The following is a 112,078-nucleotide window of genomic DNA, read 5'->3' as shown; positions in this document are numbered from 1 at the left end:
TCGCCCTTTCACCGAGCTCACCTGGACTTTTCTTCGAGCCGCGGCGTAAGGGCAAAAGGTTACAAAACGCGAGCTATCGGTTACAAACGCTTCATCTGAGGATCTCTCGCGGCTCGCTTCCTAAGCGAAATCGAGCGAGATCGTAGGTGGCGCCGGCACCACCAGGGGGTCAGCCGCCCCTGATCCCGCGAGCTTCGTCGTCGGCTGATGCGCGCTCGACCCACGGGATATCGACGCTGTAGCCGCAGTAGCCGCACTCGAACGCACCGTCCGCTGTGCGCATGACCGTGCCGCATAGGTCGCAGTTCGGCTGCTCCCCACTCTCCAGCTCGTCGTGCGGCATCACGCCGTCAGCCTAGATCGATCGCGACCACCGAGTCCGCGACCTGGAAGGATCTTCACCATGACCAAGCCGGCACCGCCCACGCCGACGACCGACTGCCCGTCCTGCGGCACCTGGGTCTGCAACGACTGCGGTTGGAGGCGTGTGCAAGCCAACCGCTACGCCGTCCTGCCTCAGAACTGCGGCAACTGCGGGCGCCTCTCGGGCCACATGGAGCCCACCCGCCACAGCAACCGCGGCTGCGCTGAGGAGCATCTGGCGGGTCATCTAGAGGTCACCGCCGCGGGCATCATGCCGATGTACCCGCTCGAGGCGTCGGCGCGCTGACTGCCCGGTGGTCGAGGGCACGGGGCGAGAATTCTGCCGTGTCACCGGAACAGGCCAGGCGGCTCGCTAGGCTCGGCGCATGGGGACCAGATGGGCCGATCGCAAGAGGGCCAACAAGGCGCTGCTCATCTGCTCGGCGGTACTCTTCGTCGGCAGTCTTGCGATCCTCACCTTGGCGCTCATCGACGGGTACACCGGCGCGGTGGGCTCTGCCATCAGCATGGCGATGACCTCCGGCGTCCTCTTCTGGTTGGCCCAGCGCGCGGCCCCACTGGCGACGACAACGCAGGTGGTTAGCCGGAACCGCATCGCGCTGGTCCATCCCATGCATGATCACGGTCCGGGTCGTCTCGGCGCGCCAGGTGTCTCACCAGAACGATCCGAGTGACCGTCTTCGAGGACGAACGTCCCGTCGACTCAACCGCTTCCTCCCGGCGTGCTCCCGGGCCAAGGCTCAGGTGGGTACTCGCGGTAGTACCGGCGCCAGGCGTAGACGTTGCCTGCGACGGCGAAAACGATCCATCCCGTCAGCACGAGCCAGCGCACCGGATTGTCGGGGTCATCGATGGCGAACACCACGAGCAGCCCTGCGAGGGAGAAGCTCAGGAGGCTCGCGACCATCAGCTGGTGACTACGCGCCCGTGCCTTCGGGTCCGACGGCGGCTGCGGGATCTCCATCGCTAGCCCACCGGCTCCAGCAAGCTGGGATCAGCCGGATCGACGGTGCGGGAGTTGCTGACCTTGCGGTCGACGATGTGCTCGCGGATGGTCGAGGCGACCTCGCTCGAGCTGTGCTCGAGCATCGCCAGCGTCTCGGTCTTGCGGTCGCCGGTGAGCTTCTCCGGACTCAGCCAGTCGTCCCAGGTGTCGGGGGTCAGGAACGCCGGCATCCGGTGTGCACCTCGCCGCTGGCATCGCGTGCCTCGCGGGTGATGACGACGAAGCATCGTGACTTGTCACCGTTCGGCAGCTCCATCGACCAGGTCAGTCCCGCAGCCGAGAGCAGCCCGTCACCGTGGAGGAAGTGCGGCGTCTTCGGCGTCTTGTCACCGGTCCACTCGAAGTACCCACGCATCGGGACGATGCACCGGGCCGCGCTGAAGGCCGGCGCCCAGAAACCCTGCGCGAGCTTCTCCATCCGGGCGTTGATGATCGGGCCGCCCGGTAGACGGTTCGCTGGCTTCTGCCAATCCCAGCGCACGAGCTCCAGGATCCGACCCTCGCCGCGGTCGCGGACGATCGGCGCGTCCTGCGTCGGCGCGATCGAGTAGGCGCCATTCCACGCGCTCGCCCAGTCCTCGGGATTCCCGCCGCCGGCGACGTACTCGCGGAACAGCTCGCCGGTCTTTGCGTCGTTCGCGAATCGGCCGCACATACGAGCGACCCTACGGCGCGACCTGATCGGCGTCGAGGAACTTCAGGACCGATCGCTCTGTTACGGTTCCCGCGTGCCGCACGAGCCGTGGCCGATCGCGAACCTCGCCGGACCACGTTTCCGTACGCTGGTGATCGTCACCTGGCGCAACCGCTGCGCTGACCGCTATATATGCCGCGGTTGCGGTCGGACGGCAGGTGGTCTCAGACATCGTCGTCGCTTCCTCGCGCTCGCCTCCGCGTGTGCGAATCCACAAGACCCCGACCGCTAAAGAAACGGAGGCGGCGTGCGGGAACGTACGCACGAGCTTCTGACGCAAGTGAAATCACGCCTACCACCATCCCCTCGCCTCCTACAGCACTGCGGTGGGAAGGAGTTATTGCGGCATCGCTCGCCGCGGGGTGGCGGAGCAGCGCTCCATGCGCGCCTTCCCACCGCCGATCCCGGCGGCCGCTTACTTCTTTCGCGTCCGGGCGAGCACGACGAGGCCGAATACCGCGACACCGGCGGTGGCGACGATGAGAACGGGCCCATATGCGCCCGCAGGCAGCGCTAGTCGCCCGAGAGGCGCATCGGGGGCTGACGAGATCGTCAGCAACACCGATCCTGCGCACCCCAGGATGCCGATGACCAGGAAAAACCAACCCGTCGCGCTACTCGATCTCTTCATATTGACGCCCAACCTACTGGATCAGGGACGATACGCCAGCCGACGCGACTTCACCGAGAGCGAAGCATCCGACGGCGCCGACGAAACCTGCCCCAAAGGTGGAGACACCGAGCGCCGCCACCCCCGCGGCGCAGGCTAGCTCTACGGCGAACCCTGCGGCATAGCCCGCCAGATCTTGTGAGGTCAGGACGTTGTACGTGGAGTAGAGGCCCGTCGCCGAGCCCACGATTCTCGCCGCGGCGGACGCTCCAGCGAGACCGGACGGATCGAAAGTGTTGATCGGGTTGCAGCTGGCATAGGCGTACGGATTCTTCTCCTGCCCGCTAGGGTCCATCTGTGTGAACCGCCCCTGGGCCGGCTCATAGTAGCGAGCTCCGAGCTTGTAAAGGCCTTGTGCGTCACGATACTCGCCGATGTAGCGAATGTTGTTCGCCTCTACGGAGCCACCGCTGGTCATGAAGCGAGTCTCCCCGTAAGGGTCGTACGAGTAGCCGCCACTGTAGGTGCCCTTTGTGGTGAACATGCCGACGACAGAACCCAAGTGATCGTGAATGTAGTAGTGCTGCGCCTGTCCGCGGAGCCCAGTCACTTGGCCGTCGGGAGTCCGGGTGTAGTTGTGGGTGATGCTGTCGTCGTACCGTTGCATCAATCCGATAGCGGAATTGTTGAACTTCAGGCCGCCGGCGGTGAGGCGATCTGTGTTGCCGGCCCCAAAGTAGGTGTTGGCGATTGTTCCGATCTTGGAAGCTTCGCCTCGGTCGCCGAACGTGCTGGACACACTCGTCGAGCCTGCGCGAGTCTGGTTGCCGGCCCCGTCGTATGTCCAGGTTGCGGCTTGGCCCGTTGCGGACGTGAGTTGATTCGCAGCGTTGTACCCGTAGGTGATGGTTCCCGCAGTGGCGCCGGTGCTGCCGGCGCGAACCTGCTGCGTGCGGTTGCTGTTCGCGTCGTACTTATAGGCCCACGAAGCAGAGACGGTGGTCGATGTCTTTTCCTCGGCGAGCGTGAGTCGGTTGCGGGAGTCGTAGGTGTAGCTCGTCACCGCGCCGGCTGTGATGCCCTGTTCCTTATGGGCTGTGCGTTTCTGGACGTTCGCACGGTCGCCATTGGCGGCGGCGTAGGAGTACCCGATGTCCACTGCGGTAGACCCGTCTGCGGCCTTCGATGTGATTCGGGTGGGGCGTCCGGAGCCGTCGCGAGTTGTGACTGTGGTGGCGCCGCCCGGGAGAAGGCGCTTGGTTTCTGCGCCGTTCACGTCGTACTCGAAGAGCACGCAGCCGGAGTCAGCTGCGGGGGCTCCCGCGGACGGGCAGATCCCGTTGGGTTCCCGGAGCGATTTCAGTTGGTTGGCGGCGTCGTACGTGTAGGTGGTTGTCCCTCCGCCGTCGGCGTAGGTGAGCATGTTGCCGGCTTTGTCATACGTGTACGTTTGCGAGACGCCACTCCGCGGCCCTGTCTGCTTGACGATGCGCCCCTGATGGTCGTACGAGTAGCTCGAAGATCCTCCGCCGGAATCGACCCGCGTACGCTCAAGGCCGTTGTCGTAGTACGAGCTCACGACGTTCTGGCCGTCAGCGAACGTTGTCAGGACGAGGCGGTCGCGGATGTCGTACTGATAGGACGTTTTGTGGCCGTTGCCATCGGTAACAGTCGCGACCCTGCCGAGAGAGTCGTGAGTGTAGGTGGTCGCGCCCATGGGCGCGGGGGGCGTGACCTTTGTCAGGTCGCCCTTTGAGTTGTAGGCGTACGTGGTGATGTTCCCGTTGCCGTCTTTGGTCGTGCAGACCTGTCCGCCGAACCCACCGCAGTTCCCATAGGTCCGCTCGAACTCCACGACCGGGGTGCTACCGGTGGTATCGGTCTGCTTGGTCTGATTACCTGCTGCGTCGTACTGGTACTGCTTCTTGTTCCCGGCGTCGTCCGTCGAGCACTTGGGCTGGAAGGCGGTGCCGGTGTTGGGTGCCGAGCAGTTTGCCCCCACCGCGTAGACAGCGGCTGCAGCAGCCCCTGTGGGCATCTGGGCGTTCGTGCGGTTACCCGATCCGTCGTACGTGTAGGTGCTGTTGTTCGTCCCGAAACCGTCGGTGGTCTTCGCGATGTCGCTGTTTGCGGTCCACTCCTGAGTGCGAGTTCTGTTCAGTGCGTCTTTCGCTGCGGTGACTCGCCCGGAGCTGTCGATTGTGTAGGTCGAGACCTTCCCGTTCGGGTCGGTGACGGTCGTCGTACCAGCGTTATAGGCGAACGACGTCGTGACGCCGGATTGCTGAGTCACCTTGGTGACACGGTGCGACGAGTCGTAGCTGAAGCTGATTGTGGTCGTCGCTGCGGCTGCTGCGGGCAGGACGATGCTCGCCAGCCGACCGGTTGCGTCGTAGGTGTATGTCGTGACTTTCCCGTCAGGCGAGGTCGCGGTCTTAAGAGCGCCCGAGTTCGGGTCGTAGGTGTACTTGACTTCACGTCCTGCGCTGTCCTTAACGCCCTGGAGCTCTGTCCCGCCCGAAGCCCAGTCCCGTTGCATGCTGAGGGAACGCCCGCTGGTGTGATAGATCGACATCAAGTCGCCACCGCTGTAGCTGTAGGAGGACCCGACGCCGTTTCGGTCACGCGTCGCGCTGAGAATGCCGTGGGTGGAGAACATCATCTGGTCGCCAGACTTGTTCTCGGTCAGCGTCATGTAGTAATCGCCGCTGCTCGTGTCCTGGCGTGCGGTCATGTTGGAACCCGGAGGCCCCTTGAAATCGGCCGTCGTCCCGACCCGTTCAAAGCGAAGGTGCAGCCCATTCGGGCCGTGGTAATCAGCGTAGGAGCCCATATTCACAAGGCCGATGTCGTACGCGCCGTTGCTCGAGTGCCAGCCGCCTCCGAGTGACCCGCGCTGCGTAGACAGGCCGTTATAGAAGCGATCGTGGCGGAGCGCGTAGCCAGGCCCGGGAACGATGAGATCGTTCGCTTTCAGGAGAAGGTTGCCGTTTGCGAGATTGACCTGGGCGGTGCTATCCGACGACAGGGAAAAGTCATGGAAGGGGAACCAAGGGAGTTCACCCGTTCCTGGAGCACCCGCGACCGTGTTGGAAGGCACGGCAAATGACGACATGCCACCATCTGAATCGTCCGCGCTAACGAACCGGTCCTGAGGCTGCGGCTCCCAATCCACCTCGGGGAGATTCAAGTCCGCCGGTATAGCACCCTCGGCAGCGTTCGCGGGGGGCTCCCACACCGCTTCTAATGCCGAAGGGTCGGCCACCGCAATTTTCGTGGCGGCAGCCGCAGGCGGTGCAATGAGCACCGAGACAGCAACTGCAGAGATGGCGAACAGGGCAATAGATCGACGCGTAGCGCGCATGGTCCCCCAAGTCAGCGCGAACGGATCCCACCGTTCGCTGGTTGGGAGCAGACAACCACACCCACACAGCTACTGTCCAGCAAATACTGAGCTTTCCTGTAGATCACACCGCGAGGTTCACCCGCCGCGAATACCTGGCGGTTCTCCGACACCAGCAGAACGCTCAACCCGAGAAGCGCTGCGTACATGAGTACTTGTCTCCTGTCCGGTGTGCCATGCGGCATCCCTCGCCGGTTGTCGTATCGCGGGTCTCACTCAATCGGGTGAATTTGCAGCGGCTTCTTCAACAGCCGGTGGCGTGGGGCTGAGCTGGCGCACGTAGCCCTTCGACCTCGGGATCCAGCACAGAAGCCAGCGCACCGGTCATGATGACCACCCACACAGCGACGATCAACGCGACGACGACGATCACGGTGACGATGAGGGCGCGTCGGCTCCCGCTCATCGCGTCCTTGGTCCCACGCATGCCGCCACCTTGGCGCTGAACCGATGGGACGCGCTACCTGCAAGAAAGGTTCGCGTACACCTCGACGACTCGTTCGATGCCGGGATATCCCGCGTCTTCGAGCGCTGACCGCACGTCCTCACGCACAGCTTCGAGATAGGCCCGCCCGCGAAGTCGAACCTCAGACTGAGGGCCGCGGTCCGGGTCATCGTCCAACAGCTGATACCAGCCCGCCCACTGAGAATCGCTGACCGAAGCGTCCTCAAGCGCACCCTCTGCGATCCGACTGGCCTCTGCGGGCGGATCATCGACCGCGGGACCGAGCCACCAGTTGATCCGACAAGAGCCGCCTGAGACATGCACGACCTCCGAGCGCTCCGGACCGCTCAAGGGCGGCACAGCCCAGCACCCTGTCAGCAACAACAATCCCGCGACGACGGAGACGCATGCTGCTCCGGCTCTTCGCATACCGCGATGGTACGAGCCACTCCTGGAAGATCGCGGCGTCCTCTGTTCTGCTCAGCCCCATCTCACTTCAAGGGGTCTGTACTTGACCCGCGATATTCGCAGTTATCCGGACTATTCGATCGCGCGCGCCGAGACTGAGCCCTGGTGGGCGTCAGCTGCACATTCGAGCTGGCGCAACGCCTGGTCAGTCGTCGACGTCGCCAGCGACAAAGGCCGCGACAGCACGCGCCACAGCGTCGAGACGATCTTCCCGGATCGCGGTGATGGGCGTCGTCTCATCCAACAGAGGGTTCGCCCCGATGAACCACTGGCGGGCAACCTGATTGCCATCGGCTGCGGCGAGTAGCGCCCACTGGCGGTGAGCAAACTGCAGTCGGTTCGCGAGTTGGTCTCGTGGCTCGGGGCCATCCGGCTTGGCCCAGCGGTTCGGGAGCTTGCGATCCTGGGAGCCGGAGAGCGCGGCCACGAGCGTCGAGCCGAGAGCAGCATTCAGCTCGCGGACGATGTCGTGGATGTCCATCCCGGTGGTGCGTCCGTGTCGAGCGGTCACTGTCGATGCCGTCACGCCATCAGGGTACGCTCGTTGCCCCGGGGCGTCTAAACCTTGCCCCTACACACCACCGATCAACGTTATGTCAGTTTCCTGGTTCACAGGGATCATGTTGTTGACTCGGCGTCAGTCGACGCGCGGACGTCCTCCGGCGAATCGGAAGCTCAGCTCCGTCGAGGAGACCGAGACTCAAGGCGTCGATGTGACATGGAGGTAGCGCTGCGGCATCGGCAATGCGCTGTTTCCGTCCAGCGAGCTGAGCATTTCCGGGCGTCGGGAGGGTCAGTCAGGCCGACTCCTCGCCCCTTGCACGGTCAGATGCGGTGCCGTCTCGCCGCCCGAGGAGTACCAGGTGTCATGATCGGTTGCAGGCGAGCAAAGGGGGCACCTTGCCTGAATGGCTATCGGCGCTACTAGGACCCGGGCTGTGGTTTGGCAAGTGGGTCACCTATGAGATGCGCGTCGTCCGCATCGTTCGCAAGCGCGCACGCGAGCACGGCCTCGAGTTGAACACTCGAGCTCTGAGGATGCATCTGTATGCGAGACATTTTCTCGAGAAGATGCGAGACGATGCGGCGCGTCCGGCGCTCCGCGATTCGCTGGACGCGTTCACGGCAGACAGCTCCGTTACGAGCGACCAGCTGTTCAGCTGGATCGAGCAGGCTGCCACCGATCGGGCTGACGCTGTCGTCGCCTCGAACACTAACGCTGCCTCCGTTCGAGAGCGCATCGATTCTGTCAAAGACGCTGTCGTCACGAGTGACCACGACCGAACCCTCCGGGAGACGCGCCTGACCGGAATGCGCCCTTCGCGAGCACTGGCCGCGCGCGAGGCACAGCAGGTGTGGCCGCGCCTCGACACGGTGCTCGGCCTCCTCGACGGGCCAGATCGAAGCGCACGGCTTAATGGGTGGGCACACCGCGAGCCACAGTTCCTCAGCGACGCCCCGGCGCAGGTCTGGTGCTGGCTAGCAGACTTGGCCGACGACGCCGGCGCCGCATCCTCGGCTGCAGTGTTCCTGGACAAGGCGCTCACACTCGGCGCCCACCCGCTCGGCTACTGGGAGATCCGACGCGAGTGGCTCAGACGCAGCGAGCGGGACATCCACAGTCAGCCCAGCCACCAGAGCACGCAGAAGTCCCCTAGCGACACCGAACACGCTCTTGTGAAGGGGTGGCAGCTAGAGCTCAAGGGCGATACCGACCAAGCGCGCGACGTGCTCGAGGCGTGGGACCCGAGAACCGCAGCAGAGACCGCCACGCGGTCTCTGCTGCTGGCGCGATTTGCCGCAAACCAGAACGATCACGCAGAGGCGGTTCGACTCGCCCTGCCGCTCTTCGAGGAGACCGGAAGCCCCGCCGCGGTCATCATCGCCGCGCAATCCCTTGTCGCCCAGCAGCTGTTCGAGTCCACGGCACTGCATGCGGGCAATACTGCTGACGCGTTCGCGCTGCTTATCAAGGCTCGGGATCTCTTCCGGCAATGGCAAGTCGATTCAGTGAACGTGATCGTTCTGGCAGCTACCATCGCGCGGTTGCTGAACGACCCGCTGCGCGCGTTGAGTCTGATCACGGCTGAGCCGAATGGTGAAGCGACCCCGATGGAGGCGGCGAGCCTGAAGATCCGCGCCTCGGCGGCGTTGCTGCACGCCGACAACGGTGACCTAGAGCAGGGGCGAGCACTCGTTGACGAGCCCGACCTCGCACCTGCGACGGCAAGCCACCTCCGAGCACTGATCGCCTTGGCCGACGAGGACGACGAAGCAGCTGCCCGCCACTTCGAAAGCGCCCTCGACCTCACTGACGACTACCAGGAAAAGGGAACGTTCGCGCTCGCGCTGGCGCGGCTCGGGAGATCCCACCCCTTCGCAGAGGAGCAGCGCGCTGCTGGCAACGCGGTGTTCGCCGAGCATCTGCGGCTGATCGCGGACGCCGCGAGCGGAGCCTCCGGCAGTATGGACCGGCTGCAGGCCGCGGCGCATACGTCTGCCAATCTGAGCCTCATCCTGAGTGAGATTTATCAGACCCAGGGAGAGACCGAGAAGCAAGCTCTCACCCTTGAAGCTGCCGCCGCTCGAATGAACGACTCCGACATTTGGCTCGCCGCGGCTCGTGTCCGGTGGCAGCGAGATGAGCCCGACGAAGCGCTGCACGACGCCGAGGAAGCTCGCGCCAACGCCCCGCACCAGTGGGGTGCCTATCCCCGGACGTATGCACTACTCGTGGAGCTGTACTCAGCAAGCGGCATCTGGAGCAAAGCGCTCGACGCGGCCGAGAATCTCGTCCGGGTAAGCAGCAACGACCCCCTCGCGGTCTGGACGCTCATCTCCTGCCAGTACTACGCCGGCGAGTTCGAGCTAGCTCTGAGAACGTGGGACACCCTGACGGATAGACAACGGCCGGTCCGCCGTCAGCTGATCCACGTGTGGCTGGGTCTCTACGAGCAGTACGGCGAGCTCGTCGGCGCCACCGCGGATCTCGTCGCCATTGCCAACGACTGGGCGGAGGACGAGTACATCCGACGCCGCATCGTTGGGCTGCTCATCGCGCCGCGCAGAGCCCCGGTAGCAAAGCCGACAGATGAGCCCCGACACGACCAATCGGATGACGGCCAGCAGGAGCAACGCCCCGACGGCGACGGCGGAGACCAGGACCCCGAACAGCTCGCGCGAGCTGCGCTCTTCAGCGACTATTTCCGCGACTTCCCGGACGGGGCAATCAAGCGTCTCGAAGCCATTGACGAGGATGATGACGATACCGCTGCCGGGGCGAAGTTGTTGGCGCAAATCATCGACGCGGTGGGAGAGCGACCGGACACCTCAGAGTTCGACGCGAAGATCTTCACCGGCGTCCTGCCCGTAGGCACCGTCAGCTACGCGCACGGATGCACCCTGGCCGAGGCCGTCGTGACTCATGCCTCTGGTGTGAGATTCAGTTCGCGAGGCGACGAGTTCGAACGAAGCGTCGCGCGTCTCGCACTCGCCAACTCGGTGGTGGCGGACACCACATCGTTGTTCTTCTTAGCGACACTGCCCGAGGAGTTGAGGCTGGGTCTCACGGGTGTGTTCGCCGGCCTGGGCGTCTCGGCGGATCAGTTTCGCGACGCGGTCTCGGGGCTTTCGCAGGCTGAGCGATTCGGCTACGCGACTTCGATCACCGGTGGGATGCGCGGCCCCGTCGCGCTCCGGGCCCGCTTCACAGACGAGGCGAGTCTCGACGTCAGCCGCCTGTCCGCGCTCGTGGAACTGATGCGACCCTTGGTCCGGCATGAGCGCCCGCGGACGGCCACCCGCGATCACGCGGAGCAGCTGAAGGACGACACCTGGTACGCGGCAGCGGCTGTCGCGAGCGACGTACGAGCGCTGTGGTCTGATGACCGAACTTTGAACATCCTGGCCGCTGACTTTGGCGTACGGACATTCTCGACCCCCGCGCTACTGGACGTCCTCGAGGAGGACGGCCGACTCGCGTCCGACATCGTGAGACAGGTGCGAGCGCACCTCGTGGCCGAGCGGTACGTACATGTCGACTTCGATGAGGACATCTTCGCCAGGGCTATGACACTTCGGCCCGGCGCCTCAATGAACGTCGCGAGCGTAGTCGAGCACCTAGACGGCGCCCGCGCCGAAGCGAAGTGCGACTTCATGCTCTCGCACGCAGCTCAGCACACCCCGGATGGAGTACGGATGGAGCGGTGGATCTCAGCGACGGTGCGCTGGATGATCCGCATCTCCCCGGATGAGAACGCTATGACGTCCAACCTCGCGCTGCTCGCCGGTAAAGTCCTCAAAGCCCCGTGGGTTGTGCCCCAGACGTTCGCGTACGTGGACGCGGGCTTCGCTGACGCTCGGCAGAACCCCAGCAGACCCCCGGGCGCGGGCAGCCCCGGTGGCACAGGCAGCCCAGGCCCTGCACTGAATCTCGCCAGCGACGAAGACCCGCTCGTCCGCGAGCTCGAGCGCCGTTTCCGATTCGTTGCCAGCACAGACCGCATGCTCGCCACGCGGTGGCTTCTTGCGTTGATGGCTGGGCTCGATGCGTCCGAGAGGCCGCGATATACCGCGATCATCCTCCGACCCTAGGGCGCCACTAGCGCATCAGCGGAGCGTGCGTTCGCTGGCGATGCATTTCGACGATCGACCACTCTCCGGACACACAGAGCCGATGCCGAGGGCACCGATAGTCGTCGGTTATGTCACGGCCGGCCCGCCTCGTGTGTTTGGAAGAGGGGGTGCGCTCGTAGTCGAGATTTCGGTTCCTAGCCGACGTCGACACTGACCGAAATGAGTAGCCATCGGTCATCGAGGATTGCCCAGCGTCGGCAGTAGCTGAACCGACCCCGGAGCGGATGTCCCGTTTGTACTGCTATGACGTCGATGAAGGACGTGATGCTCGCGCAGCCGTTGTGTTCGCGGGTGAGGCGGTAGACCTCTTTCAGTTCATCGAATCGGGTCGTGCCATCCGAGTACGCGCTCAGGTCAGCATCGCTGCCAATCGTTTCGCCGCTGGGGAGCTCGAGAGTCATCCAGGCGTGCGTTAGAGCCCGGAGAGTCGCTATGTTCGCTGTTCTCATGGACGTTGGCACCCTCGCCACACAGGCTCTCGCTCGGCTCGCAGATACGCCAGAACCTGCGCACATGCTGACCGCTCAGCTGTCGGTCGCAGAGAGTTGTGGTTGCGAGACGCCCCTATGATCACGAGGAGCGTCAGCCTCGCCCCAGGGGACGTGCCACCAAGACGAAGCTTCCCCCTCTCGACAACCCCCACCTGGATCCTGGTCACGGGCACATACCGCTGGCACCCGCCTGACTCGAGGCGCAGTACGCGCCGTTCTTGCAGCGACCGGTGTCTGTCCGCGTGGTCGCCTCGAACCAGCGGATTGCCGTGCACGCGGGGGAAAAGTGGCTCAGCTTCCCGTATGCGGCCATGACGGCGATCTATCCCGAGGTCGGTGACGCCCGCCGAGCCGTGGAGCGTCAGCCAATGACCGTCATGTTCCCCCTGACAGGCCTATCGGCAACGGTCCAACCGAGGTCTTTGCAGGCCTCTTCACCGCTCATGTAGTGGGCTGCTGTGTGACCCGCGCTCGGGTCCGGTACGCCCGCGTCACCGAAGAGCGCGTAAGCGGCTGGTTCGCCGGTGGTGAACGCCGAGGCGTAGAACACCCCGTCGAAGCCAGCGTCCTCGAATGCCTTCGCCCAGGCCTGAGGCACCGAGTAGTCCGCCATCGTCGTCAGCTCGCGCACGATGCCGTGCTTTGCGGCGTCGACATGGCTCACGGCAGCACAACGGTGCTCCGTCGGGGCGGTAACGATGGACACGACGAACGAGTCGGCGAGGTCTCGGGAGACGACTCCTGTGCGTGACGCCCGGCCACGCACTTTCTCGCGCACGGCAGTGTCCACGCTCGACGCGGTGCAGCACGTCCCGCGGGCCCCGTGCAGGTTGAACCGTCCCTCGAAGCCGTTGTCGAAGTACCAGGCGCCGCGACTGGTGCTGTGCGAGCGGTACATGGCTGTCCCTGCGGGGACGGTGACCTCGGGGAAGGCGCTGAGGGTAGCCCCGGCGGCCGGGGCGGCTTGCGAGGCGGTCACGCGGCCCAGGCCGCGGCGTCGTGACGTGCTTCTGTGAGCACGGCGTCTAGTTCGCCCGCTGCGAGGAGATCGATAGCGCGAGGCAGGTCCTGACCGTTGTCGTCAGTCAGGGGAGTGTTGAGCCACTGCGCCCACGTCCACGGGTCGTCGATCCCGGTCTGCAGCACGGCAAGGACCTTGTTCAACCCCGGTACGAGCCGGTGGTTGCGGACTTGGAAGGCTGGGTAGAGGTTGTCGCCGTCGGCGGTCGGCAGCCGGAGGGCGCGGCGCTCTTTCACTGCCTTCGAGATGGCGCCACGCTCGACACCGAGCTCGCGCTGGAGGCTGCCGCTGGTGTAGCAGGGTCCGATGATGTCGGCCCAGGGGCTCGTTGTCACGGCGAGGCGGTCGACGATGTCCTGGATGACGGTCTCGGGCTTGGTGATGACACTGATCTTCACTCCGCCTCGGACGAGGGCGTCGACCTTGCTCCCGAACAGGTCTTTCAGAACCTTCGCGGCCTGCTCTTCCTGGCGCCGTTGCGGGTCCTCGGGTGCGAGAGTAGTCACCGTTCCTCCATGTCTACCATGTCTACCACCCAGTATGCGCGGGCACGTCTACCGTGTCAACCGCCGTCTTCAATGGGGGGAGTGACGCCCGGTGCGGACAGGCGGCCGCTCTGAGAGGTCGTTGGACGTCGTCGACCTTGCACGCCCCTCGCTACGGCAACGCGAGCGAAGCGTAGGACCCCTCGAAGAGCTTGACAGAACCGTTGGCCGCCGTGATCTGGAGGCAGAAAAGGCGCCAGTAGAGCTGCCACTGCTGGTCGTGTGGGGCAAGGTATTTGACGCTCAGCCCGAGCTTGAGCAGCGCTTCTTGGGGGATCATCTGTCCGTGGGAGTGCCACTTGTCGGTATTGCTGAGGTCGTCCACGATCGCGCTTGCATCGGCCTCGTCTTTGATCATGCCCGTCCCCAGGAGGGCGGCCGCGATCTTTCGCGACCGCGTCGTAGCTTGCTCCAACCGATGGATGGTGCTCGGTTCCATCTTGTCGAGCATCAGGCGGGCGACGGGATCGGTGGGGTTCTCGCGGAGCATCTTCGCCCACTTGTTGAACGCGTCGAGGTAGCCCTGTGCGGAGACGGTTTGGAGGTGCCCCTTGCCGTTGGGGAGGTCCACCTGGGGGTCGATGGCGCCGAGTTCTGACGAGTCGGACATGAGGATGGCGTCGGCGCCGAGGGCGATGAGGGTGGCGGCGCTCTTGGCGTAGTCAGGCACGATCACTCTGACGGGTGCGGTGCCGGCTCGTTTGCGGATGAGGGTGATCAGCTTCTCAGCGGCGTCGATGTCTCCGCCTGGTGAGTGCAGCATCAGATCGATGGGGGCGCCCGGGACCGTGTTGTGCAGAAGGTCGACCATGGCGGTGACATCGTCTCGCTCGATCTCGGAGTTCGGGGAGACGTAGCAGATCAGGCTGGTCTCGGTGAGCTTCTCAATCTCTTTGATGAGGGCCTGGCGCGCGTAGCGGGCAGCGTTCATCGCCTCGTAGAGAGGGGTCTTTGAGGGGATACGCGGGCCTGGGGTTGGCTCAGGGGTCGGAACCGGTGTCGGGACGAAAGTTTCGGGCTTCTCGCCCTCGCCAGGATTCGGCTCGGTGGTCATCGGCGGCCCTTTCGTTCGACCCATCGGATGCGTCCGTTGCGCACGATGTAGTGACAGTGACCAGCGGCGCTTTCTTCGTCGACGCTGGGTATGAGTGTGAGCGGAAGCTCACTGGCGATGCGCCACTGAGGGTAGCGGTTGTCGTCCAGGTTGAGGAGCACCCGGTGCCCGTTTCCGCAGGGGCAGTCGAAGGCGAGCCATTTCTGGTGGCTGGTGCCGACGATGGCGGCCTGTCGGCGGCGGAGGCGGGTCGGAACGTCGTTGACGGAATCGACGTGCAGACCGACTTTCCATCGCCGCCAGTATCGGAACCGGTTCAGGAGGTCCAATTCAGCCCCAGGAACATGTCACGGTCGGTTCCGACCCGCCGGGTGGTCGGGTCGCAGTAGTGCCCGGGGTGCGGGTCCTCGATGTTGCCGCGGAGGGTGCGGTCGTGGATGTAGAGGATCAGTTCGGACGGGGTGGGGGTATCGCCGTAGCCGACGAGGCGTTCCAACAGCTCGCTCACGGCGGTCGCCGCGACGAGGGTGGTGAAGGTGACCACGGCCGGTTCCACTCCGGGCAGGGCCGGGGCGTAGCCCTCCTTCTCGAGGCGCTGCTGCTCATCTGCGGAGCGCGTCTCGGCTTCGGCGAGGGCGAAGTCGATCCGGTCCCGGCAGGTGAGGCAGGCGGCGCCCGGGTGCAAGGTGGTCGCTCGGCCGAAGACGCCGGCGATGATGCCGTGCTCGTCGGCGGGGAGCTGGACGCCGCAGTCGATCACGGGGATGAGGTAGTAGTACGGCAGGCGAGACAGCCGGAGACGCCCGGCGTTGTCGTCGGTGCAGCCGAACACGACGTCGGCGCCAATGAGAGCGCGGGCGATGCGTTCGGTGAGGATGGTGCCCTGGATGCGAGTGGTGTGCACCCCGTCGGCGATGCGTTCGAGGTGGTCGCCGAGGACATCGACCTTGGTCCGGCCGACGTCGGCGGGGGTGGAGCCGTAGACGCGGGTCGTGTTGGAGTCGGAGAGGGTGTCGGGGTCGATCAGTATGAAGGACCGAACGCCGAGGCGGGCGAGTTGCTCGGCGGTGGCCGAGCCGGTGCCCCCGGCGCCCACGATTGCGACGGTGAGGCTGCTGATGGTGTTCTGAATGCCGTCGCCGAACGCGCGGATGTTCCGGTCGAACAGGGCGCGGTCTGCCCCCGCGGGGGAGTCGTAGGCGGGACGGAAGATCCACCGCTCCCCGATCCCGGACAGCCGCGTGATCGGGGTGGTGATATGCCCGCTAAGCTCGCCGGTGAAGGTCAGAGCACCGCTGTCGTGGCTGACCACGAGGTACCCGTACTGGTCGGTCTCGGTGCGGTCGCCGAACAGCGGCTCGAGCTGATCGTTGACGCCGCGGTCGTGGATGCTGGGGCGGGGGATCGCACGGTCGCCCGGGTGACTGTGGACCCACAGCGCGATCGCGCCACGATCGCGTGCGGTCTTGAGGGCGTGGATGTACCCGTCGGAGGTGATCTGCAGTGCGCGGTCGGTGCGGACCTCGTAGGCGTCGTCGGGGACGGCGATGAGTTCGTCGCCGAGGAGGATGACCTCGCCGGTGTCGGTGACGAGCTGGTGGGCGAGGAGCACGGCGCCCGTCTCGATCGGGCTGGTGGCCATGGCCACCAGCCCGTCGTGCAGGGGGCCGGCGAGGCGGAGGGTGGCGCTCATGCGGCGGCGCCCCACAGCTCGGTGCGCAGCAGTCGCACGTAGCTTTCCAACCCGTCGATTCCGGACCGCCAGGTGGCCGGGTCGAGGTGCCGCGACCAGCGCTGCCAGCTGCGGCTGTCGTAGGTCTCGATGATCTCCGTGGCGGGGATCACCCCGCCACCGACCGGGGTCAGGTGGGGGATGATCCACCACATGTCCGGAGGGGTGTCGGGGTAGCTGGCCGAGAGACGGAACAGCACGCTGGCGGTGGTCGCGTTCAGCCCGGGCGGCAGGGGGAAGTCGATCAGTTCGACGTTGAGCATGCCGCCGTCGTCGAAGACGCGGTAGGCGATTCCGGACCGGTCAAGGAACTCGCGGTCCGGCTCGGGGAGCTTCACGACTCCTGTCCGGGGTTGATGCGGCCGGGGGCGGTGAAGAACCGCATGCCTTCCTTGAGGTGGACGATGTCCTCGTCCTGCACCTTGACGTCGCGCTTGTCGGGGATGTCGCGCCAGAGGTCGCGGTCGGCGGCGACGTCCGGGCTCGGCAGAGTGCGGAGCTTGGCGCCGGTCATCTTGCGCTCGAAGACCTCGTACTCGACGCGGTCGATGCGGATGGTGATGGCGTCGATCTCGGTGAAGAACCGCATGCCGTCGGTGACGTTGATGCTGCCAGCGGGGTCGAGCTCCTGGTCCTGCTCGTCCTCGATGTCCAGCCAGAGATCCTTGTCGTCCGGGACGGCCGGACGGCGCAATGCGCGCAGCGCGGCGACGGGGATCGGACCGGCGTGGATCTTGTAGGGCTCGCCGTCGATGTGGATGGTGATCTTCCCTGCGCGGGATGCGGAGCTGTCGCTCATGTTGTCCTCCTCAGGACTAGTAGGTGATACCATGATACCACACACCGTAGGTGCAACGCACCGTGTAATCATTACATCTTGCAATACCCTCTGTTAGGTGGCAAACTATGGGCATGCCGGAACAGAAAGCAATGACCATTCGCCTGCCGGTCGAGCAAGCCGAGCAACTAGAGACGGTTGCCAGCATCGAGAACCGACCCATCTCGGACGTGATCCGAGCGGCTATCGCCACCCACATCGAAACCGTCAGCCAAAGTGACCAGTTCCAGGAGGGACTTCGGGAGCGGATCGAGCGAGCGCAGGGCCTCCTGCGCTGAGCGCAAGACATAGAGAGGGCGTCCGACAGGTGTGCCGGACGCCCTCTCTATGTCTGTAGACCGAGTGTCATGGCGACTGCTTCACGTCCACTCGGCGTTTCACCGATAATCGACGTTATGTCAGTTTACTGACATGCGCAGGACCCCGCTGGTGAGCCGGTTCGGTTGGAAGAACGACGGGCGAGCTTCCAACCGAACCGGCGCGTCAGCGTACAGCCGTCACCGCCTCGTGAGCGCGTCAACGAGCTGTGTCAGCTCGACCGGCGACGCCCAGCCGATGACAGCGAGCACGATGAGGCACAGCAAGACGCCGACGATGACCAACGCGACGATGATGAGCGCGAGCAGCCACGACCGACATCGGGCCAAGAAGCCCGGGAACGACACCACCACATCGCTCGCGTCCGCGACTTGCCCATCCGCGCCCCGTGGCGTATTCTGTAGTTGACTCAATGGATTGTTTCCTTTCAGGTAAACGAGCCCGACCCGCCCCAGAGACTCTGACCTCTCTGGGGCATCGTCGTTTCTGCACCCAATGCGCAGCAATGCCCGTGTAGACGCCGAAGAAACGCCTACATAATGATTATACCGCATTGATTGGGTTTTTATGAGCGAGGCGCTTATAATTCGGGCCCGAAATTGCGGATAGGTGAAACTGGCGCCGGATCGCGAATTCTGAGCCGCCCGCTGGTCGTTTTGAGGCCTCGCGAGAGTATCGAACATACGTTCGATCGCCGCCACCCTGTTCTGTGGGAGCCACGATGGGAACGGACAAAAGGTACGCGGCCGCGGTCGACCGGGCCGGCGTCCACGAGCTGCTGCTGGTCGTCACAGACGACGGCGACAGGTGGACCGGACTGCGCGTCGACAAGACCGTCGCGCTGCGGCGCCGCACGCAACACGGGTAGGCGATACCCTCTGCGATATGGATTCTCTCAGCGTTTGGCAGCCACGATCGTGACGGAGTGGTACCTCTTCGGTTCACGGTTCGGCGAGAGCGTAACGCTCGTGATCGCCTCGTTCCTGCTGGGCCTGATCCCATGGTGGCTGGACAAACGAAAGTTGCAGGTCGAAGACTACGAGCTTTGGGTTGACACCCTCAGCGAGAGTATGAAGAACCCGAGAGCGACTTCAGATCTGGCGGATTTTGGATACGTCGTGAACGGGGCCCCCGTGCAAGACCCGCATCGCGTCGAGCTGTGGCTCTGGTCAACAGGCAAGCGCGACTTCACGAAGGAACGGTTCAACGGCGAGCCGCTACGGATCGACCTGGGCGTACCCGTTCTCGGTGAGCTGGAAGCTTCAGTGAGCCACGAACTCGATGAAGCCGACATCGCACTAGAGGAACGGGGCGTCATCCTCCGGCCGTCGATCGTGCGCAAGCAGGCCGCGGTCCGTTGGACCCTCGTCACCGACGGGAAGCCCTCGCTCGCATGGAACCAGCCCTTCCACGACACCACGATCGCCTCATGGTTCAACGAATACGCGAAGCCAGAGCCTTCGCGTACCGCCCGGAAGGTCGTTGGTGGCATCCTGGTGCCCGGTGTCTTCGTCTTACCGATAGCACTGGCGCTAGTGGGCGTTGCGTTCCTCGGCATTCCGCTGGGCATCGCCGCCTTGATTGGCGGTATTGGGGGTACCGCCCTGACGATAGTCGGCGTACACATGCTTGCTTCGGCCGACAGCCCGGGCCGCCGGCTCGCTCGCATCCGATCCGAACTGCGCCGGAAGATCCCGAAGGCGCTCTACTGGGAGCGGTACGAGCACACGGGCAACCCACTCGGAGATCTCCGAAACCCCCACAATCGTCGTGTTCCGGCGGCGTCCTACCCTGTATTCGATCGCTGAGAATTACCGCCTGATCGGCCAGTTGTGCCGATACTATTCGATCGGCGCCGGCCGTGCTTATGCAGCATCGACTGTCCACCGGTCACGGCCCTCGACTGACGGTCGAAGACGACGCTCCGCCACGCCGACTTGCGCCCAGATAGCGCAGGGAATCACCCTCGACCCAAGGAGCGCAGCGCGCTGCACGGCACGCGCGCTGCTGCGGGAGCTCTCGATCGTCCGTTCCTTGCCAATGCAGGCGCGCGGAGCGGCCGCAACCCTCCTCGACAGGGACCCCGCGCAGAGACGCGGCAGCATCGTTCGGAGCCCTCAACTCGGGCGGTCGAGCGGCTGTGAATACCTCCACACCCCGGCTAGCCGGCTCTAGTATCGCACGTACCCCTTGCACAAACGCACGTACCGGTGTAAGTTCGCACGTACCGACCACGTAAGGAGAACCATGAACAAGATGATGCCGCTGGCGGTGATCCGTCACCTGCGCCCCGTGAACGACGCGGGCGCGACCCACTACGAGGGAGTGATGTCAGGATCCTGGTTCTCTGAAAACTTGGATTCCGGGGTATTGGAGTTTGGCGGCAACATCCGACCCGATTGGCAAGACGGCGGTCGCATGGGGGCCAAGACTAAGCGGAAGGTAGATCGGTGGACCGAGGAGCTGCTGGCCAACAGCGCAGTGATGGGAAACCTGAGCGTGCGCCTCGACCCCACGAGGTGTGATTACGACGTCGAGCAGGACGAAGACGGCGACTACACGCTCACCTTATGGTCAGGCCACCTCGACACCGCAGTCGACTCCCAGTCGCGCATCACCGCGATCAACCGTGCCGCACGCAATCCGGTTGGCTCGTTCGACGTGCACACGAAGTTCGCGACCCGCATCTGGATCGCAGATGACCAGCTCGCTGCGCGCGTCGGGTCGGACTACAACACCCGCGGCGACAAGGTCAATGACACTGCTGCCAAGTTCGCCTACCAGGACGACGGGGAGAAGCGCATCGCCAGGATGCTTCTGGAGCAGAGTCCCCACCTCGGCGTAGAGAACGTCGAAGTGTTGAAGAACACTGTTTCCGCCTCGAGCTCGAAACTGTTCGCCTTCAACACACTGACCCAGGCTATGGAGTCGTTCTGGAAAGGCGAGCCGACCAGCCCCTCTGAAGAACAATCCCAGGCGGCCTTCCTCGCCAACTTCTGGGACGCCCTAGTTGCCGTCCGACCAGAGTTCGGAAGGCTAGGGAAGACCGAACGGACCTCACTCAGGGGAACGTCTATGGCTGGCACGGCCCTGTCGATTCATGGCCTCATCGCCGTGGCTTCCGCGATCTACGCAAAGGAACTCGATCCGACTGCGGTTCTCACCCGACTAGGTGAACCCGTCTTCGTTGCCGGCGAAACTGTTGACTACTTCTCCTACCGCAACCCGACATGGCAAAGGATTGGTGCCCTGGTGGACGCGAACGGTAGACCGCAGCTCCGGATGAGTTTCCAGTCTCGGCGAGCCGTCGCCGCCGAGCTCTTGAACCGAGTAGGCCTCCCAGACGAAAAGATCCGATGAACGATCCCGCCTAAAAACTTCGGCCCCTATCCATGCCAGTGGATGGGAGCCGAACCCAGGCCCGAAGGCGCTGGTAGAGACGTGCAGTCACTACTGTCAGCGTACCCGAAGTTCCCAGACGCCGGACGACCGGCCTCGCTTCTCGGAGGGCCTCCTTGAAAGAAAGGAGCCCTCGTGGCTTCCATCACTACCCACTACGGGATCGCCGGTCCCGTTCCGTTCCACGACGTCGACGTCCATAGCGACAACCGCATCTTCGTCGACCCGCACGCGGTCCGCCTGTCGCGGGGACCCTCTCCGTTCGCGGCCGACGCTGTGCTGGCGCTCGATACGTTCTTCGACGCCGTGAGTGCTGACGCGATGTCCGCCCACGCCGCCGACCACCGACATGGCCTCGATCTGCTGCAGCACTTTGAGGAGCCCTGGGAGACCCGCATGGGCATGGCCAAGACCGGATTCCGCGGTCATGGAGGATCTGTCGACGTTGGCAGCTGGATCTGGGACGCGCTTCGCGGCGACCTCGCCGCGTTGCTGCGAGTCGGGATCCTGAAGCACCTCGAGGACCTTCCTCTCTTCGTCCACGGCATCGACCGTGACATCACATCGGACATCACTACTCGCATCATTTACAAGGCGTTGACCGACTTCACCGCCGCGATGGTGGATGCGTATCCCGAGTTCACTGCCGGCACCCACACGACGAGCATCGTCCAGCGTCAGGTGTGGGACTCGACGTCCAGCGAGTGGACCCTCATCGACGTGAATCTTCCTGCTGTTGAGGGCAAGCCGCTTCTGTTGGTCCCGGCTGGGTGGGCACGCCCGCGTCTGCTTATGTCCGCCGGCAGGTACTACGAGACTGAGATCTTGACATTCGCTCAGCTCGAGCAGGCGTCGTCCCGGAACGGCAAGCTGCTCAAGACGCCCAAGGGGCGACTGAAGCGGCAGCCCGAGCTGAGCCGCGGCCGCGGCACGAACAAGCTCGTCACTGCTCGCGCAGGCGGGGCCGGTCACGACATCTTGGCCCAATTCCGACGGTTCGTCGACGCGCGCGCTCTCAGAATCGGGTGAGATAGAGAGGGTGGGTGCATCGAGCTCGATGCACCCACCACCCTCTCTCCTACTCTCACAAACACCTCGGAAGATCGCTCCACGTCCGCGGCGCGATCTTCCGAGGTGTTTGTGAGAGTGCCCCGTCACCGATCTGAGCCAAACCTCGAAGGAAAGCCCACCAGCGTTCAGTAGCGCGGCTCAACAGCGCTCTTCTGCGCCAGGTCGGTCATCTCGTCTTCATCAGCTACCGCAAGCTCTCGACGCTCAATGAGGCCACGCACGTCCACGTGCTGAGACACTGAAGTCGCAGCGAGGACCTGCTCGATCATGCGCGTCATGAACTGCTCTGGTCGCACGTGCTGCGGGACCCTGTCGAGTTCCACTTTCACGGTTGAGTCTTCGTCGGACCAGCTGACGAGGGCGAGGCCCGTAGCTGTGTAACCGTTGGCTCCGCCGAGGTCGCGGAGTTTGCGGATCATGTCGACGGTACGTTCGTACGCGTCTGGTTCGTCGGTGAGGATCGTGGAGCGCTGTACGAAGAAGAATCCGACCGCGGCGAGGGGGTAGCGGCTGCGGAGGTTGCCAGCGTCGCCGTATGCCTCTTCGAAGCGGTTAGAGAGATTCTTCCCGAACGAGGAAATCTGCGTCTTGGTCGACAGCAGCAGCTCTGGTCCGCGGTCCCACCGGGAGATCGCGACATCGACCTGCTTCTCGTACGCGCGGCCGAGGATCTTCGCGTCTGTCGGTGCGACCACGGGCATGGCCATGACTCTTGCGCGCACCTCGTCAGACAACTGCCGGGGCAGCTTCTCCAGGAGCAGCGCGATGTCACGCGGAAGGATGCGCGGGCGGGTGGCGCGTGGCCACACTTCGTCGGGTTTGAACCCGGAACGGCGCAGCTCGTGCGCCAGCCACGAGTCCACCCCGTTCGCGAGCGCACCCGTCGCCCACCCCTTGCCGGCAGCAACTGGGATAGTGAGCAGCTTCTCCAGCAGCCCGTAGTCGGGACGGTAGTCGGGGGCATCGCCGCGCCCGTGCACCCACGGGTCGCTGAGGTCTGCGGCCGCGAGGGCGTCGCCGAAAGGGGTGAAGGAGTCGTCGCGCGCCATTACACCGCTCCCCCACCGCTGCGTCGCCGAACCGTCCTACGAGTCGTCAGCGCCCCGTGATCTGCCGCGATTGCGGCCAGCTCGTCGGTTGCGAGCACCTTGTGGAACAGCACTTCATCGACGAGTTCGACCGCACCGAGAAGGTTTCGGGATTGGAGCAGGCGTTGAACGCGCGGCTTCAGCGCAGCCAGCGCGTCGCGGTGCTGTGCGAGAAAGGCGGGAGCGGGCATCCACCACCGATCGGCCTCGCGGGGTTCGATCTTCAGGATGCCGCCACCGTAGGAGCGGCCGACGAGCTCGGCGGAGAGCAGGGTCATCGAGTTCAACGACGCGATTGGCAGCACGTCTCGTGCGAGCTCGCGGTGATCATCAGTGAGGTAGACGCCGTGGACGCTGTTGAGGTGGCGGGCGCCGACGGTGTTTGTGGTGAGGCGGGCGGTGTCGGCGTTCATGTAGGTCAGGAACAGATCGGGGGCCTGAAGGACCGGCACCCGCCACCACGGCTTACGGACCCGGCACTTGTACGCCTGGTCGGCGCCGGTGCGGTGGCCCTCGGCTATGTACCGCAGCGTCGCGGCCGCCGGCTTCTTGCTGGGATACAGCAACCAGATCGGCTGCTCTTTCCGACCAAGCCTGTCCATCGCGCTGCGCGTGCGTGCGAGACCACGCAAGTGCGAGCTGCCGGGAGGGCTGATCCGCAGCAGGTCCCGATTCGGGATACCGAGCTCACGCACACGGGCAGGTGAAAGGGCGAAGTACCGGTTCCCGCCGGTGACGGCCCCCAGGGACGTGTCACCGTAGGTCTCCAACGGCACGAAAGCCGAAGAACCCGAAAGCCGCGCCATCGCCGCGGTGGTCACTGGGGACAGGGCAAGGGCCGTCCACCGGTCGGTGGTATCGATCGGTGACCACGTTGTTCCCGTCTCCAAAGCGGCAAGGGTCGACGCGTTGCGGGTCTGCCGTAGAACGGCGCTGCCAGCGGGAGCCTGCTTCCACCCGTCGGCCTTCACCAGCACGGTGTCAGCTTCGGCGTCGGGGAACACCAGACCACGGCGGGTGCTCGGCTGGGACACCAGCCACGACCGACTCCTCGACGCCCTCATGACGTGAACACGCGCGAAAGGGATTGCTCAGCGTGCGTGTACGCCGTTAGGGGGCGTCGGCGGTGTGTTTGCTTGGAGAGTCGCGAAGGAAGATGGCCCGCCCAGCGCGGATCGTGGCCTGAATGTTGGCGAGATCCGCGGGGCTTGGATCGTCCCTGGTCTGCAAAACCGTTAGATCCCCTCGGTTCCCTACCGCCACGGAACCCGTGTCGGCGCGGCCGAGGAATTCTGCTGGTTCGGTGGTGAGCGAGCGCAGGATGTCGGCAGTGCTCATTCCGCTGGCGCGCATGGCCTCATACTCGCCGCGGGTCTCGCGATCGGCCATGTAGCCCACGTCCGTGCCAAACAACACACGGCCGCCGGCCCGAATGAATCCGCCAAGCGCGGCGCGGATCGGCGCAAGATAACCGTCGTCGGTCGTGACCGTCGAGGCGAACATGTGCAACGTCGGCACGAGACGGATGCCGCGCTCCGCGGCTTGACGCAGCAGCGTTTCCGTTCCCTCGGTCTCGTCAGGAACGTGCGCCAAGGCGTCGACGCCCGCTTCCACGGCGACCTCGGTACCTGGTCGGTTTGACGGGTGTGCGAAAACGCGTGATCCGCGCCGATGCGCCGCAGCGACCGCCGCGCGAGCCACCGGGAGGCGCATGGGCTTCACCTGGTCCGGTCGAACGTAGGAGCCCGTGAACAGCTTGGTCAGCTTCGCGCCGCCGCGAATCTGGGCAGCCACGGTCAGCCTGGCCCCGATGCTGGTTGCGGGCGCGGGCATCAGCCACCGCAGCACCCATGGCACATCGGCCTTCACGTAGAACGGCATGCCCCGCCACGGCGTGAGGCCGGTCGCGGCGGTCAGTATCTCCGGGCCGCGCAACTCGCCGGTCGCGATGCGCCGCATCAGCGCGAAAGTCGTGCGCGGATTCGAGGACAGGTCCAGCACGGTCGTGAATCCATGAGAGAGCAGCATGTCGTCCAACGCGTGCTGCAGGCTCTCGGCCGGAGCGGTGGCGGCGCTGCTCCACTCCCGTCCCGTGAAGTGGACATGGCAGTTCCAAAACCCCGCTGTGACCACACGCCCCTCAGCACTCAGCCGAGGAACGTCATCGGGCGCCTGAAGGCCCGCACCGATCTGCTCAATAACACCGTCGACGATCAGGATCGAAACCGTATCGCCGAGACGCTCATCCGGCGCCGGCCATACCCGCGCATCCGTCACGAGCAGACTGTGCGCCTTCGTGACCAGCCGACTCGAGCCCATGCGAGCGAGCGTACCGAGGGAAAAATCCGGATCAGGATAGCCCGATAGCCGGTCGTCCACCGCTCCCCGCTCCGATCGAACCGGACTTGCGTCGGCGCTGGGCCATGGATGCGCGTATAGCCCGCACGGATTATTGCCCGGTGACGGAGCCGTATCTGCAACACTGAGTCGGTGAGCGGAACGAAGGTCGGATACGCGCGGGTCTCGACGGCCGGGCAGGACGTCGCCGCGCAGCGCGAAGGACTCGCGGCCCTCGGCGTGGGCCCGAAGCTCGTCTACGTCGACCACGGGCTGACCGGACGCAACCGCGACCGGCCCGGCCTCGCGCAGGCCCTCGCCGCAGTCCGGGAGGGCGACACGCTCGTCGTGACGAAGCTCGACCGTCTCGCTAGGTCGCTGCCGGACGCGAGGGACATCGCGGACGAACTGACCGGGAAAGGTGTTGCGCTGAGCATCGGCGGGTCCGTCTACGACCCCAACGACCCCGTAGGCCGGCTCCTGTTCAACGTCCTCGGCATGGTCGCCGAATTCGAAGCGGACCTCATCCGGGCCCGCACTCGGGAGGGTATGCAGATCGCCAAGGCCGCCGGGAAGCTCCGCGGCCGGCAGCCGACGCTGAGCAAGACGAAACGAAAGCACCTCCTCGACCTTGCCGCAGGCAAGCACACCCAAGCCGAACTCGCAGAACTGTTCGACGTGTCCCGCACCACCATCTACCGAGAGCTACGCCGCGAAACGAACTGACGCGGATACGCTCGACACCACCAGTGGTGCGTTGATCGGTTGAGACCGCCATCGTTTCTGGTCGAACATCAGCACCGGGCGTAGGGGCGGTCAGAAACGGCGGTTGCGATTCCGCTTCGGTGTGACCACGGCTTGAACCGCCGTTGCTGGCAGTGAGACAGCGCACGGTAACGCCCCGCCCCCGTACACGAGCGGACGCCGGGGCGTCTTGTCGTTGCACCAGGACCCGTTACGAGGAGATTGTGAAGCCGTGGGTGTGTATCTCCTGATCGGCGGTCCGTTGGCGGGAGGTCCCGTGATCGACCTTCCCGACGGCTATACGCCCGTCCTCGGCGCCCCAGCGTTGGCCATCTGGGCTGAGGATCCAGAGACCGAAAGAGAGATCCGGGCCATCAACGAGCTCATGCTCTCCGCGCTCTACCGCCTCGACGCGAAGACCATCAGAACACTCGAGGATGGGAGAGACGTCACCGCGCGCGACGACGAGACTCATCAAGCGATCGTCGACTTTCGCGAAGCGTACGAACGGCAGAGTATCCTCCTGCACAGCATCGAGCCCGGCCTGCAATGAGACGGATCGCCCGCGACGCGGAAAGGAAGTTCGCCTCCTCATGAGCCACATCGACCAGCTCGCATACCTGTCGTTGCAGACTCTCGACGCCGTGATTCGAGATGACACCGAACAGCTCCGTGAGATCGAGCGGAAGATAATCGCGAGCGAGTACACCGGGTTCCACGTCGCTCTGCACGTCGCGTCGATGCTGGCGAGCGAGGTGACCCGTGACCCCGATTTCCGGGCGAAGCTCGACGCGATGCTCGAACAGCAACGTCTCTTCGCGTCCGCGGACCTACCGGATGACGGTGACGTCTTCGAGAGCTAGCGCCGCGGCGGGCTTTTCGGGAACACCCAAAGCCAAAGCCGGTAGAGGTCTGCGGCACGTTGATGCGCACCGTAGACGGCTGTGACTCCTATTGCCACGGCGCGGCCCTGCCTTGATGATGAGTCCGGAGGTGCAGCGAACTATGGAGATACCTCAGCCGCCGACGGACCCCGCAGCTCGTCGGCGAAGCCATCAGATCTTAATCGCAGGTGTTCTTTGCTACCCCGTGGCGGGGCTGCTGCTGCTCCACGCGCTGGATGAGCCCGGCGACCCCGCCCGCTGGATACTCCTCGGGCTGTGGATAGCTCTTGCGAGCGCTGGCATCGCATACGCCCTGAAGCGCTACTACAGGAGCTACCCGCCGGAGCCGTGGCCGGGCTCACCACAGAAACGGCCCGACCCTACCGGGCACGGCGTCCCACCTTCTGCTCCAGATCAAGACACCTAACGATCACCCGAAGACGCCCCGGCGATGATCGCTATCGAGACGAATCCAGAGCGCTCACGTATCGAGAGCATCGAAGACTGACCGGGAGCGTGCCGCAAACGATCGTTTCCGGCGGGGGCGAGACGTCATGGGCCTGTAGGACACGTGTCACGGCTGTACCGCTGTGAGCACGACGTACCAGTCGCCAATCGCCTCCGTCTCCATGACCAACTCGCGATCGCGCAGCTCGACCTCGGTCGTTGCCGTCGCGCCACACGGAACGTCTACCGAACCGACCTCTCTTCCCGCCGAAGTCAGGATCAGCTCAACGACGGCAGTTCCGCGGCACGCAGCTGCAACCGTGTACCAACCGGGCGAGCCGACCTCGAAGCCGACCGCCGACGTGTTCGACCCGCCGCCCGCCGGCCCCGAGTCACCCGTCGACAATTCAGCCAGCATGCGCTCAGACCATGAACCGAAAGAGTCCGCTTCGCCCGGCGCAGTTGTGGTGCAGCCGGTCATCATCACCAAGACCGCCACCATGACAGAAGCCCTAATCCAGATACGCACGACATAAGCATCGCAGGGCGCTCCCGGGGTCTTAGGGGGCACGAGGCCGGATTGATACCACTCGAAGCGCTCCCGTCCGGAACCGATCGGTTACGCACCACCCGCACTCCCGCTACGTTCATGGCTATGTGGGTACAGACGACAGAAGGCCTTCCTCACGAGATCGACGACAAGATCACGAACGCGATCGGCCACCGGGCGGATCGACAGGACAAGGTGTGGATCAACATCGAGACAGGTGCTCGGGTTGTTCTGGCTGCAAACGGGGGGTGGCGCACGGCGGCAGATTCCGCCTTTCACGCGCTGCTCGTCTCCCCCTCCGGAGAGGTCACCAACGTCTCGTACGGGATGCTTGGCGGCTCTGTCCCCTTCGATGCGACGGCCGAAGCTGCCGCGACCTACACCAAGCGTCAGGAAGCTGCTGTCGCTCACATCACTTCTCTTCTGGGCGCAGAGGTCCGGCGCGTGAACTACGGCCAGGTCAGCCCCGTTAGATCCCTGTAGCGAGCCCGCACGGACCTACCGAGGGGTGGGTGGACCCGTGCCCTAGCGTAGGGAGCATGCGGAGAACTGGTTCGGGTCACCGCAACGTGGCGGTGCTGGTGGGCAACGGTCTGTCCATAGCCTTCAATCAGAACCTGTTGCTGCCCAACATCACGAAGCAAGTACGCAAGAGGATCATGAACTCGGGCGACGGCGGCAAGAAAGTCGTCCGGGCGATGCGATCGCTTGCGGACGCCACTCTCCCCGCGGGGCAAAACAACCATCATGACTTCGAGCGCCTAGTAGGCGCGTTCGGCGCCGAGAGCAGCACTCTGAAGCACCCACAGGCACTCGCCCGCGTCTCTCATCCTGACGACCACGACCTGAGAAAGGCCATCCGCAAGACGACCGCCTTCGCCCGCGAACTTCGCGACTTGGGCACCGGCCACCTTCTGGAAGTGGTCTACGAGAACAGTCGGAGCTCGTACACGGAATCGGAACCGCTCAATGCCTCGCTAGTCATGGTGTGCAGGATCGCTCCGCGGATGCGGGCGGTCTTGTCGCGGTCCTGGTAGAACGACACTTTGGCCGGTATTTGGTGCGCCTTGCAGGAGCGGACGCCTGCGGCTCTGTCGTCGCTTTTGCGGCCTGCTGCTGCTGGGCAGGCGCGGATGGCGCCGGCTGCGCCCTCGGCAGCCTGGGCGCCGTCGACGCGCCCTACGAGGGATGAGAGCTTTGCTCGTGCCATCGGGAGTGTCCTATCTCTTTCCGTTGGTTCAGAGGCTCGTGAGCTCCAGGGCCAGGTCTTTGTAATCTTCGATCGCGTTGGCCGTTGCGCGGCTGCGCGGGTAGGTAGTGACGACCTCGCCGGTCAGGGGCGCGTCGGTGTGCATCACGTGCTCGCTGATGACGCCGCAGAAGTGCGGCAGGTTCATCTCGTCGAGCATTTCGACGGCGTCGTCCTTGCGCCTGAACGTGGACGGGTCGCGCTTCACACGACCTACCAGCACCCGGTACGGCGCGCCTCGCGACTCGACGAGCTGACGATGACGCGAACGACCGGCTTGACGCTCATCGTGGCCGGCTCCATCGGGAGAATCACGAAATCGATCACGTCGTAGTCCCTGCCGCCTCGGAGGTTCGCGAGCGCCTGGGGGTTCGATTCCATCACGAAGCCGAACGACACGGAGTCGCCTCCGGCTTCTGCCCGATCGGTCCACGGCTTCAGCTTCAGATGTGCACCAAAATTGCACCATACCCGGCCGCTACATGCAGAAAACCCCCGGATAACCGGGGGTTTTCATTGGCGGTGACGGTGGGATTTGAACCCACGGTAGGGGGTTACCCTACACAACTTTTCGAGAGTTGCACCTTCGGCCGCTCGGACACGTCACCGCCGACCAGCTTACGACATCCGAGGCGATGCTGCGAACCACGGTGTCCCCGGCCGGGCGTAGCGTGTGTCTGTGACGCGATCATCGGCCCCGCAGACAGCTCTCATCGTCGCGATCGCGTCGCTCGCGTCATCCGTCGCGTTCCTCGACAGCACGATCGTGAACGTCGCGCTCCCCGCGATCGAACGCGAGCTCGGCGGCGGTCTCGCGACGCAGCAGTGGGCGGTCGACGCGTACCTGCTGACGCTGTCGTCGCTGATCCTCCTCGCGGGCTCGGTGAGCGACGCCTACGGGCGCCTCCTCGTGCTGCGCATCGGGTTGATCGGCTTCGGTGTCGCCTCGGTCGCGGTGGGACTCGCGCAGGATCCGGTCTTCCTGATCGCCGCGCGCGCCGTCCAAGGCGCGGCAGGCGCCTTCCTCGTGCCGAGCTCTCTCGCCCTCATCACGTCGCTCCTCCAGGGCCACGAACGCTCGCGCGCCATCGGGCTGTGGACGGCCTTCACGACCGGTGCCTCGCTCGTCGGGCCGCTGCTCGGCGGCCTCTTCGTCGACCTGCTGTCCTGGCGCTACGCGTTCCTCATCAACGTCCTGCCGGTGGCTGTCACGCTGTGGCTCGTCGCACGACTCCCCGTGCACGACGAACGCCGAGCCGATGCGGGCATCGACTGGTTCGGTGCGGTCCTGTGCACGGCGGGCTTGGGCGGCATGGTCTTCGCACTGATCGAGCAGCCGAACCTCGGCTGGGCCTCCCCCGCGATCTGGATGCCGCTGGCCGGCGGCGCCGTGATGTTCGCGGCCTTCCTGCTGCGGCAGCGCACGTCGCGGCATCCGATCCTTCCGCTCGGGCTGTTCCGGACTCGCAACTACTGGACCGGAAACCTCGCGACCCTGTTCGTCTACGCCGCCCTTTCGCTCAACGGCTTCGTCGTCGGCGTCTACCTGCAGGAGGGCGCCGGCCTCAGCGCGACGCTGGCGGGCCTCGCGAGCCTGCCGACCACGGTGCTGCTGATCGTGCTGAGCCCGTGGGCCGGCTCGCTCGCGGAACGCCTCGGCGGACGGCTGTTCATGACCGTCGGTCCCCTCGTCATGGCCGGTGGCGCACTGATGCTGCTGCTCGTCGGCGAGCGCTTCGACTACTGGTGGCAGGTGCTGCCCGGCCTCGTCGTGCTCGGGCTCGGGCTCGGGCTGACCGTCTCGCCGCTGACCTCGACGATCCTCGGCGCGATCGACTCCGATCGCTCGGGCATCGCCTCGGCGGTCAACAACGCCGTCGCGCGGGTCGCGGGCCTCGTGGTCATCGCCTTCCTCGCACCCATCGTGGGCGGCGCGCTCGACCTCGACGGATTCCACCGAGCAGCGATCGTCACCGCCGCGCTCATGGCCGCGGGCGGGCTCATCGCCTTCACCGGCATCCGGAACAGCGCACCCTCAGCTGCAGCAACCCCGTCCGCGGCTGACTGACGCTCAGGCCGGCGAGCGCTCCGCCGCGAGCGGCCCGAGCACCGACAGCATCCGCAGCTTCTCCGCCGCTTCCGACCCGGGCTCCGGGGTGAGGGTGAGGAGGGCCTGTGAGCGGTCCTCCGTGAACAGCACCTGGCAGTCGACCTCGATCTCGCCGACGGCGGGATGCACGACCACCTTGTGATCAGCGAACCGCTCGGCGACCTCCTCGAGATCCCAGAGCCGCGCGAACTCGGCGCTCCGCTCGCGTAGGTCATCGACCAGACGCGCGGCCCGCGACCCTGCGCCACCCCGGCCCGCGACGGCGCGCAGGTTCGCCACGATCGCCCGGCTCTGCCGGTCGTGATCGGATGCCGGGTACACCGCCCGCTCGCTGACGGGATGCACGAACCAGCACCAGGCACCGCTGCGTTCGGGTCCGATGCGCCGTTCCCGCGCGCCGAACAGAGCCCGCGCGAGATCGTTCTGCGCGAGAGTCTCGTCGAGCTCGGTGATCACGAGCGCCGGGATGTCGTCGAGCCGATCGAGCACCCGCCGCAGCGCCGGCGCGACGTGATCGGCAGCGCCGGAACGCTCGGGCGGCGTGTGCCCAGCGAGGCGGTGCAGGTGGTCGCGCTCGGAACGCGAAAGCCGCAGTGCCCGCGTGAGCGAGGCGAGCATCTGCAGGCTCGGCTGCGGCCCGCGCTCCTGCTCGAGGCGCGTGTAGTAGTCGGCGCTCATCAGGGCGAGCTGCGCCACCTCCTCGCGTCGGAGCCCCGCCACACGGCGGCGCTCTCCGGACGGCAGCCCGACATCCTCCGGACGCAGTCGCTCGCGGCGCGCGCGGAGGAATCGGGCGAAAGCGGCACGGTCCACGCATCCATTGTGGCCGCGGCGACCCGAGCGAGCCAGGGACCGCCGCTCCCCCGTTCGGGCGTGCCTGGATGCACCAGGATGCCGCAACGAGAGTCGGGGCATGGACATCACCGGACGCACCATCTTCATCCCCGGCGCGACGAGCGGCATCGGCCGGGCGCTCGCCATCGCCCTCGCCGAGCGCGGCAACACGGTCATCGTCGGCGGGCGCCGGCGCGAGCTCATCGACGACCTCCGCTCGTCGCACCCGGGCATCGACGGCCTCGAGATCGACACCTCGGATGCCGCATCCATCGGCCGTGCCGCCGCCGAGGTTCTGGAACGGCATCCCGATCTCGACGTGCTCGTCACGATGGCGGGCATCATGAACGCCGAGGACTGGACTTCTCCCGCGGGCTTCGTCGACAGCGCGGAACGCACCGTCACCACGAACCTGCTGGGACCGATTCGGCTGATCGGCGCGTTCATCGAGCACCTGCTGACACGCCCCGCCGCCACGATCATGACCGTCTCTTCGGGCCTGGCCTTCGCTCCGCTCGCCGCCACCCCCAGCTACAACGCGACGAAGGCCGCCGTCCACATGCTGAGCGAATCACTGCGACTGCAGTACGCAGGATCGCCGGTGTCGATCGTGGAGCTCGTGCCGCCCGCCGTGCAGACCGACCTCATGCCCGGTCACGCCGACAACCCGCAGGCGCAGCCGCTCGACGAGTTCGTCGACGAGGTGATGACGATCCTCGAGCGGGATGCCGACGTGCGCGAGGTGCTCGTCGAGCGCGCGAAGTTCCTACGCCATGGTGAAGCCCGCGGCGACTACGCCGATGTCGTGCGCACACTCAACTCCAGCGACCCGCACGCAGGTCGGAGAGGGGCCCGGTAGCGACTCTCATGAGCCCCTGCCAGACTGAGATCATGAGCGCGATCGAGAACTCCAAACTCACCGTCGTCGGCGCGGGCGCCGTCGGATCCAGCGTCGCCTACGCGGCCCTCATCCGCGGATCGGCCCGTCACGTGGCCCTCTACGACATCGCGACCGAGAAGACCGAGGCGGAGGTGCTCGACCTCGCGCACGGGGCACAGTTCACGGGTTCGAGCGACATCATCGGCGGATCCGACATCTCGGTCGCCGAGGGTTCGCACGTCGTCGTCATCACCGCGGGCGCGAAGCAGAAGCCCGGGCAGACGCGCACCGAGCTGGCGGGCGTGAACGCGGGGATCATCGCATCGATGATGCCGCAGCTGCTCGACGTCGCCCCCAATGCGACCTTCGTCATCGTGACCAACCCGTGCGACGTGCTCACCGTTCTCGCGCAGGAGGCCACCGACCTGCCGCCCGAGCGCATCTTCGCCTCGGGCACCGTGCTCGACACCTCGCGCCTGCGCTGGAAGATCGCGCGTCGCGCCGGCGTCTCGATCTCGAGCGTGCACGCGTACATCGTCGGCGAGCACGGCGACACCGAGTTCCCGCTGTGGTCGCACGCCACCATCGGCACGGTGCCGATCCTCGACTGGGTGCCGCTCGACGGTCAGCCCAAGTTCACGAAGGAGGAGCTCGACCAGATCGCCATCGACGTCCGCGACGCCGCCTACAAGGTGATCCAGGGCAAGGGCGCGACGAACTACGCCATCGGCCTCTCGAGCGCGCGCATCGTCGAGGCGATCCTGCGTGACGAGGATGCCGTGCTGCCCGTCTCCACAGTGCTGCGCGACTTCCACGGAGTCGACGGCATGGCGCTGTCCGTGCCGTCGGTCGTCAACCGCCGGGGCGCGTTCCCGGTGCGAGAGATCGAGTTCTCCGAGCGCGAGCTCGAGCTGTTCCAGCACTCGGCCGCGGCGCTCAGCGAGGTCGCGACCTCCCTGCGCGGCTGATCAGTCGGTACGCCGATACATCCGTCGGACCGGCGTTGCTGGTGTCGTCCCGTAGCCCCGGGAAGACGACATCCGCACCACCGGTCCGACAGTTGTATCGGGGCGAGGCTCGCGGGGGCCCGGGGACCGAGGGATGTCGGAGGTCGCGCCTACCCTGGACGCATGGCCTCTCGACGTCCCGCTGCCACCTCGGCCTTCAAGTGCACCGAGTGCGGGTGGACGACGGCCAAATGGGTCGGCCGCTGCGGTGAGTGCCAGCAGTGGGGCACGGTCGTCGAGGCGGCGACGCAGACCGGCATCACGTCGACCGTCACGGCGGTGAGCCCCGGCGCTGCTCGCGCCGCTCGTCCGATCACCGAGATCGACACGACCGAGGCGCCTCGACGTTCGAGCGGCGTCGGCGAGTTCGACCGCGTGCTGGGCGGTGGCGTCGTACCCGGGGCGGCGATCCTGCTGTCGGGCGAGCCGGGCGTCGGAAAGTCGACCCTGCTCCTCGAGGTCGCCGCGCAGTCCGCCCGCTCGGGTCGGCGAGTGCTGTACGTCAGCGCGGAGGAATCGCTCGGCCAGGTCCGCCTGCGGGCCGAGCGCACCGGCGCGCTGCACGATGCCCTCTACCTCGCGAGCGAGACCGACCTCGCCACGGTGCTCGGCCACGTCGACGAGGTGCGTCCCGACCTCCTCATCGTCGACTCGGTGCAGACGGTGTCGTCGTCGCTGTCCGACGGGGTCGCGGGCCAGCCGAGCCAGGTGCGAGAGGTCGCGTCGACGCTCATCCGCGTCGCGAAGGAGCGTGACCTCCCCGTCCTCATCGTCGGACACGTCACGAAGGACGGCTCGATCGCCGGCCCGCGGGTGCTCGAGCACCTCGTCGACGTCGTCTGCCAGTTCGAAGGCGACCGCCAGACCTCGCTGCGCTTCGTCCGGGCGCTCAAGAACCGCTTTGGGCCGACGGATGAGGTCGGATGCTTCGACATGACGGGCGACGGCATCGCGGAGGTGCCCGATCCGAGCGCCCTGTTCCTCGGGCACGGCGACCCCGTGCCGGGCACGTGCGTCACGATCGCGCTCGAGGGGCGTCGCGCCCTGCCGGTCGAAGTTCAGGCGCTGACGCTCAAGACCGGGGCACCCAACCCCCGCCGTGTCGTCAGCGGAGTGGACAGCGCGCGCGTCGCGATGATCCTCGCCGTGCTCGAGAAGCGCGGCGTCGCCGTCACGAGCGACCAGGACGTCTACGTCTCCACTGTGGGAGGTGTGCGCCTCGTCGAGCCTGCCGCAGACCTCGCCATCGCCATCGCCATCGCGGGCGCCGTCGGTGGCAGGGCCGTGTCGCGACAGGTGGCGGCCTTCGGAGAGCTCAGCCTCGCCGGAGAGATCCGCCCGGTCACCCAGTCGAACCAGCGGCAGTCCGAAGCGAAGCGCATGGGCTACACCGCCGTGGTGGATGCCTCATCCCGCACGATCGGCGGAGCGATGCGCGACCTGCAGGTGCGCCAGCCCGCAGCATCCGCCGCCGACGCCGGCTTCTGACCCGCCCACGCCGACTCACCTGGACTCACCTGGCAGTTCACGCCCCCACCCCAGGGATGAGGGGGCACCAACTGCCAACCCAAACTCGGAGCCCCAGCCCGAGCCCGAGCCCAGCCCAGACAACGAGCCCGAGGTCAGGCGTCGAGGGCGGCGATCACGTCCTGAGGGGCAGCCTGCATCGGGTGCGGGCCGGCGATGTCGAAGAACACGGTGCTGATCTCGGCCTCGTGCACGCCGAGGAAGGCGCGCAGGCCCCCGGGCGACTGCAACGCCACGTGGGCGGGAAGCGCCTCCGGCTTGTGCGCCGCATCGCTGAACAGCAGCAGCGCGACATCGCCGGTGTTCGGATCGCGATACGTCCAGATCTCACCGACGTCGCGCGGATCGTCACGGTTCCCGGGTCGCATGAGCGGCACCACCGTCGGACCGTGCCGCAACGCGAATGCGAGGGCAGCCATGTCTTGCGTCTGCAGAGCGTCTGCGAGCTGCGGGTTGCGGAACTCGGGCACCGGCTTCTTCGCGCCGCGCTTCTTTCCAGCCATCACCTCAGCCTAGAGAGAGAAGGGGCCCTCTCGAACTCTTCATTGGGGACTGAGGAAATCGAGAGGGCCCATCGCTCACCCGAGGTGGGGATCCGTCGTCGCGATTCTGGGGGGTTTCGCGACTACTCGCTGCTGGGGACAGCGGGGGTCCTCGGGGAACTGCATCCAGGTTACGGCCGAGCTCGCCACCTGTCGCCCTCTCTCCGGTGAGAAAAGTCTCACGTCGGTGAACGCGTCAGCGCAGCACGAACTGTCGTTCCTGTTGCGCCGCGAGCCCACCGATCTCGACCGCCAGGTTGAAGTAGCCCGCGGGCGCTGCCGGACGCTCCGCATCGCACGTGTCGACCGACGAGCGGGTGCGGTCCCAGGTGATCGGAGTCACGCTCGACACCGTCTGGCCGGGGTCGATCTGCACGACCTGATCGCTCGACTCGCTCTGGCAGTCCGTCGAACGCCACCACACGTCGGGTCCGCTCGCGACCGTGAGCTTCTGCGTCGCCGTGCCCACATTGAGCAGGCAGGGAGCCGAGCCGGAGTTCGTCAGCGAGATCGACAGCTGCGGCAGTTCGCCGGCTCCGTAGGACTCCTTGTCGGTGACCGCCGAGACCTGGACCGACCGAGCGGAGCACGCCTCGACCTCGGCCGGCGTCGCGTCCGACGACGGCTGCGGCGCACTGGGGGATGCCGCGGGCGTGGGCTGATCCGCGGGCGGTGACGCCGGTGCCTCACCGGCATCCGACGACGCAGCCGGAGCGGGAGTGCTGTCCGCTGCCGATCCCTCCCACGGTCGCCAGAACGCGAGCACGACAGCGGCGATGAGCACCAGCACGGCGAGCAGCAGCACGAGACGTCGCCGGCGGTAGACCGCGGGCGAATGACGGCGTCGGGGCGGCGTGTCGGTCATGAAGCCAGGGTAGGCCGCAGGTCGGATGCCGCCCCGGCGGCACGCCTACAGGTGCTTGAGCATCCGGGTGTTGCCCAGGGTGTTCGGCTTGACGTGCGCGAGGTCGAGGAACTCGGCGATGCCCTCGTCGGGGCTCCGCAGCAGCTGCGAGTACACATCGGCGTCGACGATCTGCTCGCCGATCGCCTCGAACCCGCGCCGCGCGAAGAAGTCGACCTCGAAGGTGAGGCAGAACAGGCGCGAGAGACCGAGCTCGCGAGCGCCCTGCTCGAGCCGGTCGACGATGGCGCCGCCCACCCCACGGTGCAGCCACTCGTCCACGACGATGAGGGTGCGCACCTCGCCGAGGTTCTCCCACATGACGTGAAGGGCGCCGCATCCGATCAGCTGCCCGTCGGCCTCGGCGACGACGAACTCCTGCACCGACTCGTAGAGCACCACGAGGTCTTTGCCGAGCAGGATTCGTCGCTGCACCCAGGGGTCGAGCATCTCGCGGATGCCGCGGACGTCGCTCGCCTTCGCGGGGCGGACGACGAAGGCCGGGTCGTCTGAGCTCACGCCTCAACGATAGTCCGCGCCGGTAAGGTTGCCTCAGCCCGAGATCCCTCCCGCCTTGGAGTGCCGACGTGAGCGTGCTCCGTGATTACGCCGCCGCAGTGTCCCAGCCGACACTGCCTCTGTCGTCGCTTCCCCACGGCCCGGCCGACCTCTCGCGGTACGACGAGGTGGTCGATGCCGACGGCGGCCTCCGCCCCGCGTGGCAGTCGCTCGCCGGCCTCGCGCTGGCCCTGACGCCGTCCGAGCTGTCGCGCGTCGAGGGCGAGATCACCCGCTTCCTCGCCGACGACGGTGTGACCTACGTCCGGCCCGACAGCGGCGCCCAGCCCTGGCAGCTCGACCCCGTTCCGCTCGTCGTCGACGCGGCCAGCTGGGCCCCGCTCGAGACGGGCCTCGCGCAGCGCGCCGAGCTGCTGAACGCCGTCCTCGCCGACCTCTACGGACCGCAGACCCTGCTCTCGTCGGGGATCGTCCCCGCCGCCGCGGTGCTCGGTCACGCGGGATTCCTCCGCCCCCTCGCGCGAGCGACCGCGGCCGACCGGCATCCGCTGCTGCTGTCGGGCACCGACCTCGGACGCGACGCCGACGGCGAATGGCGGGTGCTCGCCGACCGCGTGCAGGCCCCGTCTGGGCTCGGGTTCGCGATGGAGAACCGCCGCGTCATCTCGCAGGTGCTGCCCGACCTGTACCAGCAGAGCGACCCGCACCGCATGGAGCCCTACTTCTCGGCGCTGCACGCGACGCTCGCCGCGTCGGCGCCCGAGGGCGTCACCGAGCCGCGCGTCGTCGTCCTGACGCCGGGGCCGCACTCCGAGACCGCGTTCGACCAGGCCTTCCTCGCGCGGGGCCTGGGCCTGTCGCTCGTGCAGGGCAGCGACCTCGTCGTGCGCCGCGGGCGGGTGTGGATGAAGCCCACCGGCTGGCCCCGCCGCGAACCGACCGAGCAGGTCGACGTCATCCTGCGGCGCGTCGACGCGGAATGGTGCGACCCGCTCGAGCTGCGGTCCGACTCGCGCCTGGGCGTCGCCGGTCTCACCGAGGCGGTGCGCCGCGGAACCGTGCGACTGGTCAACGGGCTCGGGGCGGGCGTCCTCGAGAACCCGGCGCTCCTGCCCTACCTCCCGGCCGCGTGCGAAGCCCTGCTCGGGGAACAGCTCCGCCTCTCGGCGGTCCCGACGTGGTGGTGTGGCGACGAGGCGGCGCGCGCCGTCGTGCTCGAACGCGTCCGCGCGGGCGATGACTCCGTGCTCGTGCGTACGCTCGACGGCTCACGCCGGGATCTCACGGGGCTGGATGCCGCGGCCATCGCCGACCGCATCGAGGCGAACCCGCACCGATACGTCGGTCAGGAGCTGCTGCCCCTCTCGCAGGCCCCGGTCTGGACCGGCGAGGGCGCGCGTGCCCGGGCTCTGATCTTCCGCGCGTTCACCCTGCGCCACGGCTCGGCCTATCGCCCGCTTCTCGGCGGCCTCGCGACGGTGCGAGAGAGCCCCGACGCAGCCCCGACCACGAAGGACGTCTGGGTGCTGAAGGCCGCCGAGGGCGACGCGGACCAGGGCCTCGTCGAGATCGGTCCGCTCCCGGGCGGCCGCAGTGCTCCGAGCATCGCACCGCGTGCCCTGGACGACATGTTCTGGTCGGGGCGATACGCCGAACGGGCCGAAGACCTGCTGCGGCTCGTGCTCACGGCGCAGCAGCAGCTCGACCTCGCCGGCGCCGGCCGCGCCAGCCACACGAGCGCCCGCGTCCTGCGCGACGCCATCCACCGGCTCGCCGGTCCCGGACCGGATGCGGCCGACGCCGACTTCCGGTCGCTGCTGCTCGACTCGGCTCGGGTCGGCTCGACCGCTCACGCGCTCAGCCGACTGCGCGACGCGCTCGACGGTGTCCGCGACCAGCTGTCCGGCGACACGTGGCGCGTCTTCGCCGGCATCGAACGCGCCTCCCGCGCCCTGCGGGCGTCGCCGCACGCCCACCGCACGGCCGAGTCGGCGGGACGCATGCTCACGGTCGTGCTGTCGCTGCAGGGCGTGACCGCCAACATGATGCGCGACACCGGCTGGCACTTCATCGAGGCGGGACGCTTCCTCGAGCGCGCACTTCAGGTCTGCCACATCCTGCGGGTCGTCGTCGACCGCCGCGACGCACGCACCGAGCGGGCCGTGCTCGAGGCGCTGCTCACCGCGTCGGAGAGCATCGTCACCCACCGGCGCCGGTTCCGTGGCGCGGTGCGCCTCGGCGACGTGCTCGACCTGCTGCTGCGCGACCCCGACAACCCTCGCTCGCTCGCGTTCTGCCTCGCCGAGCTGCGCACGCACCTTGCCGCAGCCCCCGCGTCGACGGGGTCGACACGCCCCGAGCGCCTGGTCGACGACCTCGAGAACCTCGTCGGCGCGATCGACACGGATGCACTGGGGGATGCCGTCGACGGCATCCGATCGCCCCTCGCCGAGCTGCTCGACGACCTCACGGCGCAGCTCGAACAGCTGGGCGACGCGATCGACGAGCTGCACTTCGAGAGCGGACCGCCCCCGGTGGCACTCTCGTCGCTCGCCCTCATCGAGGAACTGATGGAGGCTCGCGCGTGAAGCAGTACCGCGTCTGGCATCGCACCGCCTATACCTACAGCGATCCCGTCGAAGACAGCGTCGGGCAGTTCCACCTGATCCCTCGCGAGCTGCCCGGGCAGCGGGTGCGCGAGGCGGAGGTCGTCGTCTCCCCCGCCCCGGGTGACATGCGCCGCGACTCCGACTACTTCGGCAACTGGTCGACGTACTTCCACGTCACCGACGCGCACGAGGCGCTGTCGATCGAGGCGTCGAGCGAGGTCGCGGTCACCGCTCCCGAGTACGACGCCGCTGCGCTCGCGCTTCCCTGGGAGACGGCGCGGCCGCTGCGGCATCCCGACCAGGAGGGAGCGTGGCGCGCGGCGGAATTCGCGATGCCCTCGCCCCGCGTCGCGCAGTCGGAGGCCACCGCCGCCTACGGCGCGATCTCGCTCACCCCCGGGCGCCCGATCGGCGAAGCCGCGACCGACCTGATGCACCGCATCTACACCGACTTCGACTACGACAGCACCGCGACCACCGTCACCAGCACCGTCGCCGATGCGCTCGAGAAGCGGGCCGGCGTCTGCCAGGACTTCGCCCACGTCGCCCTCGCGTGCCTGCGCTCGCACGGCGTCGCGGCCCGTTACGTCTCGGGCTACCTCGCGACGCAGCCACCGCCCGGCAAGGAGCGGGTCTTCGGCGCCGACGCCTCGCACGCGTGGCTCGCGGTCTGGCTCCCGGGCAGCGACCAGTGGCTCGCGATCGATCCGACGAACGACCAGTGGGCCAACGACCGTTACGTCACTGTCGCATGGGGCCGGGATTACGGCGACGTCTCGCCCGTGAAGGGCATCATCTTCACCGAGGCGAAGACCTCGACCCTCCGCGTCTCGGTCGACGTCGCCCCGCTCGAGCCCTGACCCGCCGGGTGAGCTGCGTGCGCCGTGCGCGGATGCAGGGGCTCAGCGGCGACACCCCGGGCCGAGGCATCCATCTCCGGGGTGTCCCACGATCGCTTGCATCCCGGCACGCCGGCGGACGCCGACCGACCACGGATACCGGCGGGATCAGCGGCGTGCGGCGTACTCCGTCGCGGCGGCGACGAGGCCGAGGAAGAGCCGTCGGTCGGCGGCTTCCTCCTCGGGATGCCACTGCACGGCGACGAGGAAGTCCGAACCCGGCGACTCGATCGCCTGCGGCAGCCCCTCGCCGCTGCGTGCCGAGACCACGAGGTCGTCGCCGAGTCGGTCGATGCCCTGGTGGTGGTAGCTGCTCACGGTGAGCGAACCCGTGCCGACGAGCTCGGACAGCATCGTGCCGGCCGACACCGAGACCTCGTTCCGCGCGAAGACACCGCCGCCGAGCTGGTACCGGTCGGTGCCCAGCACGTCCGGAAGGTGTTGATGGAGCGTGCCGCCCGCGGCGACGTTGATGAGCTGCAATCCGCGGCAGATGCCGAGGACCGGGATGCCGCGCTCGCGGGCACCCCGCAGCAGAGCGAGCTCCCAGTCGTCGCGGTCAGGCCGCGCCGGATCCGTCGAGGGATGCCGCGCGGCCCCATACAGCTCGGGCTGCACGTCGAGGCCGCCCGTGAGCACGAGCCCGTCGAGCCGGTCGAGCACGACGTCGGCGGCGGGCCCGGGCGAGGGCTGCGGCGGCAGCAGCACCGCCGCGCCGCCCGAGGACGCGATCCGGTCGAAGTACTGCTGCGGCAGGAAGCTCGCCCGCACGTCCCACACCCCCTGCTGCGCGCGCTCGAGATAGGTCGTCAAGCCGATGACGGGTCGGGGCGCCGTCGTCGCGTCTTCGCTGCTCACGCGCCGATCGTAGAGCCGTCGTGTTTCGCGCCGATCACACGCCGGGCCAGCCCACAGCCCTCCGGCTGCGTCGTGCGGCGTGTCCCGCCGACAGGCCCCGGAAACGCCGGAGGGGCGGATGCCGCAGCATCCGCCCCTCCGTACGACTCGTCGCTCGCGCGATCCCGGTCAGTCGCCGCTCGCAGCGATGTCGGGGGTCGCGGCGATCTCGCCGGCAGCGCCGACGCCGACCGCGACCTTGCCCTCACGCGGAGCGGTCTCGAAGACGAACTTCGTGCCCTCGGTGTCGACCTTCACGTGGTCGCCCGCGTTGAGCTCGCCGTGCAGGATCTTCTCGCTGAGCTGGTCCTCGACCTCGCGCTGCATCGCACGGCGCAGCGGCCGGGCGCCGAGCGTCGGGTCGAACCCGATCTCGATGAGGCGGTCCTTGGCGGCATCCGACAGCTCGACCGTCATGTCGCGGTCGAGCAGCCGGTCGCTCAGCCGCTTCGTGAACAGGTCGACGATCTGGCGAAGCTCGGCCTTGTTCAGCTGCGGGAAGACGATGACGTCGTCGACGCGGTTGAGGAACTCGGGCTTGAAGTGCCGCTTGAGCTCTTCGTCGACCTTGCCCTTCATCCGCTCGTAGCTCGTCTGCGCATTGCCCTCGACCTGGAAGCCGACCGGACCACCGGCGATCGCCGACGAACCGAGGTTCGTCGTCATGATGATCACGGTGTTCTTGAAGTCGACGATGCGACCCTGACCGTCGGTCAGACGACCCTCTTCGAGGATCTGCAGCAGCGAGTTGAAGATGTCGGGGTGGGCCTTCTCGATCTCGTCGAAGAGCACGACCGAGAACGGCTTGCGGCGCACCTTCTCGGTGAGCTGGCCGCCCTCTTCGAATCCGACGAATCCGGGAGGGGCGCCGAACAGACGCGAGACGGTGTGCTTCTCACCGAACTCCGACATGTCGAGGGAGATCAGCGCGCCCTCGTCGTCGAACAGGAACTCGGCGAGCGCCTTGGCCAGCTCGGTCTTTCCGACACCGGTGGGGCCGGCGAAGATGAACGAGCCCGAGGGGCGCTTGGGGTCCTTCAGACCGGCACGCTGACGACGGATCGTGCGCGAGAGCGCCGCGATGGCCTCTTCCTGGCCGACGACGCGCTGGTGCAGCGCCTTCTCCATGAAGACGAGCCGGCTGGTCTCCTCCTCGGTGAGCTTGAACACCGGGATGCCGGTGGCCTGGGCGAGCACTTCGGCGATGAGGCCTTCGTCTACCACCGCGTGCGACGCGACGTCACCCGAGCGCCACTGCTTCTCGAGACGCAGGCGCTCGGCGAGCAGAGACTTCTCCTCGTCGCGGAGCGACGCGGCCTTCTCGAAGTCCTGCTCCTCGCTCGCGCGCTCCTTGTCCTCGCGGACCTTGGCGATCTTCTCGTCGAACTCGCGCAGCTCCGGCGGCGACGACAGGATCGACAGGCGCAGGCGGGCGCCGGCCTCGTCGATCAGGTCGATGGCCTTGTCGGGCAGGAAGCGGTCGCTGACGTACCGGTCGGCGAGGTTCGCCGCGGCGACGAGCGCGCCATCGGTGATCTGCACCTTGTGGTGCGCCTCGTACCGGTCGCGCAGACCCTTCAGGATGTTGATCGCGTGAGGGATGCTGGGCTCGCCGACCTGGATCGGCTGGAACCGGCGCTCGAGGGCGGCATCCTTCTCGAAGTGCTTGCGGTACTCGTCGAGTGTCGTGGCACCGATCGTCTGGAGCTCACCGCGGGCGAGCAGCGGCTTGAGGATCGACGCGGCGTCTATCGCGCCCTCGGCCGCACCGGCACCGACGAGCGAGTGGATCTCGTCGATGAAGACGATGATGTCGCCGCGCGTGCGGATCTCCTTGGTGACCTTCTTCAGACGCTCCTCGAAGTCACCGCGATAGCGGGAACCGGCGATGAGCGATCCGAGGTCGAGCGAGTAGACCTGCTTGTCCTTGAGCGTCTCGGGCACATCGCCCTTGACGATCGCCTGGGCGAGACCCTCGACGACGGCGGTCTTGCCGACGCCGGGCTCGCCGATCAGGACGGGGTTGTTCTTGGAGCGACGCGAGAGGATCTGCATGACCCGCTCGATCTCCTTCTCGCGGCCGATCACCGGGTCGAGCTTGTTGTCGCGCGCGGCCTGCGTGAGATTGCGCCCGAACTGGTCGAGTACGGCCGAGCCGCCCTGCGGCGCCTGGGCCTGCTCGCCCGCGCCGACGGTCGCGCCGGCGGGCTCCTTGCCCTGGTAGCCGCTGAGCAGCTGGATGACCTGCTGGCGGACCTTATTCAGGTCGGCGCCGAGCTTGACGAGCACCTGAGCCGCCACACCCTCGCCCTCGCGGATGAGGCCGAGGAGGATGTGCTCGGTGCCGATGTAGTTGTGTCCGAGCTGCAGCGCTTCGCGCAGCGACAGCTCGAGGACCTTCTTCGCGCGCGGCGTGAACGGGATGTGACCGGTCGGCTGCTGCTGCCCCTGACCGATGATGTCCTGCACCTGCTCGCGCACCGCGTCGAGCGAGATGCCCAGGCTCTCGAGGGCCTTGGCCGCGACGCCTTCACCCTCGTGGATCAGACCCAGGAGGATGTGCTCGGTCCCGATGTAGTTGTGGTTGAGCATCTTCGCCTCTTCTTGGGCGAGCACGACCACGCGACGGGCACGATCCGTGAATCTCTCGAACATCGTCAGCCTCCTTTGAGCGCCGGGACTCCGGGCGCTTACGAAAGAGAGTAACCAGGCACGGATACGGGTATGCCCGTGTTCGCCGTCGGCATAGCGTTACGCGGGGTTGCGCTCGGCAGGGCCAGGCCATAACGTTTTTCGATAACAACGACTATCGATAAGAACGGGAATGCGGATGTCGAACGTGTGGGCGGTCGGTCAGATCGTGATCATCGCTGCGGTGGCCCTCGTCGTCGCCGCGGCGCTCTTCATCAGAGCGACGCGCCGCGCGCGTAGTCGCGGGGACGCGTCGCCGGTCGTGAGCCTCGCGCTCTCCCTGTCTGCCGCCTGGGCTGCATTCAGCCTGCTCGGCGCCGCCATCTCGGTGATTCAGAACCTCGCCGCGGACGCCCCGCGCATGAGCGTTCCGGTCGCGCCGTTCTGGCCCGATCTTCTTCCGGGAGTCACGATCGACACGGGCCCGACGGCCGAGGTCGTCGGCGGCGGCTTCACGGTCGCCGAGGTGGACGTGGCGGGGGTCAGTCCGCTGGCGCGGGGGCTGTGGACGACCGGGCAGGCGCTGTGGTCGTTGATCCCCGCGGCGATCGCGGGGCTCATCGCCGTGGCTTGCTTCCAGCTGCTCGCCGGGCGCACCTTCGATCGGATCGTCGTTCGCATGACGATGGCGACCGCTGTCATCGTCGCTGCCGGCGGGACGGCCGCGCAGCTCCTCTCGGACATCGCCGGGAGCATGGCCTCGCAGGAGCTCTTCGCCCGGGAAAGCGCGCGGTGGACCGAGATTCCCGGAGTCGACGATCCGTTCGCCTGGTGGCCGGAAGCGACGCTCAACGTCACCCTGCCGTTCTGGCCGATCGCTGCCGGCCTCGGCCTCGCCGCGCTGGCCGCGGTGTTCCGGTACGGCTCTCGACTCGAACGCGACACGGAAGGACTGGTGTGATGACACTCACCCGCGGACCCCGCTCGGATGCTGCCGACGCGATCACGGTCCTCCTGCTCGGCACCGGCGCGGCGATCACCGTCGTCTTGACAGTCGTCGCGCGCTTCCTCGATGTCTTTCGAGAGGCGGGCGTCGCCTGGCGGATCGACATCGACGATGAACCGTTCTCCGCCTCCGTCGGGTCGGGCACGGGGCACGTCGAGGGCATCGTGCAGACCGCCCTCGTCATCGCGCCGGAGGTCGACGGCGGCACCGCAGCCGCGCTTGCGGGCTCGATCGTGGTGTGGGACATCACGTGCCTCGCCGTGATCGCCGCGGTGATGTACGTCGCACGCAGCTTCCTGCGCGGCCGGTTCTTCGTCCCGGCGACCGCTCGGGCCTTCGACGTCATCGGGTGGGCCCTGGTCGGGGGAGGATTCGTCGTGATCATCCTCGAGAACATCGGGCGCAACGGCATCCTCACCGCTCTCGGGGTCGATGACGTCGAGCCGCTGCACTTCCTCGACTTCTGGGGTTGGGCGCCGGTGTGGGCGGTCGGCGTGGCCGTCGGCCTCATCGCGATCGCATTCCGACGCGGCGTGCGGCTGCAGCGCGACACGGATGGCCTGGTGTGAGCCCCGCAGACGAGGAGGGCCCGAGCGGAGTCCACTGCCGCCTCGACGAGCTGCTGGCCGAGCGGGGGATGACCCTCACGCGCCTGTCCGAGATCGTCGGCGTCTCGGTCGTCAACCTCTCGGTGCTCAAGAACGATCGCGCCCGCGCCATCCGCTATTCGACGCTCTCCGCCATCTGCCGGGCGCTCGACTGCGAGATCGGCGACCTGCTGGTCCGCGCGGACTGACGAACCGGGTCGGGGTGCGGCGAATGACACCCCGACCCGGACGCGCCACGGACTACCGCGTGCTGCTGAGGTCGTGGATGAGCTCCCGCTCGTCCTTCTCCGACAGCGACGTCTGCACGACGGTGCCGTTGTAGCCGGCGAGCGCCGACGCGAACTTGTCCGTCGTGATCTTGGTCGCATAGAGCACGACCGCGGATTTCCCCGCAGAGACCGCGGACTTCACGCGGTCGCGGAATTCGGCATCCAGATTGGTCTTGTCGAGGCCCGCGAACAGCGCCCCGAACAGTCCACCGAAGACGAGCCCCGCGATGGGCACGAAGAACAGGATGCCGATCAGCGCCCCGAACAGCGCTCCGCCCGCGGCGCCGGCTCCCACCTTTCCGACGACGCCGGGGTACTCGACCTTCGTCTTCCCCTCGTCGTCGACCTTGACCAGGGCAAGGCCGGCGAGTTCGACGACCAGGTCGTTCTGGAGAACCTGAATCTCGTTGTAGGCGGCTTCGGCATCCGCTTCGGTGTCGAAAGCGATCACGATCAAATCGGCCATGAAATCCTCATTCCGTGTGGTTCGTCCCCTCGGGGCGACGGTATCTCCGCGTCGCAACAGGAACAAGGGGGGTCGCGGGCGGCACCGGAGCGTCGCCCTGCGCGCCGGCGACGGGCACTCAGAACGCGGGGAGCGACACTCAGCGGCACCGCGATGAGCACGCAATCCGAACCGGGCGTCCGCCGCGAGATGGAGACGCCTGCGAACATCTGACCGGAGCGCCGCGGCGCATCTGGCGCGTTCATGGGGGGCGTGCCGCACGACGCTGCCCGACGCGCTCTCGTACCGGAGAGGAGCGCACCGTGCCACACAGAAAACGACGTCCGCGACGAACCCCGAGGGGGAACGCGGCTCCGGAGCGACGCTCGGGGCAGCTTCTCCACCGGATCGGCTTCACCACGGCAGCTCTTCTGGGCCTGACGTTCGCCGCCGGCGCTCCCGCCAGCGCGATTCAGGATGAGGTCCGCACCGATCCCCGCGGTCTCGTCCTCGAGTCGAGGCGGCCGCCCACGGGCTGCGCAGCGAGGGCATGGCGGCCGAAGCACTGAAGTACTTCAACCTCGCCGCGCACCTCTACCGGGATCACGGCGACAACGACCGCGCAGCGGCCTGCCGAGAAGCGGCCCGCGAGCTGGCCGACACGAACGTCAGACGGACGCGGCGCGACCGCACGGCGATGCTGCTCACACCGCGCGAACGCGAGATCGTGCAGCTCATCGCGGCCGATATGTCCAACGGCGACATCGCCGCCAAGCTGGTCCTGAGCGTTCGCACGGTCGAGAACCACATCCGCAACATCCGCCGGAAGACGGGAGCCTCCACCCGGGGCGAGATCGTCGCGCTCGCCTCGACGAACAAGCGCTGAACCGCCCCCGCTCAGCCGAGCAGGCTGAAGCCGCCGTCGCTCGTGAGCACCTGGCCGACCAGCCACGACCCCGCCGGGCTGCAGAGCCACCCGATCAGCTCAGCGGGATCCTGGGGCCGACCGACGCGTCCGAACGCCGTCGTCGCCAGCCAGTCGTCGAGGCCGTCGAGCGAGCGGTCGGTGGTGTCGGGGTCGAGGTAGCCCGTGTTCACCGGTCCAGGGTTCACGGTGTTGAGGATGATGCCGAGCTCGAGCAGCTCCGCGGCGACCGTTCCGGTCACGCCCGCGAGGGCGGCTTTGCTGGTCGCGTAGGCCGCCTCGCCGACCATCGGCCCGTGGATCTGGCCCGAGGTCATCCACACGACGTGCCCCCGGGGCGCGTCGTAGGGCTTCGACCCCGAGATCCGGTCGCCCGGCCGGCGCGGCGCCGACGGGACGTCGGTGAAGCGGCGGGCGAAGGCCGCGGTGAGGAGGAGGGTCGCGCGGGTATTGACGTCCCAGAACGCGTCGAGACGCTCGGGCGTCATATCGAGGATGCTGCCGTCGTCGCCGCTCTTGGCATGGTTGCAGACGAGGATGTCGAGCGCGCCCGTCACCGCGGCCGCCTCATCGGCCAGGTCGGCCGCCGCCGTCGCGACGCTCAGATCGCCGGCGATGTCGGCGAAGCTCGCGTCGCCCACGAGGTGGGAGCGGATACCGGCCCGGACGGCATCGAGGTCGTCGCCGCCCCACGGCAGGTCGAGGTCGTGGGGCCGGTGGTGGTGGGCGACGACGCTCGCTCCGAGCCGGGCGAGAGTCGTGGCGACGGCGAAGCCGATGCCCCGGCGGCGTGAGACGCCCGTGACCAGGGCGGTCTTCCCGGTGAGCGGCAGAACGGGCGCGGAAGAGTATGCGTGCATGAGTGAACCTTTCGATCGCGTCGGCGTCGACGCGCGGATGGGGATCGGAAGCGAATTCACCGGCATTGCATGGGGCTCAGCCTAGCGAGCAGCCGCGAGGGCGTCACCCGGAACGTGTCACCCGGCGCGGAGCAGCGGGACGCCGCGGCGGTCGAGGGCCTCCAGGCTGGTGGCCGGAGCCGCGGGATCGACGATGACCCCCGTGACCTCGTCGAACGGCAGCACCGCGAACGGCGACACCGCACCGATCTTCTCCTCGCTGCCGAGGACGTAGGTCTCGGCAGCGCGTTCGGCGAGCACGCGCTTCATCGCCGCTTCGTCCGCGTCGCCGGTCGTCAGGCCCGCGTCGGCGTGGATCCCGGTGACACCGAGGAGGAAGCGGTCGGCCCGCACCATGCGTGCGGCCTCGACAGCCGCGGCGCCGCTCGCGACCGCGGAATGCTTGAACAGCCGCCCGCCGATGATGATGACGTCGGCTGCGTAATCGAGGAGCGCCGCCGCCACGGTCGGACTGTGGGTGACGATGGTGCAGGCCAGCGCCGGGTCGAGCGCCCGCACCGTGGCGAGGGCGGTCGTGCCGCCGTCGACGATGACGGTGCTGCCCGGTTCGATGAGGCTCGCGGCGAAGCGTGCGATGCGCTGCTTGCTCTCGGTCGCGACCGCCTGACGAGTCGCATAGTCGGCGACGGCGGGCGACGCCGGAACCGCTCCCCCGTAGACGCGAACGGCGAGGCCGGCGGCATCCAGCTCGCGAAGATCGCGGCGGATGCTGTCTTCGGAGACCCCTAGCTCAGCGGCGAGCTCCTTGGCGATGACACGCCCGTCGGCACGGAGGCGCGCGAGCAACAGATCTTTTCGTGATGCAGCAAGCATTCCGACTCCTTCACATTTGTGCACGTTTATGCATACTATCGAGTCATGACCGCACAAGCCACGACCGATTCCCTCATGATCCTCATCGCCGGGCCCTACGCCTCGGGCACCGGCGGCGATCCCGCCCTGATGCGGCGCAACCTGGACCGCCTCGAAGAGGCGGCATGGCCGCTCTTCGAGGCGGGACACATCCCGATGATCGGCGAGTGGGTCGCGCTGCCCGTCCTCGCGAGCGCGGGAGCCTCGGGCCCCACCGACCCCCTGGCCGAGAAGGTGATGTATCCGGTGGCTCGCCGCCTGCTGCAACGTTGCGACGCGGTTCTCCGCCTGCCCGGAGAGTCGCGCGGCGCGGATGAGGATGTCGCGATCGCCCGAGAGCGCGGCATCCCGGTCTACACGGCCCTCCGCGATGTGCCCGGCGTGGCGTGAAGCGTTTCATGCATCCCCCGGATGAACACTCAGGAAAATCATCAGGGTTTCCCAGAAACAGCCGAAACTGGCTAGAGTCGTTCGACGTGAACGCTACTCGTCGACTCCTCGTCCTGCCCGCCGCCGCACTGACCGTCGCTCTGCTCGCGACCGGTTGCTCCACGCTCAACGCCTTCACCGGTGGCGGAGCCGCCGCCCCCGTCCGCGACGAGTCGGGCGCGATCGCCGAGTCGAACGAGAGCACCGATGTCTTCGCGATCCGCGTGGGCGACTGCATGCTCGACTCGGGCACGGCCGACACCGAGGTCACCGAGACCCCGACCGTCCCCTGCGGCGAGGCCCACGACCTCGAGGCCTACCACGCGCAGGACATCGAGGCCGACGAGTTCCCCGGCATCGAGGCGGCGCAGACCGAAGCCGAGCAGGTCTGCTACGACGCGTTCGCGCCGTTCGTCGGCATCTCGTACGAGGAGTCGGTCCTCGGGTACAACTACTACGTCCCCACCCAGGGCAGCTGGGACGCCGGCGACCGCGAGATCCTCTGCCTCATCGGCGACCCGCAGGGCCAGGTGACCGGCACCCTCGCCGGCGCCGCGCGCTGACGCTTTTCCGCCATCGCCCTCGAGGCGACCGGCGCGATCGCCCGCTGTGGACATCCGTCCCTGGCGGGCGATCGTCGTTCGGGGCCGACGTGTCGTCAGATGAGCTCGTCGACCAGCTGGCGGATGCGCTCGCGGATGTCGTCGCGGATGGGGCGGACGGCTTCGATGCCCTGCCCTGCGGGATCGTCGAGCTTCCAGTCCTCGTAGCGCTTGCCGGGGAAGAACGGGCAGGCATCCCCGCATCCCATCGTGATGACGACGTCGGACGCCTGCACAGCTTCTGTCGTGAGGACCTTCGGCTGCTCGGCGGTGATGTCGATGCCGAGCTCGGCCATCGCCTCGACCGCGACAGGGTTGATCCGATCGGCGGGCAGGGACCCGGCCGAGCGGACCTCGATGCGATCGCCCGCGATGTCGCGGAGGAACCCCGCGGCCATCTGCGAGCGACCGGCGTTGTGCACGCAGACGAAGAGGACGGAGGGCGTGGTGTCGGTCATGATGCCTCTACTCTCCCGCATCTGTGCCGCGACAGGCCACTTTGGGAGGATGAGGTCATGGACGACGCCATCCCCATCGACCTCGACACCTGGCCGCGTCGGCGGCATTTCGAGCACTACCTCCGCACCGTTCGCTGCACCTACTCGATGACGGTCGAGATCGACGTGACGGACTTCGTCGGGGCGGTGCGCGCCTCCGGGCGCCGCACCTACATCGCGCAGATCTGGGCGATCGCGTCGATCGTCAACCGTCACCCGGAGTTCCGCATCACGCTCACCGGCGACGACGAGCCGGCGGTCTGGCCGGAGGTCCACCCGTCGTTCACGGTCTTCCACCCCGAGACCGAGACGTTCTCGAGCGTCTCGGTGGCCTTCGACCGCGACTTCGCCGCCTTCCACGACGCCGCGGCCCGGGTCATCGCCGACCATGCCGGCAGCACCGAGCTCTTCCCGCAGGGTCCGCCGCCGGCGAACAGCTTCGACGTGTCGAGCCTGCCGTGGACGGACTTCACCGGGTTCAACCTGAATGTCGACGGCGGCGGGGGCCACCTCGCTCCGATCTTCACGCTCGGCCGCTACAGCGAGCGCGAGGGGCGGACGCTGCTGCCCGTGGCCGTGCAGGTGCACCACGCCGCGGCCGACGGCTTCCACACCGCTCGGCTCGTCAACGACCTGCGCGAGCTCTTCGCCGACGTCGCGTGGCTCGCGGCATGAGCGCGTTGCGGGAGTGGCTGCGCTCGCAGCCCTCGCTGACGGGCACACCTCCGGTGTTCGACACCGACCGGCTCCCCGCATCGCCGGTGACGCTGTTCGAGGAGTGGATCCGCCAGGCAGCCGCCGCGGGTGTCGCCGAGCCCCACTCCGCGACCCTCGCGACGGTCGACGCCGACGGCATCCCCGATGCGCGGACGCTGATCGTCAAAGACGTCGAGGACCGCGGCTGGGCGTTCGCGAGCACACGGTCGTCCGCGAAGGGCGGGCAGCTCGCAGCGCAGCCCGCAGCAGCCCTCGCCTTCTGGTGGCAGCCGGTCATGCGGGCGGTGCGCGTGCGCGGGTCGGTCTGTGAGGCGAGCGCGGACGACACCGCAGCCGACCTCGCGGCACGGTCGGAGGCGGCACGCCGGGGCGTCGCGGAAGGCGACTGGGCGCTCTGGCGCGTCGAGGCGACCCGCGTGGAGTTCTGGCAGGGATCGCTCGACCGTCGCCACACCCGCGTCGTCTACGAACGCGACGGGGCGACCTGGCGGCACACGCTCCTCGGAGGTGCAGCGTGACCGTCCACTACTCCCTCACGCCGCCCACGGCCGCCGAGTTCGCCGCGCTCTACGCCGAGACGGGCTGGGCCGAGTGGTCACCCGAGGCCTTCGAACGGGCCCTCGCGGGCAGCTGGGTCGTGTGCTCGGCGCGTGACGACGACGGCAGGCTCGTCGGCATCGGGCGCCTCATCAGCGACGGTGCGCTGCACGCGTTCGTCACCGAGATGATCGTCGCGGAATCGGCGCGGGGCGGCGGCATCGGGAGCGAAATCCTGCGCATGCTGGTCGATGAATCACGGCGGCGCGGCGTCGACGACATCCAGCTCTTCGCCGCGCGTGGCCGCGCCGCCTTCTACGAGCGCCACGGCTTCGTGCCGCGTCCGGCAGATGGCCCGGGCATGGACGTCGTCGCCGGCGGCTGACCCCTCCGCCGAGCGGTCGACTCGCCAGAAGCTGCGGATGCGCGGGGCGCCGGATCCGCACATCCTGGCGACTCGACGGACGGTGGCGGCGCTCAGAACTGCGACGCGGCAGCGGCGGCGTGAATGCTGCGGTCGCGGATCTCGTGCCAGGTCAGCGCGACGTTCCCGACCGGACCGGCCGCCGTTCCCGCGACCTCTTCGACGCGGTCGAGCAAGCGCCGGGTGTCGGTGCACGAGCTGATGTCGACGACGGCGACATCCACGTAGCGACCGCGCGCCCGTTCGAGGTCGGCGTGCAGCCGGGTGGCGAGCGCTGCAGCAGCGGCGTGCATCTTGCGTTCGGGGATACGGTCGGCGTGCCGGAGCAGGACGACCAGGTTGCGCAGCGCCGCGAGACCCGACGCGTGGGCGAGGAGGGATTCGTAGCGCTGCTTGAGCTCGGTGCGGGAGCGACGGACCGTCGGCTCCGACTCCAGATCCACCGTCCACACGAGGCAGGTGGGTTCCCCGTCGGTCGCGAGTGCCTCGATGGCGGCCGCCATCGGTTCGGGTCGGTCACCGGCAACGGCGATGCGAGGGTTCACGGGTGCCCTTCGGGTAGCGGTCATCGTCTTGCCGACCAGACTTCCCGGCGCACCTGCTCGGCCTCGCGGCCGAACTCCCTCACCATATGCCACGGCGCCCGCGCCCCGGGCCGCCCCGCCCAGCGTGTCATCCGTCCTCGTCGAGAGCCGCGGTATCGGTGCCGTCGGTGAACCGATGCCCCGAGCTCACCGCGGCGCGGGCGATGACGATGGCCGCCACCGCCGAGGTGATCAGCTGAAGGAGTACGGCGAGCACGACTTTGACGACGTTGTCCACGGTCGGAACCTGCAGCACCGCGCCGACCGTGATGAACGCGACCCCCAGACCGGCCGCGGTGGCGACGGCCGAGATGCGCGCGTAGGGGTCGGGGAAGCGCCGCAGGCCGACCGCGGCGACGACGAAGATGAGCGCGCCCAGCAGGGCGATGATCTGACCGATGAGCTCGAGGATCGTCATCGACGCCCTCCCGTCAACGCGCGGGCGAGCGAGACCGCGGCGAGGAAGGCGACGAGGGTCGCGACCAGCACGAGGTCGAACGTGCCCTCGCGCGCCAGACGTACGCCGACGAGCGCCACGAGCCCGACCAGGCTGAAGGTGAGCAGGTCGGCGGCGATGACACGGTCGGCGGGGGTCGGGCCGCGCAGGATGTGCACGACGGACGCGATCATCGCGATCGCGCATCCCGCCGCGGCGAGATCCAGCAGATTCATCTCGGTCCCCCCAGTGCGACCGCGCGCGTCATCCGGCGGTCCATGTCGGCGAAGTCGGCCAGCGCCGAATCGGTGTCGCGGTGGTACAGCGAATGCACGATGACGAAACGCGCCCCGGCATCATCTCGTGCCGCGCCAAGGGCCAGCGTGCCGGGAGTCAGCGTGATGAGGACACTGATCGCGGTGACGTGCAGGTCACCCGCCGACCCCAGCGGGAGCCGCACGACGCGCGGGGTCGCGGCCAGCCCCGGACTGAGGATGTCGCCGAGCACTCTCACGGACGTCAGCGTGAGCTGCGCGGCGAACCAGCAGACGAAAGCCGCGAACCGGAAAGGCAGAGTGAGGATGCTGAGGATCACGGCAGCACCGCCCCGACGTAGGCGGTCGTATCGAGCAGGCCAGCGGCCGCGACCTCCGCGAGTGCGAACAGCCCCTGCGCACCGAGCCCGAGGGCGAGGGTCGCCGCAGCCAGCACGACAGCCGGCGCGGCGAGCGCTGCGCGGGTCGTGGAGCGCTGCGCCACCGCGAGCCCGCCGCGCCCGACCGGCCTGACCGGCTCGGCCGGCTCGGCCGGCTCACCACCGGTGACCGTGCGGGCGAAGACGGCGTTGAAGATCTTCAGCATCGACAGCAGGGTGATCAGGCTCACCACGATCGCGATGACCGCCGCCGCGACCTGTCCGTCCTCGACCGCCGCGACGAGCAGCATGAGCTTCGCGAAGAAGCCCGAGAACGGCGGGATGCCGGCGAGCGACAGCGCCGCGACGCCGAAGGCGACCATCAGCATGGGTTCCCGGCCGACACGACCGCGCAGGTCGTCGAGGCGATCCGTCCCGAATGGGGTCTCGATGGCGCCCGCAGACAGGAACAGCGATGCCTTCACGATCATGTGATGAAGCAGGTAGAAGATGCCAGCGGCCAGACCCAGGGGCGTGAACAGCGCGACGCCGAGCAGGATGTAGCCGATCTGGCTGACCATGTGGAAGGCGAGGATCGACCGCATCCGGTCCTCCCCCACCGCGCCGAGCACACCGATCAGCATCGTCGCGCTGAAGACGGCGACGCCGATCCAGAGGTAGGCCTGGTCGCCCTCGAAGCCGACGGCGTAGATGCGGTAGATGGCGTAGATCGCGACCTTCGTGTGCAGACCCGAGAACATCGCGGTGATGGCCGGCGACGTCGACGGGTACGCACGGGCGAGCCACCCGTGCACGGGCACCACGGCGGCCTTCATCGCGAGCGCGAAGAGGCAGACCCCGAGCGCTGCCGCCACCAGAGGCGACTCCTGAGCGGCACCGGCGAGCTCGGCGAGGTTCACCGTGCCCGCCACGCCGTAGACGAGCGCCACCCCGGCCAGGAAGACCGTGGAGACGAACAGGTTGAAGGTGACGTAGAGCCTCGAGCCGGTCACCGACTCGTCGGTGCCGCGACCGCGACGCGAGAGCACCAGAAGCCCGTACGAGGGCAGCAGCATGACCTCGATGAAGACGAAGAGGTTGAACAGGTCGGCCGTCAGGAGCGCACCGTTCACTCCCGCCGTCAGCACGAGGACGAGTGCGGGGAAGAGCCGGTTGCGACCGGTGTCCGCGACGATCGCGAAGACCACGCAGACGAGGGTGAGCAGCCCAGCGACCGTGAGCATGAGGGCGGAGAAGGCGTCGGCGACGAACGGGATGGCGATGCCGTTGGGCCATCCGCCGATCCCGTGGGCGACGACTGATCCGTCGGCTGTCGCCCACACGAGCGCAGCCGCCGCGATGAGGTTCGCCGTCAGCACGATCAGGAGCAGGACGATCGCCCATCGATGACGACGGCGCGCGAACGCGGCGACACCGCTCGCGAGGAGCGGCACCGCGACGATGAGCGGAAGCAGAGCGTCGTTCATCGGCGTCCTCCTCGGGTCGGGGCCGGGGCCGCGGCCTTCGCATCGTCGGGCCCTGCATCGTCGACGCCCGCATCCTCGAGCCCGGCGTCTTCGGACGGGTTGCCCGTCACGGCGAGGACGAGCAGGTAGATGGTGATCGCGAAGGCGATGACGATCGCGGTCAGGACGAACGCCTGCGGCAGCGGATCGGCCGTGGTCGCCGGATCCAGCGCCTCGCCGAGCGGCTCCTCGCGCGAGTCGATGCCGCCGGCGCTGAACAGCAGCAGATTGACCGCGTGCGAGAGCAGCACGAAGCCGAGGATGACGCGCAGCCGGTCTTCCTGCAGCAGCAGGTAGACCGCTCCGGCGACGAGCACACCGATGGTGAGGGCGAGGATCACCGGACGCTCCTTTCTGACGAACGGTCGGTTCGGACCGCTTCGGCGGGAGACAGACCGAGGCGATTGATGGCGGCGAGGATGACCCCGAAGACCGCGAGATACACGCCCAGGTCGAAGACGAGGGCCGTGGTGAGGTGCAGGCTGCCGATGTCGAAGTGCAGCGGCCGGAGGAACGAGCCGTCGAGAAGCCCCAGCAGACCGGTGCCGACCGCGATGACGACACCCGCTCCGGCGATCGCCAGGTACGAACGCTCGATCCGTGGGATCTCGTCGCTCGGGGCGGCGAGGTAGATCAGCGCGATGGCCGCGGCTCCGATGAGCGCCGCGATGAAGCCGCCGCCCGGGTCGTTGTGACCGCGCAGCAGCGCGTAGGCCGACCCGACCACCATCACCGGGGCGACGATGCGTCCCACAGTGGTGAGGAAGACCGCGTTGGCGCGGGCGTCGGAGAGCGCGGCGGAGGTTCCCTCCCGCACCGGGCGGTCAACGGCTCGACGTGCCTCGAGAAGCGCGGTGATCGATACCGCTGCGATCCCCAGGACGACGAGCTCGCCGAGCGTGTCGAGCGCTCGGAAGTCGACCAGGATCGTGTTCACGATGTTGGTGCCGCCGGTCAGTTCCTTCGCCTCGCGGAGGAAGAAGGCGGCGACATCCGAGATCTCGCGGTGTCCGGTGAACACGAGCGCGGCGAGCGTCGCGGTCCCCCCGGCGGCGAGCGCGGCGATGACCGCGAGCACGCGTCGTCGCGGGCGCGACGGGCGCAGGCGGCGCGGCATCCGGCGCAGTACGAGCACCATCACGACGACGGTCAGGATCTCGACGAGGAGCTGCGTCACCGCGACATCCGAGGCCCCCAGAACCAGGAACCACAGCACGACGGCGAACCCGGCCACACCCACGCTGATGATCGCGGTCAGGCGGCGGGTGGCGACCGAGACCGCGATCACCCCGGCCGCGACGAGGAGGAGCAGGAGCAGATCGAGCACGAGGAACGGCTCGTCGTAGCGCGGCCAGCCGCGCCACATCGCGGGAAGCGCTGCGGCGGCGGCACCGATCAGCACGATCGGCACCACGAGGTTCGCGGCGGGGGCGTCGGAGCGCGTCAGGTCGCCGACACGACGGCCGAGCGCGATGATGCCCCGCTGCGCATACTGGACGGCGAGGACGCCTGACCACCGCTGCGGTGTCGGCGGCACGGGCGTACCGCGCAGCCGGAGGCCGACCAGCGTTCCGAGCACGATCGCCGTCACCGACAGCAGCAGAGCCGCGTTCACACCGTGCCAGAGGTAGATGCCCGAGACGGATGCCGCGTCGGCACCCGCCGCCCCCGCTGCCGCGGGTCGCACGAGGGGGTCGAGCAGCGGTGCGCCCGCACCGAGAGCCAACCCCAGGATCGCCGGGACGGATACCGCGACCGACATCGCTCGCGTGTCGCGCCAGGCGCGTGCCTGCGGCCCGTGCTCACCGGGCCGAGCGGCACCGAGGCGACCGGGCAGCAGGGGAAGCACCAGGCGCAGGCTGTACGCCACCGTCAGCACGGCTCCAGCGGTGGCCACGATCGCGAGCGTCCATGACAGCGCAGGCGAAGCCGCCGCGAGGAACGAGTCGAGAAGCAGCTCCTTGCTGATGAAACCGAGCATCGGAGGGATGCCGGCCATGCTGACCGCCGCGAGGATCAGCATCGCGGCATCCCAGCGCAGCATCCGCCATGATCCGCGGAGCTCAGTCAGGATCCGGGTCCCGGTGCGCTTCTCGACCAGCCCGACGCCCATGAAGCCGGCGGACTTGAACAGCGCATGAGCGACCACATGCGCGCTCGCCGCGAGCATCGCCGTCGGCGTGCCGGCGCCGATCACCGCGACCAGGAGGCCGAGCTGACTGACTGTCGAGTACGCCAGCAGCTCCTTCATATCGGCGCGGCGAACCGCGAAGAACGCCCCCATGAGAGCTGTCCAGAGCCCGACGCCCACGAGGAGCGGCGACCAGATCGCCGCCTCCGACGCGGCCGGCGCGAAGAGCATGAGCAGGAAGATCCCGGCCTTCACCATCGCCGCCGCGTGCAGATAAGCGCTCACCGGGGCGGGCGCCACCATGGCATCCGGAAGCCAGGCGTGGAATGGGAACTGCGCCGATTTCGTCATGGCCGCGAGGGCGACGAGCACCGCGACGACGGTCGCTAATCCCGGGTCCTCGCGCCACAGCGGGTGGGCGAGGGCGGCGGTGAGCTCGGTCGTGCCGGTGCGCGCGATCAGGGTCACGACGGCGGCGAGCAGGGCGAGACCACCGGCGGCGGTGACGAGCAGCGTGCGCGTCGCGGGCTCTTTCGCCGCGGGGCCCGATCGGAGGATCAGCAGGTACGAGCACAGGGTCGTCAGCTCCCACGCCACGAAGAGCACGACGAGGTCGTCGGCGAGGACGAGGGTGAGCATCGCCGCCGCGAACGCCGTCATCAGGCCGTAGAAGCCCTGCGAGCGAGGCTGACGCAGGTACGAGGACGAGTAGATGAGCACCACCGCGCCGATCGCGAGCACCACCACGGCGAACAGCAGCGCGAGCCCGTTCAGCCGCAGGCGCAGCGCGACATCGAGTGCCGGGATCCACGGCAGTGATTCGCGGACGACCTGCCGTGGGTTCCACGCCGAGATGACGAGCCCGAGCACCGCGAGCACGCCGGCGGCCAGAGGCCACCCCGCGTGCCGTCCGGTCAGCCGCACGAACGCGGGGGCGAGCGCCACGAGCAACCAGGCTGCGGCGACCGCGACGAGGAGGGTCATGCGCGCCGCCGCCCGGTCAGAGCGTTCGCGGGCGCGCGGCAACAGAGGGCAGGCAGGACGGTGAGCACGGATTCTCCGGGTTCGATCGACGACTACGTGCCGACCAGACTTCCCGGCTCACCAGCTGACAGCGTACCGGGGGTCACCTGGGGAAATCAGGTGCGCGCGGATGCTTGACAACGCGGTCATGAGTCATTTCTCACCGGCCATTCCGAGCTGATCAGACGCGTCCGCCTCACACGGGGGTCGTCGAGTCGTCATACTGGCGAGCATGGATTCGACGGGCATGGATGCCGTGAACGACTGGCTGCTCACGTGGGGCGACCACCTCTGGACCTGGATCGTCCTCCCGGTCGTGGTCCTCCTCGGGCTCTACTTCACCGTTCGGTCGGGCGTCGTGCAGTTCCGCCTGATCCCCGAGATGTTCCGCACGCTGACCGACAAGACGCCGCAGACCGCGGACGGCAAGCCGCAGTCGGTCTCCGCCTTCCAGGCCTTCACGATCTCCGCGGCCTCCCGCGTGGGAGTGGGGAACATCGCCGGCGTCGGCACCGCCATCGCGGTGGGCGGCCCGGGCGCGGTGTTCTGGATGTGGGTCATGGCGTTCGTCGGCGGAGCGTCGAGCTTCATCGAGTCGTCGCTGGCGCAGCTGTTCAAGACGCGCGACCGCGGCAGTTTCCGCGGTGGCCCGGCGTACTACATGCAGCGCGGGCTGGGTGCGCGTTGGCTCGGCATCCTCTTCGCCGTCATCCTGATCGTCTGCTTCCCCTTCGCGTTCAGCTCGCTGCAGGCCAACACGATCTCGGCCACCATCAGCTCGAGCGTCGGCGGCGACCTGCCCTGGCTACCGTGGGTCATCGGGGCGGGAGTCGCCCTCCTCACCGGGCTCGTCGTGTTCGGCGGGGTGCGCCGCATCGCCTCGGTGACGCAGGTGCTCGTGCCGATCATGGCGCTCGCCTATCTCGTGCTCGGCGTGATCGTCGTCGCGCTGCACCTCGATCGGATCGGGCCGGTGTTCGCCGAGATCTTCACGTCGGCCTGGGGCTTCAACGAGGTCGTCGGGGCCGCGTTCGGATACATCGTCCTCACCGGCGTCAAGCGCGGCATGTTCTCGAACGAGGCGGGGCTCGGCTCGGCTCCGAACGCCGGCGCGAGCGCCGCTGTGACTCATCCGGTGAAGCAGGGCCTCGTGCAGACCCTCGGCGTCTACTTCGACACATTCCTCGTGTGCTCGGTGACCGCGTTCATCATCCTGGTCTCCGTCCCCGATCTGGCCGGAGCTACACGGGGAATCGACCTGACCCAGGGAGCCCTCGTCGACACCCTCGGTGAGTGGTCGAACATCGCCCTGAGCATCATCATCTTCATGCTCGCGTTCTCGTCGATCCTCGGGAACTACTACTACGGCGAGTCGAACATCGAGTTCATCTCGACCAACCGCGCCGTGCTGACGGGGTACCGCGTGCTCGTCGTCGCCGCCGTCCTCGGCGGATCGGTCGTCGGAGCCGACCTCGTGTGGAACTTCGCCGACGGCGTGATGGGGCTGATGGCGCTGACGAACCTCATCGCGATCGCGTTGCTGTCGGGCATCGCTTTCCGCCTGCTCAAGGACTACACCGAGCAGCGGCGCGCCGGGCTCGACCCCGTGTTCACGCGCGAGCGACTGCCCGGTGTCCGCGGCATCGAGTGCTGGGAAGACGAGCTCACCGTCACCGGCCCGATCGACCTGCCCGTGCGTGCACGCCAGGCCGCCAAGCACCGCGACCACCTGCACGACCGCCGATGACCCGGCGACTCGTCGCCGCCGGCGGGCTCACCGCGGCGCTCTGGGCGGCCGTCGCGCTGACCCGCTGGGGCTTCTCGCGAATCCCGAGCGGAGCCGCGCAACTCGCGAACCTCGTGCCCCCCGTCGTGCCCGCGGGCCTGATGTGGGGCGACAGCGGTCCGTGGCTGGTCCTGAGCGTCGCCATCGGCGCGGTCGCCGTCGGGCTCGTGTTCCTCTGGGTCACGGCCCTCGTGCACACGCGCAGCAGCCTGCTCCTCGCGGCGTGGTTCGCGGCGGTCGCGGCAGGGGCGCTGGTCGGACTCGCGCTCGACCTCGGTGCCGCGTGGAGCTCGCTCGCGATGTTCGGCCCGCGGGGGCTCGTCGTGGGCGAGTTCGGCGCGGCCGCGGCATCCGGCGCCCTGTGGGGGCTCGCGATCGGGTGGCTGCCCGGCCTCGTCGCCCGCACGCGGGGCGTCCGCACATGGGACGCTCGCATGCCGGCAGACGTCGTGACACCGCGATCGCGGCCCCTGCTGTGGATCGGTTCCGCCGCCGCGGTCGCCACCATTGCGGCGGCCGGCCTCGGCGCGGGAAGCGATGCTGCACGAACCGCCGCCATCAACGACGACGTCGCCGCTCAGCAAGAGGCGGAGGCCGCCGTGACGTTCGGGGCGATGCCCGATCCCGCCGCGCCCGGGGTGCCGGTTTCCGAGACATCCGGGACCTCCGCGCCGACCGATCCGCGATGGTGCACGGAAGACCGGGCCATGGTCCTGAAGGGCGAACCGGATGCCGCCACCGGTCACCGCGGGATGCCCATCCGGCTGATGAACTTCTCAGAGGAATCGTGCGTGATCGAGGGATACCCCGACGTCGCGTTCGGCGATCAGAACGAGCATCTGCTGACGGTCGAGCTCACCCCCGGCAGTTCCTTCATGGCGCAGGATCCGGGGCCGGAACGTATCGAGGTGCCGGCGGGCGGGTACGCCGTGGCGTTCCTCGGCTGGGACGCCGCCTCGACCCACGGAGCGCTCGTCACGAAGCGGGTCTACGCCGCTGCAAGCCCGGGCATGACGCGCGGCTCGTGGCCGATCGACCTCGACATCGTCGAGGGCTCCACCGTGGCCGTCACCGCCTGGAAGCTGGATACCACCCCGACCGGCCAGGAGTAGCCGGCGGTCGACTCGCCAGGATTGGCGGATGCGCGGGGCGCCGGATCCGCACATCCTGGCGACTCGACGGACTGCGGCGGGGGTCAGGATGCGGCAGAGAAGCCGATCAGCCAGGTGAGGCCGTAACGGTCGGTGACCTGGCCGTCGGAGTCTCCCCACGCCCGGCGTTGCAGGGGGTCGACGACCGTTCCTCCGGCGGCGAGGGCGTCGAACCAGCGATGCGAGGTCTCCGCGTCGCCGGCCCCGAGGAGGGCCAGCATGATCCCGGTCATCGACGGCCGGGCGGCATCCCCCGGATCATCGGCGCCGAAGAGGTCGACCGGGCCGCGCAGTTCGCCGTGTGCGATGAGGTCGGGCGGGCCGTCCTCGCGGCCGAAGTCGGCGAAGGTGTGCAGCTGGAGCTCACCGCCGAACACCGACCGGTAGAAGCGGAGCGCGTCGGCGGCATCGCCGGGGAAGTGGAGGTAGGGCACCGGTGCGGGCATGCCCGAACGCTACGCCCCTCTCCCCGTGCCACACCACCGTCGACTCGCCGAGGATCGTGGATGCCGGGCATCTGGGACCCGCAGATCGTGGCGACTCGACGTCAGGAGGCGGAGGCGGGAGCGGCGGTCGACTCCCGCCAGACCACGTGCTGCAGCGGCTCGGTGGGAGACGGCGCCTGCTCGCCCCGCATGAGGGCGATGAGCCGGTCGGCGGTGCGGCGGCCGAGCTCGACGTAGTCCATCGACACGCTCGTGAGCGACGGCACCTGGAACGCACTCGTCGGCGAATCGTCCCACCCGGTCACGCTGACATCCCCCGGCACGGTCCAGCCTCGCTCGAGCGCGCCCCGGACGACGCCCGTCGCGATGAAGTCGTTCGCCGCGATGACGGCGAGCGGCAGTGAGTCGCCATCGAGCGAACGGATGGCGTCGAGGCCCGACTGCGCGCTCCAATCGCCCTCGACGACGCCGACGGACTGCACGCCCAAGCGAGCGACCGTCGCTTCATAGGCACGGCGTCGTGCATCCGCCGATGGGTAGCTGCGCGCGCCGGTGATGTGCAGGAACCTCCGGTGCCCGAGCTCGGCGAGCCGCTCTACCATGCTCTCGAGTGGGTGGACGTCGAGCATCTCGCCCGAGACGCGCATGTCGTCGTCGAACTCCTCGAGCGTCAGCACCGGCACGTTCGGGTCGACCCGCGCGAGGTCGTCACCGGGGACGGGGGCGTAACAGAGGATGCCCTCGAACTGACGGGAATCGATCATCTCGAGCAGTCGCGGTCGACGCTGGTCCGGCGCGTTGGGAATGCTCTGAACCTCGACCTCGTACCCGGCGGCACGGGCCCGTTCGATCGTGCCGGCGATCAGCGGAGCCGAGTGGAACGCGGTGATCGGCAGCACTGCGGCGAGACGGCCCGTTCGCGTCGTGCGCATCGAGCGGGCGGCTAGGTTCGGCCGGTAATCGATCTCGCGCGCGGCCTCCAAGACCCGTTCCCGGGTGGCCGCGGAGATACCCGCGCGCCCCGTGAACACTTGCGAGACCGTCGATTGCGAGACCCCCGCGCGGGCGGCGACGTCGCGGCTCGTGGGCCGTTTCCCCATGACTGCCTTTCTTGGCATGGACTCTATCGACGTTCGTCGGCATCATCCTACTACCGACAACTACTACGTATTAGTTCGTATGGCAGGACGAACAGCGCGCGGCCCGCGCGGCGGCGGTCCTGCACACCGCCATCAGAGAGGATGCGTGGCCGATGAGCATCGCCGAATTGCGACGCGTGACCCGAACCGCCGGCGAAGCCGGCCCGAGAGTGGGGCGGCGGATCCGGCTGCCCGACAACAGAGCGGCGGTGCTGTTCCTCGCGCCGTTCGCCATCGGCGCGGTGGCGCTGACACTCGGGCCGATCATCATGTCGCTCTATCTGTCGTTCACCGACTACAACCTGCTTCAAGACCCCGGCTGGGTCGGGCTGACCAACTACGAGCGGATGCTGACCGACACGCGGCTGCATACCTCCCTCGCCGTCACCTTCACCTACGTCATCGTGGGCGTGCCGCTGCAACTGGCGGTCGCGCTCCTGCTCGCGGTGGTGCTCGACAAGGGGATGCGGGCGCTGCCGTTCTACCGCTCCGCGTTCTACCTCCCGAGCCTGCTGGGCACGTCTGTCGCGATCGCCATGCTCTGGCGGCTGATCTTCGGCGCAGACGGACTCTTCAACTCCCTGCTCGGCTTCGTCGGAATCGAATCGCACACCAGTTGGATCGGCAGCCCCGACACCTCGCTGAGCACGATCATCCTGTTGCACGTATGGACGTTCGGCTCGCCCATGGTGATCTTCCTCGCGGGCCTTCGGCAGATCCCGGGCGAGCTGTACGAAGCCGCTGCCGTCGACGGCGCACACGCGTGGTCGCGGTTCCGGGCGATCACACTCCCGCTGCTGACGCCGATCATCTTCTTCAACCTCGTGCTCGCCGTCATCAACTCCTTCTCGGCGTTCACGCAGGCCTTCGTCGTCTCGGGCGGCTCGGGCGGACCCGCCGACTTGCTGCTGTTCTACACGCTCTACCTCTACCAGGAGGGATTCGGGGCCTTCCGCATGGGCTACGCCTCGGCCCTCGCCTGGCTCCTGCTGCTCATCATCGGCGCCGTCACGGCGATCAACTTCTGGCTCTCGAAGTACTGGGTGCACTATGACGACTGAAACCCTCATCACCGGCCGACCGGCCCGCACGCGGGGCGAGCGAGCTGCTCACCCGGGCGGCGCCTCGCGCGCGCGACTGCGCAGCATCCTGCGTCATACGCTCATGCTCGCGGTGGTCGTGATCTCGCTCTACCCCGTCCTCTGGATGGTGGTGAGCTCACTGCGGCCCGACGGCAGCATCTTCGGCAACCCCTCACCCATTCCGACCGACATCGTCTGGGAGAACTACGCCTACGGGTGGAACGCTCTCGGCGCTCCATTCGGGCAGTACATCGCCAATTCGCTTCTGGTTGTCGTGGGTTCGATCATCGGAAACCTGTTCAGCTGCTCGCTCGCCGCGTACGCCTTCGCACGACTGCGGTTCCGTTTCCAGCGGACCGCCTTCGTCTACATGCTGGCGACGTTGATGCTCCCGATCCACGTCGTGATCGTGCCCCAGTACATCCTGTGGGCGCAGGTCGGCCTCACGGACTCGTTCTGGCCGCTGATCGTGCCGAAGTTCCTCGCGACCGACGCGTTCTTCATCTTCCTCATGGTGCAGTTCATCCGCGGGCTGCCGCGCGAGCTGGATGAAGCGGCGCGGATCGACGGCGCCGGGCACGCCCGCATCTTCTTCCAGATCATCCTGCCGCTCATGGTCCCGGCACTCGCGACGACGACGATCTTCACCTTCATCTGGGTGTGGAACGACTTCTTCTCGCAGCTGATCTTCCTCACGAGCCCCGACAACTACACCGTGCCGATCGCCCTGCGGTCGTTCATCGACGCGCAATCGTCGTCGTCGTTCGGCGCGATGTTCGCGATGAGCGTCGTCTCGATCATCCCGCTGATCCTCGTGTTCGCATTCGGTCAGCGCTTCCTCATCCGGGGCATCGCCACCAGCGGGCTCAAGTGACCCGCGCCTCCCCCAGAATCACCTGAAACAGGAGTGTCATCATGCACGTACCGAAGCGTCTGATCGCCGGCATCGCCGCCGGCGCCGCGGTCCTGCTGGCCCTCAGCGGCTGTGGGATCGGCAACCGCGCCGCCTCGACCGAACTCAGCGACGGCCCGGTCACGCTGCGCATGGCGTGGTGGGGCGGCGACAGCCGCCACGAACGCACGCAGCAGGTCATCGATCTCTTCGAGGCGAAGTACCCGAACATCACCGTCGTCCCGGAGTTCTCCGACTGGAACGGCTACTGGGAGAAGCTCGCAACCGCCACGGCGGGCAAGAACGCTGCGGACGTCATCCAGATGGACGAGCTCTACCTCTCGTCCTACGCCGCGCGGGGAGCGCTCAGCGACCTGGACGCTCTGCGCATCGACACCGACGGCCTCGACGATTCGGTCCTGCAGATGGGACGCTACGACGAGACCCTGTACGCGATTCCGATCTCGACCTCGAGCACCGCTCTGCTGGTCAACACCGATCTGCTCGACAGCATCGGCGTGGGCCTTCCCGACGACACGCAGTCGTGGACGTGGGACGAGTTCGACGGCTGGGCCCAGACCGTCACGGATGCCGCACCGGCCGGCGTCTACGGCACGAGCATCCTCTCCGGCAGCTGGCAGCTGCAGCTGTTCGCTCGTCAGGTCGGTGAGCGGCTGTACGACGGTGACGAGGTCGCGGTCTCGCCCGAGACCGTCGCGGACTTCTTCCGGACGAGCCTCGATCTGACGCGCAGCGGGGCATCGGCTCCGGCATCGGTGTGGTCGGAGACCAGCTCCCTTCCGCTCGACCAGCTGCCGTTCTCGGTCGGGAAGGCTGCGTCGTTCTTCGCTCCGGCGACGCTGATCTCGGCGTATACCCAGGCATCCGGCGCGAACGTCGAGCTCGTCCCCATGCCGAATCAGGACGACGGTGACCCGGGGTTCGACTACTTCAAGCCGGGGATGTACTGGTCGATCTCGTCGCAGTCGCGGCATCCCGCCGAGGCCGCCGCGCTCGTGGACTTCCTGCTCAACGACCCCGAGGCGACGAAGATCATCGGCAGCGAGCGCGGCCTCCCGGCGAGCACGAGGAACCTCGATCTGATCAAGCCGGGCCTCACCCCGGAAGAGACGAAGGCCGTGGCCTACTCGGAGTCGCGGATGCCCGTGCTCGGCGCCGCGCCGGCCCCGCCGCCGCTGGGCACGTCCGATGTCGACGCGATCTTCATGCGCTACCTGCAGGAGGTGATGTTCGAGCGGACCACACCGGAGACGGCGGCGAGCGGATTCGTCGCCGACGTCCGGGCCTCGATCGACGCCGCGAACTGAACCCGCCGGGCTCGTCTCGGTCGGGTCGCCAGGAACTGCGGATGCGGGCGACCCCAGACCCGCAGTTTCCAGCGAGTCGACGGGCCGGGGGCTCGGGGCCGAGTCAGGCGGTCAGGGCGCGGGTCCAGGTCAGGCTGTGGCGGGCGACGAAGTCGCGGACGGTGGCCCAGTGCGCGCCGTGCCCCTCGACGTACATGGTCGCCCACGGTTCACGGCCCGACCGGTGCGAGCCCTCGAGCAGGGTGTGCATCGCCGCGACACGCTCGCTCATCGCGTCCGGCAACTGGGCGCGCAGCTCGGCCGACGCGCCGTAGCCGTCGATGAACGAGCGGAGCCGCTGGGCTGCCGTCGCCAGATCCTCCGCAGGGTCGCCGAGGGCGAAGGACTGCGCCGCGTAGGCGAGGTCCCACAGTCGCGTACTGGGGGCCGCGGCATCCCAGTCGATGAAGACCCACCGCTCCCCCATCACGAGGTTCCACGGCGCGAGGTCGTTGTGACAGACGAGCTCGTCGCCCGGGGCCGCGATCGCCGTCTCCCAGATCGCGTCGGCCGGAGCGACGAACCCCGCCGCGGCGTCGTGGATGCGGCGCACGAGCGCACCCACGCGATGCAGCTGACCGAGGTCCAGCGGGCCGGCGTCGATGGCAAGCACCCCGTCGACGAATTCGGTCACCTGCCGACCGGCCCCGTCGCGCCCCAGCGGCTCGGGCGCGTCGACACCCTGCTCTCGCAGCGCCTCGACGAACGCGACGACGCTCGGGGTCGACGTCGTCCAGGCTTTGCGTACGGTGTCGCCGACGCGCACCACACCGCCGCTCGCGTTGCCGCCTTCGAGCGGCTCTTCCTCCCCATCCCACACGCCCCCGAGCGTAAGCCCGACACCCGTCGAGTCGCCCGTCGAGTCGCCAGGAACTGCGGATGCTGGCGCCCCCAGACCCGCAATTTGTGGCGAGTCGACGGGTCGAGGCAGGGTCAGGCAGGCAGCGGGATCAGGCGGACGGTCTGCCCGGGGCGGAGGTCGTCGACGATGCCGCGGTACGACGCGGCGACCTCGCCGATGCGCGCCTGGCCTGCATCGAGCGGGCGATCGGCCCGCATGAGGTGCACCTCGCCCCGATACCGCCCGTAGGCGTCGAGGTCGACCTGCAGGCTGCCGCGCTCACGCGCATCGGCGTTGCGGATGCGGGAGGGGCGGATGCCGCCGCGCGTCTCGTCCAGCCGGAAGGATGCCGCCGCCTCCTCGACCCGCAGCCGCCAGGGCCGCTCCAGCAGCACGGATGCCGCGGCATCCAGTCCCACGACCGGCAGCGTGACCGTGCCGGTCGCCTCGAACTCCGCGATCCAGGCGGCGTGGTCATCGGCCACCGCGCCCTCGGCGCAGACGACGACCGCCTCGGGAACGAGCCGTCGCAGCTGGAGGTACGAGCGCCAGGCGTTGCGGTGCCGCTGCTCCTCGAGCGTCGGCAGGCCGAGATGCAGCGGCGCGCGCAGCTCGCGCTCGCCGGGGATGAACGCGAGCACCGTCATCCCCCGGTCGAGCAACAGCCGCGACTGCGCCACGAGGAACGACGCCGTCAGTCCGGTCTCGGGGCGCGGGTAGAAGTTGTGCCAGCCCACGACGGGCAGCCCCGCCAGCTCGTCGAGGAACGCCGCGTCGACCGTGCTGGCGTTGACGGCGATGCGGCATCCCGATGCCTCGGCGACCCGGCCGATCTCATCGGCGTCGAAGCCGTAGTCGAGTCGCAGCATCGTGATGCCGCGGCGCGCGAACCAGCCCCACCCCTCGTCGCCGGCCACGACGTGCTCGAGCGCGACGGGCGAGACGTCGGCGCAGAAGGTCACGCCGTCATCGTCGTGCGCCGCGCGCAGCACCTCGCCGAACGCGGCGAGCTCGCCGGTGTCGACCATGTGCAGCGAGGTGAACAGCATCCGCTCATCGCCGGAGTCGCCGGACGCGCCGGGCGCCGGCGAGGACGACGGCGCCGTCGCGAGCACCTGATCGATGACGGTCCGCCGCGTCTCGGCGGCATCCGTGGGGTAGATCGAGAACAGCATCGGGACGCTCCTGTCTCAGCCGAGCCGCTCGACCATGTGCTCCTTGAACCCGAAGAACCAGGTCAGCACGAAGCCCATGATGTACGAGATCACGAGGCCGCCGACGTACCAGAGCCACGCGCCGTTGGTGATGACGGCGGTCATGAGCACGCCCGAGAGCCCGAGAGCACCGGCGCCGAACCCGCCGCTGGCCTGAATGCCGAAGGCCACGAACGCGCCGCCGAAGCCACCGCCGAGGCAGGCCGTGATGAGGGGGTAGAAGAGGGGCAGCGAGACGCCGTAGATGAGCGGTTCCCCGACGCCGAGCACGCCGATGGGCAGCGCCGCACGGATGATGTTCTTAAGCCGGGTGCTCTTGGTCTTCAGGAAGATCGCGATCGCCATGCCGACCTCGCCCGCCCCCGCCATCGCCAGTACCGGCAGCAGTTCCGTGAAGCCGTGGTCGGTGATGAGCTGCGCGTGGATCGGCGTCAGGCCCTGGTGGATGCCGAGCATGACGAGCGGGAGGAACAGCGACGACAGCAGGTATCCGCCGATGACGCCGCCCCGCTCGAGGGCGAAGTCGATGAGCAGCCAGTTGATGCCCTGCATGAGCAGACCCGAGATCGGCATGATCACGAAGATGCAGATGACGGCGCCGATGAGAAGCGTCACGACCGGCACGACGAAGAGGTCGGCCCAGGCGGGAACGCGCTTGCGGATCCACTTCTCGATGACCGTGAACAGCCACGCCGTGACCATGACGCCGATGATGCCGCCGAGCGCGGGCTTGAGTTCGCCGAACAGCGGGAGCACGAGCGGCTGAGCCGGAGTGACCGTGCCGTCGGCGGCCGTCGTCGCGGCGATGCCGGCGAGCGCGGGGAGGTATGAGATGGCGCCGGCGATGAGGCCGAGCACGGGGGTGCCGCCGAACTCCTTCGCCGTGTTGAGCCCCACGATGAGGTTGAGCGAGGTGACGACGATCGTGCCGAGGGCCGCGAACACCAGGAACCACGGGTTGGCGGTGACGCTCGGGTCGATGAGCTTCCAGATGTTGCCGATCGCCACGACGAGTCCGCAGGCGATGAACCCGGGGATGATCGGCACGAAGATGTTCGCGATGTGGCGGAACAGCCCGTGCACCCTCGAGGTGTGCCGCGACTTCACCTTCTGCGTGTTCTGCTGCTGCAGCGTGCGCAGGTCGGTCGCCGCGTCGACGGGCTCGCCGCCGCCGGCTGCTCGCGCGCCCGCAGCCCGGCTCCCCGCCGCGGCCGCCGCGATGTCGGCGACCTCGTCCGCGGGATCGTCGACAGCAGCCTCGGCGGGAGCGTCGACGACCTCGGCGAAGGCGTCGCGCAGGCGCTGCGCGTGACCGGGACCGACGACGACCTGCAGCTGCGGGCCGTCGACGACGCCCATGACGCCGTCGAGGCGCCGGAGCGCCGCGACATCCGCCTTCGACGGGTCATGAAGATTGAGCCGCAGGCGCGTCATGCAGTTCGTGTACGAGGCGATGTTCTGCGAGCCGCCGACGAGCGGCAGGATCTCCTCGCTGAGTTCGGGGTAATCCACGGTGATTCCTTCCGGCGGACGGGTGTCGGGTGTCGGGTGCTGGGTTCGGGGTGCGGGCGGTCGGCGCGTCAGGCGCGGTCGCGCACGGCTTCACGGACGAAGCCCGCGCCCGCGCTGAGCCGCTCACGGGCGGTCGCCGCGTCGACGTCGCAGAGGATCGCGACGATCGCCGTCTTGGCGTGACCATCGGCCTCGTCGAGCGAGCGGCGGGCGGTGGCGGTATCGCAATCGGTCGCGGCCTGGACGATGCGGACGGCGCGGGCGACGAGCTTCTCGTTGCTCGGGCGCACGTCGACCATGAGGTTGCCGTAGACCTTGCCGAGACGCACCATCGTCGCCGTCGAGATCATGTTGAGGACGAGCTTCTGACTCGTGCCCGCCTTGAGCCGGGTCGAGCCAGTGAGCACCTCGGGACCGTTGTCGACCTCGATCGCGACGTCGGCGTGGGCGCTGATCTCGGCGTTCGGGCTGCACGAGATCGCCACCGTCGCGGCGCCGACTCGACGGGCTTCGTCGAGTCCGCCGATGACGTAGGGCGTGCGACCGGATGCCGCGATGCCGACGACGACGTCGCGCTCGGTGAGTCCGATGCCGGTCAGGTCGTCGGCGCCGAGCTCGCGGGAGTCCTCCGCACCTTCGATCGCGCGGAACATCGCCTCGTGACCGCCGGCGAGCAGGCCGACGACCTGCGCGGGGTCGGTGCCGAACGTCGGCGGACACTCCGCCGCATCGAGGACGCCGAGACGGCCGCTCGTGCCCGCCCCCTGGTAGACGAGACGCCCTCCGGACGAGAGCGCGGTGACGGCGAGATCGACGGCTCGGGCGATCGCGGGGATCGCGGCCGCGACGGCCCCGGCCACCCCGGCATCCTCGTCGTTCATGACGCGGAGGATCTCGTCGACGGTCATCGCGTCGAGCTCGCCCGTCAGCGGGTTGCGCGTCTCGGTAGCGGGGGTCGGGTGCGGGGTGGTCACGGATGCTCCTCGTCGGGCTGCGGCGCACGCCGATGGGCGCGTGGCACTTTGTTTCACACAGAGTGCTCTTGGCGGCAACTTTTGTCAAGATCTGTGGAAGACTGAACCGACTTCCCGAGGAGGCACATGGACGGCGACGTCCTCGAAGCGACCCGCGCGATCATCCCCCGTCTGCGCCCGGCCGAGGTGCAGGTGGCTCGCGCGGTGCTCGACGACCCCGCTTTCGCCGTGACCGCGACCGTCACGACACTCGCCGAGCGCGCGTCGGTCTCGCAGGCGTCGGTCGTCCGCTTCGCGAAGAGCCTCGGATTCGCGGGGTACCCCTCGTTCCGCGTCGAGCTCGCCCAGGAGGTCTCACGGCGAGCGATCGAGCTCGAGCGCTCGAATATCGCCGAGGGCGAGCTGAACCCCTCCGACTCCCCCGCCGAGATGGTCGCGAAGGTCGCGTTCCACGAGGCGCGGACGATCGAGCAGACCGGCCGGATGCTCGATCTCGACGCCCTCGAGCGCATCGCCCGAGCGATCGCCGACAGCGAGCGGGTCGTCACCTTCGGCGTCGGTGCGTCGGGCCTCGCCGCGGCCGACCTCGCGCAGAAGCTGCAGCGCATCGGCATCATGTGCCTGAGCTCCCACGACACGCACGTTCAGCTCGTGCACGCCGCGCTCGCCGACGCGCGCACCACCGCGATCGCGTTCTCGTTCAGCGGCGGCACGATCGATGTACTGCGCGCCGTCGAGATCGCGTCGAACGCCGGAGCGTTCACGGTCGCGATCACCAACGACACCGACTCGCCCCTCGCCGCTGCCGCATCCGCCACCCTGCGCACCCCCGCCCGCGAGGCGACCCTGCGCGCTGCAGCGCTTGCGAGCCGGATGGCGCAGCTCGCCGTCGCGGACTTCGTCTTCATCCGGGTCGCCCAGCTGCGCTACCCCGACCTCGACGCCGCCCTCAGCGCCACCCGCGCCGCCGTCGGCACCCAGCACCTGACCCGGTGACCCGGGCCCATCCCCGTCGAGTCGCCAAAGAGTGCGGATGCGAGGATGCCAGCATCCGCATTCCCTGGCGACTCGACGTGGAAGAGCAGGGGCGGTTCAGGGCTGCAGGATGCCGTCGACGCGGCGGGGGATGCCGAGCGGGTTGGCCTCCTGCAAGGCGGCGGGCAGCAGCGCCTCGGGCACGTTCTGATACGCGACCGGCCGCAGGAAGCGGGTGATCGCAGCGGTTCCGACCGACGTCGTCCCGACCGCTGTCGTGGCGGGGTACGGGCCGCCGTGCTGCTGCGCCCACGTCACGGAGACACCGGTCGGCCACTGGTTCCACAGCACGCGGCCGGCCTTCGTCGCGAGCACCGGCAGCAGCTCGGCCGCCACCGCGTCGCCCTCCTCGGCGACGATCGTCGCGGTCAACTGACCCTCGAGCAGCTTCGCGACCGCAACGAGCTGGGCATCGTCGTCGTACTCGGCGACGAGGGCCGCCGGCCCGAACATCTCCGACACGAGGGCGTCGGGGTCGGCGATCACCGCGGCGGCGGTCGTCCGCAGCAGGGCGGGCGCGGGCGGCGTGTCGCTGTCCGACGAGGGAGCCCCGACGAGCACGTCGACCCCGTCGTGCTGCGCGGCGCCGTCGAACGCCCGGCGGAAGCCCGACGCGATCGAATCGTTGAGCAGCGGCGCAGGCCCCGGCAGCACGATCGAGGCGAGCGCGTCGACGACTCCCGACCCGGCGGGCACGAGCAGCAGGCCGGGCTTGGTACACAGCTGCCCCGCGCTGCCGACGACCGAGGCGACGAATTGCTCGGCGATCTCCGCCGGCCGCGACTCGGCGGTACCGCGCGTGACGAACGCGGGGTTCACGCTGCCGAGCTCGCCGTAGAACGGGATCGGCTCGGGCCGCGACATCGCGATGTCGAACAGCGCGCGGCCGCCGGCGATCGACCCGGTGAAGGCTGCGGCACGGACCTCGGGATGCCGCAGCGCGTGCACCCCGGCATCCGTCCCGTGGATGACCGTGAAGATACCCGCGGGCGCGCCCGCCGCCGAGAGGGCCGCCGTGACGATCTCGCCGGTCAGCTGCGACAGGTGCGGGTGGCCCGGGTGAGCCTTGAGCACGACGGCGTTCCCCGCCGCGAGCGCGCTGGCGGTGTCGCCGCCGGCGACGGAGAACGCGAAGGGGAAGTTGCTCGCCGCGAACACCAGCACCGTGCCGATGCCCTCGAGCTGACGCCGGATGTCGGGGCGCGGTGCCCCCATCGGATAGTCGGCGACCGCGTGGTCGATGCGAGCATCGAGCCAGGAGCCCTCGGCGAGCACCTCGGCGAACAGGCGCAGCTGGAACGTCGTGCGCTTCAGCTCGCCGCGCAGCCGCGCCTCGGCGAGATGCGTCTCACGGTCGGCGAGGAGCACGAGGTCGTCGGCACGCGCGTCGAGCCCTTCGGCCACCGCGCGCAGTGCCTCGCCCCGGACGGCGATCGACGCCGCTCGCCAGGCCGATGACGCCTCGGCGGCGAGCCCGACGAACGCGTCGACCTCGGCGATCGGGGTGTCGGCGACGGGCGTCGCCGTGGCGGGGGATGCTGCGGTGGTCATGAGCGTTCCTTCCGGGGAGAGAGGTCTGCGGAGTCAGGGAGGTCTGCGGGGTCGGCGGCGGCGGTGAACCCGGCGGGACCGGCGAAGCCCGCGAGGTCGGCGGAACCCGGGGGCTCGGCCTGCGCCGTGGGCTCGGCCAGCTCGGCGAGATCTGCGACGCGGAGGGGCGTACCGATCGGCCGGCGCACGAGGGGCTCGACGTCGGCCGCCCGCCGGGGACGTCCGGTCTCCTGGCCGACGAGGCACGAGAGCGCGAACCCGCACACGCGCCCCTGGCACATCCCCATTCCGGGGCGCGCGGTCACGCGCACATCCCGCGCGTCGTCGGCTGCGAGGTCGGTCACCGTGTCGCGGACGGCCGAGACCGGCACCTCCTCGCACCGGCAGACGAGGGTGTCGTCGCGGAGCCAGGTCGCCCACTGCTCGGGCACGGGGCTCGCCCGATGCATCCCGACCGCGAAGCTCCGACCGCGCGCGATCCGCCGCCGCAGACGCCGGGCCGATGCCATCGGCACCGCGAGACCCGCGTCGACGGCCGCCGCGAGGGCTGCCAGCTCACCCTCGGCGCACGACTGCACGGCGCCACCGATGCCGGTCGCCTCGCCGGCTGCGTAGAGACCGGGAACACTCGTGCGCTGGTCGCCGTCGACGACCGCGACGAGCGAGCCGTCGACGTCGATCCGGGTTTCCGCCCCGGCACCGACCACGAGCTCGATCTGCGGGGTGAAGCCCCAGCCGAAGGCGACGAGATCGACGTCGAGGGTGCGCTCCGTCCCCGGACGCACGCGCCCGGCGGCATCCACCCGGGCGACCGTCGCGCCGGTCACTCGCCCCTCCCCCGCGACGGACGTCACGATCGTGCGTGTGCGGAGCGGGATGCGTTCGCGGACGAAGGTCGTCGCATAGCCGACCCCTTCGATGAGCTTGCCCGGCTCCTGCAGCGCCCGCAGCGGCGTCGCGGCCCAGCGCGACAGCGCGTTCGCGTCGCAGACGGCCACGACCTCGACGCCCGCTCGCGCGAGTCCCGCCGCCACCGACAGGAGGAACGGCCCGGTTCCCGCGACGACGGCGCGACGGCCGGCCGCGACCTGGTTCGCCTTCAGCATCGCCTGCACGCCGCCGGCGGCCATGACGCCGGGCAGCGTCCAGCCCGGCACGGGCAGCTGACGGTCGTAGGCTCCGGGCGCGAGCACCACGCGCTCGGCGCGGATCGCGCGATCGACCGCCGCCGCGGCATCCACCCCGGTCACGGCGGTCGTCCGCATCAGGAACCCGCCGGCCGCCTCGCCGTCGATCCGCCACACCTGCCGGCCGGCGCGGTGGACGACGCCTCCGGTCTCGACCTGACGCCGCAGCCGATCGCGCAGCCCGCGATAGTGCTCCCAGTGGTGGTGCCCCCTGTGCTCGGGATCGGCGAAGGCATCGAGGTGCCGTTCGTCGGGGTGCCGCCAGTACTGGCCGCCCGTTTGCGTGCCCGCGTCGACGAGGACGACCCGCAACCCGGCCTCGGCCGCAGTGACGGCCGCCGACAGGCCCGCCGGTCCGGCCCCGACGACGGCGAGGTCGGCGCGATTCTCGACGCTCACGGCTCAGCCCCCTCCGGCGCGGGCAGCGGCAGGGGCGCGTCCGGATTGTCGCTGCGGACGTCCTGCCCGGCCCGTGCGGGCGTGACGCAGGCCCGCTGCGAGCGCTGTCCGTCCACGCTCAGCAAGCAGTCGTAGCAGACCCCGATGCCGCAGAAGAGCCCGCGGGGCTCGCCGCTTCCCCGCGTCGTCCGCCACGACACGACGCCGGATGCCGCGAGCGCGCCGCCCACGGTCTGGCCGGGGCGGAACGGCACCGGCGCCCCGTCGAAGCGGAAGGTCTCGTCGCTCGTGATCTCCGCGCTCATGCCGCGACCCGCTCCGCGAAGCGCTCGGGCCGGAAGGCGTCGAGCGGCAGGTCGGTCGGCTCGCCGCGGAGCGCCTGCACGATGAGGGCGGCCGTGCCGACGGAGAGTCCGATGCCCGCGCCCTCGTGTCCGGCGGCGTGCCAGAGCCCCGGAAGCCGGGCATCCGGCCCGATGACCGGCAGGTGGTCGGGGCAGTACGGCCGGAAACCCGAGTACGTGCGAAGGATCTGCACATCGGCGAGCACCGGGAACAGCTCGGCGCCCGCGCGCGCGACGCGTCCGACGGCTTCGGCCGAGAACGACGTGTCGAAGCCGACGCGTTCGCGGCTCGCCCCCATGAGGATCGTGCCGCTCGGCGTCCCCTCGACGACCGAAGAGACCTGGAGCCCCGCATCCGACGACGCGACGTTCTGCACGTACTCGGCCGCGTACACCTTGTGCCGCACGGTCACGGGGACGGGCTCGGTCACGAGCACGAAGCCGCGCCGGGGCAGGACGGGCAGCTCGAGCCCGGCGAGCGCGGCGATCTCGCCCGCCCATGGCCCGGCGCAGTTGACGACGACACCCGCGTCCATCGCGCCCGCGGAGGAATCGATGCCGATCGCACGTCCGGCGCGGGTGCGGATGCCGGTGACCGTGACGCCGGTCAGTAGTCGGGCTCCGCGGTCGCGGGCGAGCCGCAGCAGATGGTGCGCGGCGAGGACGGGCTGCACCTGGGCGTCGTCGGGGTAGTAGACGCCACCGGCCATCGCGGGGTTCAGGTACGGCTCGATGTCGTGGAGCGCGGCGATGTCGGGGACGTCGTCGGCCCGGATGCCGAGCGAGCGCTGATGTTCGGCGAGCGCGTCGAGGGCCGTCTTGCCGCCCTCGCTCGCCGCGACGACGAGTCCGCCTTTTGCCTCGAACTCCCACCGCGCCGCGTGTTCGGCGAGCTCACCGCGCCAGATGCGCTGCGAGTGGAGAGCGAGTTCGAGCTCGGGTCCGACCTCCTTGTCGGAGACGAGGAGGTTGCCCTCGCACCGGCTCGTCGTGCCGGCCGCGATCGTTCCTCGCTCGACGACGGTCACCGAGAACCCGGCCTCCGCCGCCGCACGGGCGACCGCCGCGCCGACGATGCCCGCGCCGATGACGAGGACGTCGGGATTTCCGGGGCGTTCCGTCACGTGCCGACACCGCCGTCCGCGACATCCGAGCGCGCGGGGGCTTCGCCCGACCAGTCGGTCAGCACGTGCTCGATGTGGCGGTGGACGAGGTCGCGAGCGCCCGCGGCATCGCCCGCCTCGATCGCGTCGAGCATCAGGTCGTGCTCGTGGGCCGAGGCGACGAGCCGCCCCTGCTCGTGCAGGTTCGCCAGACCGAACAGGCGCGTCTGCGAGCGGAGCCCGGCGACGAGGTCGACGAGCCGGGCGTTACCGGCGTACTGCAGCAGCGCGAGGTGGAAGTCGCTGTCGGCGGCGAGGTATTCCACCAGGTCGCCCGACTGGGCGCCCGCGACGATGTCGGCGGCCTTGCGCCGCAGGTCCGGCAGCGCCGAGGCCGGGATGAGCGGGGTCGCGCGCTCCATGGCGGGCGGCTCGAGCATGAGGCGCAGTTCGGTCACCTCGCGGAGGTCGCGCTCGGACACCTCGGTGATCTGGAAGCCGCGATTGGGGATCGTGACGACGAGACCCTCGCGGGCGAGGTCGAGCATCGCCTCGCGGATGGGCGTGGCCGAGACGCCGAACTGCTCACCGAGGCTCGGCGCCGAGTACACCCGGCCGGGCTGCAGCTCGCCGCTGATGACAGCCGCGCGGAGCGCACGCGTGACGGTCGAGCGGATGCTGGGCTGCTTGTCCAGCCGGACCACGTTGCGGAACTCGGGCGTGCTCATGTCGTCTCCTCCGATGCGGACCCCCGCCGCATGACCTCCATGATCCCCTGCACGACGGCGAGGTCTTCCCAGGCCATGCCGACGCCGGTGTACACGGCGGGCGCTCCGGGCCGGCGTGAGACGCGGCCCGAGACCAGCTCGACGAGGTTGGCGGGCTCGGCGAGCGGCGCGCCGCCAGCCGCGCCCGCGAGGTTGCCGCTCTCGCGCCGGGCCGAGGCGCGGGCCTCGACGACGACATCGGCGGCCCGCACGAGGTCGGCGCCGAGCTCACGGTGATCGAGCCCGTGCGCCCCGACGGCTGCGACGACGGCGCTCGGCGCGATGTCGCCCAGATCGATGACCGGCGTGCTCGAGGAGGTCGCGGTGACGACGACATCCGCGTCCCGTGCAGTCGCGAGCGTCCCGGCGTGGGCATCGATACCCCGCTCGCGAAGGGTCACGACGGCATCCTCGACCCGTTCGGGTGTCCGCCCGGTGATCGTCACGTCGCCGACCGGCAGGATCGCCGCGAGCGTCGTCGCGTGCTCGATCGCCTGGGGGCCCGAGCCCAGCACCGCGAGACGGTCGATCCGCCGCCGGGCACCGCGCGGGTCGGCGGCGAGCAGGTCGCGGACGGCGACGGCGGTGACCGCGGGCGTCCGCAGCGTCGTCAGCCGCGTGCCGTCGACGATCGCCGCAGGCTGCAGGGTCTCGCGATCGAACACCAGGTACCAGGCACTGATCTTCGGCAGCCCGAGCCGGGTGTTGCCGGGCGCGATCGTCGCCACCTTGATGCCGACGGCATCCGGTGACTCCGACGGCATCAGCAGGAAGTCGCCCGCCGACAGCGGCGCGAAGATCCGTTCGTGGTCGGCCTCGACGTCGAGCCCCGATCGCAGCGCCGCATCGATCGCTTCGACGGCCGCGGCCGGCGTCATCGCGCGCTCGATGTCGGCCGCCGAGACGACGGGCACGGCGACCGATCCCGCGCTCACAGGACGAACCCCTCGGGGAACGGATCGCTCGGGTCGAGCATGTACTGCGCCGTGCCGGTGACCCACGCGCGGCCGGTGATCGTCGGGATCACCGCCGGGATGCCGGCGACCTCGGTCTGCTCGACGAGGCGACCCGTGAAGGCGGTGCCGATGTACGACTCGTTGACGAAGTCGGTGTGCAGCGGAAGCTCGCCGCGGGCGTGGAGCTGCGCCATGCGCGCGCTGGTGCCGGTTCCGCAGGGCGACCGGTCGAACCAGCCCGGGTGGATGGCCATCGCGTGCCGCGAGTGCCGCGCGGTCGATCCGGGCGCTTCGAGATAGACGTGATGGCAGCCGCGGATGGTGCCGTCGACCGGATGAACGGGGCTGTCGGCCTCGTCGACCGCCGCCATGATCGCCAGCCCCGCGCGCAGCAGGTCGTCCTTGCGCGACCGGTCGAACGGCAGACCGAGGTCGTCGAGGCGCACGATCGCGTAGAAGTTGCCGCCGAACGCGAGGTCATAGGTCACCGCACCGAACCCCGGGACGTCGACCGTGCGGCCGAGCCCGACGGCGAACGAGGGCACGTTGCGGATGGTGACCCGCTCGGCATGGCCGTCCGACACCGCGACCTCGGCGACGACGAGTCCCGCGGGGGTGTCGAGCCGGATCGTCGTGACGGGCTCGACGACGGGCACCATGCCGGTCTCGACCAGCACGGTGGCGACCCCGATCGTGCCGTGGCCGCACATCGGCAGGCATCCCGACACCTCGATGTAGAGCACGCCGAAGTCGGCATCCGGCCGGGTGGGCGGCTGCAGGATCGCACCGCTCATCGCGCTGTGGCCCCGCGGCTCGTTCATGAGCAGGCGTCGCAGCCCGTCGTTCTCGGCCATGAACCGCTGCCGCCGCTCCTCCATCGTGGCGCCGGGCAGGGGGCCGACGCCGCCGACGATGACACGGGTCGGCATCCCCTCGGTGTGGGAGTCCACGGCGTGGAAGACGCGCTTCGTGCGCATGAAGGAGCCTTTCGATCGTCGGCGGCGGGTTCAGCGGGGGCGGACGCCGCGGGTCAGCGGTAGCCCTTGCTCAGCACGGCCTCGGTGTCGGCGATGATACGCGCGGCCACCTCGTCGGGCAGAGCCAGCCGCGGCGGACGCGTCGTCGTGCTCGTGAGCACGCCGGCGACCTGCTGCGAGAGCTTGATCGCCTGGACGAACCAGGTCTTCGAGTCCCAGCGCAGCAGCGGGTGCAGGTCGCGGTAGATCTCGCGCGCCCGCACCCAGTCCTGCGGGTCGTCGGAGGTGGAGAGCGTGTAGAGCTCGACCGTCGACGCGGGGATCGCGTTGGGGTAACCGGCGACCCAGCCCACGGCGCCGTTGAGGCCCAGCTCGAACACGACGTCATCCGACCCGATCGAGATGTCGAGGCCGGGCGCGAGCTCGCGGATCTCGTAGGCGTGACGGACGTCGCCCGAGAACTCCTTGACCGAGACGATGAGCCCCTCGGCGAACAGCCGCGCGAGCAGGTCGGGACGCAGGTCGACCTTCGTGTCGATCGGGTTGTTGTACGCGAGGATCGGCAGGCCGACCGCGGCGACCCGGCGATAGTGGTCGACGACCTCGTCGTCGCTCGCCCGGTAGGCGTTGGGCGGCAGCAGCATGACGGCCGGCGCGCCGTTCTCGGCGGCGTGCTCGGCGAAGCGCACGCTCTCGAGCGCGCCGTAGGCTCCGACGCCCGGGATGACGGCGGCGTCGGGCGCGGCCTCGACGGCGGTGAGGAAGACGCGCTTGCGCTCCTCCTCGGTGAGCGTCTGATACTCGCCGAGCGAGCCGTTCGGGATGATGCCGGTCACGCCGTTCTGCGTCGTGAAGCGCACGAGCTCGGCGTAGGCGTCGTAGTCGACGGACAGGTCGTCGTGGAACGGCAGCGTGGTCGCGAGGTTGACGCCGTGCCAGGGCTTGCGGTCGGTCATGAATCGTTCTCCGATCTGGCGATGTCAGGCGCCGATGTCAGTGCAATTGCAATGGTATCCATTTTCGAGGCGGGCGGAAGCGTGATCCGGCGACGGGCCTCCTCATTCCCGGCGCGGTCGGTCGCGGCGAACTCGATCACCTGCTCGTGATCGGTGAGGGCTCGCACGAAGGCCTCCTGGAACGTCGCCCAGAAGGTGCCCTCGCCTTCCCAGCGGATGGCATCGACGCCGGAGACGTCGTCGGCCGCGATGAGGGTGATCTCGACGGCGGCGCCGAGCTGCTTCACCCGAGCCTCGCTCCGCGGCGGCTCGGTGTCGATCGCGAGTTCGCGTCGTACGGCACTCGACCGCCCGGCGGCATCGACCGCGCGCGCCGCGAGGCGCACCACACCCTCGCGATCGACGACGACGACGGGACCGTCGACCGCGCGCCAGGGGCCGTCGTCGATGCGCAGCTCGAGGCGCAACCGGTCGCTGGTCACGCCGGCGGCCCGCACCTCGACGGTCGGCGGGGCGGTGAACCAGCCCGAGGCCGCCGGTGCGGGTGAGACCACGATGTCGACGGTCGGCGGCATGACGGCATCCGGCGTCGTGGTGAGTGCCCCGGCGAAGTCCCGGGCGCGGCGCGCGGCATCCGCGGTCGCGGCCGACGCGCCGTCGATCCCGAGGCCTGCGTCGAGCCCCGCACCGATGACGGCCCGCGCCTCGGAAGCACTCACGAGCGAGTCCGTCATCCCGATCCGGCACACCGCGACGAGGCGGTCGAGCAGCTCGGCGTCGTCCTGCGGCGCGGGCTCGGCCCACAGGGCGTCGATCAGTGTGGTCCCGTCGGCGCGCCGCCGAGCAGGGACCCCCGTCTCGACGCCGGCGAATCCGATCGTGCGGTCGTCGGCTCGCGAGTACAGGTGGTACCGCTCGTCGGAGCCGTTCCAGACCGGTTCGTGGCGGAGCCCGGCGATCGATACCGCGCCGGTCGCGGCGAGCGCCGCGGAGACATCGTCGAGGTCGGCTCGGATCACGCCTCCCGGCATCCGACGCGCATCCCACGCTCGCTCGATCGGGGTCGTCGACCCGTCGTGGGCGACGAGCGCATGCGGCCCGTACCTCAGGCTGCGCAGCCCCGGGTCGTCGATCGTCGGCTCGGACCGAAGCGCGGCGGGCAGGGTCAGCTCGATGCGCTCATCGCCCCGCCAGGTCCGGTCGATGGTGACGAAGCCGCCCGGCGCGGCATCGACGTCGACCCAATGTCCGTCGACGGCGACCTCGACCCCGCCGGCCACCCAGTCCGGGACGCGGAGATGCACCGCGAGCCGCACCGGACGGCCGGCCGTCGTCTGCACCCGGAGGGTCACGCGATCAGCGAAGGGATGCTCCTGATCGACCTCGACGCTCACGCCGCGCTCGTCCCAGCGGAGCTCGGCAGGCGTGTAACGGGCGACCCACAGCGCGGGCTCCGCGCCGGTGTCGCGGAAGAAGATCCCGGCCTGGTGACCCACGTGGTTCTCGAGCCCGGTTCCGCCGCAGCACGTGCCGACGTTGTCGTATTCGGGCAGCGCCCCGGCGTGCACCGGGAACATGTACGTCACCTCGGGGCTGTCGTCGGAGTCGACCGCGCGCCGCGAGCCGAGGATGTGGTTCTGCCGCGCCCGCTCGGCGTAGTCGAGGAAGCGCGGCGCGAGCGTATGAGTGAACAGCGCCTCGGCGAGCTTGACGAGGTTGTAGGTCGCGCACGTCTCCGCGTTGCGCCGGCCGATGTCGCCGGCGACCGTGCGCGGCGGGCCCCAGAGCTCGTTCTCCCCGGTGCCGCCGTGCGCGTACATCCGCCCCGGCACGACCTGGTCGAAGACGCCGATCGCGGCGGCGAGATACCGGCGTTCGCCGGTCAGTTCGTACTCGCGCACGTAGCCGACGAGCTGAGGCAGGTGCTGGTTGGCGTGCATGCCGTCGAGGATGTCGTGGCCCGACGACCCCGCCTCGAGCAGGTCTCCCTGATCGAACGCTCGCGCCGCCGCGAGGAAGCGCGGCTCGTCGACGATGGCGCTAAGCCGCGCGAGCGTCTCGTTCATGCCGCCGAACTCGCCCGCGATGTAGAGCGACCACATGCGCTGGCGGTGGTCGTGATCGAGCTTCTCGAGTCGCCCCGAGATCCAGTGCGCCATGCCCGTGACGACCTCGAGCGCCTGCTTGTTGCCCGCGAGCTCGTACGCGTCGAGCAGCCCCGCCATGAGCTTGTGACACGTGTAGTACGGCGCCCAGATCTCGCCGTAGGGGGCGAAGTGCTCCAGCCGCGCGAACTGCCACTCCCCCGAGGCGAAGAGCAGCCCCGGGTGCGAATATCGCCCGGTGGCGGCGAGCGCCTGCTGCACCTCGGCGAGACCGCCCACGAGCTCGTCGACCCGCGAACGCAGCTCGTCGTCGTCCTCGCCCGCGGCGGCCAGCGCGAGCATCGAGAGGAAATGGCCCGCGTAATGGCCGCGCAGCAGGTTCGCCGTCTGCGCGGCCTCACGACCGGGATAGTCGTACTCGCCCCACGGCTCCTCCGCCGGGTGACCGAATCCTTCCCACGCGCCCGGAGGCTCCGCGCCGCGGGTGTCGAGCCCGGCACCCGCCCGGAACACCGCGAGGAGCCGGTCGATCGGATAGACCTGGGCGAGGTGCAGCATGCGGTCACGGGCCGGCGCGAACGCGCTCGTCGGCTTCAGTCGCACCGCCCCGGAGGGGAACGGCAGCGCGCGGGGTGCGGCATCCGTCATCGCTCGCCCGTCCACTGCGCGCGCGTCCACGCCTCGACCTCGGCGGCGGAGATCGGGAGCGCCGCCGACAGGACCTCCGAGCCCGAGTCGGTCACGAGCAGGTCGTCTTCGAGGCGCACGCCGATGCCGCGCAGCTCGGGCGGCAGCGTGAGGTCATGCGCGTGGAAGTACAGGCCCGGCTCGACGGTCATGACGACGCCCGGCTCGAGCGCCGCGCCCATGTAGTCCTCGTAGTGCGCCTGACTGCAGTCGTGCACGTCGAGACCGAGGTGATGCCCGATCCCGCAGGCGAGGTATCGCCGGTGCTGCTGGCCCTCGGGCGACAGGGCCTCGTCGACCGAGACCGGCAGCAGCCCCCAGTCGTGCAGGCCCTGCGCGACGACCTCCATCGCGGCGAAGTGGAAATCGAGATACGCCACGCCCGGGCGGATGCGGTCGAGTCCCGCGCGGTGCGCCTTCTCGACCAGGTCGTGCACCGCACGCTGGGTCTCCGAGAACGTACCGCTCGCGGGAACCGTGCGGGTCACGTCGGCGGTGTAGAGCGACCGGGCCTCGACGCCCATGTCGAGCAGCAGCGCGGCATCCGGCACGACGTCGCCGTCGCATCGCACCCAGTGCAGGATCGGCGCGTGCGCTCCCGACCCGACGATCGTGGAGTAGCCGGGCCCGTTCCCGAACGTGCGGGCGTGCCGGTCGAACGTCCCCTGCAGCCACCGCTCGCCGAGGCCGTCGGCGATGGCTTGCGGCACCTCGGCCACGACCGCACCGAATCCGGCGACCGTGGCGTCGACGGCCGCGCGGAGCTGCCCGATCTCCCACTCGTCCTTCACCATGCGCAGGCGGGCGAGGGCACGTTCGAGCTCAGCCGACACCTCCGCGCCGACCTCGGCGGCGAGCGCGGCGGCCGAACGCGCGGCCGAGGCGCCCCGCAGCTCGGAGTGGCGGCGCTCCAGCGCAGCGAGAGGCTCGACGGTCATCCCCAGCGCGTCGGCCCACTCCGGCAGACCGGCAGACGGGCCGACCCAGAGCTCGCCGTGGTTCGCATCCGAGAAGAACCCGGCATCGCCGGGGCGGAACGGCGGCGGGAGGTACAGCACGGCGTCGTGTCCGCCGGCGGCGGGCCACAGCACGACCACGGCGCCCTCGACCTGGCACGCCGTCAGCCAGACGAAGCCGCTGTCGGCGCGGAAGCCGTAGTGCGCGTCGTCGTTGCGGACAGGCGCGTGCCCCGCCGCGGCGACGATCACGTGCCCGGGAAGGGCGGCGCTGAGGCGATCGCGATGAGCGGATGCCGCGGCCGCGGCGCCCGCGGGCAGGTGCGGTCTGGTCGGCACGTCGGCCCAGTCGCGCGAGACGAACTCGGTGAACGCCGGTACCTGCGCGAGGCGCGGGTATCGTGTGCCGGCGTAGGGGGGACGGGTGGTGTCGGCAGCGGTCATCGCTTCTCTCCTCCGCGGTCTCGGACCAGCTCGCGCAGTCGCGTGAACGTGCGACCGGAGCCGATGCCGTCGTGCTCGAACTCGTTCGTCACCCACGACTGGGCGTTGCCGATGCGCGACAGCGTGTCGAGCTGCAGCCCGGCATCGACGTACATGTCGTCGAAGTACACCGCCGCCGCGAGCGGCACGTCGTTCGCGGCGAGCCGGTCGAGGTCGTACAACGGCGTCCAGGTGTCGCGGCCGGCCAGCGCATGGACGGCATCCCGGAATCCGCGCAGCAGCCGCACCTCGTCGAACATCCAGGGGAAGGCCATCTCGCCCGTGAACAGCAGCGGCCGCCGGTCCTCGTCGAACTCGGGACGACGGTCGCGCTCGGCCTGCGCCGCCCACGCGGTCGGGCCGCTGGCCGGGTCGCCGTAGATCGATTCCTGCAGGGTCCAGAACAGCGGGTTGCCCGCGCTGGAGCTGAGCGACTGCACGTCGGCGAGGAACGCCTCCGACAGCCGCCCCGGCCGGGCGAACGCCTTCTCGACGAGCCAGTGCAGGCGCTCGTGGCCGGGCTTCATCCCGAGGTCGATCCCGAGCGACTGGAAGCGGCGCACGGTCAGCACGTCGCCGTCCGGGAGCCTCACGTCGCCCTCGGCGAGTCGGTCGGCGATGCGCGCGATCGCCTCGGTGTCCTCGGGGAATCGCCGGTACAGCTCAGCCGTCTTCGCCGCGACGCGGTCGAAAGTGCGGGCGTAGACCTCGGCCGCGCGCGGCGGGGTGCCGGGGATACCGCCGCAGACGTAACAGGCCGTCAGCGCCTGGGGCGCGAGCGACAGGTAGGTGAGGGTCAGGAAGCCGCCGTAGCTCTGTCCGAGGGTGGCCCATCGCCGACCGCCGAAGAGCGTCTCGCGCACGTGCTCGAGGTCGCGGACGATCGAGTCGGCCCGGTGGAGGGCGAGGAGGTCAGCGCCGGCCGCGGCGTCGAGCCCCGCCACGTCGACGGCTTCGAGGGGCGTGCTGCCCCCGGTGCCGCGCTGGTCGACGAGCACCACGCGATAGTCCCGCAGCGCCTCGTCGATCCATCCGTCTCGGCGCAGCGGCCGCGGGTTCGCCCCGCCGGGCCCGCCCTGCAGGAACGCGAGCAGCGGGAGGTCGTCGCGCGCGCGATCGGGATCGACGAGCTCGCGGACGAGCAGCTCGATCGTGCCGGCCGCTGCTGTGCCGCCGCTCCAGTCGAGCGGGACGTCGATGCGACGCTCCGCGACGCGGATGCCGGGTAGGTGGTACTCGTTCGTCATGACGCCTCCGTCTGGGTATCGGATGCCGCGGCTGCCGCGCGGGCCCGGCGGGCCTTCTCGGCGGCGCGCCGGCGGCGGTCCCACTCGGGATTGATGCGGGGCACCGCCGCGAGCAGCGTACGGGTGTACTCGTGCTGAGGGCTCTCGAAGACGCGGTCGCGCTCCCCCGTCTCCACGATGGAACCGCGGCTCATCACGGCGATGCGCGTAGCGATCTGGCGCACGACGGCGAGGTCGTGCGCGATGAAGAGGTACGCGAAGCCCTCGTCGCGCTGCAACGCGGTCAGCAGGTTGATGACCTGCGCCTGCACCGAGACGTCGAGCGCCGACACGGCCTCATCGCAGATCACCATCTTCGGGCCGACCGCGAGCGCCCGGGCGATTCCGATGCGCTGCGCCTGACCTCCCGAGAACTGCGCCGGGTAGCGGTCGGAATGGTCGGGATTGAGCCCCACCCGGTCCATCAGCGACCGCGTGAAGGCGCGCGCCCCACCCGGGATCTTCCGGTTCTGATACCGCAGCGGCGCCGTCACGAGTCGCTCGACGGTGTGCTTGGGGTTGAGCGACGAATACGGGTCCTGGAAGATCACCTGCACGTCGCTGCGGAACGCCAGGAGATCGCGCCCCTGCAGGTGCGTGACATCCCGTCCCTCGAACTCGATCGTCCCCGCCGTGGTGTCCATGAGACGGGCGATCAGTCGCGCGGCGGTCGACTTGCCCGAGCCCGACTCGCCGACGAGCGCGAGGGTCTCGCCCCGCCGGATGTCGAGGTCGACGCCGTCCACGGCGCGGAAGCGACTGCTGCGCGAGAACATCGTCGCGCCGGGGCTCGCGAACTCCTTCACGAGGCCCGTCGCGCGGCACAGCGGCGCGGTCTGGTCGGTCATGCCGTCTCCTCCTCGATCTCGCTGTCCGGCACGATCGCGATGTCGGTCGTGCGCAGCTCGCCGATCGCGTCGTCGATGCGGGGCACGGCGTCGAGCAGTCGCCGCGTGTACTCCTCCTGCGGGTCGCTGAAGACCTCTTCGACGCTGCCCCTCTCGACCATGCGACCGGCTCGCATGACGACGATCTGCTCCGCCACCTCGCTGACGACCGCGAGGTCGTGGGTGATGAGGACGAGACCGGCGCCCGTGTCGCGACGGATCTCCGCGAGCAGGTCGAGGATCTGCGCCTGCACCGTCACGTCGAGCGCCGTGGTCGGCTCGTCGGCGATGATCAGCTCGGGCTCCATGCTGAGAGCCATCGCGATCATGATGCGCTGCCGCATCCCGCCCGAGAACTGGTGCGGGTAGTGGTCGACACGCTTCGCGGCATCCCGGATGTGCACCCGCTCCATCGCCTCGATCGCGACCCGCCGGGCCTCGCGACGCGAGACGCCCGACCGGTGCGAGCGGTACGCCTCGGCGATCTGCGTGCCGACGGTGTAATAGGGGTTCAGCGACGACAGAGGGTCCTGGAAGATCATCGCGATCCGGTCACCGCGGACCTGACGCATCTCCCGGCCGGGAAGGGTGAGCAGATCGCGTCCGTCGAAGGTGACCGAGCCCGTGGCGCTGCCTCCCTTCGGGAGCAGCCCCATGATCGCGAGGCTCGTCATCGACTTGCCCGAGCCCGACTCGCCGACGATGCCGAGCGCCCCGCCGCGCGGGATCGCGAAGCTCAGGCCGTCGACGACGCGGGCGGTGCCCCCGGCGGTGCGGAACTGCACCGTCAGGTCATCGACGCGCAGGAGGTCATCCGTCATCGGCATCCTTTCGCCGCTCATGCCTTCGCCGCCGTTCGCACGCGAGGATCGATCGCCGCGTAGAGCAGGTCGACGACGAGGTTGCCGACGATGACGAAGAACGCCGAGAGCAGCGTCACCGCCATGATGACCGGCTGGTCGTTCGACGAGATCGAGTCGGCGGTGAGCTTTCCCACGCCGTTGATGCCGAACACGGTCTCGGTGATCACCGCACCGCCGAGAAGGCCCGCGACGTCCATCCCGAAGATCGTCACGATGGGGGTCAGCGCCGGGCGCAGCGCGTGGCGGCGCCACACCAGGCTCGGCCGCAGCCCCTTCGCGTGCGCCGTGCGCACGAAGTTCTCCTGCAGGGTGTCGATCACGTTCGCTCGCGTGAGCCGCGTGTAGACGGCGGCATATCCGACCGCGAGCACGATCCACGGCATGAGGAAGTTCAGGAACCACTGCACCGGATCGTCGGCGAAGGGAACGGCCTGCGGAAACGGCAGCCAGGCGAGCGAGACGACGAGGACGAACTGCAGCGCGAGAGCGAGCACGTAGTTCGGGATCGACATCGACCCAAGGGTCAGCCCGGCGATGAACCGATCGGTGAACTTCCCCTCGCGCACCGCGCTGAGGACGCCCCCGACGACGCCGCCGACGAGCCAGAGCACCGCCGCGCCGATCGCGATCGTCGCCGAGATCGGCAGGCGCTGCACGATCATGTCGCCCACGAGCTGCCCGGTCTGGAACGAGTACCCGAGGCACGGGGCGCCGCACGCGACCGTCGCGCCCGCGATCTCGTACTCACGGCCGACGAACAGGCCCGAGACGTACGTGAAGAACTGCGTGAGGAAGGGCTGGTCGAGCCCGAGGTTCGCCCGGATCTGGTCGATGCGCTCGGGCGTGCAGTTCTTGCCGCAGATCTGCACCGCCGGGTCGGGCGAGAGCACGAAGAAGATCACGAACGTGAACAGCGTCACGAGGAACAGCACCACGACCATGCCGGTCGCGCGCGAGAGGACGAAGCGGGTCACGCGCGCACCTCCGCGCTGCCGACGAGCGCGCGGATGCGGTCGCCCAGGGTCGTGAACGAGAGCACCAGGAGGAAGAGGAAGGCGCCCGGGATGAGGAAGTACATGGGATCGACGGCGTACCAGGGCGCCGCCGAAGCGATCATCTGGCCCCAGCTGGGGGTCGGCGGCACGACGCCCACGCCGAGGAACGAGAGCCCCGCCTCGGTGCCGACGTAGCCCGGCACCGCGAGGGTCGCCATGACGATGATCGTCGACGAGAGGTTCGGCAGGATCTCGCGGAAGATGATCTGCACGCTCGACGCACCCGACGCACGAGCCGACTCGACGAACTCGCGCTCCTTGAGCGAGAGCGTCTGCGAGCGCACGATGCGGGCGAGGTAGGGCCAGCCGAACAGCGAGATCACGACGACGAGCAGCAGCACGCGGTTGTCGGCGGGGAGCGCCGAGAGGATCGCGATCATGAAGATGAGCGCGGGGAAGGCCATGAGGAACTCCATGACCCGCGAGATGACCGTGTCGACCCAGCCGCCGAGGTAACCCGCCAGCATCCCGAACACGACTCCGAGCACCGTCGTCAGCAGCGTCGCCGAGAGGGCGACCGTCATCGAGACCTGGGCGCCGTAGACGATGCGGGCGAAGATGTCGCGGCCGTTGCCGGGCTCGACGCCGAACCAGTGCTCGGCGCTGATGCCGCCGAGCGGCCCGATCGGGATCGCGCCCATGTTGGGATCGATCGCGCTCTGGTCGAACTGGTAGGGCGACCAGCCGCTGATCTGCACGATGAGGGGAGCGAACACCGCCATGAGCAGCACGAGCACGATGTAGGCCAGCGACAGCATCGCGGGCACATCGGTGAGGAAGCCTCGGAGGAGTTTCCGGCCGGACGCCGGACGGGATTCCGCCGACTCATCGAGAGTGGAATCACCGCCCGGCGTGGCCTCGACCTCGAGGGGGGCCGAACTGAAGGTCATGTCAGCCCTTCGAGGGGTCCTTCAGACCGACGATCGTGAGGTCGGTCATGTTGGTGTTGGGGATGTAGCCGGCGATGTTCGACCCCGGCAGGAAGATGCCGTTCTCGAACACCATCGGGGCGATCGGCGCGAGCTCCATGATCTGCTTGTCGAGCTCGCCCCACGCCTCGTTGGCCGCATCGACGTCGGTCATCGCCCGGATCTCGGCGATCCGGTCGTTGACGGCCGCATCGTTGAGCTGGGCGAGGTTCTGGTTGCCCTTCTCGGTGATGCCCGCGCCGTCGAACAGCGGCGGGATGAAGGTGCTGGCGCTCGAGGCCCAGTCCGGGCACCACCCGGTGATCGCAGCGTTGTTCTGCTGCGACGGCGTCGCGATCGTCTCGTAGTAGATCGAGGTGTCGATGACGTTGAGCTTCACGTTCGCCCCGATGCGCTCGAGGCCCTGCTGCACCGCCTCGGCCTGCGCCTGCGCAACGGGGTTCGAGCGGATGTCGAGCGTGAACTCGAACCCGTCGCCGAGCCCGGCTTCCTCCAACAGCGCCATGGCCTCGTCGACGTCGCCGGTGTTGTCGTCGGAGGGGTACAGGTCGTAGTCCAGGTGACCGCTGACGGCGGGCGGAATGATCGTCGTCGCGACATCCGCCAGCTGATTCCCGCCCGAGGCGTTCTGGATGCTGGCACGGTCGAGCGCCCAGTTCACGGCCTGGCGCACGCGGACGTCGTCGAACGGCGGCTTCGACGTGTTGAGCGACATGTAGGTCGTGCAGTACGCGGGGGCGGTGATGGCACGCTCCTGCAGCTGCGGCGTCTGGATGCGGGGCAGCGTGGCGCCCGCGATCTTGCCCGCGATCGCGTTCTGGTCGGCGCCCTGACCGGCGATCATGCGCTCGTCGATCGTCGCGCCGTCGATGCCGATGTCGAACTGCCACTGGTCGGGGTACGCCTTGCGGACGTCGTCGGTCTCGGGCTCCCAGTGCTCGTTGCGCACGAGCTTGATGGTGCTGCCGGGGGTGTAAGCGTCGAGCGTGTAGGGGCCCGAGGCGATGACGTCGTTGATGAACTCGTCGCCGCCGCCGGAACCGATCGGGAAGGGCACGGCATTGGGCTGGGCGAGCACGTTGTCGAACTCGGGGAACGGGGCCTTGAGGTGGAAGACGATCGTCTTCTCATCCGGGGTCTCGATCGTCGGGAGGTCGCCCGAGACGTACGGGCCCTGGTAGTCCGCGGGCGCGTCGATGACGGACTTCAGGTAGGGCGAGCCGATGCCGATCTGCGGGTCCCACGCGCGAGAGATGCCGAACTCCATCTCGGCGGACGTGATCGGGTCGCCGTTGTCGAAGAAGAGGTCGTCCTTCAGCGTGTAGGTCCAGGTGAGTCCGTCGTCGGAGACCTCGCCGAGACCTGTCGCGAGGTCGGGCACGATGGCGTTCGGGTCATCCGAGTCGCCGGCGGCCTGCATCGTGAGGCCGCGGTAGAGCAGACGGTAGAACGCGTTGACGCCGCCGTCCCAGCCGCGGGCCGGGTCGAGGTACGAGAAGTCGGCGTTCTGGAGCATGTGGACGGTTCCGCCGGCCTGCGGCGTGCCGTCGGTGCCGGTCTGCTGCGGCGAACCGCCGCCGGCGCCGCACGCCGTGAGGGCGAGTGCCATGGCCGTTCCCGCGGCGAGGATGCCGGCGAATCTCCTGGTGGTGGTCATCGGTGGACCTTCCCTTTCTCTGCTCCATTGCGTCGAGTGCTGTCCATAAAACAACATCACGGTGCAATGTGCAATTGCACGATCACGCTGCATCCGTTCTACCGAGTCGAGCGGGTCAGGGAGGGCGGTGTGACACGATCGTCACGAGATCCGGCCGTCTTTTCACACGCCCGAAACACGACGGGCGTCGGTCGCGGCGCGCGAGACTCGGAGAATCACGGCGATATCGGATGCCTTCGCGGCTTCACTCCGACGCCGACGACATCCTCCGACGTTCGCGAGGCAGCGCGGCCGCGGTCAGGGAAGCGGGCAGATCGCGACCGAGGCGAGGTCGCCGTCCATCTGCTCGGGCGTCCAGGGCAGACCCGCCGGTGGGGCGGTCTCTCCCGAGGCGGCGGGCGCCTTCGACGCGATCGCGGCGAGCTCCCACCCGAGCACGCGGATCGCCTCGGCCGAGGCGCGGGAGTTGTTCAGCACGGCGACGACGGTCAGGCCCGTCTCACGGTCGGCGAAAGCCGCGGTCTGATACCCGGGGATCGAGCCGTACTGGCCGATGAGGGTGCCCGCCTGGTACGCGCCGCCGTCGACGGTGTACCAGGTCGGTACGCCCTCTCCGACGGGGATGGGCGAGCCGAACCGCTGGTCGTCGTCGAACGAGCGCAGGCCGGTTGCGAGTGCGCGCGCGTACCGCCCCAGGTCCGCCGCCGTCGTGACGACGCCCGACGACGTGAATCCAGCCGAGGGAGACCACGCGGTGAGGTCGGCAGCCGTCGCGCAATCGGGCGCACCCTCGGGGGTCAGCACCGACTGCGTGCCGTGCAGGCCGACGTCGGCCTGCCGATCCGGCAGCGACGATCCGCCCATGCCGAGGGGCTCGAAGACGTAGCGCTGGAACAGCTCCGCGGCGGTGCTGTTCGCGGCCCGCTCGAGAGCCATGCCGAGGAGGACATATCCGGCGTCCGAGTTGGCGAACGACGTGCCGCCCGTCGGGCCCGAGGCGGCCAGCCCGTAGGCGAGGAGTTCGTGCGGAGCCCACGGACGCGCGGGATTCGCTTCCCACCGGGCCTGCAGACGCGGCTGGTACGACCCGAGCCCCGATGTGCTGTCGCAGAGCTGCTCGAGCGTCACGACCGGGGTGGCGGGGAATCCGACGATCCATTCCGTCACGGGGTCATCGAGCTCGACGGTGCCGTCTGCGGCCATGCCGTAGAGCACGTCGCACGTCATCGCGCGCGTGACCGGGCCGGCTTTGAAGGAGTCGTCTGCGGTGACCTCGGTTCCGTCGGGGTTGGTGCCGAAGCCGGCCACCCACTCGCCCGACCACGGCACCCAGACGCCGGCGATCGCGCCGGCCGAGCCGGTCATCGCCATCGCGCGCTCGACCGCGGCGGTGAGCTGCGCCTGCGTGTCGCCACCGATCTCGCCGTCGACCTGCGGGGGCATCTCGACACTGCTGACGCTCGCCGGAGCGCACGCCGAAAGACCGAGCGCGAGCGCGACCGCAACGGCGATCCCTGCGCTTCGACGGCGTCGAGTCGCACGCATTCCTGAGCCACCCCCCGAGATGTATGCCTCCAGTGAAGCACACCGCTCCCGTGGAACCTGCGAACCTAGGGTGGACGCATGACACACGCTTTCGACGCCGACGCCATCTCGGGTGTGCTCGGTCACATGAACGACGATCACCGCACCGACAATCTCCTCATCGTGCGCGCGTTCGGCGAACCGGATGCCGCGGCGGCGACGATGACGTTCTTCGACGGCGATGGCGGGGATTGGCAGGCGATTCGGGCCGACGGCGGCACCCGGGAGCTCCGGGTGGCCTGGCCCGGTGGCCCGATCACCGAGCGTCGCGAGGTGCGCCGGGAGATCGTCGCGCTCTACGACGCCGCCTGCGAGCGCCTCGGTGTGGAGCCGCGCCCGCACGACTGAGCGTTATGAAGTCGTTAAGAGCTCGACGAAAAACCTTCAGGTTAGCTGTACCTAAGTGCTATCGTCGGGCCATGCTCGAACCGATCCCGTTCTCGACCGCTCTGCGCGAGCGGTCCAGCTCTGCGCACTCCGGCAGCGAGGGCGCCGGCTTCATGTCCGACCTCATGCGCGGCAAGGGCACGCGCGACGACTACGTCGCCCTGGTCGCGCAGCACTGGTTCATCTACGCAGCGCTCGAGGGCGCGGCATCCCGCATGGCGGCCGACCCGGTGGCCGCTCCGTTCATCAGCGAGAAGCTCACCCGGCTTCCCGCCCTCGAGGCCGACCTCGAGTTCCTCATCGGCCCGGACTGGCGCGAGCGGATCACTCCGCTGCCGACCACCGAGCGGTATGTCGCCCGCATCGACGAGGTCGGGGCCACCTGGGCCGGCGGCTTCGTCGCGCATCACTACACCCGGTACCTGGGCGACCTGTCGGGCGGGCTGTTCATCGGCAAGCTCATGGCCCGCCAGTTCGGGTTCGAGACCAACGGCATCGGGTTCTACATCTTCGGCGACATCGCCGATCCGGCCGCGTTCAAAGAGCGCTATCGAGAGCAGCTCGATGCCGCGCCGTGGGACGAGGCCGAGCAGCAGCGGGTGATCGACGAGGTGCTGGTCGCCTACCAGTTCAACACCGACCTGTTCACCGACCTCGCGCGGGCGAAGGACGCGGCCGCAGCGGCATCCGGGGCCTCCGTCGTGGCGTGACCCTGCCGGTCACATGCCGGCCGCGCGGACGGCGGCCATGAACCGCCGCACGTCGTGGTCGACCAGGATGTCGCTGGGCCGGAGCGGCCGCGACAGGTAGAGCCCGTCGAGCGAGGTCAGGCGTGAGAGCGCCACGTAGGTCTGCCCCGGCGCGAAGGCACCCGATCCGAGGTCGACGATCGCGCGGTCGTAGGTCTTGCCCTGAGACTTGTGGATCGTCACAGCCCACGCCAGCCGCAGCGGGAACTGCGTGAACTCCGCGACGATCTCGCGCGTCAGCTTGCGCGAGCCGGGATCGTAGGCGTAGCGGAACCTCTCCCACACCGCGGGCTCGACGTCGTGCTCCTCGCCGTCGAGCTCGACGCGCACCGACGACCCCGCGATGCGGGTGACGGTGCCGATCGAGCCGTTCACCCAGCGGGGGCCGTCGCCGGCGTACCCCGCGACGTCGTTGCGGAGGAACATCACCTGCGCACCGACCTTCAGCTGCAGCTCGGGGTCGGCCGGGTACGACGTCTCGCCGCGGCCGAAGTCGCCGCTCACGTCGGCCTTCGCCGTCTGCACCGGGCCGGTGAGCGCGTCGAGGTGACGCTGGTTGATGCGGTTGACGGCGTCGTTGCGCGTCGCGAGCGTGATCACGGGAGGCTCGTCGCCGGTGGGCGGCGGCGGCGTGCGGGCTCCCGCCGCATTGAGCGCCGCGGCGATGTCGGCCGTGACGACGCCGTACCGCACGGCGTTCAGCATCTCCTTGAAGCCCGGGTCGGCCTGACGGTGGATCTCCCCCAGCTCCGCGATGTGCAGCGGGGCGCCGACGCGTCCGAGATCGAGCAGTCCGTCCGAGCGGATGGCGCCGGCCTCCGCCTTGGGCCCCGCCCACACCTGCGCGTCGAAGAACCAGAACGACCGGTAGTGGTCGCGGATGTATTTCAGCTCGTCGCCGCGGGGCGGCACCGGCGACAGCTGATACGGATCACCGAACATGACGATCTGCACACCGCCGAACGCCTCGGAGCGCCGTCGGCGCGCCTGCCGGAGCGACCGGTCGATCGCATCCATCACGTCGGCGTTGACCATCGAGATCTCGTCGATGACGAGCGTGTCGATCGCGTTCAGGATGCGGCGGGTCGGCTCGGACTGCTCCAGCTCGCTGTCGGCGACGAGACCGATCGGCAGCCGGAAGAGGGAGTGGATCGTCTGACCCTCGACGTTGAGTGCGGCGACCCCCGTCGGCGCGCAGATCGCGATCTGCTTGTCGGTGTTCCACGCCAGGTGCTGCAGCAGGGTCGACTTGCCGGTGCCCGCGCGTCCGGTGACGAAGACGTGGTCTCGGGTCGTCTCGATGCGACGGAACAGCGCCTCCTGCTCAGCGGAGAGAGGCGGCAAGGTCACCGATTCATGGTAGCCACAGGTGAGCCTTCCTAGACTTGTGCTGTGCACGAGGCGCAGACGACTCCGGACGCCGCGATCGGCGACGATGAGTCGAACGCGCCCGAAAGCGTGCGACGGACCGGACAGGGCCGGCGACGTGCCCGGCGACGCCTTGCTTTCGACCTCACCGCGATCGGGCTCCTCTCGGTGCTCGCCCTCGGCGCGCTCGGCGTCGGCGGTGTCGCGGTGTACCGCACGCTCTACAGCCCTGCGGCCTTCGTCGAGCGCTACCTGTCGCTGCTGAGCAGCGGCAGCGCCGCCGATGCGCTGCGACTGCCCGGCGTCGCCATGGACTCCGCCGAGCTCGCCGCGGCGGAGCTGCCGTCGACGACATCCGAGGTGCTGCTGCGCCGCGCTGCCCTCGCACCGCTGTCCGAGGTCGCGGTCATCGGTGAGCGCGTCCGCGGCGACGTGACCGAGATCACCGTCACCTACCTCGCGAACGGTCATCGCGGCCGCACCCAGTTCGACGTCGAGCAGGACGGCTGGATCGGCGTCGCCCCGGCCTGGCGCTTCGCGCACAGCCCTCTCTCGGCGATCGACCTCACGGTGCGAGGAGCCACGCGGTTCTCCGTCAACGGCTTCGAGCTCGATACCCGGCAGGTCGCCCCCGAGGGCGTGGATGCCGACCCGCTCGTGCCCGTGTCGATGCTCGTGTTCTCTCCCGGCGCCTACTCCATCTCGGTCGACACCCCGACGGCGCAGACCCCCGGAGTGGCCGTGCTCTCGGATGCCCCGCAGAAGTCCGTGCCGGTCGATCTGCAGACCGAGCCCACGCCGGAGTTCATCGAGGTCGTGCAAGACCGCGTCGACGAGTTCCTCGCCTCCTGCGCGACCCAGCAGGTGCTGCAGCCGACGGGATGCCCGTTCGGCTACTTCGTCCGCAACCGTGTCGAGGGCGCCCCGCAGTGGTCGATCGCACAGAACCCCGAGATCGAGGTCGTGCCCGACGGCGCGCAGTGGGCGATCCCGAGCACCCGCGCGGTCGCCCACATCGACGTCGACATCCGCTCCCTCTACGACGGACGACTCAACGAGGTCTCGGAGGACGTCGAGTTCTTCTTGACCGGCAAGATTACGATCCTCCCCGACGGCACGGCATCCATCCAGGTGTCGGCCGACCAGGGCTGATCGGCGTCAGCGGCTGCGCGCGGCGTCTCGGCGGGCCAGCTCGGCGAGGCGCTCGTTGTACTCGTCGAGCTCGGTGTCGCCGGCTCGCTCGACCTGCCGGTCACGGCGGCGCTGCATCCGGTCGTCCGAGCGGCTCCACTGGATCGCGACCGTGATCGCGAGGATCAGTGTCGGGATCTCACCGACCGACCAGGCGACACCACCGCCGATGTACTGGTCCTCGAGCGGCGTCGGCCCCCACATGCGGCCCATCGAGCCGAACCACTCCGCGGCGAACAGGCCGGACGACATCATGATCGCCATGCCGAAGAAGGCGTGGGTCGCCATGACCGCGATGAGCGTGAGGAGCCGGAAGGGGTAGGGCAGACGGTAGGGCACGGGGTCGATGCCGATGAGCGACAGCACGAACAGGTAGCCCGAGATCAGGAAGTGGGCGACCATCCACTCGTGCCCGATGTGGTCGTACAGCGTCCAGCGGAACAGGTCGGTGTAGTAGAAGACCCAGAGCGAGCCGACGAACATGACCGCGGCGAACGCGGGGTGGGTGACGACGCGCGAGAACGGGGTGTGAACGGCCCAGAGGATCCACTCGCGACCGCCGCGCGACCCGTCGTCCCGCTTGCGGATCGCGCGTGCGGCCAAGGTCACGGGAGCGCCCGCGACGAGGCACAGCGGGATGGCCATCGAGAGCAGCATGTGCCCGATCATGTGCAGGCTGAACAGGTAGTCCTGGTAGGCGTTGATGGGTCCGCTCGTGACCCATGCCAGCAGGAGCAATCCGAACACCCACAGCACCGTGCGGTACAGCGGCCAGCGGTCGCCGCGCTTGCGCAGGCGCCACACTCCGGCCAGGTAGAAGAAGAGACCGAACCCGACGGCGAAGACCCAGAGCAGGTCGACATCCCACATCGTGAACCAGCGGTCGATCGTCAGCTCGGGAGGCAGGACGGTGCCGGTCAGGATCTGGGCGGGCGTCTGCTGCTCGGGCAGGGTCGTGTCGACGGGCGGAGGGGTGCGGGCGAGGGCCGCGGCCGCGCCGCTCGCGATGCCCATGAAGACGATCTCGACGGTCACGAGCAGCCAGAACACCCGGGCGGCGCCCGACGAGGCGAGCTTGGTGATGAGCCGCCCGCGGTACGAGGCGCCCAGCACGCCCATGGCGATGAGCGCGACGACCTTGAGCAGCAGCAGCGCCCCGTAGGGAGAGAACAGGTTGGCGGGCGAGAGGATCGCGACGGCGGCGCGGACCGTTCCCGAGACCGCGACCACGATGAAGGCCGCGAGAGCGATGCTGGAGTACCGGGACACGACGGCGACCATGTCGGCACGGTCGACGACGGGCCGGATGATCACGAGCAGCAGCAGACCGCCGAGCCAGACGGCGGCGGCGACGATGTGCAGGGCGAGCGCGGTGACCGCGATGTTGTGGTTCGCCTCTTCGCCCGAGTGTCCCTGTGTCGCCATCGGGATGAGGGATGCGGCGGCGAGGATGCCGACGATCAGCGTCGAGGTCCAGCCGCGGACGGCGAACGTCAGCACCGTCAGCACCGCGCCCGCGATCGTCGTCAGCAGCCAGGCGCGCCCGGCCTCGGTGTCGACGAGGAACCGGCCGAGCTGCTGGCCGAACTCCGCGCTCGCGCTCGGAGCTGCGCCCAGGAGGTTCAGGAAGGTGAAGAACGCGGTGCCGGCGCTCGCGACGGTGAAGACCGCCGCCGAGATCGACGCGGTGTCGAGGGCCGTGTCGAACGGGCGCTCGCCTGCGCGCAGGGCGAACAGCGCCACGACGAGGGAACCGACCATGCCGGCTGCCGCCAGATTGACGACGAGCTTGATGATCGGCAGGCCCCAGCGCACGACCGGTCCCGGGTCGAGCAGCTGCAGCGGTGCGGCGCCGCCTCCGGCCGCGAGGCCGATGAGGACGACGATGAGAGCCGACACAGCGAGGATCGCCGGTCCGGCGAGACGCTGCGCTCGGGATTCCACCCCACCAGCCTACGGCGGCCGGGAGGTCTGAGCCTCTCAGCCGCGAGGTCCCCGGCGGGCGGGGCGGGAACGACGGAGGGGGACGCCGTATCGGCATCCCCCTCCGGTGAATCGTCGTCGATTACTTGACGGCGGCCTTCAGCTTCGAGCCGGCGGTCACCTTGACGCGCTTGCCCGCGGCGATCTTGATCTCCTCGCCGGTCTGCGGGTTGCGGCCGGTGCGAGCGGCGGTGTCGACCTGCTCGAAGGCGATCCAGCCCGGGATCGAGACCTTGCTGCCCTTGGCGACGGCCTCGGAGACGGTCGTGAAGAGCGAGTCGAGCACGCCCGAGACGGCGGCCTGGCTCTGACCGGTGGCGCTGGCGATGCTCGCGACGAGCTCGGTCTTGGTGATGGACTTGTCAGCCATAGGGTTGTCCTCCAGACGGCGGACGACGGACGCGCCGCCGACAGCGTGGGTGGTTCCCGGGGGACTCGCGTCCCACGGTTGGTCGTTCGACCGGTCCCGAATATACGCGGATTCCGCGGAATTTCGCGGATTTACCGGCTTCGGGGGCCGCTTTCACCCGGCGTGTCGCCCGTTTTCGGGGCGCGTGGGACGGATGTGACGTTGGCGGGGGTCAGATCCGCCGGAGGGCGGCGACGACCTCCGCCTCCCAGCGACGCGCGGCGGGAAGCGCTCCGACGAAGATCGGGGTGTCGTGCGTGACGCCCAGGTACCGGGTCGCACTCGCCTCCCCGCCGGCGCGGCGGAGCTTCGCGGCATAGGCCGCACCGTCAGCGCGCAACGGGTCGTACTCGGCCGTGAGGATGACCGCCGGCGGCAGGTCGGCGAGCGAATCGGCGCGCATCGGCGACGCGTACGACTCGTGCGCGCGCGAGCGGTCGCCGAGATACGTGCGGGCGACCGAGACGAGCTCGCGCAGGGCGATGAAGGCCGGGATGCCGAGCGCGTAGGTCGCGCGCAGATCGATGAACCGCCCGGTGAGGTCGGTCACCGGCACCTCGAGGATCTGCACGGCGACCGGCAGCCGCGCACGGTCGCGGTTCATGAGCGTCAGCACGGCGGCGATGTTCCCGCCCGCGGACGACCCCGAGATGCCGACGCGGTCCGGGTCGATGCCGAGCGTCGCCGCCTCGTCGTGCAGCCACTCCCACGCGGCGTACGCCTGCTCGATCTGGGTCGGATAGCGATGCTCGGGCGCGAGCGAGTAGTCGACCGCTATCAGCACGACTCCGGATGCCTCGGCACGGCGTCGGCACGCGGCATCCGCCGTCGGGTAGTCGATGCCGCCGATACGAAACGCCCCGCCGCCGAAGACCAGGCACGCCGGCGCAGGCTCTCCCTCGGCCAGGGTGCTCGGACGGTAGACCCGGACGCGCACGTCGGGGTATCCGGCCACGGGGACGACGTGCTCGGACGTGGCGATCCCGGGTCCCGGTGTACCGACCGTGCGGAGCTCCTGGCGGTCCCAGGCGAGCGCCGCCTTGCGGTGACGCTCGCGCGGGGTGAGCGGGCGCTTGCCGCCGGGCTTGGCGGGGGCCGGGCTCGGCGCGGGCGCGGTGCCCGGCACGCCCTCGGCGGCGGGAGACCGCGGCATCCGCGGCATCCGCTCGGCCACCGCCGACGTGACCGACCGCCAGGCCTGACGCAGGAGGTACCGCCGGTGCGTGCGCAGCCGCTCGGCGAAGAACGGATCGAGCGGCATGGTCAGTCTCCGTCCGTTCGCCCGGTGCGCTCATCGAGCTCGCGCAACCGCCGGAGCTTCGACCACGGCACGAAGACGATCCACATCACCGACGCGATCGCGCCACCCATGATCATCGAGCTGACGTCCATCCTTCGACGCTAGGCCGGAAGCCCGCGCGCACGCATCCCCCGTGCGAAGGAACGCGTGCATCGTGTAGGTCATCGGGTTCGGCCGTCTCGCCCGCGGGCGGGGGCGCCCCCGCCCGCCGAGTCGGGGCGTGGGCGGACGGGGGCGGGATCCGGGGACCGGGGTCAGGCCCCCAGGAAGGGCACGACGAACAGGAGGATCGTGATCGCGGGCCCGATCAGCACCATCGACAGGCCCCAGATCATGAGGTGCCGGTAGAGCCGCGGTCGGTCCTCCTCGGGACCCGAGGCGACGATCGTGGCACCGGTCGTGCCGAAGGGAGCGCAGTCGACGAGCGACGCCGAGATCGCGAGGGCGTAGATGAAGCCGGTCATCTCGAGACCACCGCCCGGAACGAGCAGCGGCACAGCGAGGGGAACGAGCGCGCCGATGATGCCGATGGTCGAGGCGAACGCCGAGACAAGGGCGGCGATGACGCAGAGGACGACGGCAGCGATGATCGGGACGCTGACCGAGCGGGCGGCCTCGCCGAGCTGATCGATGGCACCGAGGCGGGTGAGGACGCCGACGTAGGTGATGATGCCGCCGAGCAGCAGGATGGTGCCCCAGTCGACCTTGCCGAGCGCCTCGCGTCCGACCTTCGGGTTGATGAAGGCGAGCAGCACGGCGAGCGTCAGCGCGACCGCGCCGAGGTTGAGGTCGACGTCGTTGATGGTCAGCGTGAAGAACGCGACCACGAGGACCGGAATCGAGATGAGCGTCATCAGCTGGTAGCCGGTGAGCTTCGTCGTCTCGGTGCGGGTCCGGACCCCGACGCCGCCGCCGAGCGGAACGTTGTCGCCCGCCGCGCGCTGCGCCTTCGCAGCACGACCGCGGGCGATGAGCTCGCGCCCGCCGAACATGAAGAACGCCACGAGCACGACGAGGGCGTTGACCCCGATCGACAGGGCGAACATGAGGCCGGCGTTGTAGGGGATCTCCGCGGCGTTCGCGACGGTCATGACCGTGATGCCGACGATGCTGGTCGGGGCGAGCGCCCCGCCGACGATCGCGGAGCTCATGACGATGCCCATCATCGTCGTGTGGATGCGGTGCTTGTGCGCCAGGCTCATCGCGATCGGCACGATGGTGAAGGCCGCGTGCGACGTGCCGAGGCACGCGACGAGCGTGCCGACGACCAGCATCGCCCACGGGATCAGGGCGACGCGGTCTCCGATGAGGCGCACCGACCGGTCGACGAGCCAGTCGACCGCACCGACCGTCCGCGCGATGCCGAAGAGGTAGGTGATCCCGAGCAGGATCAGCAGAGCGTCGACGGGGAAGCCCCCGAGGACGTCATCGAGCGGCTCGCCCACGACCAGCACGCCGACGAGGACGGCGGCGACGAGCGCGAGCGCGCCCATGTGGACATTGCGGATGGCCGAGATGGCGAAAACGGCGACCAGGACGATGAGGGCGATGATCTCCACGTTCATGCGGGCATCCCTCCGCGTGCGAGGTCGGTCAGGTCACGGTGCATCGTCGTTGATCTCCAGGTCGTCGGAATCGGGTTGCGGGCGGAATCGGGTTGAGATGAGGGGATGCGGAGGGGCAGGATGCGGGCGAGGCGCCCGTCAGCGGCCGAGCGTGAGCCCGGCACGGTAGGCGGCGAGGGCCGCGGCGGGGACGTCGTCGAGGTCGTCGAGCGTCACGAGGGCTCCGGCGGCGACGTCGCGGCGCAGGCGCGCGCCCGAGAGCAGGTAGTACGGCGCGATCTCACCGGCATCCGGGGCGACGATCACGGGCGACACCCCCGAGATCTCGTGGTGGTGCCCTTCGACGCGGAAGGCCGTTCCCGCGTCGAGGTCACCCGTCGCGCGGGCGGCGAGCACGGTGTGCTGGCGAGGAGCGGGGGTCGTGGCGGTGCCGTCGACCGCCGCGGCCACGGTCATCGGGGTCTCGATGCCCATGAAGTGGTAGGGCCAGAAGATGCACGCGTATCGGCCGTTCCGGCTGACCACGTGGCCCTTGCCCCGCAGGGTTGCCCAGGTCACGTCGTCGCCCGTGCGGACGATCGCGAAGACGCCGCCGGCGAAGCTCGCCTCGCCCGGCAGGCGGAGCATCGAGAACACGTCGACGACTCCCGTCGAAGCGAGGATGCCACCGTCGGCGAGCTCCGCGTACACGTCGGCGAGCTCGTCAGGTCGCGCGACGGGGTAGTGCATCGCCTCGCGGTCGGCGACGGCGCCCGTGTAGAGCGAGACGACGTTCATCTCGCAGGAATCGGCTGCGGCGGCCCGCTTGAGGCCCGACACCGCATCGGCCCGCGCCGCCAGCGTCGCGGCGGTGTCGGCACCGAGGTCGAGCAGCCCGCCGAGCGCGGGCGCCTCGATCTGCACGCCGTTCTGGTCGACGGTGCCCGACTCCGGGTCGAAGACGAGGTCGTACTCGCCCGACTTCCCGAGCGCGACGATGTCGAATCCGACGGCAAGCACCCACTCGACGAGCCGGATGAGGTTGGCGGGCTGGTCTCCGTCTCCCGGCAGGTAGCGCAGCCCCCGCTCGCGCGCCTTGGCGCTCAGGGCGACGCCGGCGACCGACTCGATCTCCTTGCTGACCATGACGACGTGGGTGCCGGAATCGAGGGCGGTGTCGGCGTACGCGTACCCCGCCTCGATGCGGCCGGTCGCTTCGACGAGGACATCGGCGTGCTCCCAGGAGAGGTGGGCGCCGTCGCTGACGACCGCGACCTTGCCCGCTTCGACGGCGGCGGCGGTCTCGGTGACGGACGTCGCACGGACCAGGTCGTCGTCACCGACGCCCAGGTCGTGCAGCATCCGGACCACGCCGTCGACGTCGGGGTCGATCAGCTGGGCGGCCGTCATGTCGGGAAGCCGCCGCAGCTGGTCGAGCAGGGTGCGCCCGTACCCGCCGTTCGCGCCCGTGAGGGCGATGCGGATGGCGGAGGTGCGGCGGGATGCCGGGCTCTGGATCACCGTTGTTCCTGTTTTCGTCGTCGAGAGTGGTCGAAGGTCCGTCGCGGACCCCGGGGAGCGCCTGCAACTGTAATCGTTTCTCACAGATTGTCAAAAATGTTCCCAAATAGTCACATAGACTGAGGGGGATCCGCCGTCATGGTCGATCCCCGCCCCGGTTCTGCTCCCGCGGACCGGACCACCCCGACGAAGAGGTTCCCCATGCTTATCGGCGCCATCGCCGACGACTTCACCGGCGCGACCGATCTCGCGACGACCCTGCGCGAGCGCGGCATGCGCACCGCGGTCGTCATCGGAGACCTCCCGGTCGAGCCGGAGCGCCTCGACGGACTCGACGCCGTCGTCGTCGCCCTCAAGACGCGGACGGCTCCCGTGAGCACCGCCGTCGCGGCATCCGAGCGCGCGGTCGACCGGCTGCTCGGCGCCGGTGCCGAGCGTCTCTACGTGAAGTACTGCTCGACGTTCGATTCCACGGACGAGGGCAACATCGGCCCCGTCCTCGACGCCGTCCTCCGTCGCGTCGACGCCGACCGCACCGTCGTCGTGCCCGCGTTCCCCGCCAACGGGCGGACCGTGCGCGATGGCCTGCTCTACGTCGGTGACGACCTGCTCGAGAACTCCTCGATGCGCCACCACCCGCTGACGCCGATGACCCGCTCGCGCCTGCGCGACATCCTCGGGCCGCAGACGCGGGCCGCCATCGCCGAGATCCCCCTGAGCACCGTGCGCGCGGGACGGGACGCGCTGCGCGCTGTGATCGACGGCGCCGCACCGGGCTATCTGATCGTCGATGCCGTCACGGATGCCGATCTCGCGACCATCGCCGCCGCCTCCGCGCACCTGCGGGTGCTGTCGGGCGGGGCCGCGCTCGCGGCGGGCATCGACGGCCCCGCGGATGCCGCGCCCCGCGGCCTCGCGCCGGTGGGCCCCGGGCGCCTGGTCGTGTGCGGCTCGGCGTCGCGCACCACGCGAGCGCAGATCGCGCACGCCGACGCCGCCGGATGCCCGCTGCGGCAGGTCGACCTCGATCGGGCACTCGACCACCCGCAGGACGAGATCAGCGGGATCGTCGCCTGGGTGCGGTCACTGCCCGTCGAAGACGTGCCCGTCGTCTACTCGGTCGCCGAGCTGAGCGACATCCGCGCCGGGGCCGCCGACGTGTCGGCCGCCGTGGAGGACGTGCTGGCGGGCGTCGCCGCCGAGCTGGTCGCGGGCGAGGCGGTGCACCGGATCATCGTCGCGGGCGGCGAGACGAGCGGGGCCGTCGTACAGCGACTCGGCGTCTCGCTGCTCGACATCGGCCCGCAGCTCGCGCCCGGGGTCTGCTGGAGCGGGGCGACGACGAGCGACGGACGGCACGTCGCGCTGGCGCTCAAGAGCGGCAACTTCGGCGCGACCGACCTGTTCACCGCGGCCTGGGAGGTGCTCGCGTGACCGCGATCGACGACCTCATCGCCGCCGGCCGCGCGCTCGTCGAGGCAGGGCTCAGCCCGGGCAGCTCCGGCAACGTGAGCGTGCGCGCGGGCGACCGCATCCTGATGTCGGGGACGGGAACGCGCCTCGGCGCCCTGCAGCCGGCGGACATCGCCGAACTCTCGCCCGAGGGCGCGCACCTCGGCGGGGCGCGCCCGTCGAAAGAGGTGTCGCTGCACGTCGCGCTCTACACCAAGAACCCGGCGCATCGTGCCGTGGTGCACGTCCACTCGCCCTCCGCCGTCGCCCTGTCGTGCCTCGAGCCATGGTCCGCGCACAGCGCGATCCCGCCGCTGACCCCCTACGCGCTCATGCGCGTGGGTCAGACTCCGCTGCTCGAGTTCGTCGCGCCGGGCGACCCGGCGATGGGGGCGCTCATCACCGGCAGCCCGCATCCGTTCCGCGCCGCGCTGCTCGCCAACCACGGCGCGGTCGTCAGCGGCGAGGACGCCGCGACCGCCGTCGACAGCACGATAGAGCTCGAGGAGGCCTGCCGCATCGCCCTGCTCACCGAGGGCAAGCCGCGCCGCCTCATCCCCGCCGCGCAGGTCGCCGCGATCACGCGACGGTGGGGCATGCCGTGGAGCGACGCCACGGATCAGTAGGCTGGCCGGGACGGAAAGGGCGCCGATGACGGATGCGGCTCCGATGATCCCCGACCAGCGGCGGGCGACCATCGTCCAGCACCTGCACCGCGAACACGTGCTCAGCTTTCGCCAGCTCAGCGATCTGCTCGGCGTGAGTCAGATGACCGTGCGCCGGGATGTCGCCGCGCTCGAGGAGCAGGGGCTCGCGCACTCGACCACGGGCGGGGTCAAACTCGCGCCGCGACTGCTCTCGGAGCCGACGCGCGCCGAGAAGGCCGCGACCGACGTCGCGGAGAAGTCCGCCATCGCGCAGGCCGCGGCGGCTCTGGTGCGCGACACGATGACGGTCTACCTCGACGCGGGAACGACCGTCCAAGCCATGCGGCCGCACCTCGAGCACGTCGTCGACCTCACGGTCGTGACGAACGACCTCGCGACCGTGCAGACCTTCATCGACCACCCGAGCGTCGACCTGATCTGCGTCGGCGGCCGCGTCGACAAGACCAACCTCTCGACGATCGGGCGCCTCACCCGCCTCTCGCTCGCCGAGCTGTCGCTCGACCTGGCGTTCATCTCCTCGAGCTCGTGGGACCTGAGCCACGGCATCACGACACCCGTCGAGGCGAAGATCGAGGCGAAACGCGCGGCGGTCGAATCGGCGGAACGATCGGTGCTGATGGCCGACAGCTCCAAGTACGGCCGGTTCGCCAAGTACCGCGCTCTGCGGCTCGATGAGCTCGGCAGCGTCATCACCGACGCCAACCTGCCGACCGCCGCAGCCGACGACCTCGCCGCGGCCGGCGTCGACCTCGTCCGAGCCTGACCGGCCGGAGGCCCGCCTGAGGCCAGGGGGCAGCGGCCGGGCCGGGGAACGACGAAGCCCCCGTCCCGACGAATCGGTACGGGGGCTTCGGTGCTCTACGCGGGCTGGCTTACCAGCTCGACTTGGTCACACCGGGCAGCTCGCCCTTGTGCGCCATGTCGCGGAAGCGAACGCGCGAGATGCCGAACTTCGAGAGGTGGCCACGGGGGCGACCGTCGATGGCGTCACGCTTGCGGATGCGGACCGGCGACGCGTTGCGCGGGAGCTTCTGCAGGCCGACGCGGGCAGCCTCGCGGGCCTCGTCGGTCGCGTTCGGGTCGACGAGGGTCTTCTTCAGCTCGGCACGCTTCTCGGCGTAGCGGGCGACGACCTCTTCACGCTGGTTGTTGCGCGCGATCTTGCTCTTCTTAGCCATGAGATCAGCGCTCCTCTCGGAATTCGACGTGCTTGCGGATCACCGGGTCGTACTTCTTGAGCACGATGCGGTCGGGGTTGTTGCGACGGTTCTTACGCGTCACGTAGGTGTACCCCGTACCGGCGGTCGAACGGAGCTTGATGATCGGACGTACGTCCTGAGCCTTCTTCGCCATTAGAGCTTCACACCCTTCGCGATGAGGTCCTTGACGACCGACTCGATGCCGCGGGCGTCGATGACCTTGATGCCCTTAGCCGACACGTTCAGCGTGATCTTGCGACCGAGCGAAGGAACGTAGTAGGTCTTCTTCTGCACGTTCGGGTCGAAGCGACGCTTCGTCCGGCGGTGCGAGTGCGAGATGTTGTGACCGAAGCCGGGAACTGCTCCGGTCACCTGGCACACTGCTGCCATAGTGATTCTCCTTAGTACCGTGACACCGGACGGTGCCACCCAAGATCCCTTGTCTGCACCCGCGCCTCATCCGGCCGTTTCGGGCCTGTGATGGGGAGTGGGTACGTACTGCGTGCTGGAGTGCGCGCAGACAAACAGTCAGTCTAGCACGCGACGGCGTGTCGCCTTGACCGGGCGACCGGCCGGAGGAGACCCGCGGATGCCGCGTCGGGGCGGTCTGCCATACTGCCGCTATGTCGCCGGAGGTCGAGGCTCCCCTTCGGCGCTGGCTCTTCGACGGACGGTTGCGGCACTATCAGGCCGACGCGCTCGAACGGGTCGACGCCTCCGGCCCCGGTCCGCTGCACATCGTCGCTCCGCCCGGTTCGGGCAAGACCCTGCTCGGGCTCCTGCTCGCGATGCGGCGCGGGACGCGGACCCTCGTCCTCGCCCCGACGATCACCATTCGCGACCAGTGGGCCGCCGAGGCGCGGCGGCTGGCCCCCGAGGCCGGCGCCGTCTCGACCACGAGCGAAGCCCCGGGCGAACTGACGGCGCTGACATACCAGTCGCTGAGCGTGCTCGACGGCGAGAATCCCCTCGCAGCGCTCGCCCACGAGCGCTGGCTGCACGAACTCGAGGCGGACGGCCGGTCGGCGGATGCGGCATCCGCCTGGCTCGACGCTCTGCGCTCGGGCAACCACCGCGCGTACGCCGCCGGGATAGCCCGGCGCTCGCGCACGCTGCGACGCCGCATCGCCCAGGAGGACCCGGACGCCCTGTCGCGGGCACTGCACCCCAATGCTCGCGCGCTGATCGAGCGCCTCGTCGACCACGGCGTCGACACCGTCGTCCTCGACGAGTGCCATCACCTGCTCGACCACTGGGCGCTCGTCGTCGCGGCTCTGGTGGCACGGCTGCGCGACGCGGGCAGGTCTCCGCTCGTGGTCGGCCTGACCGCGACGCTCCCCTCGCCCGACGACGGCAACGCGTACGACAACTACACCTCGCTCCTCGGCGAGGTCGACTACGAGGTGCCGATCCCTGCGGTCGTCCGCGAGGGCAATCTCGCCCCGTACCGCGAGTACGTGCGGTTCGTCGAGCCGACGACGGACGAGCTCGCGTTCCTGTCGGGCGCCGCCACCGGCCTCACGGTGCTCATCCGCTCGACCTTCGCCCACGGCGACGGGGCCGCACATCTCATCGGGATGCTCCAGCCTCCGGCCGAGGGCAAGGCCGGCGCGGATGCGGACGGCGACGCCGAGACGCCGGGGCCGGCGCTCGCTCCCCCGCCGCCGGCCTCATCGTCACGCGCGGCGCCGAACGACGCCGACATCCGCCTCGCGCGAGCCTTCGCCGACGATTTCGCGGGCGCCGAGGCTGCGGCGGCGATGCTCGCGACCGTTCATCCCGACCATCCGCTCGTCGCACGCCTGCCGGCCGCAGCCCGACGAAAGCCGACGACGGAGGAGTCGCTGCGACTGCTGGGCCGTTTCGCGCTCGACCGCGTGCTGCCCGACCCGGCCGCCCGAGACCGGTGGGATCGGATCCGGTCGGCACTCGCCGACTTCGGCTTCTCGCTGACCGACCGTGGCCTGCGCCGCACGCGCGACCCCATCGACACGATGCTGGCGTCATCGCTGTCGAAGGACCGCGCGGTATGCGACATCCTCCGCCTCGAACGCGACCGGATGGGCACGCGCTTGCGCGCACTGGTCGTGTCCGATTTCAGCGAACACGGCAACCGCCACGGTGGACTCGTCAGCCGCGCGGGCGCGTTGCGGACCTTCGACGTCCTGGCGACGGATGCCGCGACCGCCGACCTGCGCGGTGCCCTGGTCACCGGATCGACGACGCGCATCGCGGCGCGTCACGCCGGTTCGTTGGCTGAAGCGTGGGCAGCGGCCCTGGGGGTCGAGGTGGCGACCGCGGCCGTCGCCGAGAATCCGGCGGTGACCGAGATCTCCGCTCCCGGCGTCGGTGCCGCGGGCTTCGTCCGTGCCGCCGCGACCCTGCTGAGCCGCGGCCAGCTCGACGTCGTCGTCGGTACCCGCGGCCTCTTCGGCGAGGGGTGGGACTGTCCCGCGGTGAACACGCTCATCGATCTGTCATCGGTGGCGACAGCCCCCGCGACGCAGCAGCTGCGCGGACGCGCGTTGCGCCTCGACCCGGACTGGCCCGAGAAGGTCGCGCATATCTGGACGGTCACCGCGCTGCTTCCGCCGTCGTCGCCGATCGACGCGGCCCCCGATCTCTCGCGACTGCGGCGCAAGCAGGCGCGCCTGTGGGGCGTGCACCGCGACGATCCCCGCCGCATCGCCCGCGGGCTCGCCGGCGCGCTGACGGCCGAGCAGCGACGCCTGCTCGCGCCGGGTTCTCTCCCGTCGGCGGACAAGCTCGATTCCCTGACGGTCGTCGAGCCGCGAGAACTCTCGCGGGCGTCATGGCAGATCGGAACGGACTACCTGGACCGGGAGTCGACGGAGACCGTGATCGTCCGGCGCGCCGCCGACCCCACTTTCCGAACGCGGCGCCGAGCGGATGCCGTGCTCGGGGGCGGCACGGCAACCGCAGGCATCGTCGCCGCGGCGGCGCTCGCGCTCATGGTCGCCGGCGGGGTCGGCGCGGTCGGCGTGGCAGGGGTCACGGCCGGGGCGGTGGCGCTGATCGGCGCCGTGGCCGCCGGTGCGCCGGTCGCTCGCGCCTGGTGGGGCTCCCGTCGAGCCCACGCTGAGGCGCCGGAGCTGCATCGCCGCATCGCGCGCACCGTCGTGGCCGCATTGCAGCGCGCGGGACGCATCGGCAACGGGGCGACGCCGGAGGTGATCGTCGAGCGACCGACGGATGCCGGCGGCTTCCAGCACCTCGAACTGCGCCTGACCCATGCCACCCTCGCCGAGCAGCACGTCTTCGCCGGAGCGATGTCGGAGCTGCTCGGACCGATACGCACGCCGCGATTCCTGCTGCAGGTGGATGCCGGCGGCCGATCGCCGCTCGTACGGTGGCTGCTGAAGCGCGCCCGCGGTGGGGGCGGTGCGCGCGGCGGGGGTGGCGGGCAGGGCCGGTCGCAGTTCTTGGCCGTGCCCGCGTCGTTCGGCATGGCCGGCGGGCGTCTGCACTCCTTCGCGGAGGATTGGCAGCGGACCGTCGGTCCGTGCACGCTCCATTTCGTCGACAGCCCGGAAGCACTCGCCCTCCTGGCAGAGGCGCGTCGCGGGGGCGCGGTGGCGGGCGATCTCGCCGTCATCGAACGCTGGGACTGACGCGGTGGAGCACTCTGGCGCGGTGCACGTTTTGGCGCGGTGGCGGGCTCGGGCACGGTGCATTGTCGGGCTGACCGGGCGGGTTCGGTGCCCCGCGCGCGTCTGTGGAAAGTCAGGGCGCGATGTCGGGGGTCCGTGGCAACATTAGAACATGCATTCGAATGGCGGGCTCGGCAGCGGGATGGGCAGCGACAGCGATGTCGACGCCCTCGCTCAGCTCGTCGCGGACGCCGAGAGCGTTTCGGATGCTGCGCGGTTGGCGCAGATCCGTGAGGTTCGGGTGCTCGCCGCGGCCGGGGTGCTGGCTGAGAGGCAGACCGCGGGTGCGTCGGAGAAGGTCAAGGCGCGCGAGATGGCGCTGCGCGGGATCGCCGCGGAGCTGGCCGGGGTGTTCGTCGCGACCGACCGGACGTTGCAGCGACGCATCGATGAAGCCCGGGATCTCGTCGAGAACTACCCGGTGACGATGGCGGCCTGGGAGGACGGGCGCATCGTCCGGGGGCATGTGCGGGTGATCCAGGAGGTCGGATGCCTCGTGCCCGTGGCGGGCCGGGCGGAGTTCGAGCGGGTCGCGATCGAGCGGTGCGAGGGCGAGAGACCCAACCGGGTGCGGGACGCGTTGCGGATGATCGCGGAGCGGATGCACCCGCGGACGTTCACGGAGCGGCACGAGGAAGCCGCCGCGGGGCGGTGCGTGTGGGTGCAGGCCGGGGCGGATGGGATGTCTGACCTGATCGCGACGCTGCCGACGGTGATCGCGGACGGGATCGTGGACCGGCTCACCCGGCAGGCGCGGGAGATCATCAACGCGCGGGCGCAGGCTGATGCGCCTGGCACGCCTGACACTCGAGCCGACGCAAACGGTGGCGCATCCGATGCCGACACGACGATTCGCGACGGGTCGTCGTTCGTCGACGACGCCCGCACGATCGACCAGGTCCGCGCCGACGTGTTCTCCGACCTCCTCCTCGCCGCGACGCCCGCTCTCGATCCCACCGCAAGCGGTGACGGAAACGGAACGCTGGGAGCGATCCGCGCTCACGTGCAGGTCGCGGTGTCGGCCCTGACATTGATGGGTCAGGACGAGGGGCCGGCCGACCTCGCGGGGCGCTCCCCCATCGACGCGAACACCGCACGCGAACTCGCGGGCAACGCCACCTCGTGGGA

The 112,078-nt window shown here is 69.1% G+C and carries 114 protein-coding genes, 1 tRNA gene and 1 pseudogene; 42 read left to right on the top strand and 74 right to left on the bottom strand.

The genetic code is table 11. The features are described from left to right. Positions 1 to 169: 169 nt before the first annotated feature. Positions 170 to 346: a hypothetical protein gene (locus DO944_RS15705; protein ID WP_181574253.1), complete on the bottom strand. Its 177-nt coding sequence runs from the start codon at positions 344 to 346 to the stop codon at positions 170 to 172. 57 nt (positions 347 to 403) lie between these two features. Between DO944_RS15705 and DO944_RS13530 the strand changes: the two genes are divergently transcribed. Further along, entirely contained in the window at positions 404 to 670 is a 267-nt protein-coding gene (locus DO944_RS13530; RefSeq protein WP_146752060.1) for a hypothetical protein, read from the top strand. A 79-nt stretch (positions 671 to 749) separates the two neighbouring features. Further along, positions 750 to 1,058, top strand: coding sequence for a hypothetical protein (locus DO944_RS15585; protein ID WP_146752059.1), 309 nt, complete (start codon positions 750 to 752; stop codon positions 1,056 to 1,058). 29 nt (positions 1,059 to 1,087) lie between these two features. Here the strand turns inward: DO944_RS15585 and DO944_RS13520 are convergent, their stop codons facing one another. The 6 genes from DO944_RS13520 to DO944_RS13500 all read right to left on the bottom strand — a co-directional run bounded on the left by DO944_RS13520 (position 1,088) and on the right by DO944_RS13500 (position 7,491). Continuing rightward, on the bottom strand, positions 1,088 to 1,291 hold the full coding sequence (locus DO944_RS13520; RefSeq protein ID WP_146752058.1) for a hypothetical protein: 204 nt from the start codon (positions 1,289 to 1,291) through the stop codon (positions 1,088 to 1,090). Between the two features lie 59 nt (positions 1,292 to 1,350). Then, entirely contained in the window at positions 1,351 to 1,560 is a 210-nt protein-coding gene (locus DO944_RS13515) for a hypothetical protein (RefSeq protein ID WP_112617698.1), read from the bottom strand. Then, positions 1,545 to 2,045: an SOS response-associated peptidase gene (locus tag DO944_RS13510; protein ID WP_112617697.1), complete on the bottom strand. Its 501-nt coding sequence runs from the start codon at positions 2,043 to 2,045 to the stop codon at positions 1,545 to 1,547. Before DO944_RS13510 ends, DO944_RS13515 begins: the two co-directional genes overlap by 16 nt. 683 nt (positions 2,046 to 2,728) lie before the next feature. Continuing rightward, positions 2,729 to 5,809 carry an RHS repeat-associated core domain-containing protein gene (locus tag DO944_RS13505; RefSeq protein WP_181574252.1) on the bottom strand — a complete coding sequence of 1,027 codons (3,081 nt, stop codon included), beginning with the start codon at positions 5,807 to 5,809 and terminating at the stop codon, positions 2,729 to 2,731. Positions 5,810 to 6,341: 532 nt separating this feature from the next. Continuing rightward, the gene (locus tag DO944_RS15580; RefSeq protein ID WP_146752057.1) at positions 6,342 to 6,524 is read right to left on the bottom strand and encodes a hypothetical protein; all 183 of its coding nucleotides are present in this window, start codon (positions 6,522 to 6,524) and stop codon (positions 6,342 to 6,344) included. Positions 6,525 to 7,155: 631 nt separating this feature from the next. After that, complete coding sequence (locus tag DO944_RS13500) at positions 7,156 to 7,491, bottom strand: hypothetical protein (RefSeq protein WP_112617695.1); 336 nt, start codon at positions 7,489 to 7,491, stop codon at positions 7,156 to 7,158. 419 nt (positions 7,492 to 7,910) lie between these two features. On the opposite strand from DO944_RS13500, the gene DO944_RS13495 reads away from it, so the two are divergent. Beyond that, positions 7,911 to 11,603, top strand: a complete 3,693-nt coding sequence (locus tag DO944_RS13495; RefSeq protein WP_146752056.1) for a lipopolysaccharide assembly protein LapB — start codon at positions 7,911 to 7,913, stop codon at positions 11,601 to 11,603. 176 nt (positions 11,604 to 11,779) lie between these two features. On the opposite strand, the gene DO944_RS16055 is transcribed toward DO944_RS13495, so the two are convergent. The 8 genes from DO944_RS16055 to DO944_RS13455 form a co-directional block, all read right to left on the bottom strand. Then, positions 11,780 to 12,160: a nuclear transport factor 2 family protein gene (locus DO944_RS16055; RefSeq protein WP_396652025.1), complete on the bottom strand. Its 381-nt coding sequence runs from the start codon at positions 12,158 to 12,160 to the stop codon at positions 11,780 to 11,782. 337 nt (positions 12,161 to 12,497) lie between these two features. Beyond that, positions 12,498 to 13,034 carry an RES family NAD+ phosphorylase gene (locus DO944_RS13485; RefSeq protein ID WP_146752055.1) on the bottom strand — a complete coding sequence of 179 codons (537 nt, stop codon included), beginning with the start codon at positions 13,032 to 13,034 and terminating at the stop codon, positions 12,498 to 12,500. A 77-nt stretch (positions 13,035 to 13,111) separates the two neighbouring features. Beyond that, positions 13,112 to 13,663, bottom strand: a complete 552-nt coding sequence (locus DO944_RS13480) for a hypothetical protein (protein ID WP_112617691.1) — start codon at positions 13,661 to 13,663, stop codon at positions 13,112 to 13,114. Positions 13,664 to 13,814: 151 nt separating this feature from the next. After that, the gene (locus tag DO944_RS13475) at positions 13,815 to 14,756 is read right to left on the bottom strand and encodes an SDH family Clp fold serine proteinase (protein WP_181574251.1); all 942 of its coding nucleotides are present in this window, start codon (positions 14,754 to 14,756) and stop codon (positions 13,815 to 13,817) included. Continuing rightward, the gene (locus DO944_RS16050; protein ID WP_112617689.1) at positions 14,753 to 15,085 is read right to left on the bottom strand and encodes a DUF6527 family protein; all 333 of its coding nucleotides are present in this window, start codon (positions 15,083 to 15,085) and stop codon (positions 14,753 to 14,755) included. Before DO944_RS16050 ends, DO944_RS13475 begins: the two co-directional genes overlap by 4 nt. Then, complete coding sequence (locus DO944_RS13465; protein ID WP_146752054.1) at positions 15,073 to 16,449, bottom strand: ThiF family adenylyltransferase; 1,377 nt, start codon at positions 16,447 to 16,449, stop codon at positions 15,073 to 15,075. Before DO944_RS13465 ends, DO944_RS16050 begins: the two co-directional genes overlap by 13 nt. Beyond that, a complete protein-coding gene (locus DO944_RS13460; protein WP_181574250.1) occupies positions 16,446 to 16,826 on the bottom strand; it encodes an E2/UBC family protein in 381 nt (126 codons plus the stop codon). Before DO944_RS13460 ends, DO944_RS13465 begins: the two co-directional genes overlap by 4 nt. Further along, positions 16,823 to 17,287, bottom strand: coding sequence for a multiubiquitin domain-containing protein (locus DO944_RS13455; RefSeq protein WP_181574249.1), 465 nt, complete (start codon positions 17,285 to 17,287; stop codon positions 16,823 to 16,825). Before DO944_RS13455 ends, DO944_RS13460 begins: the two co-directional genes overlap by 4 nt. Positions 17,288 to 17,400: 113 nt before the next feature. On the opposite strand from DO944_RS13455, the gene DO944_RS13450 reads away from it, so the two are divergent. Further along, positions 17,401 to 17,604, top strand: coding sequence for a ribbon-helix-helix protein, CopG family (locus DO944_RS13450; protein WP_146752053.1), 204 nt, complete (start codon positions 17,401 to 17,403; stop codon positions 17,602 to 17,604). 219 nt (positions 17,605 to 17,823) lie between these two features. Here the strand turns inward: DO944_RS13450 and DO944_RS15700 are convergent, their stop codons facing one another. Next, positions 17,824 to 17,997 carry a hypothetical protein gene (locus DO944_RS15700; RefSeq protein WP_181574248.1) on the bottom strand — a complete coding sequence of 58 codons (174 nt, stop codon included), beginning with the start codon at positions 17,995 to 17,997 and terminating at the stop codon, positions 17,824 to 17,826. A 368-nt stretch (positions 17,998 to 18,365) separates the two neighbouring features. On the opposite strand from DO944_RS15700, the gene DO944_RS15695 reads away from it, so the two are divergent. From DO944_RS15695 to DO944_RS13435, 4 genes are all read left to right on the top strand, one after another. Then, a complete protein-coding gene (locus DO944_RS15695; RefSeq protein WP_181574247.1) occupies positions 18,366 to 18,512 on the top strand; it encodes a hypothetical protein in 147 nt (48 codons plus the stop codon). A gap of 34 nt (positions 18,513 to 18,546) precedes the next feature. After that, entirely contained in the window at positions 18,547 to 19,452 is a 906-nt protein-coding gene (locus DO944_RS13445; RefSeq protein WP_146752052.1) for a SoxR reducing system RseC family protein, read from the top strand. A 439-nt stretch (positions 19,453 to 19,891) separates the two neighbouring features. Next, positions 19,892 to 21,004, top strand: a complete 1,113-nt coding sequence (locus DO944_RS13440; RefSeq protein WP_112617683.1) for a DNA sulfur modification protein DndB — start codon at positions 19,892 to 19,894, stop codon at positions 21,002 to 21,004. Between the two features lie 174 nt (positions 21,005 to 21,178). Continuing rightward, on the top strand, positions 21,179 to 22,072 hold the full coding sequence (locus DO944_RS13435) for a hypothetical protein (RefSeq protein ID WP_112617682.1): 894 nt from the start codon (positions 21,179 to 21,181) through the stop codon (positions 22,070 to 22,072). A gap of 167 nt (positions 22,073 to 22,239) precedes the next feature. On the opposite strand, the gene DO944_RS13430 is transcribed toward DO944_RS13435, so the two are convergent. The 3 genes from DO944_RS13430 to DO944_RS13420 form a co-directional block, all read right to left on the bottom strand. Further along, complete coding sequence (locus DO944_RS13430) at positions 22,240 to 23,163, bottom strand: hypothetical protein (RefSeq protein WP_112617681.1); 924 nt, start codon at positions 23,161 to 23,163, stop codon at positions 22,240 to 22,242. Then, positions 23,163 to 24,206, bottom strand: coding sequence for a hypothetical protein (locus DO944_RS15575; RefSeq protein WP_220118357.1), 1,044 nt, complete (start codon positions 24,204 to 24,206; stop codon positions 23,163 to 23,165). Before DO944_RS15575 ends, DO944_RS13430 begins: the two co-directional genes overlap by 1 nt. Positions 24,207 to 24,312: 106 nt before the next feature. Next, positions 24,313 to 25,581, bottom strand: a complete 1,269-nt coding sequence (locus DO944_RS13420; RefSeq protein ID WP_146752050.1) for an amidohydrolase family protein — start codon at positions 25,579 to 25,581, stop codon at positions 24,313 to 24,315. A gap of 111 nt (positions 25,582 to 25,692) precedes the next feature. On the opposite strand from DO944_RS13420, the gene DO944_RS13415 reads away from it, so the two are divergent. The 3 genes from DO944_RS13415 (at position 25,693) to DO944_RS13405 (ending at position 27,146) form a co-directional block, all read left to right on the top strand. Beyond that, entirely contained in the window at positions 25,693 to 26,265 is a 573-nt protein-coding gene (locus tag DO944_RS13415) for a recombinase family protein (RefSeq protein ID WP_112617678.1), read from the top strand. Between the two features lie 295 nt (positions 26,266 to 26,560). After that, positions 26,561 to 26,836: a hypothetical protein gene (locus DO944_RS13410; RefSeq protein ID WP_146752049.1), complete on the top strand. Its 276-nt coding sequence runs from the start codon at positions 26,561 to 26,563 to the stop codon at positions 26,834 to 26,836. Between the two features lie 40 nt (positions 26,837 to 26,876). Further along, positions 26,877 to 27,146 carry a hypothetical protein gene (locus tag DO944_RS13405; protein ID WP_112617676.1) on the top strand — a complete coding sequence of 90 codons (270 nt, stop codon included), beginning with the start codon at positions 26,877 to 26,879 and terminating at the stop codon, positions 27,144 to 27,146. Positions 27,147 to 27,741: 595 nt separating this feature from the next. Here the strand turns inward: DO944_RS13405 and DO944_RS13400 are convergent. Next, positions 27,742 to 28,116, bottom strand: coding sequence for a hypothetical protein (locus DO944_RS13400; protein ID WP_112617675.1), 375 nt, complete (start codon positions 28,114 to 28,116; stop codon positions 27,742 to 27,744). 153 nt (positions 28,117 to 28,269) lie between these two features. Here DO944_RS13400 and DO944_RS13395 point away from each other — a divergent pair, with 153 nt between their 5' ends. Then, the gene (locus DO944_RS13395; protein WP_146752048.1) at positions 28,270 to 28,647 is read left to right on the top strand and encodes a hypothetical protein; all 378 of its coding nucleotides are present in this window, start codon (positions 28,270 to 28,272) and stop codon (positions 28,645 to 28,647) included. An 86-nt stretch (positions 28,648 to 28,733) separates the two neighbouring features. Continuing rightward, positions 28,734 to 29,201, top strand: a complete 468-nt coding sequence (locus tag DO944_RS13390) for a hypothetical protein (protein WP_112617673.1) — start codon at positions 28,734 to 28,736, stop codon at positions 29,199 to 29,201. A 201-nt stretch (positions 29,202 to 29,402) separates the two neighbouring features. Here the strand turns inward: DO944_RS13390 and DO944_RS13385 are convergent, their stop codons facing one another. From DO944_RS13385 to DO944_RS13375, 3 genes are all read right to left on the bottom strand, one after another. After that, the gene (locus tag DO944_RS13385; RefSeq protein ID WP_112617672.1) at positions 29,403 to 29,621 is read right to left on the bottom strand and encodes a hypothetical protein; all 219 of its coding nucleotides are present in this window, start codon (positions 29,619 to 29,621) and stop codon (positions 29,403 to 29,405) included. A 5-nt stretch (positions 29,622 to 29,626) separates the two neighbouring features. After that, the gene (locus DO944_RS13380; protein ID WP_112617671.1) at positions 29,627 to 29,812 is read right to left on the bottom strand and encodes a hypothetical protein; all 186 of its coding nucleotides are present in this window, start codon (positions 29,810 to 29,812) and stop codon (positions 29,627 to 29,629) included. A gap of 118 nt (positions 29,813 to 29,930) precedes the next feature. Then, a tRNA-Ser gene (locus DO944_RS13375) sits at positions 29,931 to 30,021 on the bottom strand. Positions 30,022 to 30,092: 71 nt separating this feature from the next. Between DO944_RS13375 and DO944_RS13370 the strand changes: the two genes are divergently transcribed. Next, positions 30,093 to 31,481, top strand: coding sequence for an MFS transporter (locus DO944_RS13370; protein ID WP_112617670.1), 1,389 nt, complete (start codon positions 30,093 to 30,095; stop codon positions 31,479 to 31,481). A gap of 3 nt (positions 31,482 to 31,484) precedes the next feature. Here DO944_RS13370 and DO944_RS13365 read toward each other — a convergent pair whose 3' ends face one another. Next, positions 31,485 to 32,336, bottom strand: a complete 852-nt coding sequence (locus DO944_RS13365; protein ID WP_112617669.1) for a helix-turn-helix transcriptional regulator — start codon at positions 32,334 to 32,336, stop codon at positions 31,485 to 31,487. A gap of 100 nt (positions 32,337 to 32,436) precedes the next feature. Between DO944_RS13365 and DO944_RS13360 the strand changes: the two genes are divergently transcribed. From DO944_RS13360 to radA, 3 genes are all read left to right on the top strand, one after another. Next, on the top strand, positions 32,437 to 33,216 hold the full coding sequence (locus tag DO944_RS13360; RefSeq protein WP_112617668.1) for an SDR family oxidoreductase: 780 nt from the start codon (positions 32,437 to 32,439) through the stop codon (positions 33,214 to 33,216). Between the two features lie 32 nt (positions 33,217 to 33,248). After that, positions 33,249 to 34,205, top strand: a complete 957-nt coding sequence (locus DO944_RS13355) for an L-lactate dehydrogenase (RefSeq protein ID WP_112617667.1) — start codon at positions 33,249 to 33,251, stop codon at positions 34,203 to 34,205. Between the two features lie 162 nt (positions 34,206 to 34,367). Beyond that, complete coding sequence (gene radA, locus DO944_RS13350) at positions 34,368 to 35,732, top strand: DNA repair protein RadA (RefSeq protein ID WP_112617666.1); 1,365 nt, start codon at positions 34,368 to 34,370, stop codon at positions 35,730 to 35,732. A 134-nt stretch (positions 35,733 to 35,866) separates the two neighbouring features. Here radA and DO944_RS13345 read toward each other — a convergent pair whose 3' ends face one another. From DO944_RS13345 to DO944_RS13335, 3 genes are all read right to left on the bottom strand, one after another. Continuing rightward, the gene (locus DO944_RS13345) at positions 35,867 to 36,274 is read right to left on the bottom strand and encodes a dehydrogenase (RefSeq protein ID WP_112617665.1); all 408 of its coding nucleotides are present in this window, start codon (positions 36,272 to 36,274) and stop codon (positions 35,867 to 35,869) included. A 235-nt stretch (positions 36,275 to 36,509) separates the two neighbouring features. Further along, positions 36,510 to 37,178, bottom strand: a complete 669-nt coding sequence (locus DO944_RS13340) for a hypothetical protein (RefSeq protein ID WP_181574246.1) — start codon at positions 37,176 to 37,178, stop codon at positions 36,510 to 36,512. Between the two features lie 45 nt (positions 37,179 to 37,223). After that, positions 37,224 to 37,736 carry an amino-acid N-acetyltransferase gene (locus DO944_RS13335; protein ID WP_112617664.1) on the bottom strand — a complete coding sequence of 171 codons (513 nt, stop codon included), beginning with the start codon at positions 37,734 to 37,736 and terminating at the stop codon, positions 37,224 to 37,226. A 68-nt stretch (positions 37,737 to 37,804) separates the two neighbouring features. On the opposite strand from DO944_RS13335, the gene DO944_RS13330 reads away from it, so the two are divergent. Together DO944_RS13330 and DO944_RS13325 are read left to right on the top strand one after the other, a co-directional pair. After that, the gene (locus tag DO944_RS13330) at positions 37,805 to 40,324 is read left to right on the top strand and encodes a circularly permuted type 2 ATP-grasp protein (RefSeq protein ID WP_112617663.1); all 2,520 of its coding nucleotides are present in this window, start codon (positions 37,805 to 37,807) and stop codon (positions 40,322 to 40,324) included. Further along, complete coding sequence (locus DO944_RS13325) at positions 40,321 to 41,205, top strand: transglutaminase family protein (RefSeq protein WP_112617662.1); 885 nt, start codon at positions 40,321 to 40,323, stop codon at positions 41,203 to 41,205. The genes DO944_RS13330 and DO944_RS13325 overlap by 4 nt, the downstream gene beginning before the upstream one ends. A 147-nt stretch (positions 41,206 to 41,352) precedes the next feature. Here DO944_RS13325 and DO944_RS13320 read toward each other — a convergent pair whose 3' ends face one another. Beyond that, positions 41,353 to 42,102 carry a gamma-glutamyl-gamma-aminobutyrate hydrolase family protein gene (locus tag DO944_RS13320; protein WP_112617661.1) on the bottom strand — a complete coding sequence of 250 codons (750 nt, stop codon included), beginning with the start codon at positions 42,100 to 42,102 and terminating at the stop codon, positions 41,353 to 41,355. 168 nt (positions 42,103 to 42,270) lie between these two features. Continuing rightward, positions 42,271 to 44,796, bottom strand: a complete 2,526-nt coding sequence (locus DO944_RS13315; RefSeq protein WP_112617660.1) for an ATP-dependent Clp protease ATP-binding subunit — start codon at positions 44,794 to 44,796, stop codon at positions 42,271 to 42,273. Between the two features lie 175 nt (positions 44,797 to 44,971). Between DO944_RS13315 and DO944_RS13310 the strand changes: the two genes are divergently transcribed. The 3 genes from DO944_RS13310 to DO944_RS13300 are packed head-to-tail and all read left to right on the top strand — an operon-like array spanning position 44,972 to position 46,574. After that, a complete protein-coding gene (locus DO944_RS13310; protein WP_112617911.1) occupies positions 44,972 to 45,733 on the top strand; it encodes a hypothetical protein in 762 nt (253 codons plus the stop codon). After that, positions 45,733 to 46,347: a hypothetical protein gene (locus tag DO944_RS13305; protein ID WP_112617659.1), complete on the top strand. Its 615-nt coding sequence runs from the start codon at positions 45,733 to 45,735 to the stop codon at positions 46,345 to 46,347. The genes DO944_RS13310 and DO944_RS13305 overlap by 1 nt, the downstream gene beginning before the upstream one ends. Then, positions 46,344 to 46,574, top strand: coding sequence for a helix-turn-helix transcriptional regulator (locus DO944_RS13300; RefSeq protein ID WP_094260618.1), 231 nt, complete (start codon positions 46,344 to 46,346; stop codon positions 46,572 to 46,574). The genes DO944_RS13305 and DO944_RS13300 overlap by 4 nt, the downstream gene beginning before the upstream one ends. A 52-nt stretch (positions 46,575 to 46,626) precedes the next feature. Here the strand turns inward: DO944_RS13300 and DO944_RS13295 are convergent, their stop codons facing one another. Continuing rightward, positions 46,627 to 47,121, bottom strand: coding sequence for a DUF1269 domain-containing protein (locus tag DO944_RS13295; RefSeq protein WP_023953810.1), 495 nt, complete (start codon positions 47,119 to 47,121; stop codon positions 46,627 to 46,629). Between the two features lie 529 nt (positions 47,122 to 47,650). Between DO944_RS13295 and DO944_RS13290 the strand changes: the two genes are divergently transcribed. Further along, entirely contained in the window at positions 47,651 to 47,986 is a 336-nt protein-coding gene (locus tag DO944_RS13290) for a response regulator transcription factor (RefSeq protein WP_112617658.1), read from the top strand. An 11-nt stretch (positions 47,987 to 47,997) separates the two neighbouring features. On the opposite strand, the gene DO944_RS13285 is transcribed toward DO944_RS13290, so the two are convergent. Both DO944_RS13285 and DO944_RS13280 read right to left on the bottom strand, forming a co-directional pair. Continuing rightward, a complete protein-coding gene (locus DO944_RS13285) occupies positions 47,998 to 48,885 on the bottom strand; it encodes an SDR family oxidoreductase (RefSeq protein ID WP_112617910.1) in 888 nt (295 codons plus the stop codon). A gap of 117 nt (positions 48,886 to 49,002) precedes the next feature. Continuing rightward, positions 49,003 to 49,758 carry a DeoR/GlpR family DNA-binding transcription regulator gene (locus tag DO944_RS13280; RefSeq protein WP_112617657.1) on the bottom strand — a complete coding sequence of 252 codons (756 nt, stop codon included), beginning with the start codon at positions 49,756 to 49,758 and terminating at the stop codon, positions 49,003 to 49,005. 45 nt (positions 49,759 to 49,803) lie between these two features. Here DO944_RS13280 and DO944_RS13275 point away from each other — a divergent pair, with 45 nt between their 5' ends. Beyond that, positions 49,804 to 50,187, top strand: coding sequence for a DUF4406 domain-containing protein (locus DO944_RS13275; protein WP_258524742.1), 384 nt, complete (start codon positions 49,804 to 49,806; stop codon positions 50,185 to 50,187). An 86-nt stretch (positions 50,188 to 50,273) separates the two neighbouring features. Continuing rightward, entirely contained in the window at positions 50,274 to 50,789 is a 516-nt protein-coding gene (locus DO944_RS13270) for a septum formation family protein (protein WP_181574245.1), read from the top strand. A 95-nt stretch (positions 50,790 to 50,884) separates the two neighbouring features. On the opposite strand, the gene DO944_RS13265 is transcribed toward DO944_RS13270, so the two are convergent. Beyond that, positions 50,885 to 51,286, bottom strand: a complete 402-nt coding sequence (locus tag DO944_RS13265; RefSeq protein WP_112617655.1) for an arsenate reductase ArsC — start codon at positions 51,284 to 51,286, stop codon at positions 50,885 to 50,887. Positions 51,287 to 51,343: 57 nt separating this feature from the next. On the opposite strand from DO944_RS13265, the gene catA reads away from it, so the two are divergent. Genes catA through DO944_RS13250 form a run of 3 tightly spaced genes read left to right on the top strand, consistent with a single transcriptional unit; the run spans position 51,344 to position 52,964 of the window. Then, positions 51,344 to 52,000 (top strand): type A chloramphenicol O-acetyltransferase, encoded by a 657-nt coding sequence (gene catA / locus DO944_RS13260; RefSeq protein ID WP_112617654.1) that lies wholly within the window; start codon positions 51,344 to 51,346, stop codon positions 51,998 to 52,000. Next, entirely contained in the window at positions 51,997 to 52,560 is a 564-nt protein-coding gene (locus tag DO944_RS13255; protein ID WP_112617908.1) for a pyridoxamine 5'-phosphate oxidase family protein, read from the top strand. The genes catA and DO944_RS13255 overlap by 4 nt, the downstream gene beginning before the upstream one ends. After that, on the top strand, positions 52,557 to 52,964 hold the full coding sequence (locus DO944_RS13250) for a GNAT family N-acetyltransferase (protein WP_112617653.1): 408 nt from the start codon (positions 52,557 to 52,559) through the stop codon (positions 52,962 to 52,964). Before DO944_RS13255 ends, DO944_RS13250 begins: the two co-directional genes overlap by 4 nt. A 92-nt stretch (positions 52,965 to 53,056) precedes the next feature. Here the strand turns inward: DO944_RS13250 and DO944_RS13245 are convergent, their stop codons facing one another. The 7 genes from DO944_RS13245 to mbhE form a co-directional block, all read right to left on the bottom strand. Continuing rightward, positions 53,057 to 53,548 (bottom strand): hypothetical protein, encoded by a 492-nt coding sequence (locus tag DO944_RS13245; RefSeq protein ID WP_112617652.1) that lies wholly within the window; start codon positions 53,546 to 53,548, stop codon positions 53,057 to 53,059. Positions 53,549 to 53,675: 127 nt separating this feature from the next. Continuing rightward, the gene (locus DO944_RS13240) at positions 53,676 to 54,005 is read right to left on the bottom strand and encodes a monovalent cation/H(+) antiporter subunit G (protein ID WP_112617651.1); all 330 of its coding nucleotides are present in this window, start codon (positions 54,003 to 54,005) and stop codon (positions 53,676 to 53,678) included. Beyond that, entirely contained in the window at positions 54,002 to 54,259 is a 258-nt protein-coding gene (locus tag DO944_RS13235) for a monovalent cation/H+ antiporter complex subunit F (RefSeq protein ID WP_023953776.1), read from the bottom strand. The genes DO944_RS13240 and DO944_RS13235 overlap by 4 nt, the downstream gene beginning before the upstream one ends. Then, complete coding sequence (locus tag DO944_RS13230) at positions 54,256 to 54,618, bottom strand: Na+/H+ antiporter subunit E (RefSeq protein ID WP_023953774.1); 363 nt, start codon at positions 54,616 to 54,618, stop codon at positions 54,256 to 54,258. The genes DO944_RS13235 and DO944_RS13230 overlap by 4 nt, the downstream gene beginning before the upstream one ends. Further along, positions 54,615 to 56,144, bottom strand: a complete 1,530-nt coding sequence (locus DO944_RS13225) for a monovalent cation/H+ antiporter subunit D family protein (RefSeq protein WP_112617650.1) — start codon at positions 56,142 to 56,144, stop codon at positions 54,615 to 54,617. Before DO944_RS13225 ends, DO944_RS13230 begins: the two co-directional genes overlap by 4 nt. After that, entirely contained in the window at positions 56,141 to 56,524 is a 384-nt protein-coding gene (locus tag DO944_RS13220; RefSeq protein ID WP_112617649.1) for a sodium:proton antiporter, read from the bottom strand. The genes DO944_RS13225 and DO944_RS13220 overlap by 4 nt, the downstream gene beginning before the upstream one ends. Next, a complete protein-coding gene (gene mbhE, locus DO944_RS13215) occupies positions 56,521 to 59,298 on the bottom strand; it encodes a hydrogen gas-evolving membrane-bound hydrogenase subunit E (RefSeq protein ID WP_112617648.1) in 2,778 nt (925 codons plus the stop codon). Before mbhE ends, DO944_RS13220 begins: the two co-directional genes overlap by 4 nt. A 271-nt stretch (positions 59,299 to 59,569) precedes the next feature. Between mbhE and DO944_RS13210 the strand changes: the two genes are divergently transcribed. Together DO944_RS13210 and DO944_RS13205 are read left to right on the top strand one after the other, a co-directional pair. Next, positions 59,570 to 61,084, top strand: coding sequence for a sodium:alanine symporter family protein (locus tag DO944_RS13210; protein ID WP_258524741.1), 1,515 nt, complete (start codon positions 59,570 to 59,572; stop codon positions 61,082 to 61,084). Next, positions 61,081 to 62,235: a DUF4232 domain-containing protein gene (locus DO944_RS13205; RefSeq protein WP_112617646.1), complete on the top strand. Its 1,155-nt coding sequence runs from the start codon at positions 61,081 to 61,083 to the stop codon at positions 62,233 to 62,235. Before DO944_RS13210 ends, DO944_RS13205 begins: the two co-directional genes overlap by 4 nt. An 83-nt stretch (positions 62,236 to 62,318) precedes the next feature. Here the strand turns inward: DO944_RS13205 and DO944_RS13200 are convergent, their stop codons facing one another. The 3 genes and pseudogenes from DO944_RS13200 to DO944_RS16045 form a co-directional block, all read right to left on the bottom strand. Continuing rightward, a complete protein-coding gene (locus DO944_RS13200) occupies positions 62,319 to 62,720 on the bottom strand; it encodes a VOC family protein (RefSeq protein ID WP_112617645.1) in 402 nt (133 codons plus the stop codon). Positions 62,721 to 62,821: 101 nt separating this feature from the next. After that, entirely contained in the window at positions 62,822 to 63,652 is an 831-nt protein-coding gene (locus DO944_RS13195; RefSeq protein ID WP_258524740.1) for a substrate-binding domain-containing protein, read from the bottom strand. A 27-nt stretch (positions 63,653 to 63,679) separates the two neighbouring features. After that, positions 63,680 to 63,820: pseudogene (locus tag DO944_RS16045) on the bottom strand (LacI family DNA-binding transcriptional regulator); the annotation flags it as partial. 152 nt (positions 63,821 to 63,972) lie between these two features. On the opposite strand from DO944_RS16045, the gene DO944_RS13190 reads away from it, so the two are divergent. Genes DO944_RS13190 through DO944_RS13180 form a run of 3 tightly spaced genes read left to right on the top strand, consistent with a single transcriptional unit; the run spans position 63,973 to position 67,161 of the window. Next, a complete protein-coding gene (locus DO944_RS13190; protein ID WP_112617643.1) occupies positions 63,973 to 64,920 on the top strand; it encodes a carbohydrate ABC transporter permease in 948 nt (315 codons plus the stop codon). Then, complete coding sequence (locus DO944_RS13185; RefSeq protein WP_112617642.1) at positions 64,910 to 65,815, top strand: carbohydrate ABC transporter permease; 906 nt, start codon at positions 64,910 to 64,912, stop codon at positions 65,813 to 65,815. Before DO944_RS13190 ends, DO944_RS13185 begins: the two co-directional genes overlap by 11 nt. Before the next feature lie 41 nt (positions 65,816 to 65,856). Further along, entirely contained in the window at positions 65,857 to 67,161 is a 1,305-nt protein-coding gene (locus tag DO944_RS13180) for an ABC transporter substrate-binding protein (protein ID WP_112617641.1), read from the top strand. 103 nt (positions 67,162 to 67,264) lie between these two features. Here the strand turns inward: DO944_RS13180 and DO944_RS13175 are convergent, their stop codons facing one another. From DO944_RS13175 to murQ, 4 genes are all read right to left on the bottom strand, one after another. Then, positions 67,265 to 68,020 carry a phosphotransferase gene (locus DO944_RS13175; RefSeq protein WP_240309757.1) on the bottom strand — a complete coding sequence of 252 codons (756 nt, stop codon included), beginning with the start codon at positions 68,018 to 68,020 and terminating at the stop codon, positions 67,265 to 67,267. Between the two features lie 113 nt (positions 68,021 to 68,133). Next, complete coding sequence (locus DO944_RS13170) at positions 68,134 to 69,216, bottom strand: MupG family TIM beta-alpha barrel fold protein (RefSeq protein WP_112617639.1); 1,083 nt, start codon at positions 69,214 to 69,216, stop codon at positions 68,134 to 68,136. Between the two features lie 15 nt (positions 69,217 to 69,231). Beyond that, complete coding sequence (locus DO944_RS13165; protein WP_112617638.1) at positions 69,232 to 70,767, bottom strand: PTS transporter subunit EIIC; 1,536 nt, start codon at positions 70,765 to 70,767, stop codon at positions 69,232 to 69,234. 68 nt (positions 70,768 to 70,835) lie between these two features. Further along, positions 70,836 to 71,741 (bottom strand): N-acetylmuramic acid 6-phosphate etherase, encoded by a 906-nt coding sequence (gene murQ, locus DO944_RS13160; RefSeq protein WP_205289276.1) that lies wholly within the window; start codon positions 71,739 to 71,741, stop codon positions 70,836 to 70,838. A gap of 126 nt (positions 71,742 to 71,867) precedes the next feature. Between murQ and DO944_RS13155 the strand changes: the two genes are divergently transcribed. Beyond that, a complete protein-coding gene (locus DO944_RS13155; protein WP_112617637.1) occupies positions 71,868 to 72,737 on the top strand; it encodes a MurR/RpiR family transcriptional regulator in 870 nt (289 codons plus the stop codon). 96 nt (positions 72,738 to 72,833) lie between these two features. On the opposite strand, the gene DO944_RS13150 is transcribed toward DO944_RS13155, so the two are convergent. The 17 genes from DO944_RS13150 to DO944_RS13070 all read right to left on the bottom strand — a co-directional run bounded on the left by DO944_RS13150 (position 72,834) and on the right by DO944_RS13070 (position 93,367). Beyond that, positions 72,834 to 74,327: an aldehyde dehydrogenase (NADP(+)) gene (locus tag DO944_RS13150; protein WP_112617636.1), complete on the bottom strand. Its 1,494-nt coding sequence runs from the start codon at positions 74,325 to 74,327 to the stop codon at positions 72,834 to 72,836. Next, a complete protein-coding gene (locus DO944_RS13145; RefSeq protein ID WP_112617635.1) occupies positions 74,324 to 75,913 on the bottom strand; it encodes an FAD-dependent oxidoreductase in 1,590 nt (529 codons plus the stop codon). Before DO944_RS13145 ends, DO944_RS13150 begins: the two co-directional genes overlap by 4 nt. Beyond that, positions 75,910 to 76,218 (bottom strand): (2Fe-2S)-binding protein, encoded by a 309-nt coding sequence (locus DO944_RS13140; RefSeq protein ID WP_112617634.1) that lies wholly within the window; start codon positions 76,216 to 76,218, stop codon positions 75,910 to 75,912. The genes DO944_RS13145 and DO944_RS13140 overlap by 4 nt, the downstream gene beginning before the upstream one ends. Further along, a complete protein-coding gene (locus DO944_RS13135; protein WP_112617633.1) occupies positions 76,215 to 77,381 on the bottom strand; it encodes an FAD-binding oxidoreductase in 1,167 nt (388 codons plus the stop codon). The genes DO944_RS13140 and DO944_RS13135 overlap by 4 nt, the downstream gene beginning before the upstream one ends. Further along, positions 77,378 to 78,088 carry a GntR family transcriptional regulator gene (locus DO944_RS13130; protein WP_112617632.1) on the bottom strand — a complete coding sequence of 237 codons (711 nt, stop codon included), beginning with the start codon at positions 78,086 to 78,088 and terminating at the stop codon, positions 77,378 to 77,380. Before DO944_RS13130 ends, DO944_RS13135 begins: the two co-directional genes overlap by 4 nt. Then, entirely contained in the window at positions 78,085 to 79,062 is a 978-nt protein-coding gene (locus DO944_RS13125) for an ornithine cyclodeaminase family protein (protein ID WP_112617631.1), read from the bottom strand. The genes DO944_RS13130 and DO944_RS13125 overlap by 4 nt, the downstream gene beginning before the upstream one ends. Beyond that, positions 79,059 to 80,060, bottom strand: coding sequence for a proline racemase family protein (locus tag DO944_RS13120; RefSeq protein ID WP_112617630.1), 1,002 nt, complete (start codon positions 80,058 to 80,060; stop codon positions 79,059 to 79,061). The genes DO944_RS13125 and DO944_RS13120 overlap by 4 nt, the downstream gene beginning before the upstream one ends. Before the next feature lie 53 nt (positions 80,061 to 80,113). Next, a complete protein-coding gene (locus tag DO944_RS13115) occupies positions 80,114 to 81,016 on the bottom strand; it encodes a dihydrodipicolinate synthase family protein (protein ID WP_112617629.1) in 903 nt (300 codons plus the stop codon). Beyond that, positions 81,013 to 83,769, bottom strand: coding sequence for a beta-L-arabinofuranosidase domain-containing protein (locus DO944_RS13110; RefSeq protein ID WP_112617906.1), 2,757 nt, complete (start codon positions 83,767 to 83,769; stop codon positions 81,013 to 81,015). The genes DO944_RS13115 and DO944_RS13110 overlap by 4 nt, the downstream gene beginning before the upstream one ends. Further along, positions 83,766 to 85,208, bottom strand: a complete 1,443-nt coding sequence (locus DO944_RS13105; protein WP_112617628.1) for an aminopeptidase P family protein — start codon at positions 85,206 to 85,208, stop codon at positions 83,766 to 83,768. The genes DO944_RS13110 and DO944_RS13105 overlap by 4 nt, the downstream gene beginning before the upstream one ends. Continuing rightward, positions 85,205 to 86,494, bottom strand: coding sequence for an alpha/beta fold hydrolase (locus tag DO944_RS13100; protein WP_112617627.1), 1,290 nt, complete (start codon positions 86,492 to 86,494; stop codon positions 85,205 to 85,207). The genes DO944_RS13105 and DO944_RS13100 overlap by 4 nt, the downstream gene beginning before the upstream one ends. Continuing rightward, positions 86,491 to 87,381, bottom strand: a complete 891-nt coding sequence (locus DO944_RS13095; protein WP_112617626.1) for an ATP-binding cassette domain-containing protein — start codon at positions 87,379 to 87,381, stop codon at positions 86,491 to 86,493. The genes DO944_RS13100 and DO944_RS13095 overlap by 4 nt, the downstream gene beginning before the upstream one ends. After that, positions 87,378 to 88,241, bottom strand: a complete 864-nt coding sequence (locus DO944_RS13090) for an ABC transporter ATP-binding protein (RefSeq protein WP_112617625.1) — start codon at positions 88,239 to 88,241, stop codon at positions 87,378 to 87,380. The genes DO944_RS13095 and DO944_RS13090 overlap by 4 nt, the downstream gene beginning before the upstream one ends. 17 nt (positions 88,242 to 88,258) lie before the next feature. Further along, entirely contained in the window at positions 88,259 to 89,257 is a 999-nt protein-coding gene (locus DO944_RS13085) for an ABC transporter permease (protein WP_112617624.1), read from the bottom strand. Next, on the bottom strand, positions 89,254 to 90,228 hold the full coding sequence (locus DO944_RS13080; protein WP_112617623.1) for an ABC transporter permease: 975 nt from the start codon (positions 90,226 to 90,228) through the stop codon (positions 89,254 to 89,256). Before DO944_RS13080 ends, DO944_RS13085 begins: the two co-directional genes overlap by 4 nt. A 1-nt stretch (position 90,229) precedes the next feature. Then, a complete protein-coding gene (locus DO944_RS13075) occupies positions 90,230 to 91,924 on the bottom strand; it encodes an ABC transporter substrate-binding protein (protein ID WP_112617622.1) in 1,695 nt (564 codons plus the stop codon). A gap of 297 nt (positions 91,925 to 92,221) precedes the next feature. Next, positions 92,222 to 93,367 carry a serine hydrolase gene (locus DO944_RS13070; protein ID WP_240309756.1) on the bottom strand — a complete coding sequence of 382 codons (1,146 nt, stop codon included), beginning with the start codon at positions 93,365 to 93,367 and terminating at the stop codon, positions 92,222 to 92,224. Between the two features lie 180 nt (positions 93,368 to 93,547). On the opposite strand from DO944_RS13070, the gene DO944_RS13065 reads away from it, so the two are divergent. Together DO944_RS13065 and DO944_RS13060 are read left to right on the top strand one after the other, a co-directional pair. Continuing rightward, complete coding sequence (locus DO944_RS13065) at positions 93,548 to 93,856, top strand: DUF2470 domain-containing protein (RefSeq protein WP_112617620.1); 309 nt, start codon at positions 93,548 to 93,550, stop codon at positions 93,854 to 93,856. 71 nt (positions 93,857 to 93,927) lie between these two features. Beyond that, on the top strand, positions 93,928 to 94,605 hold the full coding sequence (locus DO944_RS13060; protein WP_112617619.1) for a heme oxygenase (biliverdin-producing): 678 nt from the start codon (positions 93,928 to 93,930) through the stop codon (positions 94,603 to 94,605). Between the two features lie 9 nt (positions 94,606 to 94,614). Here DO944_RS13060 and DO944_RS13055 read toward each other — a convergent pair whose 3' ends face one another. Next, positions 94,615 to 95,994, bottom strand: a complete 1,380-nt coding sequence (locus DO944_RS13055; RefSeq protein WP_112617618.1) for an ATP-dependent RecD-like DNA helicase — start codon at positions 95,992 to 95,994, stop codon at positions 94,615 to 94,617. 42 nt (positions 95,995 to 96,036) lie between these two features. Between DO944_RS13055 and DO944_RS13050 the strand changes: the two genes are divergently transcribed. Further along, complete coding sequence (locus DO944_RS13050) at positions 96,037 to 97,164, top strand: hypothetical protein (protein WP_258524738.1); 1,128 nt, start codon at positions 96,037 to 96,039, stop codon at positions 97,162 to 97,164. A gap of 6 nt (positions 97,165 to 97,170) precedes the next feature. Here the strand turns inward: DO944_RS13050 and DO944_RS13045 are convergent, their stop codons facing one another. From DO944_RS13045 to DO944_RS13025, 6 genes are all read right to left on the bottom strand, one after another. Continuing rightward, entirely contained in the window at positions 97,171 to 99,147 is a 1,977-nt protein-coding gene (locus tag DO944_RS13045) for a cytochrome c oxidase assembly protein (RefSeq protein WP_112617617.1), read from the bottom strand. A 121-nt stretch (positions 99,148 to 99,268) separates the two neighbouring features. After that, entirely contained in the window at positions 99,269 to 99,556 is a 288-nt protein-coding gene (locus DO944_RS13040; protein WP_036304753.1) for an HU family DNA-binding protein, read from the bottom strand. Positions 99,557 to 99,767: 211 nt separating this feature from the next. Then, positions 99,768 to 100,856, bottom strand: a complete 1,089-nt coding sequence (locus DO944_RS13035) for an alpha/beta hydrolase (protein WP_112617616.1) — start codon at positions 100,854 to 100,856, stop codon at positions 99,768 to 99,770. Between the two features lie 2 nt (positions 100,857 to 100,858). Next, positions 100,859 to 100,987 (bottom strand): hypothetical protein, encoded by a 129-nt coding sequence (locus DO944_RS15960; RefSeq protein WP_258524735.1) that lies wholly within the window; start codon positions 100,985 to 100,987, stop codon positions 100,859 to 100,861. Between the two features lie 162 nt (positions 100,988 to 101,149). Then, positions 101,150 to 102,460 (bottom strand): SLC13 family permease, encoded by a 1,311-nt coding sequence (locus DO944_RS13030; protein ID WP_112617615.1) that lies wholly within the window; start codon positions 102,458 to 102,460, stop codon positions 101,150 to 101,152. 138 nt (positions 102,461 to 102,598) lie between these two features. Beyond that, positions 102,599 to 103,960 carry a homoserine dehydrogenase gene (locus DO944_RS13025; RefSeq protein WP_112617614.1) on the bottom strand — a complete coding sequence of 454 codons (1,362 nt, stop codon included), beginning with the start codon at positions 103,958 to 103,960 and terminating at the stop codon, positions 102,599 to 102,601. Positions 103,961 to 104,161: 201 nt separating this feature from the next. Between DO944_RS13025 and otnK the strand changes: the two genes are divergently transcribed. Genes otnK through DO944_RS13010 form a run of 3 tightly spaced genes read left to right on the top strand, consistent with a single transcriptional unit; the run spans position 104,162 to position 106,843 of the window. Continuing rightward, positions 104,162 to 105,394, top strand: a complete 1,233-nt coding sequence (otnK, locus tag DO944_RS13020; RefSeq protein WP_220118355.1) for a 3-oxo-tetronate kinase — start codon at positions 104,162 to 104,164, stop codon at positions 105,392 to 105,394. Then, complete coding sequence (locus DO944_RS13015; protein ID WP_112617612.1) at positions 105,391 to 106,038, top strand: class II aldolase/adducin family protein; 648 nt, start codon at positions 105,391 to 105,393, stop codon at positions 106,036 to 106,038. Before otnK ends, DO944_RS13015 begins: the two co-directional genes overlap by 4 nt. A 25-nt stretch (positions 106,039 to 106,063) precedes the next feature. Further along, positions 106,064 to 106,843, top strand: coding sequence for a DeoR/GlpR family DNA-binding transcription regulator (locus DO944_RS13010; protein ID WP_112617611.1), 780 nt, complete (start codon positions 106,064 to 106,066; stop codon positions 106,841 to 106,843). 109 nt (positions 106,844 to 106,952) lie between these two features. On the opposite strand, the gene rpsN is transcribed toward DO944_RS13010, so the two are convergent. Genes rpsN through rpmB form a run of 3 tightly spaced genes read right to left on the bottom strand, consistent with a single transcriptional unit; the run spans position 106,953 to position 107,669 of the window. Continuing rightward, positions 106,953 to 107,258, bottom strand: coding sequence for a 30S ribosomal protein S14 (gene rpsN, locus DO944_RS13005; RefSeq protein ID WP_112617610.1), 306 nt, complete (start codon positions 107,256 to 107,258; stop codon positions 106,953 to 106,955). Between the two features lie 4 nt (positions 107,259 to 107,262). Then, a complete protein-coding gene (gene rpmG / locus DO944_RS13000; RefSeq protein ID WP_005051772.1) occupies positions 107,263 to 107,433 on the bottom strand; it encodes a 50S ribosomal protein L33 in 171 nt (56 codons plus the stop codon). Further along, complete coding sequence (gene rpmB / locus DO944_RS12995) at positions 107,433 to 107,669, bottom strand: 50S ribosomal protein L28 (RefSeq protein ID WP_005051771.1); 237 nt, start codon at positions 107,667 to 107,669, stop codon at positions 107,433 to 107,435. The genes rpmG and rpmB overlap by 1 nt, the downstream gene beginning before the upstream one ends. 233 nt (positions 107,670 to 107,902) lie before the next feature. Here rpmB and DO944_RS12990 point away from each other — a divergent pair, with 233 nt between their 5' ends. After that, positions 107,903 to 110,911 (top strand): DEAD/DEAH box helicase family protein, encoded by a 3,009-nt coding sequence (locus tag DO944_RS12990; RefSeq protein ID WP_112617609.1) that lies wholly within the window; start codon positions 107,903 to 107,905, stop codon positions 110,909 to 110,911. 151 nt (positions 110,912 to 111,062) lie between these two features. Next, positions 111,063 to 112,078 (top strand): 13E12 repeat family protein (locus DO944_RS12985; protein ID WP_258524729.1); only part of this gene is annotated, 1,016 nt, incomplete at its 3' end.

Source organism: Microbacterium sp. SMR1 (genome assembly GCF_003289625.1).
Classification (GTDB): Bacteria; Actinomycetota; Actinomycetes; order Actinomycetales; family Microbacteriaceae; genus Microbacterium; species Microbacterium plantarum.
This window is presented reverse-complemented; position numbering and strand designations above follow the sequence as displayed.

Excerpts from the sequence above, each read along its gene's own strand:
- DO944_RS13530 (WP_146752060.1), top strand. The coding sequence starts at position 404 with ATGACCAAGCCGGCACCGCCCACGCCGACGACCGACTGCCCGTCCTGC.
- DO944_RS15585 (WP_146752059.1), top strand. The coding sequence starts at position 750 with ATGGGGACCAGATGGGCCGATCGCAAGAGGGCCAACAAGGCGCTGCTC.
- DO944_RS13520 (WP_146752058.1), bottom strand. The coding sequence starts at position 1,291 with ATGGTCGCGAGCCTCCTGAGCTTCTCCCTCGCAGGGCTGCTCGTGGTG.
- DO944_RS13515 (WP_112617698.1), bottom strand. The coding sequence starts at position 1,560 with ATGCCGGCGTTCCTGACCCCCGACACCTGGGACGACTGGCTGAGTCCG.
- DO944_RS13510 (WP_112617697.1), bottom strand. The coding sequence starts at position 2,045 with ATGTGCGGCCGATTCGCGAACGACGCAAAGACCGGCGAGCTGTTCCGC.
- DO944_RS13505 (WP_181574252.1), bottom strand. The coding sequence starts at position 5,809 with ATGTCGTCATTTGCCGTGCCTTCCAACACGGTCGCGGGTGCTCCAGGA.
- DO944_RS15580 (WP_146752057.1), bottom strand. The coding sequence starts at position 6,524 with ATGCGTGGGACCAAGGACGCGATGAGCGGGAGCCGACGCGCCCTCATC.
- DO944_RS13500 (WP_112617695.1), bottom strand. The coding sequence starts at position 7,491 with ATGGACATCCACGACATCGTCCGCGAGCTGAATGCTGCTCTCGGCTCG.
- DO944_RS16055 (WP_396652025.1), bottom strand. The coding sequence starts at position 12,160 with ATGTGCGCAGGTTCTGGCGTATCTGCGAGCCGAGCGAGAGCCTGTGTG.
- DO944_RS13485 (WP_146752055.1), bottom strand. The coding sequence starts at position 13,034 with ATGTACCGCTCGCACAGCACCAGTCGCGGCGCCTGGTACTTCGACAAC.
- DO944_RS13475 (WP_181574251.1), bottom strand. The coding sequence starts at position 14,756 with ATGACCACCGAGCCGAATCCTGGCGAGGGCGAGAAGCCCGAAACTTTC.
- DO944_RS13465 (WP_146752054.1), bottom strand. The coding sequence starts at position 16,449 with ATGAGCGCCACCCTCCGCCTCGCCGGCCCCCTGCACGACGGGCTGGTG.
- DO944_RS13455 (WP_181574249.1), bottom strand. The coding sequence starts at position 17,287 with ATGAGCGACAGCTCCGCATCCCGCGCAGGGAAGATCACCATCCACATC.
- DO944_RS13450 (WP_146752053.1), top strand. The coding sequence starts at position 17,401 with ATGCCGGAACAGAAAGCAATGACCATTCGCCTGCCGGTCGAGCAAGCC.
- DO944_RS15695 (WP_181574247.1), top strand. The coding sequence starts at position 18,366 with ATGGGAACGGACAAAAGGTACGCGGCCGCGGTCGACCGGGCCGGCGTC.
- DO944_RS13440 (WP_112617683.1), top strand. The coding sequence starts at position 19,892 with ATGAACAAGATGATGCCGCTGGCGGTGATCCGTCACCTGCGCCCCGTG.
- DO944_RS13430 (WP_112617681.1), bottom strand. The coding sequence starts at position 23,163 with ATGGCGCGCGACGACTCCTTCACCCCTTTCGGCGACGCCCTCGCGGCC.
- DO944_RS13405 (WP_112617676.1), top strand. The coding sequence starts at position 26,877 with ATGAGCCACATCGACCAGCTCGCATACCTGTCGTTGCAGACTCTCGAC.
- DO944_RS13400 (WP_112617675.1), bottom strand. The coding sequence starts at position 28,116 with ATGGTGGCGGTCTTGGTGATGATGACCGGCTGCACCACAACTGCGCCG.
- DO944_RS13395 (WP_146752048.1), top strand. The coding sequence starts at position 28,270 with ATGTGGGTACAGACGACAGAAGGCCTTCCTCACGAGATCGACGACAAG.
- DO944_RS13360 (WP_112617668.1), top strand. The coding sequence starts at position 32,437 with ATGGACATCACCGGACGCACCATCTTCATCCCCGGCGCGACGAGCGGC.
- DO944_RS13355 (WP_112617667.1), top strand. The coding sequence starts at position 33,249 with ATGAGCGCGATCGAGAACTCCAAACTCACCGTCGTCGGCGCGGGCGCC.
- radA (WP_112617666.1), top strand. The coding sequence starts at position 34,368 with ATGGCCTCTCGACGTCCCGCTGCCACCTCGGCCTTCAAGTGCACCGAG.
- DO944_RS13345 (WP_112617665.1), bottom strand. The coding sequence starts at position 36,274 with ATGGCTGGAAAGAAGCGCGGCGCGAAGAAGCCGGTGCCCGAGTTCCGC.
- DO944_RS13340 (WP_181574246.1), bottom strand. The coding sequence starts at position 37,178 with ATGACCGACACGCCGCCCCGACGCCGTCATTCGCCCGCGGTCTACCGC.
- DO944_RS13315 (WP_112617660.1), bottom strand. The coding sequence starts at position 44,796 with ATGTTCGAGAGATTCACGGATCGTGCCCGTCGCGTGGTCGTGCTCGCC.
- DO944_RS13310 (WP_112617911.1), top strand. The coding sequence starts at position 44,972 with ATGTCGAACGTGTGGGCGGTCGGTCAGATCGTGATCATCGCTGCGGTG.
- DO944_RS13305 (WP_112617659.1), top strand. The coding sequence starts at position 45,733 with ATGACACTCACCCGCGGACCCCGCTCGGATGCTGCCGACGCGATCACG.
- DO944_RS13295 (WP_023953810.1), bottom strand. The coding sequence starts at position 47,121 with ATGGCCGATTTGATCGTGATCGCTTTCGACACCGAAGCGGATGCCGAA.
- DO944_RS13290 (WP_112617658.1), top strand. The coding sequence starts at position 47,651 with ATGGCGGCCGAAGCACTGAAGTACTTCAACCTCGCCGCGCACCTCTAC.
- DO944_RS13285 (WP_112617910.1), bottom strand. The coding sequence starts at position 48,885 with ATGCACGCATACTCTTCCGCGCCCGTTCTGCCGCTCACCGGGAAGACC.
- DO944_RS13280 (WP_112617657.1), bottom strand. The coding sequence starts at position 49,758 with ATGCTTGCTGCATCACGAAAAGATCTGTTGCTCGCGCGCCTCCGTGCC.
- DO944_RS13275 (WP_258524742.1), top strand. The coding sequence starts at position 49,804 with ATGACCGCACAAGCCACGACCGATTCCCTCATGATCCTCATCGCCGGG.
- DO944_RS13265 (WP_112617655.1), bottom strand. The coding sequence starts at position 51,286 with ATGACCGACACCACGCCCTCCGTCCTCTTCGTCTGCGTGCACAACGCC.
- catA (WP_112617654.1), top strand. The coding sequence starts at position 51,344 with ATGGACGACGCCATCCCCATCGACCTCGACACCTGGCCGCGTCGGCGG.
- DO944_RS13255 (WP_112617908.1), top strand. The coding sequence starts at position 51,997 with ATGAGCGCGTTGCGGGAGTGGCTGCGCTCGCAGCCCTCGCTGACGGGC.
- DO944_RS13240 (WP_112617651.1), bottom strand. The coding sequence starts at position 54,005 with ATGACGATCCTCGAGCTCATCGGTCAGATCATCGCCCTGCTGGGCGCG.
- DO944_RS13235 (WP_023953776.1), bottom strand. The coding sequence starts at position 54,259 with ATGAATCTGCTGGATCTCGCCGCGGCGGGATGCGCGATCGCGATGATC.
- DO944_RS13225 (WP_112617650.1), bottom strand. The coding sequence starts at position 56,144 with ATGAACGACGCTCTGCTTCCGCTCATCGTCGCGGTGCCGCTCCTCGCG.
- mbhE (WP_112617648.1), bottom strand. The coding sequence starts at position 59,298 with ATGACCCTCCTCGTCGCGGTCGCCGCAGCCTGGTTGCTCGTGGCGCTC.
- DO944_RS13210 (WP_258524741.1), top strand. The coding sequence starts at position 59,570 with ATGGATTCGACGGGCATGGATGCCGTGAACGACTGGCTGCTCACGTGG.
- DO944_RS13205 (WP_112617646.1), top strand. The coding sequence starts at position 61,081 with ATGACCCGGCGACTCGTCGCCGCCGGCGGGCTCACCGCGGCGCTCTGG.
- DO944_RS13200 (WP_112617645.1), bottom strand. The coding sequence starts at position 62,720 with ATGCCCGCACCGGTGCCCTACCTCCACTTCCCCGGCGATGCCGCCGAC.
- DO944_RS13195 (WP_258524740.1), bottom strand. The coding sequence starts at position 63,652 with ATGCGCACGACGCGAACGGGCCGTCTCGCCGCAGTGCTGCCGATCACC.
- DO944_RS13190 (WP_112617643.1), top strand. The coding sequence starts at position 63,973 with ATGAGCATCGCCGAATTGCGACGCGTGACCCGAACCGCCGGCGAAGCC.
- DO944_RS13185 (WP_112617642.1), top strand. The coding sequence starts at position 64,910 with ATGACGACTGAAACCCTCATCACCGGCCGACCGGCCCGCACGCGGGGC.
- DO944_RS13180 (WP_112617641.1), top strand. The coding sequence starts at position 65,857 with ATGCACGTACCGAAGCGTCTGATCGCCGGCATCGCCGCCGGCGCCGCG.
- DO944_RS13170 (WP_112617639.1), bottom strand. The coding sequence starts at position 69,216 with ATGCTGTTCTCGATCTACCCCACGGATGCCGCCGAGACGCGGCGGACC.
- DO944_RS13155 (WP_112617637.1), top strand. The coding sequence starts at position 71,868 with ATGGACGGCGACGTCCTCGAAGCGACCCGCGCGATCATCCCCCGTCTG.
- DO944_RS13150 (WP_112617636.1), bottom strand. The coding sequence starts at position 74,327 with ATGACCACCGCAGCATCCCCCGCCACGGCGACGCCCGTCGCCGACACC.
- DO944_RS13140 (WP_112617634.1), bottom strand. The coding sequence starts at position 76,218 with ATGAGCGCGGAGATCACGAGCGACGAGACCTTCCGCTTCGACGGGGCG.
- DO944_RS13130 (WP_112617632.1), bottom strand. The coding sequence starts at position 78,088 with ATGAGCACGCCCGAGTTCCGCAACGTGGTCCGGCTGGACAAGCAGCCC.
- DO944_RS13120 (WP_112617630.1), bottom strand. The coding sequence starts at position 80,060 with ATGCGCACGAAGCGCGTCTTCCACGCCGTGGACTCCCACACCGAGGGG.
- DO944_RS13115 (WP_112617629.1), bottom strand. The coding sequence starts at position 81,016 with ATGACCGACCGCAAGCCCTGGCACGGCGTCAACCTCGCGACCACGCTG.
- DO944_RS13110 (WP_112617906.1), bottom strand. The coding sequence starts at position 83,769 with ATGACGGATGCCGCACCCCGCGCGCTGCCGTTCCCCTCCGGGGCGGTG.
- DO944_RS13105 (WP_112617628.1), bottom strand. The coding sequence starts at position 85,208 with ATGACCGCTGCCGACACCACCCGTCCCCCCTACGCCGGCACACGATAC.
- DO944_RS13100 (WP_112617627.1), bottom strand. The coding sequence starts at position 86,494 with ATGACGAACGAGTACCACCTACCCGGCATCCGCGTCGCGGAGCGTCGC.
- DO944_RS13095 (WP_112617626.1), bottom strand. The coding sequence starts at position 87,381 with ATGACCGACCAGACCGCGCCGCTGTGCCGCGCGACGGGCCTCGTGAAG.
- DO944_RS13090 (WP_112617625.1), bottom strand. The coding sequence starts at position 88,241 with ATGACGGATGACCTCCTGCGCGTCGATGACCTGACGGTGCAGTTCCGC.
- DO944_RS13080 (WP_112617623.1), bottom strand. The coding sequence starts at position 90,228 with ATGACCTTCAGTTCGGCCCCCCTCGAGGTCGAGGCCACGCCGGGCGGT.
- DO944_RS13075 (WP_112617622.1), bottom strand. The coding sequence starts at position 91,924 with ATGACCACCACCAGGAGATTCGCCGGCATCCTCGCCGCGGGAACGGCC.
- DO944_RS13070 (WP_240309756.1), bottom strand. The coding sequence starts at position 93,367 with ATGCCCCCGCAGGTCGACGGCGAGATCGGTGGCGACACGCAGGCGCAG.
- DO944_RS13065 (WP_112617620.1), top strand. The coding sequence starts at position 93,548 with ATGACACACGCTTTCGACGCCGACGCCATCTCGGGTGTGCTCGGTCAC.
- DO944_RS13060 (WP_112617619.1), top strand. The coding sequence starts at position 93,928 with ATGCTCGAACCGATCCCGTTCTCGACCGCTCTGCGCGAGCGGTCCAGC.
- DO944_RS13040 (WP_036304753.1), bottom strand. The coding sequence starts at position 99,556 with ATGGCTGACAAGTCCATCACCAAGACCGAGCTCGTCGCGAGCATCGCC.
- DO944_RS13035 (WP_112617616.1), bottom strand. The coding sequence starts at position 100,856 with ATGCCGCTCGATCCGTTCTTCGCCGAGCGGCTGCGCACGCACCGGCGG.
- DO944_RS15960 (WP_258524735.1), bottom strand. The coding sequence starts at position 100,987 with ATGGACGTCAGCTCGATGATCATGGGTGGCGCGATCGCGTCGGTGATG.
- DO944_RS13030 (WP_112617615.1), bottom strand. The coding sequence starts at position 102,460 with ATGAACGTGGAGATCATCGCCCTCATCGTCCTGGTCGCCGTTTTCGCC.
- otnK (WP_220118355.1), top strand. The coding sequence starts at position 104,162 with ATGCTTATCGGCGCCATCGCCGACGACTTCACCGGCGCGACCGATCTC.
- DO944_RS13010 (WP_112617611.1), top strand. The coding sequence starts at position 106,064 with ATGACGGATGCGGCTCCGATGATCCCCGACCAGCGGCGGGCGACCATC.
- rpsN (WP_112617610.1), bottom strand. The coding sequence starts at position 107,258 with ATGGCTAAGAAGAGCAAGATCGCGCGCAACAACCAGCGTGAAGAGGTC.
- rpmG (WP_005051772.1), bottom strand. The coding sequence starts at position 107,433 with ATGGCGAAGAAGGCTCAGGACGTACGTCCGATCATCAAGCTCCGTTCG.
- rpmB (WP_005051771.1), bottom strand. The coding sequence starts at position 107,669 with ATGGCAGCAGTGTGCCAGGTGACCGGAGCAGTTCCCGGCTTCGGTCAC.
- DO944_RS12990 (WP_112617609.1), top strand. The coding sequence starts at position 107,903 with ATGTCGCCGGAGGTCGAGGCTCCCCTTCGGCGCTGGCTCTTCGACGGA.